General features: G+C 74.0%; 105 protein-coding genes and 1 other RNA gene (2 of these 106 running past the window's edge). 50 read left to right on the top strand and 56 right to left on the bottom strand.

The genetic code is table 11. The features are described from left to right. Both OG455_RS28865 and OG455_RS28860 read left to right on the top strand, forming a co-directional pair. Window positions 1-304 carry the 3' portion of a DUF1697 domain-containing protein gene (locus OG455_RS28865; protein ID WP_266298649.1) on the top strand. Its footprint begins 251 nt before the window's first position, so 304 of the gene's 555 nt are visible here — the last part of the coding sequence; its start codon lies off the left edge, out of view; the stop codon is at window positions 302-304. Then, the gene (locus tag OG455_RS28860) at window positions 301-1,431 is read left to right on the top strand and encodes a hypothetical protein (RefSeq protein ID WP_266298647.1); all 1,131 of its coding nucleotides are present in this window, start codon (window positions 301-303) and stop codon (window positions 1,429-1,431) included. Before OG455_RS28865 ends, OG455_RS28860 begins: the two co-directional genes overlap by 4 nt. Here OG455_RS28860 and OG455_RS28855 read toward each other — a convergent pair. Together OG455_RS28855 and OG455_RS28850 are read right to left on the bottom strand one after the other, a co-directional pair. Then, window positions 1,370-2,281, bottom strand: coding sequence for a DUF1152 domain-containing protein (locus OG455_RS28855; protein WP_266300986.1), 912 nt, complete (start codon window positions 2,279-2,281; stop codon window positions 1,370-1,372). The genes OG455_RS28860 and OG455_RS28855 overlap by 62 nt on opposite strands. A gap of 94 nt (window positions 2,282-2,375) precedes the next feature. Next, window positions 2,376-3,029 (bottom strand): TetR/AcrR family transcriptional regulator C-terminal domain-containing protein, encoded by a 654-nt coding sequence (locus OG455_RS28850; protein ID WP_266298645.1) that lies wholly within the window; start codon window positions 3,027-3,029, stop codon window positions 2,376-2,378. A 37-nt stretch (window positions 3,030-3,066) separates the two neighbouring features. Between OG455_RS28850 and OG455_RS28845 the strand changes: the two genes are divergently transcribed. Then, entirely contained in the window at window positions 3,067-4,608 is a 1,542-nt protein-coding gene (locus OG455_RS28845; RefSeq protein ID WP_266298643.1) for an FAD-dependent monooxygenase, read from the top strand. 130 nt (window positions 4,609-4,738) lie between these two features. Here the strand turns inward: OG455_RS28845 and OG455_RS28840 are convergent, their stop codons facing one another. From OG455_RS28840 to OG455_RS28815, 6 genes are all read right to left on the bottom strand, one after another. After that, window positions 4,739-5,407: a hypothetical protein gene (locus tag OG455_RS28840; protein ID WP_266298641.1), complete on the bottom strand. Its 669-nt coding sequence runs from the start codon at window positions 5,405-5,407 to the stop codon at window positions 4,739-4,741. Window positions 5,408-5,551: 144 nt separating this feature from the next. Further along, window positions 5,552-6,271 carry a hemerythrin domain-containing protein gene (locus OG455_RS28835; RefSeq protein WP_266298639.1) on the bottom strand — a complete coding sequence of 240 codons (720 nt, stop codon included), beginning with the start codon at window positions 6,269-6,271 and terminating at the stop codon, window positions 5,552-5,554. A 230-nt stretch (window positions 6,272-6,501) separates the two neighbouring features. After that, window positions 6,502-7,566 (bottom strand): esterase family protein, encoded by a 1,065-nt coding sequence (locus tag OG455_RS28830; protein ID WP_266298637.1) that lies wholly within the window; start codon window positions 7,564-7,566, stop codon window positions 6,502-6,504. Between the two features lie 227 nt (window positions 7,567-7,793). Then, window positions 7,794-7,979 carry a hypothetical protein gene (locus tag OG455_RS28825; protein ID WP_266298635.1) on the bottom strand — a complete coding sequence of 62 codons (186 nt, stop codon included), beginning with the start codon at window positions 7,977-7,979 and terminating at the stop codon, window positions 7,794-7,796. After that, window positions 7,980-9,059 carry an enolase C-terminal domain-like protein gene (locus OG455_RS28820; RefSeq protein ID WP_266298633.1) on the bottom strand — a complete coding sequence of 360 codons (1,080 nt, stop codon included), beginning with the start codon at window positions 9,057-9,059 and terminating at the stop codon, window positions 7,980-7,982. Next, the gene (locus tag OG455_RS28815) at window positions 9,056-10,357 is read right to left on the bottom strand and encodes an ROK family transcriptional regulator (protein ID WP_266298631.1); all 1,302 of its coding nucleotides are present in this window, start codon (window positions 10,355-10,357) and stop codon (window positions 9,056-9,058) included. The genes OG455_RS28820 and OG455_RS28815 overlap by 4 nt, the downstream gene beginning before the upstream one ends. A 187-nt stretch (window positions 10,358-10,544) precedes the next feature. Here OG455_RS28815 and OG455_RS28810 point away from each other — a divergent pair, with 187 nt between their 5' ends. Beyond that, window positions 10,545-11,288: an SDR family oxidoreductase gene (locus tag OG455_RS28810; protein WP_266298629.1), complete on the top strand. Its 744-nt coding sequence runs from the start codon at window positions 10,545-10,547 to the stop codon at window positions 11,286-11,288. Between the two features lie 56 nt (window positions 11,289-11,344). Here the strand turns inward: OG455_RS28810 and OG455_RS28805 are convergent, their stop codons facing one another. Beyond that, the gene (locus OG455_RS28805; protein WP_266298627.1) at window positions 11,345-11,683 is read right to left on the bottom strand and encodes a P-II family nitrogen regulator; all 339 of its coding nucleotides are present in this window, start codon (window positions 11,681-11,683) and stop codon (window positions 11,345-11,347) included. A 104-nt stretch (window positions 11,684-11,787) separates the two neighbouring features. Between OG455_RS28805 and OG455_RS28800 the strand changes: the two genes are divergently transcribed. Then, the gene (locus tag OG455_RS28800; protein ID WP_266288838.1) at window positions 11,788-12,903 is read left to right on the top strand and encodes an IS630 family transposase; all 1,116 of its coding nucleotides are present in this window, start codon (window positions 11,788-11,790) and stop codon (window positions 12,901-12,903) included. On the opposite strand, the gene OG455_RS28795 is transcribed toward OG455_RS28800, so the two are convergent. Continuing rightward, complete coding sequence (locus OG455_RS28795) at window positions 12,904-13,146, bottom strand: hypothetical protein (RefSeq protein ID WP_266298625.1); 243 nt, start codon at window positions 13,144-13,146, stop codon at window positions 12,904-12,906. A gap of 163 nt (window positions 13,147-13,309) precedes the next feature. Between OG455_RS28795 and OG455_RS28790 the strand changes: the two genes are divergently transcribed. Then, window positions 13,310-14,245, top strand: coding sequence for a LysR family transcriptional regulator (locus OG455_RS28790; protein ID WP_266298623.1), 936 nt, complete (start codon window positions 13,310-13,312; stop codon window positions 14,243-14,245). Between the two features lie 44 nt (window positions 14,246-14,289). Here OG455_RS28790 and OG455_RS28785 read toward each other — a convergent pair whose 3' ends face one another. Beyond that, window positions 14,290-15,408, bottom strand: a complete 1,119-nt coding sequence (locus OG455_RS28785; RefSeq protein WP_266298621.1) for a lipopolysaccharide assembly protein LapB — start codon at window positions 15,406-15,408, stop codon at window positions 14,290-14,292. 184 nt (window positions 15,409-15,592) lie between these two features. Beyond that, window positions 15,593-16,966 (bottom strand): helix-turn-helix transcriptional regulator, encoded by a 1,374-nt coding sequence (locus tag OG455_RS28780; protein ID WP_266298619.1) that lies wholly within the window; start codon window positions 16,964-16,966, stop codon window positions 15,593-15,595. A gap of 525 nt (window positions 16,967-17,491) precedes the next feature. On the opposite strand from OG455_RS28780, the gene OG455_RS28775 reads away from it, so the two are divergent. Then, window positions 17,492-18,292, top strand: coding sequence for a phosphatase PAP2 family protein (locus OG455_RS28775; RefSeq protein WP_266300985.1), 801 nt, complete (start codon window positions 17,492-17,494; stop codon window positions 18,290-18,292). Window positions 18,293-18,343: 51 nt separating this feature from the next. On the opposite strand, the gene OG455_RS28770 is transcribed toward OG455_RS28775, so the two are convergent. After that, window positions 18,344-21,370 (bottom strand): bifunctional [glutamine synthetase] adenylyltransferase/[glutamine synthetase]-adenylyl-L-tyrosine phosphorylase, encoded by a 3,027-nt coding sequence (locus OG455_RS28770; protein WP_266298617.1) that lies wholly within the window; start codon window positions 21,368-21,370, stop codon window positions 18,344-18,346. 171 nt (window positions 21,371-21,541) lie between these two features. Then, complete coding sequence (locus OG455_RS28765; protein ID WP_266298615.1) at window positions 21,542-23,191, bottom strand: LPXTG cell wall anchor domain-containing protein; 1,650 nt, start codon at window positions 23,189-23,191, stop codon at window positions 21,542-21,544. Here OG455_RS28765 and OG455_RS28760 point away from each other — a divergent pair. Then, a complete protein-coding gene (locus tag OG455_RS28760) occupies window positions 23,151-23,828 on the top strand; it encodes a hypothetical protein (protein ID WP_266298613.1) in 678 nt (225 codons plus the stop codon). The two genes, OG455_RS28765 and OG455_RS28760, sit on opposite strands and share 41 nt — an antisense overlap. A gap of 273 nt (window positions 23,829-24,101) precedes the next feature. Here the strand turns inward: OG455_RS28760 and glnA are convergent, their stop codons facing one another. From glnA to OG455_RS28740, 4 genes are all read right to left on the bottom strand, one after another. Beyond that, window positions 24,102-25,463 (bottom strand): type I glutamate--ammonia ligase, encoded by a 1,362-nt coding sequence (gene glnA / locus OG455_RS28755; RefSeq protein ID WP_266298611.1) that lies wholly within the window; start codon window positions 25,461-25,463, stop codon window positions 24,102-24,104. A gap of 180 nt (window positions 25,464-25,643) precedes the next feature. Beyond that, window positions 25,644-26,813 carry an endonuclease/exonuclease/phosphatase family protein gene (locus OG455_RS28750; RefSeq protein ID WP_266298609.1) on the bottom strand — a complete coding sequence of 390 codons (1,170 nt, stop codon included), beginning with the start codon at window positions 26,811-26,813 and terminating at the stop codon, window positions 25,644-25,646. Between the two features lie 133 nt (window positions 26,814-26,946). Next, window positions 26,947-27,612 carry a TetR/AcrR family transcriptional regulator gene (locus tag OG455_RS28745; protein WP_266298607.1) on the bottom strand — a complete coding sequence of 222 codons (666 nt, stop codon included), beginning with the start codon at window positions 27,610-27,612 and terminating at the stop codon, window positions 26,947-26,949. 23 nt (window positions 27,613-27,635) lie between these two features. After that, window positions 27,636-29,252, bottom strand: coding sequence for an MFS transporter (locus tag OG455_RS28740; RefSeq protein ID WP_266298605.1), 1,617 nt, complete (start codon window positions 29,250-29,252; stop codon window positions 27,636-27,638). A 255-nt stretch (window positions 29,253-29,507) separates the two neighbouring features. Between OG455_RS28740 and panB the strand changes: the two genes are divergently transcribed. The 3 genes from panB to OG455_RS28725 all read left to right on the top strand — a co-directional run bounded on the left by panB (window position 29,508) and on the right by OG455_RS28725 (window position 32,593). Beyond that, window positions 29,508-30,410: a 3-methyl-2-oxobutanoate hydroxymethyltransferase gene (gene panB, locus OG455_RS28735; RefSeq protein WP_266298603.1), complete on the top strand. Its 903-nt coding sequence runs from the start codon at window positions 29,508-29,510 to the stop codon at window positions 30,408-30,410. A gap of 270 nt (window positions 30,411-30,680) precedes the next feature. After that, complete coding sequence (locus OG455_RS28730; RefSeq protein ID WP_266298601.1) at window positions 30,681-31,772, top strand: ATP-binding cassette domain-containing protein; 1,092 nt, start codon at window positions 30,681-30,683, stop codon at window positions 31,770-31,772. Further along, on the top strand, window positions 31,769-32,593 hold the full coding sequence (locus tag OG455_RS28725; RefSeq protein ID WP_266298599.1) for an ABC transporter permease: 825 nt from the start codon (window positions 31,769-31,771) through the stop codon (window positions 32,591-32,593). The genes OG455_RS28730 and OG455_RS28725 overlap by 4 nt, the downstream gene beginning before the upstream one ends. A 38-nt stretch (window positions 32,594-32,631) precedes the next feature. Here the strand turns inward: OG455_RS28725 and OG455_RS28720 are convergent, their stop codons facing one another. Continuing rightward, window positions 32,632-36,039, bottom strand: coding sequence for a BTAD domain-containing putative transcriptional regulator (locus OG455_RS28720; RefSeq protein ID WP_266298597.1), 3,408 nt, complete (start codon window positions 36,037-36,039; stop codon window positions 32,632-32,634). A gap of 218 nt (window positions 36,040-36,257) precedes the next feature. Between OG455_RS28720 and OG455_RS28715 the strand changes: the two genes are divergently transcribed. Beyond that, the gene (locus tag OG455_RS28715) at window positions 36,258-37,037 is read left to right on the top strand and encodes a site-2 protease family protein (RefSeq protein WP_266298595.1); all 780 of its coding nucleotides are present in this window, start codon (window positions 36,258-36,260) and stop codon (window positions 37,035-37,037) included. Between the two features lie 18 nt (window positions 37,038-37,055). Here the strand turns inward: OG455_RS28715 and OG455_RS28710 are convergent, their stop codons facing one another. Next, window positions 37,056-37,235: a hypothetical protein gene (locus OG455_RS28710; RefSeq protein ID WP_266298593.1), complete on the bottom strand. Its 180-nt coding sequence runs from the start codon at window positions 37,233-37,235 to the stop codon at window positions 37,056-37,058. Between the two features lie 349 nt (window positions 37,236-37,584). Then, entirely contained in the window at window positions 37,585-38,274 is a 690-nt protein-coding gene (gene npdG, locus OG455_RS28705) for an NADPH-dependent F420 reductase (RefSeq protein WP_266298591.1), read from the bottom strand. A 45-nt stretch (window positions 38,275-38,319) separates the two neighbouring features. Here npdG and OG455_RS28700 point away from each other — a divergent pair, with 45 nt between their 5' ends. Both OG455_RS28700 and OG455_RS28695 read left to right on the top strand, forming a co-directional pair. Next, entirely contained in the window at window positions 38,320-38,916 is a 597-nt protein-coding gene (locus OG455_RS28700) for a hypothetical protein (RefSeq protein WP_266298589.1), read from the top strand. Window positions 38,917-39,101: 185 nt separating this feature from the next. Beyond that, window positions 39,102-40,514 (top strand): MFS transporter, encoded by a 1,413-nt coding sequence (locus tag OG455_RS28695; protein ID WP_266298587.1) that lies wholly within the window; start codon window positions 39,102-39,104, stop codon window positions 40,512-40,514. Between the two features lie 7 nt (window positions 40,515-40,521). Here OG455_RS28695 and OG455_RS28690 read toward each other — a convergent pair whose 3' ends face one another. Further along, on the bottom strand, window positions 40,522-40,749 hold the full coding sequence (locus OG455_RS28690; protein ID WP_266298586.1) for a hypothetical protein: 228 nt from the start codon (window positions 40,747-40,749) through the stop codon (window positions 40,522-40,524). Between the two features lie 93 nt (window positions 40,750-40,842). On the opposite strand from OG455_RS28690, the gene map reads away from it, so the two are divergent. Further along, window positions 40,843-41,691: a type I methionyl aminopeptidase gene (gene map, locus OG455_RS28685; RefSeq protein ID WP_266298584.1), complete on the top strand. Its 849-nt coding sequence runs from the start codon at window positions 40,843-40,845 to the stop codon at window positions 41,689-41,691. 76 nt (window positions 41,692-41,767) lie between these two features. Here map and OG455_RS28680 read toward each other — a convergent pair whose 3' ends face one another. Then, window positions 41,768-42,475 (bottom strand): bifunctional DNA primase/polymerase, encoded by a 708-nt coding sequence (locus OG455_RS28680; RefSeq protein ID WP_266298582.1) that lies wholly within the window; start codon window positions 42,473-42,475, stop codon window positions 41,768-41,770. 237 nt (window positions 42,476-42,712) lie between these two features. Here OG455_RS28680 and OG455_RS28675 point away from each other — a divergent pair, with 237 nt between their 5' ends. After that, complete coding sequence (locus OG455_RS28675) at window positions 42,713-42,976, top strand: hypothetical protein (RefSeq protein WP_266298580.1); 264 nt, start codon at window positions 42,713-42,715, stop codon at window positions 42,974-42,976. Window position 42,977: 1 nt separating this feature from the next. On the opposite strand, the gene OG455_RS28670 is transcribed toward OG455_RS28675, so the two are convergent. Further along, complete coding sequence (locus OG455_RS28670; RefSeq protein WP_266298578.1) at window positions 42,978-43,628, bottom strand: PadR family transcriptional regulator; 651 nt, start codon at window positions 43,626-43,628, stop codon at window positions 42,978-42,980. Window positions 43,629-43,907: 279 nt separating this feature from the next. Between OG455_RS28670 and OG455_RS28665 the strand changes: the two genes are divergently transcribed. Further along, a complete protein-coding gene (locus OG455_RS28665; RefSeq protein WP_266298576.1) occupies window positions 43,908-44,306 on the top strand; it encodes an ACT domain-containing protein in 399 nt (132 codons plus the stop codon). A 117-nt stretch (window positions 44,307-44,423) separates the two neighbouring features. Then, window positions 44,424-45,494: a transglycosylase SLT domain-containing protein gene (locus OG455_RS28660; protein WP_266298574.1), complete on the top strand. Its 1,071-nt coding sequence runs from the start codon at window positions 44,424-44,426 to the stop codon at window positions 45,492-45,494. A 98-nt stretch (window positions 45,495-45,592) separates the two neighbouring features. Here OG455_RS28660 and OG455_RS28655 read toward each other — a convergent pair whose 3' ends face one another. Further along, a complete protein-coding gene (locus tag OG455_RS28655; RefSeq protein WP_266298572.1) occupies window positions 45,593-47,068 on the bottom strand; it encodes a DUF2079 domain-containing protein in 1,476 nt (491 codons plus the stop codon). Window positions 47,069-47,190: 122 nt separating this feature from the next. Between OG455_RS28655 and hemC the strand changes: the two genes are divergently transcribed. After that, window positions 47,191-48,135, top strand: coding sequence for a hydroxymethylbilane synthase (gene hemC / locus OG455_RS28650; RefSeq protein WP_266298570.1), 945 nt, complete (start codon window positions 47,191-47,193; stop codon window positions 48,133-48,135). A 58-nt stretch (window positions 48,136-48,193) separates the two neighbouring features. Here hemC and OG455_RS28645 read toward each other — a convergent pair whose 3' ends face one another. Then, window positions 48,194-48,361, bottom strand: coding sequence for a hypothetical protein (locus tag OG455_RS28645; protein WP_266298568.1), 168 nt, complete (start codon window positions 48,359-48,361; stop codon window positions 48,194-48,196). A gap of 123 nt (window positions 48,362-48,484) precedes the next feature. On the opposite strand from OG455_RS28645, the gene OG455_RS28640 reads away from it, so the two are divergent. Continuing rightward, complete coding sequence (locus OG455_RS28640) at window positions 48,485-48,982, top strand: NUDIX domain-containing protein (RefSeq protein ID WP_266298566.1); 498 nt, start codon at window positions 48,485-48,487, stop codon at window positions 48,980-48,982. 71 nt (window positions 48,983-49,053) lie between these two features. On the opposite strand, the gene OG455_RS28635 is transcribed toward OG455_RS28640, so the two are convergent. Continuing rightward, window positions 49,054-49,680 carry a DinB family protein gene (locus OG455_RS28635; protein ID WP_266298564.1) on the bottom strand — a complete coding sequence of 209 codons (627 nt, stop codon included), beginning with the start codon at window positions 49,678-49,680 and terminating at the stop codon, window positions 49,054-49,056. A 179-nt stretch (window positions 49,681-49,859) separates the two neighbouring features. On the opposite strand from OG455_RS28635, the gene OG455_RS28630 reads away from it, so the two are divergent. Together OG455_RS28630 and OG455_RS28625 are read left to right on the top strand one after the other, a co-directional pair. Continuing rightward, window positions 49,860-50,393 carry a hypothetical protein gene (locus OG455_RS28630; protein ID WP_266298562.1) on the top strand — a complete coding sequence of 178 codons (534 nt, stop codon included), beginning with the start codon at window positions 49,860-49,862 and terminating at the stop codon, window positions 50,391-50,393. Further along, a complete protein-coding gene (locus OG455_RS28625) occupies window positions 50,390-51,418 on the top strand; it encodes a D-isomer specific 2-hydroxyacid dehydrogenase family protein (protein ID WP_266298560.1) in 1,029 nt (342 codons plus the stop codon). Before OG455_RS28630 ends, OG455_RS28625 begins: the two co-directional genes overlap by 4 nt. 33 nt (window positions 51,419-51,451) lie before the next feature. Here OG455_RS28625 and OG455_RS28620 read toward each other — a convergent pair whose 3' ends face one another. From OG455_RS28620 to OG455_RS28585, 8 genes are all read right to left on the bottom strand, one after another. Beyond that, entirely contained in the window at window positions 51,452-51,775 is a 324-nt protein-coding gene (locus OG455_RS28620; RefSeq protein WP_266298558.1) for an AzlD domain-containing protein, read from the bottom strand. Continuing rightward, window positions 51,772-52,512, bottom strand: a complete 741-nt coding sequence (locus tag OG455_RS28615) for an AzlC family ABC transporter permease (RefSeq protein ID WP_266298556.1) — start codon at window positions 52,510-52,512, stop codon at window positions 51,772-51,774. The genes OG455_RS28620 and OG455_RS28615 overlap by 4 nt, the downstream gene beginning before the upstream one ends. A 581-nt stretch (window positions 52,513-53,093) precedes the next feature. Next, complete coding sequence (locus tag OG455_RS28610) at window positions 53,094-53,465, bottom strand: type II toxin-antitoxin system death-on-curing family toxin (protein WP_266298554.1); 372 nt, start codon at window positions 53,463-53,465, stop codon at window positions 53,094-53,096. Continuing rightward, entirely contained in the window at window positions 53,462-53,656 is a 195-nt protein-coding gene (locus OG455_RS28605; RefSeq protein ID WP_266298553.1) for a hypothetical protein, read from the bottom strand. The genes OG455_RS28610 and OG455_RS28605 overlap by 4 nt, the downstream gene beginning before the upstream one ends. Before the next feature lie 274 nt (window positions 53,657-53,930). After that, on the bottom strand, window positions 53,931-54,221 hold the full coding sequence (locus OG455_RS28600; RefSeq protein WP_266298551.1) for a hypothetical protein: 291 nt from the start codon (window positions 54,219-54,221) through the stop codon (window positions 53,931-53,933). A gap of 426 nt (window positions 54,222-54,647) precedes the next feature. After that, an RNA gene (gene rnpB, locus OG455_RS28595) (RNase P RNA component class A) lies at window positions 54,648-55,046 on the bottom strand. A gap of 13 nt (window positions 55,047-55,059) precedes the next feature. Next, a complete protein-coding gene (locus OG455_RS28590; protein ID WP_266298549.1) occupies window positions 55,060-56,535 on the bottom strand; it encodes a DHA2 family efflux MFS transporter permease subunit in 1,476 nt (491 codons plus the stop codon). A gap of 9 nt (window positions 56,536-56,544) precedes the next feature. Beyond that, window positions 56,545-57,021 (bottom strand): SRPBCC family protein, encoded by a 477-nt coding sequence (locus OG455_RS28585; RefSeq protein ID WP_266298547.1) that lies wholly within the window; start codon window positions 57,019-57,021, stop codon window positions 56,545-56,547. A 99-nt stretch (window positions 57,022-57,120) separates the two neighbouring features. Here OG455_RS28585 and yaaA point away from each other — a divergent pair, with 99 nt between their 5' ends. Next, on the top strand, window positions 57,121-57,912 hold the full coding sequence (gene yaaA, locus OG455_RS28580) for a peroxide stress protein YaaA (RefSeq protein ID WP_266298545.1): 792 nt from the start codon (window positions 57,121-57,123) through the stop codon (window positions 57,910-57,912). A 57-nt stretch (window positions 57,913-57,969) separates the two neighbouring features. On the opposite strand, the gene OG455_RS28575 is transcribed toward yaaA, so the two are convergent. The 3 genes from OG455_RS28575 to OG455_RS28565 are packed head-to-tail and all read right to left on the bottom strand — an operon-like array spanning window position 57,970 to window position 60,821. Further along, window positions 57,970-59,157 (bottom strand): bifunctional RNase H/acid phosphatase, encoded by a 1,188-nt coding sequence (locus OG455_RS28575; protein ID WP_266298543.1) that lies wholly within the window; start codon window positions 59,155-59,157, stop codon window positions 57,970-57,972. 2 nt (window positions 59,158-59,159) lie between these two features. Beyond that, window positions 59,160-59,903, bottom strand: a complete 744-nt coding sequence (locus OG455_RS28570; RefSeq protein ID WP_266298541.1) for a zinc ribbon domain-containing protein — start codon at window positions 59,901-59,903, stop codon at window positions 59,160-59,162. Between the two features lie 51 nt (window positions 59,904-59,954). Then, the gene (locus OG455_RS28565) at window positions 59,955-60,821 is read right to left on the bottom strand and encodes a Nif3-like dinuclear metal center hexameric protein (protein WP_266298539.1); all 867 of its coding nucleotides are present in this window, start codon (window positions 60,819-60,821) and stop codon (window positions 59,955-59,957) included. Between the two features lie 418 nt (window positions 60,822-61,239). Here OG455_RS28565 and lanL point away from each other — a divergent pair, with 418 nt between their 5' ends. The 7 genes from lanL (at window position 61,240) to OG455_RS28530 (ending at window position 71,438) form a co-directional block, all read left to right on the top strand. Continuing rightward, window positions 61,240-64,260, top strand: a complete 3,021-nt coding sequence (lanL, locus tag OG455_RS28560; RefSeq protein ID WP_266298537.1) for a class IV lanthionine synthetase LanL — start codon at window positions 61,240-61,242, stop codon at window positions 64,258-64,260. After that, window positions 64,257-66,311: a S9 family peptidase gene (locus OG455_RS28555; RefSeq protein ID WP_266298535.1), complete on the top strand. Its 2,055-nt coding sequence runs from the start codon at window positions 64,257-64,259 to the stop codon at window positions 66,309-66,311. Before lanL ends, OG455_RS28555 begins: the two co-directional genes overlap by 4 nt. A 269-nt stretch (window positions 66,312-66,580) precedes the next feature. Continuing rightward, the gene (locus OG455_RS28550; protein ID WP_266298533.1) at window positions 66,581-66,736 is read left to right on the top strand and encodes a hypothetical protein; all 156 of its coding nucleotides are present in this window, start codon (window positions 66,581-66,583) and stop codon (window positions 66,734-66,736) included. Between the two features lie 239 nt (window positions 66,737-66,975). Beyond that, window positions 66,976-67,650 carry a class I SAM-dependent methyltransferase gene (locus tag OG455_RS28545; RefSeq protein ID WP_266298531.1) on the top strand — a complete coding sequence of 225 codons (675 nt, stop codon included), beginning with the start codon at window positions 66,976-66,978 and terminating at the stop codon, window positions 67,648-67,650. 272 nt (window positions 67,651-67,922) lie between these two features. Continuing rightward, window positions 67,923-69,245, top strand: coding sequence for a hypothetical protein (locus OG455_RS28540; RefSeq protein WP_266298529.1), 1,323 nt, complete (start codon window positions 67,923-67,925; stop codon window positions 69,243-69,245). A 6-nt stretch (window positions 69,246-69,251) separates the two neighbouring features. Next, window positions 69,252-70,298, top strand: coding sequence for an N-acetylmuramoyl-L-alanine amidase (locus tag OG455_RS28535; RefSeq protein WP_266298527.1), 1,047 nt, complete (start codon window positions 69,252-69,254; stop codon window positions 70,296-70,298). Between the two features lie 72 nt (window positions 70,299-70,370). After that, a complete protein-coding gene (locus OG455_RS28530; protein WP_266298525.1) occupies window positions 70,371-71,438 on the top strand; it encodes a DUF5336 domain-containing protein in 1,068 nt (355 codons plus the stop codon). A 137-nt stretch (window positions 71,439-71,575) separates the two neighbouring features. On the opposite strand, the gene OG455_RS28525 is transcribed toward OG455_RS28530, so the two are convergent. From OG455_RS28525 to OG455_RS28515, 3 genes are all read right to left on the bottom strand, one after another. Then, window positions 71,576-72,604: a prenyltransferase/squalene oxidase repeat-containing protein gene (locus OG455_RS28525; protein WP_266300984.1), complete on the bottom strand. Its 1,029-nt coding sequence runs from the start codon at window positions 72,602-72,604 to the stop codon at window positions 71,576-71,578. 47 nt (window positions 72,605-72,651) lie between these two features. Continuing rightward, entirely contained in the window at window positions 72,652-73,386 is a 735-nt protein-coding gene (locus OG455_RS28520) for a class I SAM-dependent methyltransferase (RefSeq protein ID WP_266298523.1), read from the bottom strand. Window positions 73,387-73,632: 246 nt separating this feature from the next. Next, window positions 73,633-74,964 carry a glycosyltransferase family 4 protein gene (locus tag OG455_RS28515; RefSeq protein WP_266298522.1) on the bottom strand — a complete coding sequence of 444 codons (1,332 nt, stop codon included), beginning with the start codon at window positions 74,962-74,964 and terminating at the stop codon, window positions 73,633-73,635. Window positions 74,965-75,198: 234 nt separating this feature from the next. Here OG455_RS28515 and OG455_RS28510 point away from each other — a divergent pair, with 234 nt between their 5' ends. The 6 genes from OG455_RS28510 to OG455_RS28485 all read left to right on the top strand — a co-directional run bounded on the left by OG455_RS28510 (window position 75,199) and on the right by OG455_RS28485 (window position 82,152). Continuing rightward, a complete protein-coding gene (locus OG455_RS28510) occupies window positions 75,199-76,437 on the top strand; it encodes a prenyltransferase/squalene oxidase repeat-containing protein (protein ID WP_266298521.1) in 1,239 nt (412 codons plus the stop codon). Window positions 76,438-76,505: 68 nt separating this feature from the next. Beyond that, window positions 76,506-77,162: an SCO2322 family protein gene (locus tag OG455_RS28505; RefSeq protein WP_266298520.1), complete on the top strand. Its 657-nt coding sequence runs from the start codon at window positions 76,506-76,508 to the stop codon at window positions 77,160-77,162. Next, window positions 77,159-78,259: a CbiQ family ECF transporter T component gene (locus tag OG455_RS28500; RefSeq protein ID WP_266298518.1), complete on the top strand. Its 1,101-nt coding sequence runs from the start codon at window positions 77,159-77,161 to the stop codon at window positions 78,257-78,259. The genes OG455_RS28505 and OG455_RS28500 overlap by 4 nt, the downstream gene beginning before the upstream one ends. Continuing rightward, the gene (locus tag OG455_RS28495; RefSeq protein WP_266298516.1) at window positions 78,256-79,872 is read left to right on the top strand and encodes an ABC transporter ATP-binding protein; all 1,617 of its coding nucleotides are present in this window, start codon (window positions 78,256-78,258) and stop codon (window positions 79,870-79,872) included. Before OG455_RS28500 ends, OG455_RS28495 begins: the two co-directional genes overlap by 4 nt. Next, complete coding sequence (locus OG455_RS28490; protein WP_323185588.1) at window positions 79,869-80,711, top strand: ECF transporter S component; 843 nt, start codon at window positions 79,869-79,871, stop codon at window positions 80,709-80,711. Before OG455_RS28495 ends, OG455_RS28490 begins: the two co-directional genes overlap by 4 nt. A gap of 232 nt (window positions 80,712-80,943) precedes the next feature. Continuing rightward, window positions 80,944-82,152, top strand: coding sequence for a sensor histidine kinase (locus tag OG455_RS28485; RefSeq protein WP_266298514.1), 1,209 nt, complete (start codon window positions 80,944-80,946; stop codon window positions 82,150-82,152). A 6-nt stretch (window positions 82,153-82,158) separates the two neighbouring features. Here the strand turns inward: OG455_RS28485 and OG455_RS28480 are convergent, their stop codons facing one another. From OG455_RS28480 to OG455_RS28465, 4 genes are all read right to left on the bottom strand, one after another. Beyond that, window positions 82,159-82,473 (bottom strand): antibiotic biosynthesis monooxygenase, encoded by a 315-nt coding sequence (locus OG455_RS28480; protein WP_266298512.1) that lies wholly within the window; start codon window positions 82,471-82,473, stop codon window positions 82,159-82,161. Between the two features lie 89 nt (window positions 82,474-82,562). Then, on the bottom strand, window positions 82,563-84,122 hold the full coding sequence (gene murJ, locus OG455_RS28475; RefSeq protein ID WP_266298510.1) for a murein biosynthesis integral membrane protein MurJ: 1,560 nt from the start codon (window positions 84,120-84,122) through the stop codon (window positions 82,563-82,565). Between the two features lie 100 nt (window positions 84,123-84,222). Next, window positions 84,223-84,489, bottom strand: a complete 267-nt coding sequence (locus tag OG455_RS28470; protein ID WP_266298508.1) for a hypothetical protein — start codon at window positions 84,487-84,489, stop codon at window positions 84,223-84,225. Continuing rightward, window positions 84,489-86,552: an MFS transporter gene (locus OG455_RS28465; RefSeq protein WP_266298506.1), complete on the bottom strand. Its 2,064-nt coding sequence runs from the start codon at window positions 86,550-86,552 to the stop codon at window positions 84,489-84,491. Before OG455_RS28465 ends, OG455_RS28470 begins: the two co-directional genes overlap by 1 nt. Window positions 86,553-86,748: 196 nt before the next feature. Here OG455_RS28465 and OG455_RS28460 point away from each other — a divergent pair, with 196 nt between their 5' ends. Beyond that, the gene (locus OG455_RS28460) at window positions 86,749-87,738 is read left to right on the top strand and encodes a peptidoglycan-binding domain-containing protein (protein WP_266298504.1); all 990 of its coding nucleotides are present in this window, start codon (window positions 86,749-86,751) and stop codon (window positions 87,736-87,738) included. A 77-nt stretch (window positions 87,739-87,815) separates the two neighbouring features. Here OG455_RS28460 and OG455_RS28455 read toward each other — a convergent pair whose 3' ends face one another. From OG455_RS28455 to OG455_RS28440, 4 genes are all read right to left on the bottom strand, one after another. Further along, on the bottom strand, window positions 87,816-88,394 hold the full coding sequence (locus OG455_RS28455) for a TMEM165/GDT1 family protein (protein ID WP_266298502.1): 579 nt from the start codon (window positions 88,392-88,394) through the stop codon (window positions 87,816-87,818). A gap of 202 nt (window positions 88,395-88,596) precedes the next feature. After that, complete coding sequence (locus OG455_RS28450; RefSeq protein WP_266300982.1) at window positions 88,597-89,316, bottom strand: ABC transporter permease; 720 nt, start codon at window positions 89,314-89,316, stop codon at window positions 88,597-88,599. A gap of 86 nt (window positions 89,317-89,402) precedes the next feature. Continuing rightward, on the bottom strand, window positions 89,403-90,965 hold the full coding sequence (locus OG455_RS28445; protein ID WP_266298500.1) for a dolichyl-phosphate-mannose--protein mannosyltransferase: 1,563 nt from the start codon (window positions 90,963-90,965) through the stop codon (window positions 89,403-89,405). Window positions 90,966-91,059: 94 nt separating this feature from the next. After that, the gene (locus OG455_RS28440; protein ID WP_266298498.1) at window positions 91,060-92,343 is read right to left on the bottom strand and encodes an MFS transporter; all 1,284 of its coding nucleotides are present in this window, start codon (window positions 92,341-92,343) and stop codon (window positions 91,060-91,062) included. A gap of 115 nt (window positions 92,344-92,458) precedes the next feature. Here OG455_RS28440 and OG455_RS28435 point away from each other — a divergent pair, with 115 nt between their 5' ends. Together OG455_RS28435 and OG455_RS28430 are read left to right on the top strand one after the other, a co-directional pair. Beyond that, a complete protein-coding gene (locus OG455_RS28435; protein WP_266298496.1) occupies window positions 92,459-92,989 on the top strand; it encodes a MarR family winged helix-turn-helix transcriptional regulator in 531 nt (176 codons plus the stop codon). A gap of 172 nt (window positions 92,990-93,161) precedes the next feature. Next, window positions 93,162-93,950, top strand: coding sequence for a VOC family protein (locus tag OG455_RS28430; RefSeq protein WP_266298494.1), 789 nt, complete (start codon window positions 93,162-93,164; stop codon window positions 93,948-93,950). A gap of 109 nt (window positions 93,951-94,059) precedes the next feature. Here the strand turns inward: OG455_RS28430 and OG455_RS28425 are convergent, their stop codons facing one another. Then, a complete protein-coding gene (locus OG455_RS28425; protein ID WP_266298492.1) occupies window positions 94,060-95,937 on the bottom strand; it encodes a glycosyl hydrolase family 18 protein in 1,878 nt (625 codons plus the stop codon). A gap of 459 nt (window positions 95,938-96,396) precedes the next feature. Between OG455_RS28425 and OG455_RS28420 the strand changes: the two genes are divergently transcribed. From OG455_RS28420 to OG455_RS28400, 5 genes are read left to right on the top strand one after another with little or no spacing between them, the layout of a single operon-like run. Beyond that, the gene (locus tag OG455_RS28420; protein WP_266298490.1) at window positions 96,397-97,341 is read left to right on the top strand and encodes an ATP-binding cassette domain-containing protein; all 945 of its coding nucleotides are present in this window, start codon (window positions 96,397-96,399) and stop codon (window positions 97,339-97,341) included. Next, window positions 97,338-98,189: an ABC transporter permease gene (locus tag OG455_RS28415; RefSeq protein WP_266298488.1), complete on the top strand. Its 852-nt coding sequence runs from the start codon at window positions 97,338-97,340 to the stop codon at window positions 98,187-98,189. The genes OG455_RS28420 and OG455_RS28415 overlap by 4 nt, the downstream gene beginning before the upstream one ends. A 43-nt stretch (window positions 98,190-98,232) precedes the next feature. Further along, a complete protein-coding gene (locus OG455_RS28410; RefSeq protein ID WP_266298486.1) occupies window positions 98,233-99,504 on the top strand; it encodes a sensor histidine kinase in 1,272 nt (423 codons plus the stop codon). Continuing rightward, on the top strand, window positions 99,501-100,169 hold the full coding sequence (locus OG455_RS28405) for a response regulator transcription factor (RefSeq protein ID WP_266298484.1): 669 nt from the start codon (window positions 99,501-99,503) through the stop codon (window positions 100,167-100,169). The genes OG455_RS28410 and OG455_RS28405 overlap by 4 nt, the downstream gene beginning before the upstream one ends. Window positions 100,170-100,186: 17 nt before the next feature. After that, entirely contained in the window at window positions 100,187-101,350 is a 1,164-nt protein-coding gene (locus tag OG455_RS28400) for a low specificity L-threonine aldolase (RefSeq protein ID WP_266298482.1), read from the top strand. Window positions 101,351-101,417: 67 nt separating this feature from the next. On the opposite strand, the gene OG455_RS28395 is transcribed toward OG455_RS28400, so the two are convergent. The 3 genes from OG455_RS28395 to OG455_RS28385 form a co-directional block, all read right to left on the bottom strand. Further along, window positions 101,418-102,059: a hypothetical protein gene (locus OG455_RS28395; protein WP_266298480.1), complete on the bottom strand. Its 642-nt coding sequence runs from the start codon at window positions 102,057-102,059 to the stop codon at window positions 101,418-101,420. 97 nt (window positions 102,060-102,156) lie between these two features. Beyond that, window positions 102,157-103,068 carry an undecaprenyl-diphosphate phosphatase gene (locus OG455_RS28390; RefSeq protein WP_266298478.1) on the bottom strand — a complete coding sequence of 304 codons (912 nt, stop codon included), beginning with the start codon at window positions 103,066-103,068 and terminating at the stop codon, window positions 102,157-102,159. 154 nt (window positions 103,069-103,222) lie between these two features. Continuing rightward, window positions 103,223-103,765: a DoxX family protein gene (locus tag OG455_RS28385; protein WP_266298476.1), complete on the bottom strand. Its 543-nt coding sequence runs from the start codon at window positions 103,763-103,765 to the stop codon at window positions 103,223-103,225. A gap of 171 nt (window positions 103,766-103,936) precedes the next feature. Here OG455_RS28385 and OG455_RS28380 point away from each other — a divergent pair, with 171 nt between their 5' ends. Beyond that, window positions 103,937-104,209, top strand: a complete 273-nt coding sequence (locus tag OG455_RS28380) for a barstar family protein (RefSeq protein WP_266298475.1) — start codon at window positions 103,937-103,939, stop codon at window positions 104,207-104,209. 52 nt (window positions 104,210-104,261) lie between these two features. Then, on the top strand, window positions 104,262-104,903 hold the full coding sequence (locus OG455_RS28375; RefSeq protein ID WP_266298474.1) for a MarC family protein: 642 nt from the start codon (window positions 104,262-104,264) through the stop codon (window positions 104,901-104,903). Between the two features lie 83 nt (window positions 104,904-104,986). Here OG455_RS28375 and OG455_RS28370 read toward each other — a convergent pair whose 3' ends face one another. Beyond that, window positions 104,987-105,424, bottom strand: a complete 438-nt coding sequence (locus tag OG455_RS28370) for an Lrp/AsnC family transcriptional regulator (RefSeq protein WP_266298472.1) — start codon at window positions 105,422-105,424, stop codon at window positions 104,987-104,989. Window positions 105,425-105,598: 174 nt separating this feature from the next. Here OG455_RS28370 and OG455_RS28365 point away from each other — a divergent pair, with 174 nt between their 5' ends. After that, window positions 105,599-106,450, top strand: coding sequence for a tryptophan 2,3-dioxygenase (locus OG455_RS28365; protein ID WP_266298470.1), 852 nt, complete (start codon window positions 105,599-105,601; stop codon window positions 106,448-106,450). Beyond that, window positions 106,447-107,703: a kynureninase gene (kynU, locus tag OG455_RS28360; RefSeq protein ID WP_266298468.1), complete on the top strand. Its 1,257-nt coding sequence runs from the start codon at window positions 106,447-106,449 to the stop codon at window positions 107,701-107,703. The genes OG455_RS28365 and kynU overlap by 4 nt, the downstream gene beginning before the upstream one ends. A 151-nt stretch (window positions 107,704-107,854) precedes the next feature. Here kynU and OG455_RS28355 read toward each other — a convergent pair whose 3' ends face one another. After that, complete coding sequence (locus tag OG455_RS28355) at window positions 107,855-109,243, bottom strand: choice-of-anchor A family protein (RefSeq protein WP_266298466.1); 1,389 nt, start codon at window positions 109,241-109,243, stop codon at window positions 107,855-107,857. 277 nt (window positions 109,244-109,520) lie between these two features. Here OG455_RS28355 and OG455_RS28350 point away from each other — a divergent pair, with 277 nt between their 5' ends. After that, window positions 109,521-110,084: a hypothetical protein gene (locus OG455_RS28350; protein ID WP_266298464.1), complete on the top strand. Its 564-nt coding sequence runs from the start codon at window positions 109,521-109,523 to the stop codon at window positions 110,082-110,084. 230 nt (window positions 110,085-110,314) lie between these two features. Here the strand turns inward: OG455_RS28350 and OG455_RS28345 are convergent, their stop codons facing one another. Beyond that, on the bottom strand, window positions 110,315-111,295 hold the full coding sequence (locus OG455_RS28345) for an Lrp/AsnC family transcriptional regulator (RefSeq protein ID WP_266298462.1): 981 nt from the start codon (window positions 111,293-111,295) through the stop codon (window positions 110,315-110,317). 145 nt (window positions 111,296-111,440) lie between these two features. On the opposite strand from OG455_RS28345, the gene OG455_RS28340 reads away from it, so the two are divergent. Beyond that, on the top strand, window positions 111,441-111,965 hold the 5' portion of the coding sequence (locus tag OG455_RS28340) for an inositol monophosphatase family protein (RefSeq protein WP_266298460.1). The gene runs 294 nt beyond the window's last position; 525 of the gene's 819 nt are visible here — the first part of the coding sequence; the start codon lies at window positions 111,441-111,443; its stop codon lies off the right edge, out of view.

Genomic DNA, 111,965 nt, shown 5'->3' with positions numbered 1-111,965 from the left:
GCTGGCGGCGGTGGTGGAGGCCGACCCGTTCCGCGGCGTCGAGGTCACCGAGCACGTCCGGTTCTGCGTGGTCTTCCTCTCCGAACCGCTGCCCGCCGACCTCACGCTGCCGCACCTGACCCCCAGGGGCGACCTGGAGGTGATCGCCGCCACCGCGGGCGAGGCCTTCGTGGTCGCCCGCCTCATCGGCGGCCGCCCGACCGGCAACGCGGCCTCGGCCTTCGGCAAGTCGTACCACGGGCAGGGCACCAGCCGGTTCTTCCACACCACGGCGAAGATCCTGGCCGCCGCCCGCAAGGGGTGAGCACGGCGGGGGCACCGGGCGCGGTGAACGCGCTGGACGCACTGGGCACGGTGCTGGACGCCTCCGTCGAGCAGATCGCGCGGGCGGCGGCGGACGGCCACGTGCTCGACCGCTCGGCCATCGTCCGCGCCTGCGACATCTGGGACAACAACACCTACCCGCTGCTCGCCGCCGCCACCGGGCGCACCGCCCGGGAGCGGGAGGCGGCGGCCCGCCGGGCCCTGCTCTGGCTGGCCGACTTCGGACCCGAGCGGCGGGCCTGGGTGGAGCGCGTCGCCCCGGTCGCGGGGCTGCTGCCGGCCGCCACCCCGGCCACGGCGGTCAGCACGCCCGAGGAGCTGGCCGAGTCGTACGACCTCGACCGGGCGCGGCTCAGCGGCCTGCTGGTCGAGCGGGAGGGACCGGAGCGGATCAGCGTCGAGCTCCGCGTCAGCGCGCCGCGCCGGTTCGCGGCGCCCGAGGGGGCGCCCGCCGCGCGGCTGTGGTTGAGCTACCCGGACGTCGACCGGCTCGACTTCCGGGTCGAGGCCGCCGACTGCCCCGTGCCGAAGCTCAGCTGCCCGGGCGCCACCGGCTTCGCCGCCGACCGGTACGCCCCCTTGCCGACGGTGGATCGGCCGCCAGGTCCGAGCGGAGCCATCCGCGGCGCCGCGGCGGACCGGGCCGCCCGGCTGCTGCACACCGCGATGCTGCAGATCAGGTCCGTGCGCCACAGCCGCCGCAGCGATCTGCCGACCGCGCGCACCCTCGCGCACGCGCTGAGCGGGGCCGGCCGGGACCTCGTGGCGGCGGGCGAGCGGCGCTGGGGCCGCGAGCGGGCCTTCCGGGCGCTGACGGCCGACTGGGTCCTCCGGGCCGGGCCGGTGGTCGGCCCGTGGTGGGAGCGGACCGCGACCGGGAAGGTCCCGTGGCGCTCCCCCGGTACCGCCGCGCCACCGCTGTTGGACCCCGCCACCGCCCAACTGCGCCTGGTCAGCTGCGCGGCGGGCCGCCTGACGGCCCAACTCGCCGCACCGGACGGCACGGTGCACGTGGTCGAGCACGACGACGTGCCCTGGCTCACGGTCAGTGCGGAAAAGCCCTCGGTGGCCGTTGCCGGGGCAGTTCGTCTCGGCACTCTTCGATGATCGAGGCGACCTGGCGCAACACCACGGTGCGCTCCAGCCGGTCCAGGTAACGGTGCTGCCCGGCCAGCCCGGCGACCGTGACCGCGAAGTAGACGGCCATCAGCGGGTTGATGAAGAGCTTGCTGCCCCGGGTGCGGGTGGTGAAGTGGACGTCGCCGAACCCGCCGCGCAGTGCGGCGGCGATCGAGCCGTTCACGATGCTCGGGTGGTCGGCGGTGGCGGCCTGGGCGTGCGCGACAGCGTCGAGGTAGGCGGCGCCCTCGGGGCTGTCGGCGGCCAGCGAGAAGGCGCCGAGGTAGTCGCCGGTGCGGGCGAGCGCGGCCAGGTTCTCCAGCACCAGGGCATGGCTGACGCCGTGGTGGGCGTCGATCCCGAAGCCGAGGCAGACCACCAGGCGCTCCGTCAGGCCCTCCAACCCGGCCACCGCGGCCAGGCTGGTCATGTCCTCCTCGGGGGTGCCGAGGCCGACCTCGTCGCCGCGCAGCAGGATGTCGGTGCCGCCGTCCACCAGCACCACCGCATCGATGTCGAGGTGGTCGATCAGCACCTGGTAGGCGGCCCTCAGCGGCTGGACACCGACGGTGGGGAAGGCCCACACCGTGTCCGGCTGCCCCTGTGCGCGCAGCCAGCGGGCCAGCGCGAGTTCGGGGAAGTAGCTGCGGCCGCCGTCCGGTGTGCCGGCGTTGATCTCGGCGAGGTCCGGCGCGTGCCAGACCTCGCCGGGCAGGCCGTACAGGTCGCTGAAGGAGAGGTTCGCCAGGTGCACCTCGTGCCCGGCCGCACGCAGCGCGAGGGCCAGCGGCAGCCCGGCGTAGACGTCGAAGCCGCCGCCGGCCCCGGCGATCAGGATCCGCCGGGCCGGGCGCAGCCGGCTGATCAGCGGTGGCTCGAAGAGCGGGGCGGCGTGCGGGGCGCCGAGGGGGTTCACGGACACCCGGTGGACGCTAGCAGGGCCCGGACAGCCCAGGGGTGGTCACGGCGATCCCGGCCAGCAGGATCGCGAGCCCGCGCTCGAAGCGCTCCTCGAAGCCGGTGAAGAGCGCCGGCCCCGCCGCCGCGGCGGCCGGGTGCTCCGGACCGATCCGGGCGGCCCGGGTGTCCGGATCGAAGTACGGGTCCTGCTCGCCGGGCAGCGGGTGGACGGCCTGCTCCTCGATCACGAAGCCGATGGTGAAGGCGTAGCCGGTGGCGAAGGCGAGCACGGCGTCGTCCAGGGCGAAGCCCGCCGCGAGCAGCACGGCCAGGTAGCGCTCCAGTACCTCGGCGTGGTCGGTGCCCTGGAAGCGGGTGCCGGAGAAGACCTTGGCGCCGTCCCGGTAGCGCAGCAGGGTGCGGCGCAGGGTGCGGCAGGAGTGGCCGACCCACTCCTGCCAGGGGGCGTGCGGGCCGGGGGCCGGCTCAGCGGCGGCGAACCGGAACAACTGGGTGGCCATCGCGTCCAGCAGCGCCTGCTTGGAGCTGAAGTGCCAGTACAGCGCGGGCGCCTTGACGTCCAGCTCGGTGGCGATCCGGCGCAGCGTCAGGCCGTCGAGGCCGGTCTCGTTCAGCAGGCGCAGCGCGGTGTCGACGACGAGGGCGGGATCGAGTTTGGGGGGCACCTTGACAGTTTAACAGCGTTAAGCGCAGACTCCGGGCATGGCACTTAACGACGTTAAGGAAACTGTCGACGTACTGGTCGTCGGCGCGGGCGCCGCCGGGCTGACCCTGGCCGTGGATCTGGCCCGCCGCGGCGTGCCGGCCCTGGTGGTCGAGCGGGAGAGCGCTCTCTTCCCGGGCTCGCGCGGCAAGGGCCTGCAGCCGCGCACCCAGGAGGTCTTCGACGATCTCGGCGTGATCGGGGCGGTGCGCGCGGCCGGCGGCCACTACCCGCGGATGCTCACCTGGACGGACGGCGCGCCGGGCGACGCCTGGGACCTCGTCACCCCCGTCGAGCCGCGCCCCGGCATCCCCTACCCCGCGCCCTGGATGCTGCCGCAGTGGCGCACCCAGGAGCTCCTCCTCGACCGGCTGCGCCAGCTGGGCGGCGACGTCGCCTTCGGTGTCGAGCTGACGGAGCTGGCCCAGGACCGGGAGGGCGTGCGGGCGAGCCTGCGGAGCGCCGGCGGGTCGCCCGCCACCGTCCGCGCCCGCTACCTGGTCGGCGCGGACGGCGGCCGCAGCACCGTCCGCGCGGCCCTCGGCGTCGCGATGACGGGCGAGACGGTGGACCCGCGCCCGTCCCTGGTCGCCGACCTGGCGATCACCGGCCTGGACCGCACCCACTGGCACGTCTGGCCGGGCGACGGCAACCCGCTCACCCTCTGCCCGCTGGCCGGCACCGAACTGTTCCAGCTCTTCGCCCAGTTCCCGCAAGGGTCGCGGGTGGACGCCTCACCGGCGGGCGTGCGCGCGGTGATCGCCTCGCGCACGCCGCTGACCGGGGCGGCGTGGGGCGAGGTGGCGCTGGGCGAGGTGGCCTGGAGCTCCGAGTTCCGGCCCCGGGCCGCGCTGGCCGACCGGTTCCGGTCCGGCCGGGTGCTGCTGGCCGGCGACGCCGCCCACGTGCACTCACCGGCCGGCGGCCAAGGTCTGAACACCGGTGTGCAGGACGCCTACAACCTCGGCTGGAAGCTCGGCCGGATCCTGCGCCACGGCGCGCCCGCCGAACTGCTCGACAGCTACGAGGCCGAACGCCGCCCGGTGGCCGCCGAGATGCTCGGGCTGACCACCCGGCTGCACCGGGCCGGCCGCGACGGCGGCCCCGGCTCGGTCCAACGCGGTTCACAGACCTCGCAGTTGGGCATCGGCTACCCGAACAGCCCGCTGAGCGTGGAACGCCGGGACGGGGTGCGGGGCTGCCCACCGCCGGAGGATGCGCTGCCGGAGGGCGCGCTGCGGGCCGGTGACCGGGTGCCGGACCTGGCGGTGGCGGGCGGGCGCCTGTTCGGCCTGCTCCGCGGCCCGCACGCGCTGCTGCTCGCGGTGGGACGACAGGCTCCGCCGGCGCTCGGCGCGGCCGGGACGGGGGTCGTGGTGCACCAGGCCTCGCCGGCGGAGGCGGGCGGCGAGCTGGGGGACGCCTTCGGCGAGGGCCTGTTCGTGGTGCGCCCGGACGGCTACCTCGGCCTGGCGGGCGAGGACGCGGCGGACGCGGCCGAGTACCTGGCGCTGATCGGGCGCACCGCGCCGGCGGGCTGAGGCCGGGGCGCTGACGGGCCCGAGAAGTCGGCCAGGCCGACGTTCCACGCAGGATCGGTACCCGCTGAACCGCCACCGCCCCCGGCACACTCCGGGGGCGGTGGCGGGCGCTCGCTCGCTCAGGCCGCGCTCAGGCGGCGCCGAGGCGGGCGACCGTGGCGGTGCTCAGCGCGAGGGAGTCGGCGGAGAGCGGTGCCAGGGCCGCCTGCACGGCGGCCGGATCGGGGCGCGCCGCGCTCGCCGCGCCCACGAAGGCGGCGGCGTCCTGCTGCAGCACGCCGAGCCGGTCCTCGACCGCGCTGTCGGCCGACGGCGCCTGCGCGCGCTGCAGCGGGCCGCCCGGCTGGACGCCGCTGGGCAGTGCGGGCGCGCCGGGCGCGGAGGGTGCGCCCGGTGCCACCGGCAGGACGGGCGCCGCCGGCAGCGCCGCCTTGAGCTTGTCGGCGGCCGCCCCCAGCTCCCCCAGCCGGCCGCGCAGCGCCGCCGGATCCGCCGCGGGATCCGCCGCTGTTCCCGCCGCGCCGCCCGGGTTGCTCACGGCGGCCAGGTCGCCGACCCGCTCCAGCACGCCGCCGAGCGCGCCCAGCGCCGCCACGGTCCGCGCGGCCCGCCGCGCATCCGCGCTGGTCACGGGCGCGGACCCGACCGCCGGGACGGGGCTCGCCGGCGCGGACTCCGCCGCCTCCGGCTTGATCATCGGGTGGTGGCGGACCGCCGAACCGGCGGCGATGCCGGTGGTGGCGGCGACGGCGCCGGCCACCGCGGTGCTGAACAGGACCGTGGTCCACGTGCTGCGCATGAGGGTGAGCTTTCTTCCAGGAACCGGGGAGGGGGAGTCAGGCCGCCGAACGGCCTTCCCCCCACCATCGCCACCGCCCCGCGGACCCCGCCATCCCGTCTAGCCCGAATGCGCCCCAACTCCCCGCCGCCGACGGCCCCGCGCTCACTCCCCGACCGGCGCCGCCCCCCACAGCTCCGCCGAGCATCGCGCGTAGACCGCCTGCCAGTGGGGCCACTGGCGGGCCGTCAGGTCGTCGCACTCGGCCAGCAGCGCCTCGATCTGCTCCGGCGCGACGCCCTCCAGCAGCCAGGCCAGCGCGTCCGGGGCGCCGGGGCCGTCGGCGAGCCTGAGCAGGTCGAGCAGTTCGCCGAGGGAGCCGACGCGGGACTGCGGGGCGAAGAGCAGGGTGATCGCCGGCAGCACCTGCTCCTCCTCGATCCGCAGGTGGGTCTCCAGCCGGGCCGCCAGCTCCTCCACCGCGTAGGCGACCGGCCAGGCGCTGGCGGGGTCCCGGGTGGCGACCCGCATCAGGGTGGTGGTGCGGGTGAAGGAGTGGTCCAGGTTGTGGTGGTCGTCCTCCAGCCAGTTGACCAGCAGCCGTAGCTCGGGGGCGAAGCGGCGGATCAGCGGCCAGAGCCGGACGTCCTGCTGCTCGTGGTGGCAGGTGAGCATCGCGGTGAGGAAGTCCCAGTGCCGGCGCAGCGCCTCGGCGCCCACCTCGTCGCCGGGCTGCAGCAGGCGCAGCGCGTTGGGCAGCCGGGCGAGGTCGCGGCGCAGGGCGGCGTGCACCAGGCGCAGGCCGGCGAAACGGACGGGGCGCACGGCCGGCACCACCTCATTGGGGCCGCGCTGGGCGGGAACGGTAAGCAGATGCGGCTGCATGGCACTCTCTTCAGGACTGTCATGGCGGGCGGAGGGAGCAGGTGGCGCTTCCCGCGGCAGGTGAGTGAGCGGGAAGCGCGACGTCGCGATCCAGCGTGGTCACAGTCGATCAGAGGTGAATCAATGGCGGATTGCCGCGCAGGTCAGCGCACCTGCGGAAGCAGAACGGACACTGCTGACGAGGTGTCAGCAGTGTCCGTTCGAGTCACCCGCCAAGGCCCGCGGACGGCTCAGGCCGGTGTCGGCCCTGCCAGGTTCTGGGTCAGCCACTGCAGGGTGTCCGGGATCATCTTCTTGAAGTGCGAGGTGAGGTGCTTGCCGCCCGGCTGCTCGTAGTAGTCGATCTTGGTGGGGGCCGCCGCCTTCGCCACCCATGCCTTGACCAGCTTGACCTCGTCCGGCGTCGCCCCACCCGCCGTGGCCAGCATCCGCACGTCGGCCTTGCTCTGGCCGACCAGCACGTCGGGGCTGTTCGCCAGCCGGTCCGCCTCGTGGCCCTTCCAGAACTCGGAGTCGGGGTTGAAGTAGCCGTCGATCGGCACCGCGGCCTTGTAGAGGTCGGGGTGCTGCAGGGCCATCTTGGCGCTGCAGAACGCGCCGGTGGAGGCGCCCATCAGGCCCCAGCCGTCGCGGCTCTTCAGGGTGCGGAAGTTGGCACGCACGAAGTCGGGGACGTCCTCGGACATCCAGGTGCCCATCTTCGGCTGGCCGGGGATGTCACTGCAGTCCAGCGTCTGCTTCTCGTCGGCGACCAGGTTCTGCACCGGCATCACCATGATGAACGGGTGCGCCTTGCCCTGCTTGACCAGGTCCTCGTCCTCCGCCTGGATCGGCAGCTGGTCGTCGGTCCAGGTGTTGTAGCCGTTGCTCTGGCCGCCCGCGTAGAGGGTGAGCACCGGGAAGCCGTAGGTGGCGTACTTGGGGTCGTTGTACTCCGGCGGGAGCCAGACCCAGACCTTGGCGGTGACCCCGGACTTCTTGCCGGTCAGCGTCGTCATCATGATCGGGCCGGCCGCGGTGTCGCGGGCCTTGGTCAGCTGGGTGGCGGGACCGGTCGGCAGGGAGACCTGGTCCGAGCCGGCGGACGGCGCGGCGCTCGCGGCCGGCGCGGCCGATCCGCTCGGGTCCGTGCCCGCCGGGGCACCGGGCGAGCCCGCGACCCGGCCGGCCGGCGGCGCGGCCTGGGCCGCGGGCTTGCCGCCGCCACTCCCGCCGCACGCGGTGAGGGCGGCCGCCATGGTGAGGACGGCGGCGGCGGACAGGACGGCACGTGGACGGGCGAACGGCGGCTGCACGAGGGGACTTTCCGAGTGGTGGGGAGACGCCCGGGCGGGTGGCGCCGGGCCACGCCGACCCAGGTGGGGTCGGCGCGCGGTGGTGTTGATCCTATGACGCGGCCCCGACCGGCCGTGGTTGCGACCGGGCGGCCCACCACCCAACATTTGGTACGACTTAGGCAAAGTCCAGCCGTTCGGCCCCCGCCGATCGGCCGGGCGACGGGGGGCGGACCAGGCAGGCCCGGCTACCCGGCCACCCGGCCGGCGGGCCGGCGGGCCGGCGGGCCGGCGGGATCGGCCCTCACCACGGCCGCGCCGGTGGTGGCCCAGCCCCGCGCGTTGTGGTCCACCACGAGGGCGGTGTCGTTCAGGGGCCGGCCGACGGTGCCGCCGCCCTCCCAGGACCGGGAGGCCGACTGACGACGCGTCATCTACTCGGTCGGGCAACAGGAGTCGGTCGGCTCGATGGTGCCGCGCCAGACCGGCAGCAGCGCCGGGTGGTCGAGGTCGGGCTCGGCGCCCAGCCCGGGGCCGGCGGGCAGCGCCAGCCGCCCCCCGCTGATCCGCTCGGCGCCGCCGAGCAGCGCGGCTCGCCAGTCCACCTCGCCGAAGGCGAACTCCAGCGGCTCGGTGGGCAGCAGCGCGGCCAGGTGCGCACTGTGCAGGGTGGCCACCGGGCCGGCGGGGTTGTGCAACGAGACCCGGGCGGCGCCCGCCGCCGCGGCCAGCGCGAGCACCGCGGCCGGTCCTCCGGCGTGCTTGACGTCGGGCAGCACGTAGTCCAGCAGGCCGTCCACCGCGGCGAGTTCGGCGGCGTCGAAGGCGAACTCGCCGCCGGCCAGCGGCAGCTGGGTGCGGTGGCGCAGCTCGGCCAGCTCGGCCGGGCGGGCGCTGCCCACGCCGTCCTCCAGCCAGCCGATCCCGAGCTCGGCGAACGGGTCGAGCAGCGGGGTGAGTTCGGCGAGCGAGAGGCGCTCGTGGCAGTCCACCAGGACCCGCACGTCCGGGCCGACCGCCGCCCGCACCGCGCGCACCCGGGCCAGTCCGAGGTGCGCCAGCCGGTCACCGCCCGGGGTGTCGAAGGGCGCGAGCTTGACGGCGGTGAACCCGGCCCGCACGGCGGCGACCGCGGTGGCCGCCACCTCGGCCGGGGCCCGGCCGCCCGGGGCCCGGTTGAGGTTGGCGTACAGCGGCACCGACTCCGGCGCGTGAGCGGCGCCCGCGCCGCCGAGCCAGCGCCACAGCGGCACCCCGGCCCGCCTGGCGGCCAGGTCGGCCAGCGCCTGGCGCACCGCCCCGCGCACCGTGCGGCGGGTGAACACGCCGACCTCGCCGTCCCCGTCGAGCACCCGCAGCACGGCCGCGCGCGGCCCGGCGTCGGAGCACTCGCCCCAGCCGGTCACCCCGTCCTGGTCGCGCAGCCGCAGCAGCAGCCAGTCGGTGCGTCCGCTCACGGCGCAGCGGAAGAGCTCGCCGGTCAGGGTGGTACTCGGTGCGACGGTCGTGGTCACAGCAGCCCCAAGGAGGTGAACGGTTCGGTGATGACCCGCTCCAGCACCGGCACCGCCGAGGACCGCACCAGGGTCCGGGCGCCGAACACGGCGGGCACGATGTCCGCGGCCACCGCGGCACCGCGGTGGCTGCGCTCGGCGACCTCGGCGCGCAGGTCGTCCAGGTACTCGTCGGCGACCAGGATGCCGCCGGCCAGCACCACCCGGCTCGGGTTGAGCAGGTCGACCAGGGTTGCGATGGCCCGCCCGGCCCGGCGGGCCCGGCGGCGCAGCAGCCGCTGGGCGCGCTCGTCGCCGCTGCCCGAGCCGGCCGGGCGGGCGGCGGCGACCAGGCGCTCCAGGTCGAGCGCGCCGCCGGCCGTGCCGCTCGGGCCGGGGTCGAGCAGGCCGGCCGCGCGGGCCTCGGCGATCAACGCGAGGTCGCCGGCCGCCACGCTCAGGCAGCCGGTGCCGCAGCGCGGGCAGCGCACCGCGGGGTCGTCGGTGGCGGTCAGGTGCTCGATGCCGCCGGCCGCGGCACCGGGGCCGCGGTGCACGGTGCGGTCCACCACGATCGCCGCGCCCAGCACGTTGCCGATGAAGACCAGCGCGAAGTCGTCCACCTCGCGCCCGGCACCGAACCAGAGCTCGGCGCGGGCGATGGCGCGCACCGTCTGCTCCAGCACCAGCGGGCCGGGCAGCTTGCCCACCAGCTCGGCGCGCAGGTCCACGTCCCGCCAGCCGAGCGGCCCGTGCTCGACCACCAGGCCGCGCGCGCCGTCCACCCAGCCGCCGATGCTGACCCCGGTGCCGACCAGCCGGCGCCCGGCCAGCTTCTCGTCCAGGAAGGCCCGGACCCCCTCGGCGGCCTGCGCGGCGATCCGACGCGGGGTCAGCTCGCCGCCACCGCCGTGCGCCAGCTCGCGTTCGAGCAGCACCCGCCCGTCCAGGCCGACCAGGCCGAACGTGGTGCGCAGCAGGCCGATGTGCACGCCGAGCGCGACGGTGCGCTCGGGGTCGACCCGCAGCGGCACCCGCGGGCGGCCCTGGGTCGGCTCCATCGGGGAGAGCTCGCCGAGCAGCCCCGCCTCGATCAGGGTGCTGGTCAGCTTGGTGACGCTGGGCGCGGAGAGGCCGGTGTGCCGGGCGATCTCGGCCCGGGAGACGGGGCCGAAGGCGAGGACGGCGCGCAGCACCGCGGAGGCGTTGCCCTGCCGCATGTACTCGGCCCGCTGGCCGGGGGTGATCAGCCCCTGGGGCTGCTCGCCGCGGTTGGTCACGCGGTTGGTCACGCGGTTGGTCACGGTGCGGTTGGTCACGGTGATCGCCTCCTCCCGGCACCCTATCGTTTCCGGCGCGTTTACTTATTTTCCGAAACTTAGTGACCTCGGGCGCTCCTGACAAGCCCCCGCGCCGGTCGACGGCGATCTTCGGTGCGCTCCTACCAATGACACCGGCCGGACAAGTCGGCGATCATCGGCTCACCACCAGCACAGGGAGCACCGCATGCCGCAGCAGACCGCCGTCGTCACCGGGGCCGGCACCGGCGTGGGCCGGGCCGTCGCGCTCGAACTGGCCGCGGCCGGATGGCGGCTCGCGCTCGCCGGACGCCGGGCCGAACCGCTGCACGAGACCGCCGCGCTGACCGGCCGCGCGGCCGCGGTCATCCCGACCGACGTGACCGATCCGGCCGCGGTGGACGCGCTCTTCGCCGAGGTGGCCGAGCGCTTCGGCCGGATCGACCTGCTCTTCAACAACGCCGGTACCTTCGGCGCCCCCGTGCCGCTGGAGGAACTCTCCTACCAGGACTGGCGCGCGGTGGTGGACCTCAACCTGACCGGCGCCTTCCTCTGCGCCCAGGCGGCCTTCCGGCAGATGAAGGGCCAACTGCCGCAGGGCGGGCGGATCATCAACAACGGCTCGATCTCGGCGCACGTGCCGCGCCCGCAGAGCATCGCGTACACCGCCACCAAGCACGCGGTCACCGGCCTGACCAAGTCGCTCTCGCTGGACGGGCGGCCGTACCGGATCGCCTGCGGCCAGATCGACATCGGCAACGCCGCCACCGACATGACCGCCTCGATGAGCCTGGGCGTGCGCCAGGCCGACGGCCGGATCGCCCCCGAGCCGACGATGGACGTGGCGGACGTGGCCCGTACCGTGCGGCACATGGCGGAGCTGCCACTGGAGGCCAACATCCAGTTCGCCACCGTCCTGGCCACCACCATGCCCTACATCGGGCGCGGCTGACCCGCCGGCGCGGGCCGCCGCGCCAGGGCCACCGCGTGGGCCGCAGGACGCACCGCTCAGACGGCGTCCGGCCCGCGCTCGCCGGTGCGCACCCGGACCAGGGTCTCCACCGGCACCACCCAGACCTTGCCGTCGCCGATCCGCCCGGTGCGCGCCGCCCCCAGCACGGCCTCGATCACCGGTTCGGCGTCCTCGTCGGCCACCACCACCTCCAGGCGAACCTTGGGCACCAGGTCGACCCGGTACTCCGCCCCCCGGTACACCTCGGTGTGACCACGCTGCCGCCCGTAACCGCTCGCCTCGGTGACGGTCAGCCCGTGCACCCCGAGCTCGCGCAGCACGGTCTTGACGTCGTCCAGCTGATAGGGCTTCAGGATGGCGGTGATCAGCTTCATATCGCGTGATGCTAGTGCTCTGACCGAATAGGTTCGCCGGGTTGGCGGTGCCACCGTCCGGACCGGTTGGATGTGGGCGGACATCCGAGGTGTGGGGAGGCGTGGTGGCGGAGCCGGTCAAGGTCCGGAGACTGACCGACCAGGAGGGGCAGCAGTTACAGCGGATCGTGCGTCGGGGCAGCACGAACACGGTGCGCTACCGGCGGGCGATGATGCTGCTGGCCTCGGCCGGCGGCAACCGCGTGCCGGTCATCGCCCAGTTGGTCGCGGCCGACGAAGACACCGTGCGTGACGTGATCCACCGGTTCAACGAGATCGGTCTGGCCTGCCTGGACCCTCGTTGGGCGGGAGGCCGTCCCCGCCTGCTCAGTCCTGACGACGAGGACTTCGTCGTCCAGACGGCCACCACTCGCCCGGCCAAGCTCGGGCAGCCCTTCACCCGCTGGTCGATCCGCAAGCTCGCCGCCTACCTGCGCAAGGTTCACGGCCGGGTGATCCGCCTGGGTCGCGAGGCTCTGCGCTGCCTGCTCGCCCGACGCGGCGTCACCTTCCAACGGACCAAGACGTGGAAGGAGTCCACCGACCCGGAGCGGGATGCCAAGCTCGACCGGATCGAGCACGTCCTGGACCGCTTCCCCGACCGCACGTTCGCGTTCGACGAGTTCGGACCGCTCGGTATCCGCCCCAACGGCGGATCCTGCTGGGCCAAGGAGGGCAGGCCCGACCGGCTGCCGGCGACCTACCATCGCACCCACGGCGTCACCTACTTCCACGGCTGCTACTCGATCGGCGACGACACCCTGTGGGGCGTCAACCGCCGCCGCAAGGGCACCACGAACACCATGGCCGCACTCCGATCGATCCGGGCCGCCCGCCCAGACGGCGCCCCGGTCTACGTGATCCTGGACAACCTCTCCGCCCACAACGGCAAGAAGATCCGCAGCTGGGCTCACAACAACAACGTCCACCTCTGCTTCACCCCGACGAACGCTTCCTGGGCCAACCCGATCGAGGCGCACTTCGGGCCGCTGAGGCAGTTCACCCTCGCGAACTCGAACCACCCCAACCACACGGTCCAGACCCGCGAACTGCACCGCTACCTGCGCTGGCGCAACACCAACGCCCGCCACCCCGACGTACTCGCCGCCCAACGCCGCGAACGCGCCCGCATCCGCAGTGAGAAGGGCCTGCGCTGGGGCGGCCGACCGGCGGCGGCCTGATCAATCGCCGACGTTGAGCTCCGCAAACTCAGCGACCCCGAGCTCGGCCAGGACGCCGCGGAGCCGCGTCAGTGCTTCGTCCCGCTGCAAGCCCTCCGCGATCTCCAGGTCGAGATGGCAACGACCCATGCCGCTGCCCGCGCCTGTGACCTCACCGTGGAGGCCGAACTCGGCCTCCACCGCCTCCTCGACCTCATCACGGTCGATCGGCAAACCAACAAAGACGATCTCTACGAACAACACGGCCCTCCGTCTCAACCCGGCGAACCATATCGGTCAGAGCACTAGCGATCGGGCCGCCGGGCGCCCGTCAACCTCGCCTGTGACCAGCGCCTTTACCTGTGACTTGACGATATTTTACATCCCGTGTTTGATCAGGTCCGACACCGGGGCTACAGGGGGCCAGATGGCAGCGGACAGCATCGCGGCAGGCGTCGAACTGCGCCATCTGCGCTCCTTCCTGATGGTGTCCCAGGAGTTGAACATCACCCGGGCGGCAGCCCGGCTGCACCTGGCCCAGCAGGCCGTCTCGGTCCAGATCCAGCAGCTCGAACGGGCCCTGGGCGCCCCCTTGCTGGTGCGCACCTCACGAGGCGTCAGCCTGACCCCGGCCGGCGCCGAGCTGGCGGTCGGCGCCCGCAGCGTGGTCGGCGAGCTGGACAGCCTGGCCGCCCGGCTGCGCGCCCGGGCCGAGCGGCCCGAGCCCGCCCGTCCGCTGCGGCTGGCCTGCTGCCCGTACGCCACCGCGCCGTTCGCGCTGGAGGCGGCGGCCGCGATGGAGGAGGCGATCCCCGGGCTGGCCATCGACCTGATCACAGTGCCGACCCTGGCCGAGGAGCTGGCGCTTCTGCGGTCCGACGAGGCGGACGCGGCCTTCCTCTGGCTGCCGGCCGCCCCGGGCACGCTGCGACAGGCCCGGGTGCGCGCCTACCAGCGGGCGGTCGCGGTGCGCCGGGGCCACCGGCTGGCGGACCGGGCCTCCGTCTGCCTGGCCGACCTGGCCGAGGAGGCCTTGGTGGTGCCGGACAGCTTCGAGTGCGCCGAGGCGCGCGGACCCTGGTCCGTGCCGCGCGCCGCTCCGGCCGAGGACTGGGGGAAGGTCGAGGGCTGGGGGAAGGTCGAGGACTGCCTGCTGGCGGTGGCCCGCGGGCGGGGCGTCTGGCTGGCCCCCGAGCCGCTGAGCCGCTGGGCTCCGGCCGCCCCCGGGGTGAGCTGGCTGCCGGTGCGCGACGCCGCCCCTTCGCACCTGGCGCTCACCTGGAGCAGCCGGGCTCCCGAGCCGTTGCTCACCCGGCTGGTGGCCGAGCTGCGGCGGTTCACCGGCTGGACCAAGGCCGCCTGACGAGGCGTCAACAGGAGCTGCCGGGCCTGCTCCCCGGCCGACTCTCAGGAGAGCGCGCGGCGGCGGGAGGAGGCCGCGGGCACGGCCGGCAGACCCAGGGCGGTCAGTGCCGCCTGGTAGGCCGCCATCGCCTGGACGGGCCGCTCCCGCTCCGCCCAGGAGTCGCCCAGCCTGCGCCAGATCAGCGCGACGTCGCGGTGGTCGCCGGAGCGGTCCAGCAGCCTCCCGCAGCGGTGCAGTTCCGCCTCGCCGAACTCCTCGTCACCGGCCACCAGGTGGGCCCGCCCGAAGGCCAGCGCGAGCGCGGCCCGCTCGTGCCAGAGCTCCTCGCCGATCGCCTCCAGCAGCGCCGTCCCCCGCGCGGCCCACTCCAGGGCCCCGGCCGGATCGCCGAGTTGGACCAGCACCTCGGAGAGCAGCACCACGCAGAAGACCACTTCCGAGATCCGGGCGCTCTCCCGCAGGATCCCGTAGGCGGCGACCAGCAGGTCCAGCGCGCCGGCCGGCTCGCCCCTGGCGATCAGCACCCGGGCCAGGTTGCACCGCAGCATGCCCTGGTGACGGGCGTTGTCCGCCTCCGCCATCAATGCCAGGGCGCGCTCCGCCAGTTCGAGCGCCTCGTCGAACCGGCCCTGCTCCCGGGCGATCAGCGAGGCGTTCCACTCCACCGCGCCGAGCGCGACCCGCGAGCCGGTGGAGCGGGCCAGCGGCAGCAGCCGCTCGGCCAGCAGCTTGGCCGAGGTCAGGTCCCCGCGCGAGATGTAGCAGCCCATCAGGGTCGAGCCGAGCTGCAGGTGCTCGGGCAGCGGTGCCACGTCGGCCCGGCTCAGCTCGGCCATCGCCCGCTCGCCGAAGTCCACGCTCATCGCCTGATCGCCCACGTCGCGGTAGCAGCGGCAGAGCGCCACCGCGAGCAACGCCCAGTCCTCGGAGCCGACTTCGGTGTCGGGCTCGGCCAGCAGCTCGCGATAGGCGCCGATCGCCCGCTCCAGCCGCCCGAGCTTCTCCAACGCCCAGGCCCGGCCGCGCCCGGCCCGGCGGGCGGTCTGCCGGTCCGGCGGCGGGTCGGCGGCCAGCACGCGGCCGAAGACGGCCAGCGCCTCGGCGTCACCGCCGTTGCGCAGGGCCAGTTCAGCGAAGGCCGTGTCCAGCCGGAGCGTCACAGGGTCTGTCCCCCTCTGTGGAGGCCGGGGTGCTGGCGGGGGCGTGCCCGGGTTCGTGGTCCGGATCAGGTTACCCGCCGGCCGCCCGGCCAACCCCAGCCGTCCAGCAACCGGGACCCACCGGACGCGGCGGCGGCACGGACCCAAGTCCCGGTCCCCGCCCCTCGGCCCGCCACCGCACCGCTCACAGCCCGGCGGGCCGCAGCACCGCGCGCAGCGGGGCGGCGCCCGACAGCCCCGCCGCCGCGAGGCCCTGCCGGTAGGCGTTCATCGCCGCCTCCGGGCAGCCGTGCCCCAGCCACTGGTCGCCCAGCGCCCGCCACACCTCGGCCCGCTCCCGCCCGGCGGCCAGCAGCGCCTGCTCCTCGCCGAGCAGTCGCTCCACGGTGTGCAGCGCCTCGGTGGCCTCCCGCGTCCGGCCCTGCAGCCGGCGGGCCTCACCCAGCTGCAGCCAGGCCCAGACCCCGACCCCGGTGTGCCCCTCGCCCGCCAGGTCCAGCGCGCGCTCCGCGTGCGCGGCCCCGTCGGCGTACTCACCCAGCATCAGATCTGCGCGGGCCAGGCTCAGTTCGCAGCCGGCCCGGTCCAACTGGCGCCCGCAGCGGGCCAGCTCCTGGCCGGCCAGCGCGAGGTACTTCTTGGCCAGCCCCGGCTCCGGCTCCGGGCCGTCGAGCAGCAGCGAGCCGTAGCCGGCCTTGAGCAGGCCGAGGTAGCGGGCCACCTCGTCCTCGGCGGGCAGCGCGAGGGCGCGCTCGGCCAGGGTGAGCGCGAGCGCCGTCTCGCCGCGCTGCTGGGCGCGCCGGCTGGCGTGCCGGAAGGCGGCGGCCCGGGCGGCCGGGGAGGCGGTGCGCTCGGCGTGCGGCAGCAGCCGGTCGGCCAGCTCCTTGGCGGCGGCCAGGCCGCCGCTGCGGTGCTGCGCCTCGATCAGCGCGACACCGAGGCCGAGGTGGTCCTCGGTCGGGGTGGCGATCACCGCGTCCAGGCGGGCCAGCGCGCCCTGCCCCAGCTCCACGGCGCTGGCCGGCTCGCCCGCGAGCAGATGGCAGCGGCAGAGCGCCACCGCGAGCCGCAGCCACTCGGCGGCGCCCGGCCCGAGCGCCGCGTCCCGGTACAGCTCGTGCAGCACCGCCAGCGCCTCGGCCGGGCGGTTCAGCCGCTCCAGTGCGTCGGCTCGGGCGATCTTGGCGCGGCGCCGGGTGGCGGTCTCGGCGGGCGGGTCCTCGGCCAGCACCGCGTCGCAGGCCGCCAGTGCCGCGCCGTACTCACCGCCACGCAGCGCCAGCTCACCCAGGGTGATCCGGAGCAGCAGCTCCTGCTGGCGCTCCAGCTCGCGATCGCCCTCCTGCCCGGTGCGCAGGAACTCCACCGTGCACCCGAGCTCGGCGGCCAGCCGGTGCAGGATCGCCGGGGTGACCGGGCGCTTGCCGGACTCCAGCAGCGACAGGTAGCTGACCGACATGCCCTCACCGGCCAGATCGCTCTGTTTGAGCCCGCGCTCGCGGCGCAGGTCCCGCAGCCGTCGGCCGATCTCCGTTGTGGCGTCCTGCCCGGATTCCATGCCCGCCCTTGCCTCGACTGTCTGGCGGTGCCCCGCACCGTGCTGACTGACTTGACTCCATTGTTTACAGGATTGACAACGCCTCTCCAAGACCAACGACGGAATGAACGGCGCGCGGGGCCCCGGCTCGAGCCGGGTTCGAGCGAACCCCCCGACCAGGACCCCGCCTCGCCCCCGGTATTGCGAACGCGTAACAATGGAACGCATGTGTGTCCCTCCGCCGCGCGCTGATCGCGCGCACCGCGCTGCCTCCCCCACCCCGGTCGGAGGCAACCGCCTCACACCGAGGGAGGACAGCCGGTGAAGAATCCACGACCAGAGGATGATCGGACGGCCACAGATCGTCTGGCAGACTTCTCGTCCATGGGGGAACCGACCGAAAGCCAGAGGCAGGACGGCGCCGAAGCCGCCCCGCTCAGCGCCGGCGGTTCCGTCCGAGCCACCGGCCACCCGGCCGAGTCGGCCGTGGACGGAGCCGGCGGCAGCACCGCCGTACGGGCCACCGGCTCGCTGCGGCACCGGATCATGGCGCAGCGGCGCGGTCCGGCCCGCCCCCGGCTCCTCTTCGAGCTGGCGCTGATCGGCTTCAGCTACTGGATCTACTCACTGGTGCGCAACGCGGTGCCCGAACAGGCGGACATCGCGCACCGCAACGCCATGTGGGTCTGGCACACCGAGCAGTTCCTCGGCATCGACGTCGAGCGCTCGATCAACCACGCGGTCAACTCGGTCACCTGGCTGATCGTGGGGATGAACTACTACTACGCGACGCTGCACTTCATCATCACGATCGGTGTGCTGGTCTGGCTCTACCGCAGCCACCCGGGCCGCTACGCGGCCGCTCGCACGGTGCTCTTCATCACCACCGGCGCGGCCCTGCTGGGCTTCTACTTCTTCCCGCTGGCCCCACCGCGGCTGGCCGGGCTCGGCTTCGTCGACACCGTCGAGGTCCACCACACCTGGGGCTCGCTGGCCTCGGGGGCGGCGGCCAGCGCCACCAACCAGTTCGCCGCGATGCCCTCGATGCACATCGGCTGGTCGACCTGGTGCGGGCTGACCATCTTCTTCCTGGCCGAACGCAGGTGGATCAGGGCGCTGGGGCTCATCTACCCGCTGTTCACCCTCTCGGTGATCATCTCCACCGGCAACCACTACTGGATGGACGCGGTGGGCGGCCTGCTCTGCCTGGCGCTCGGCTTCGCCGCGACCCGGCTGATCTACCACCGCTGGGCCTTCCAGTTCCCGCAGATCCCGACCGCCTGGCAGGCCCAGGCCGCCGTGCCCGAGCAGCGCCCCACCCCGGTGGGCGCCGGCTCCCGGCGCTGACCGAACCGCTGACCAGCCACTGAGGGATCGCCGACGACGGACGCGGGCGGCTCAGCCGTAGAAGAGCCGCTCGACCGCCGCCCGGGCCCGCCGGGTGGTGCGCCGGTAGTCGTCCACGAGTTCGCCGCTGTGGCCCGCCCCGTACCCGAGGTAGCGGGCCACCTGCGCGAGTTCCCGCGCCTCGCTCGGGAAGCTGTCACCGGGGCGCCCGCGCACCAGCATCACCGCGCCGCGCACCCGGGAGGCCAGCACCCAGGCGGCGTCCAGCACCGCCGCGTCCTCGCCCGCCAGCAGGCCCGCCCGGGCCGCGGCGAGCAGCGCCTGGCGGGTGCGGGTGGTGCGCAGCCCGGGCTGCGCGTGGCCGTGCTGGAGCTGGAGCAGCTGCACCGTCCACTCGACGTCCGCCAGGCCGCCGCGTCCGATCTTGGTGTGGGTGGTCGGGTCGGCCCCGCGCGGCAGCCGCTCGCTCTCGATCCGCGCCTTGATCCGCCGGATCTCCAGCAGGTCCCGCTCCGGCACGCCGTCCACGGGGTAGCGCAGCGGGTCGATCAGCTCCCGGAACCGCTCCCCCAGCTCGACGTCGCCCGCCATCGGCTCGGCGCGCAGCAAGGCCTGGCTCTCCCAGACGTGCGACCAGCGCGCGTAGTACGCCGCGTACGAGCCGAGCGTGCGCACCAGCGCCCCCTGGCGCCCCTCGGGCCGTAGGTCGGCGTCGACCAGCAGGGCCGGTTCGGTGGAGGGCGCGGCCAGCAGGGTGCGCAGCTGGTTGCAGACCGTACGGGCGGCGGCCGTCGCGTCGTGCTCCGTCCCGGGCAGCGGATCGTGCACGAAGAGCACGTCGGCGTCCGAGCCGTAGCCCAGCTCGTGGCCGCCGAACCGGCCCATCGCGATCACCGCGAGCCGGGCCGGGAACTCCTCGTCGTGCGCCCGCTCCCAGTCGGCCGTGCAGGCGGCCAGCGCACCGGCCAGGGTGGCGGCGTTGAGATCGGTGAGCGCGTTGGCGGTGGCCTCCAGCGCCTCGCCCGGGTACGCGCCGTGGCGGCCCAGCAGATCGCCCGCGGCGGTGCGGAACAGCTCCCGGCGGCGCACCGCGCGGGCCGCCGCCACCCCCGCCGCCGCGCTGGGCGCCCGGCCCACCGCCGAGCGGATCTCCTGCTCCAGCGCGGCCCGCCCGCGCGCGTCCAAGCCCTGCGCGTCGCCCAGCATGGCCACCGCCTCGGGCGCGCGCAGCAGCAGGTCGGGGGCCAGCCGCCCGGCCGACAGGATCCGCGCCAGGCCCTCGGCGGCCGCGCTCTCGTCGCGCAGCAGCCGCAGGTACCAGGGGGTGCGCCCGAGCGCGTCGGAGACCTGGCGGAAGCCCAGCAGCCCGGCGTCCGGGTCCGCGGAGTCGGCGAACCAGGCCAGCAGCACCGGCAGCAGGGTGCGCTGGATCGCCGCTTTCCGGCTCACCCCGCTGGCCAGCGCCACCAGGTGCCGCAGCGCGGCCGGCGGATCGGCGAAGCCCAGCGCCGCCAACCGCGTCTCGGCCGCCTCCGAGCTCATCGCCGGGGTGCCGGGGGTGAGCGCCTCACCGGCCGACAGCTCGGCCACCGCGGCCAGCAGCGGGCGGTAGAAGAGCTTCTCGTGCAGCCGGCGCACCTCCAGGGCGTGCCGCTTCCACTCGCGCTCCAACGCGGCCACCGGGTCGGCCTTGGTGTCGTCGTTGATCATCGCCGTGAGCGAGCGGGCCAGCCGGCGCAGGTCGGCCGGGTCGGTGGGCATCAGGTGGGTGCGGCGCAGCCGGTGCAGCTGGATCCGGTGCTCCAGGGTGCGCAGGAAACGGTAGGCGGTGTCCAGCGAGGCGGCGTCGGCCCGGCCGACGTAGCCGCCATGGGAGAGGGCCGCCAACGCCTCCAGGGTGTTGCCGCTGCGCAGCGCCGGATCGGTGCGGCCGTGCACCAGCTGCAGCAGCTGCACCGAGAACTCCACGTCGCGCAGGCCGCCCGGGCCCAGCTTGAGCTGGCGGTCCAGCTCGGTGGCCGGGATCGCGTCGATCACCCGGCGGCGCATCTGCTGCACGTCCGCGACGAAGTTCTCCCGATCGGCCGCGTGCCAGACCATCGGCGCCAGCGCCGCGCAGTAGGCCTCGCCCAGCTCGGCGTCGCCGGCCACCGGGCGGGCCTTCAGCAGCGCCTGGAACTCCCAGGTCTTGGCCCAGCGCTGGTAGTACGCGACATGGCTGGCCAGGGTCCGCACCAGCGGCCCGTTGCGGCCCTCGGGCCGCAGATTGGCGTCCACCGGCCAGATGGTGCCCTCGCGGGTGGTGTCCGAGCAGAGCCGCATCATGGCCGCCGCCAGCCGGGTGGCGGCCCGCAGCGCGCGGTCCTCCTCGACGCCTTCGCGCGGCTCGGCCACGAAGATCACGTCCACGTCGGAGACGTAGTTGAGCTCGTGTCCGCCGCACTTGCCCATGCCGATCACCGCCAGCCGGCAGGCGTCGGCGGCCTCCGGTTCCTGCTCGGCGGCGATCTCCAGCGCGGTGCGCAGCGTGGCGCCGGCCAGGTCGGCGAGCTCGGCGGCGCTCTGCGGCAGGTCGATGGTGCCGCTCAGGTCGCGGGCGGCGATGGTCAGCAGGCAGCGGCGGTAGGCGGCGCGCAGCGCGTCGGCCGGCTCCCCGTCGGTGTCACGGACCCGCTGGACCAGCTCGCGGCGGAAGTCGCCCGTGCCCGGGTGCATGTCACGCTGCTCGAAGGTGACCAGCGCGTGCCAGTCACGCGGGTGGGTGGCCAGGTGGTCGCCGAGCGCGGCGGAGGCGCCGAGCACGCCGAGCAGCCGGTCGCGCAGCGGCTTGGCGGCCGTCAGGGTGTCCCGCAGGGTGTGCCGATCGGGCTCGGGCAGGGCTTCGAGCAGCCGGGCCAGGCTCAGCAGGGCCTGGTCCGGGTCGGCGGTGGCGCCGAGCGCGTCCAGCAGGATCGGGTCGTCGGCCAGCCCGTGCAGCGCGGGGGCGGCCAGGTACCGGACGGCTGCCTCGGGATCACTGAAGCCCCGACGGGCCAGGCGGTTCTCGGGCCTGCTGACACGACTGCCACCGGCGGTCATCGCACTCCTCGTCGCTGCGGGCGGATTCAGATGATCAGCTCATAGCCTAGGTACTTCACCCCTCGGTTCGCGCACTCCGCTCCATTCCCCTTCATTCCCCGCCGCCGCCCCGTGACGCACAACTGCCGCGGGGCCCGACCGGATCGGTCGGGCCCCGCAGCTCAGGGAGGGTCAGTGCCGGCGCGAGCGGCGCGAGAGCAGGAACAGCCCGCTACCGCCGACCAGCATCACCGCGGCCGCGATGATCAGGCCGGGGCTGAGGTCCGAACCGGTCTGCGGCAGCGTGCCGGGCGGGGTCGGGCCACCACCGGGCGGGGTCATGGTGGGCGTGGGGGTCATGGTGGGCGTGGGGGTGGGCGTGGGGGTCATGGTGGGCGTGGGAGTCGGGGTCGGGGTCGGCGTAGCGGTCGGCGTCGGCGTGGGAGTCGGCGTCGGAGTCGGCGTCGGGCTGCTGCCGGGGACCACGATGTCGACGTGGGCCTTGCAGCGGGCGTCGGTCGAACCACTCTGGCAGTCGGTCGACTTGGCCGACGTGATGGTGTTGTCCAGGTACCGGTCGCCGTAGTACGGGTCGTTCACCCGCACCTGGTAGGTGAAGGAGCCGTGCTGCCCCGAGGCCAGCTGACCGGTCCAGGTGATCGCCTTGGCGGCCGGGTCGAAGGTCGCGCCCGGCACGGTGGACTGCAGCGAACCGTCCACGAAGGTGCTGTGCTGCAGCACCTGGCTCAGGTCATCGGTGAGCACCGGGAGTTCGCCGGCCGGGAACTGGTCGTTGCCGGTGTTGGCGTAGCGCACGGTGTAGGTGAGCGTGTCACCCGGGCTCGCGGTGGGGCGGTCGACCGACTTGGCCACCACGAACCTCGGCTCATCGGCGTCGACGTAGCAGGAGTCGGTCACCGGGTCGACCGTGCAGGCGGTGATCAGCGGCTCGCCGTCCCGCGGCTTCGGCAGGTTGAGCGGCAGGCCGCGCAGACCGAAGCCGAGCGGCTGCACGGCCGCGCGCGGCGCCGGCGGGTTGCTCAGGTCGGCGCCGTTGTGGCGGGGGTAGACCTCGCGCACGATGTTGATCAGCAGCGGGCGGCTCGGCGTGGTGCTGCGGGCCGTGACCGAGAGGTGGATGGTCACCGTCGCACCGGCCGGCAGGTCGCCGCGCCAGGTCACCACCGGCGCGCTGTAGCTGAGCGTCCCGCTGCTGGCCTGGGCGTCCCCGTTGTAGGTGGCCTCACCGACCAGCTGCGACATGTCGTCCGCGATGACCGCCTGCCGGGCACCGGTGAAGTCGACAGTGCCGTCGTTGGTGCCGGTGATGGCGTAGTGGATGACGTCACTCGCCTCGACGTCGTCCCGGTCCTCGGACTTGCTCACCGTCCAGTGCGGCGAGTCCAGTTCGACGGTGCAGCCCGGCTCGGTCCCGGTCGGGCAGTTGCTGAACTGCGGCCCGGTGACCGCGTCGCGCAGCCGCATCGGGCCGTTGTCCGGGCTGTCGGCGGTGACGCTGTAGACGATCTTGGTGGTGTCGCCCGGGTTCAGGTCGCCGATCCAGGTCAGGGTCGGCTGCTGGTAGCGGAGTTGACCGGTGCCCACCGTGGCGTCGTTGTCGTAGACCCCGTCGGCCAGGTCACCGGAGAGGTCGTCGGTGACCACCGCGCCGGTGATCGGCACGTTGCCGTCGTTGGTGAGCGTGACGGTGTAGGTGACCTTCTGGCCCGGGAGGTAGAAGTCCCGGTCGGCCGTCTTGAGGATCTTCAGGTGGCAGTAGGTGTCGTCGTCCTCGCCCCCCTTGACCGACTTGGCCGGCACCGCGGCGGTCGGCGCCGACACGACGGGCGCGGCGGGCGCGACCGGTACGGCGGACGGCGCGGCCGGTACGGCGGACGGCGCGGCCGGTACGGCGGACGGCGCGGCCGGTACGGCGGACGGCGCGGCCGGTACGGCGGACGCCGACGGCGCCTCGGGCGCGGCCGGGGAGGCGGGAGCAGCGGACGCCGCCGGAGCAGCCGCCGGAGCAGCGGACGACGACGCAGCCGCGGGAGCCGCGGGCGACGCCGACCCCGAGCCGGCGGAGGTCGCAACCGCGGCCGGAGCCGCGGCGGAGGCGGAAGCAGCCGCCTGGGTCGACGCGGACGCAGACGCCGCCCCGGGTGCCGGCCTCGACGCCGAGGCCGAGGCCGAAGCCGAGGCCACCGCCGATGGGGAATCCGGTGCGCCCGGCGACTCCGGCGCCGACGGAGCTGCGGACGCGGTGGGCGAGGCCGACGCCCCGGCCGCCTTGCCCGCAGCCGCCTTGCCCGCAGCCGCCGCCGTCACCTTGGCGGGCGGATCCACCTGCGCGCTCACCGGCAGGGCGGCGGCGGCCAGCAGGCCGGTGCTCGACGTGCACAGCACGACGAGCGGGACGATCCAGCGGCGCATGCCTCTCATCGGACCACCTCACGGCAGCCGGTCGACGGTCTTCTGATGCGACCCACAGCTACTCCTTCACGACACCGAGTGAACATCAACTCAGATCATGAATCCGCCCCCCGATAAATACGATCAGCGCGCCGGACGCCCGGTCAGCCCCTATCGAATTTCACCCGTACCGCCTAATCCGGACACGCCACGGGCCCGCCTCCTCCTGGAGTCGGGCCCGTGGAAATGCTATTGACGCCGCATCAGCGCGGACGGCCACGCGGATCGACTCCACCCACCCGGGACGCCCACCCGCCCCGGCGAGCCTGCTGACCCGCGCTCACAGCACCTGCAGGTTCTTCCGCAGCTCGAACGGCGTGACCTCGCTGCGGTACTCCTCCCACTCCTGGCGCTTGTTGCGCAGGAAGAAGTCGAAGACGTGCTCGCCCAGGGTCTCTGCGACCAGTTCGCTGCGCTGCATCAGGTCGATCGCCTCGCCGAGGTTCTGCGGCATGGGCTGGATGCCCATGGCGCGGCGTTCGGCGTCGGAGAGGGCCCAGACGTCGTCGTCGGCTCCCGGCGGGAGTTCGTAGCCCTCCTCGATGCCCTTGAGGCCGGCGGCGAGGGTGACGGCGTAGGCGAGGTAGGGGTTGCAGCCGGTGTCGAGGGAGCGGACCTCGACGCGGGTCGAGCCCTGCTTGCCGGGCTTGTACATCGGGACCCGGATCAGCGCCGAGCGGTTGTTGTGGCCCCAGCAGATGTAGGAGGGGGCCTCGCCGCCGGCGCCGGCGGTGCGCTGGGAACCGCCCCAGATCCGCTTGTAGGAGTTGACCCACTGGTTGGTGACGGCCGCGGTCTCGGCGGCGTGGCGGAGCAGGCCCGCGATGAAGGAACGGCCGACCTTGGAGAGCTGGAACTCGGCGCCCGACTCGTGGAAGGCGTTGCGGTCGCCCTCGAAGAGCGAGAGGTGGGTGTGCATGCCGGAGCCGGGGTGCTCGGAGAAGGGCTTGGGCATGAAGCTGGCGTGCACGCCCTGCTCCAGCGCGACCTCCTTCATGACCAGGCGGAAGGTCATGATGTTGTCGGCGGTGGAGAGCGCGTCGGCGTAGCGCAGGTCGATCTCCTGCTGGCCGGGGGCGCCCTCGTGGTGGGAGAACTCCACCGAGATGCCCATCGACTCCAGCATGGTGATCGCCTGGCGGCGGAAGTCATGGCCCACCCCGCGCGGGGTGTGGTCGAAGTAGCCGGACTGGTCGGCCGGGATCGGCGCGGTGCCGTCGCCCGGGAGGTTCTTCAGCAGGAAGAACTCGATCTCCGGGTGGGTGTAGAAGGTGAAGCCCTGCGCCGAGGCCTTCTCCAGGGTCCGCTTGAGCACGAAGCGCGGGTCGGCGTAGGAGGGCGAGCCGTCCGGCATCATGATGTCGCAGAACATCCGGGCGGTCCCGGGGGTCTCCGAGCGCCACGGCAGTATCTGGAACGTGGTCGGGTCCGGCTTGGCGATCATGTCGGACTCGTAGACCCGGGCGAAGCCCTCGATCGCCGAGCCGTCGAAGCCGATGCCTTCCTCGAAGGCCTGCTCCAGCTCCGCCGGCGCCACTGCCACCGACTTCAGGAACCCGAGCACATCGGTGAACCACAGCCGGACGAACCGGATGTCACGCTCTTCGAGCGTACGGAGCACGAACTCCTGCTGCTTGCCCATGGGGACAGTCTCACCTCTGCTCTTTACGTCCGTGTTACGCATACGGCCCGCCCGCGAGCACTTCCGGCGGGACATCCGAGCGACTAGTGCCCATCATTCCGGATTCCCCGCTCGTCGGGGCACCCAGGTCGGATGAACACCTCCCGCCCCCTTAGCGTCAGAGCGACGGTTACCCGGGGCTCAGCGGTCGTAGCGGTAGTCGGCGGCGATCGCCCGGTGGTCGCTGCCGTCCGCCGCCAGCACCCAGGAGTCGGTGGGCTTCATGCCGCGGCTCATGATCTGGTCGATCCGCGCCATCGGGAACTGGGACGGCCAGCTGAAGCCGAACCCGGAGCCCGCCGAGCCCTGCGCCGAGCGCAGCTGCGAGGTGACCGGGGCGAGGCTGCGGTCGTTCATCGTCCCGTTCAGGTCGCCGAGCAGCAGCACCTTGCCCAGTGGCTCGGCCTGGATCGCGTCGCCGAGCGCCTGGGCGCTCACGTCGCGCTGGTCGGCGGTGAAGCCACCGTCGAATTTCACCCGGACGGAGGGCATGTGCGCGACGTACACCGCGAGCGGTCCCTGCGGGGTGGCCACCTGGGTACGGAAGGCCCGGGTCCAGCCGATCTTGATGTCCACCACCCGGGTACCGCTGATCGGGTACTTGGACCAGAGCCCGACCGTGCCCTCCACCACGTGGTACGGGTAGTTCTGGACCAGGCCGCCGGTGTAGGTGGGCAGCGCGGCGCCGGTCAGCTCCTCCAGCGCGACGATCTGCGCGCCCGAGCCGTTGACCAGGCGCACCGTACCGGCCGGGTCGGTGTTGTCGGCGTCGACGTTGTGGGTGAGCACGGTGAAGTCGCCCTTGCCGGCGCTCTTGTCGCCCAGCTGTGAGCCGAAGAGCGCGAACCAGAGCACCACCGGCAGCAGCAGGGCGATCAGCGCGGTGGTCGAGCGGCGCAGCAGCGCGGCCAGCAGCAGCACCGGGACGAACACGCCCAGCCAGGGCAGGAAGGTCTCCAGCAGGCTGCCGAAGTTACCGAAGGAGTTGGGCACCTGGCGGTGCAGGCCGAGCAGCAGCGCCAGCAGCAGCGCGAGCACCGCGATCAGCAGACCGCGCCGCCAGGTCGAGCTGCCGCGGCGGTCCTTGCCCCAGTCGAGCAGCGGGTGCCGGCGCCGCGAGGCGCCGGCGGCAGCGCCCACGGCCGTGGCACCCACCGCCGTGGCACCACCGGGCGCGAAGGATCCGGTGCCCTCGTCGACCCCGTCGACCCCGTCAGCACTGGCAGTCGCCGCAGTCGCCGCAGCCCCCGTGTCACCCGGGAGCGCCGGGGCGTCGTCCGCCGGGGCCGCTTCCTGGTCGGCCTGCGTCATCTGGTGACCCCTCGCTGGTCGTCCGGTGCGTTTCCGACTGAGCCTGATTTATCCCTCATTAATGGGATCTTCGGCTCAGCCTATGCCGAGACAGACGCGCGGGACGGCAGCGCGGGTTCCGCCGGTCGGCGGTTCAGACGGTACCCGCGCTGTGAGCCGGGCCACGCAGTCCGTCGAGCAGCGAGTCCACGATGGTGGCGGGCAGCTCGGGGTCGTCCAGCGGCGAATCGTCCCAGAGCACCGAACGCAGCAGCATCGGGCCGATCAGCATCTCGGCGAGCAGCTCGACCTCCAGGTCGGCGCGGAACTCACCGGCCGCCACACCCCGGGCCACCACCTGGTGGATGGCCCGGCGGCGGCGCAGCACCACCTGCTCGTAGTAGACCTCCTTGAGCGCGGGCATCGAGTGCATCTGGTCCAGCACCACCCGCAGCACCCAGCGCGAGCGCTTGGCCAGGCCACGGCGGCGCATGAAGTCCAGGATCACCACCAGGTCGTCCCGGGCGCTGGTGCCGGGCAACAGCGGTTCCGGCTCCTCCAGCCGGACCAGCACGTCGACCAGCAGCGCCTCCTTGTTGGGCCAGCGCCGGTAGATGGTCGCCTTGCCCACACCGGCGGCCTGGGCGATGCCCTCGATGGTGAGGTCCGCCAGACTGCCGCCCTCGGTCATCAGCCGCTCGACGGCCTCACAGATCGCCTGCTCGGCGGCCTCGGAACGAGGCCGCCCCCGCCGGGGCACCGCGCAGAGCGGTGCCGCCTGGGCGGGAGCGGTGAGGGTGGCCTGACGGTCCGTGTCCATGGCCCCATTCTCCATCGTGCCGGTCAGGCCTTGGTCGACTGGACTGCCGGCGCCGTCCGCGCCTCGGCGGGCGCGCCGGCACCCGGGCGGCCGGGGGCGGCGATCCTGGCCGGCAGGAAGAACCAGGCCATCAGCGCACCGATCAGGGTGACCCCGGCCGAGACCCCGGCGACCACGTGCATCGCGTGGATGAACGAGTCGAAGGCGGGGCCGATCAGCCCGGCACCCTTGGGGCCCATGCTCTGGGCGACCCCGACCGTGGCCTCCACCGACTCGCCCGCCTTGTCGCGCAGCGGCTGCGGCAGCAGGCCGAGCTTGTCGGAGATGCCGTTGCGGTAGCTGGTGGAGAGCACCGCGCCGAGCACCGCGACCCCGAGCGAGCCGCCGACCTGGCGGAAGGTGTTGTTGATCGCCGAGCCCGCGCCGGCCTTCTCCCGCGGCAGCGAGCCCATGATCGCCACCGTCACCGGCGGCATCACGTGCGCCATGCCGGCACCCATGATGAAGCCGATCAGCTCCAGCACCCAGATCGGGGTGTCCCGGCCGAGCAGCAGGTAGCCGAGGAAGGCGAGCACGATCAGGCCCATGCCGCCGGCGCAGGTGGCACGGACGCCGAACCTGTCGACCACCAGCCGGGCCCGGGGCGCGAAGATCAGCTGGGCGCAGGCCAGCGGCAGCATCAGCGCGCCGGAGGCCAGCGCGCTGTAGCCGCGCACGCTCTGGGTGTAGAAGACGCCGAAGAACGAGACGCCCATCAGCGCGAAGAAGACCAGGCCGATCACCGTCACGGAGGTGGCGAAGACCTTGTTGCGGAACCAGTTGACGTTCAGCGCCGGGTGGTCGACCCGCTTCTCGTAGACCACGAAGGCGACCAGCGCCAGCACGCCGATCAGCACCGGCACCCAGGCCGCGGCGGCCGTGAAGTCGGCCAGGTCGCCGCCCTTGATGATGCCGTAGATCAGCGCCACCAGGCCGATGATCGACAGCAGCACGCCGATCGGGTCGAGCCTGCCGGGGTTGGGGTCGCGGGAGTCGGGGACCATCAGCGTCATGGCGACCAGCGCCACCGCCACGATCGGGACGTTGACCAGGAAGACCGAGCCCCACCAGAAGTGCTCGATCAGCAGGCCGCCGGTGATCGGGCCGATCGCGATCGCCAGGCCCACCGCGCCGGCCCAGATGCCGATCGCCTTGGGCTGCTCGTGCCGCTCGAAGACGTTCATGATGATCGCCAGCGTGGCGGGCATCACGAAGGCGCCGCCCAGGCCCATCACCGCGCGGAAGGTGATCAGCTGCCCGGGGCTGGAGGCCATGGCGGAGAGCAGCGAGCCGAGGCCGAACACCAGCATGCCCGCGAGCAGTGCCTTCTTGCGCCCGAACCGGTCACCGAGCAGGCCCGAGGTGAAGAGCAGGCCGGCGAAGACCAGGGTGTAGGAGTTGATCGCCCATTCCAGGTCGCTCTGGCTGGCGCCCAGGCCGACCGGCGCTGGGGTCGCGATGGTCTTCATCGCGACGTTGAGGATCGAGTTGTCGAGAACGACGACCAGCAGCGCCAGGATCAGCGTGCCGAGTATCGCCCAGCGGCGGCGGTGGATGGCTTCTGGCACGCGTGGCGCGGTGCCGGCCGGTGCGGTGGTCATGCGTCTGTCCCGTTCCGTAGGAAGGCTGTGCGGGCCTACTGGGACTAAGCGAGACGATGGCGTCTCGTAATCCCCCGGGACGACTGTACCGCTCTTTGCGATACGAGACGTACCCGTATCGCAAGAATTCCGGGCCGCCCCCGAAATCACCGGAATCCCCGCCTCTTTGCGCCGGGCCCGGGCCGTGCAAGCATGGAGGAGATCCGGGGACGCCGTACGGCGCCACGAGACCACAACCCTTCAGGAGTCCGTTCCATGAACGCTTCTCAGCCTTCGCCTGCCCAGACGGCACCGACCGGGACGCCGGCCACCCAGCAGCCGGCCGCAGGCGGGCGCACCCTCTACGGCGGGGTCACCAACCGCCGGGTCACCGTCCGGGACCTGGCCGCCGCCAAGCGCCGCGGCGAGCGGTGGGCGATGCTCACCGCCTACGACGCGCCGACCGCCGGGGTCTTCGACGAGGCCGGCATCCCGGTGCTGCTGGTCGGCGACTCGGCCGGCAACTGCCACCTCGGTTACCAGACCACGGTGCCGGTCACCATGGACGAGATGGTGATGCTCTCGGCCGCCGTGGTGCGCGGCACCGAGCGCGCGCTGATCATCGGCGACCTGCCGTTCGGCTCCTACCAGGAGTCCCCCGCCCAGGCCCTGCGCAACGCCGCCCGGCTGATGAAGGAGGCCGGGGTGGGCGCGGTCAAGCTGGAGGGCGGCGAGCGCAGCGCCCGCACCATCGAGGTCCTGGCCGAGGCCGGGGTACCGGTGATGGCCCACATCGGCCTGACCCCGCAGTCGGTGCACGCGCTCGGCGGCTACCCGGTGCAGGGCCGCGGCGACGAGGCGGCGCACAAGCTGCAGCGCGACGCCAAGGCGGTGCAGGAGGCCGGCGCCTTCGCCGTGGTGCTCGAAGCGGTGCCGGCCGAGCTGGCCGCGCAGGTCACCGAGTCGCTCGCGGTACCGACCGTGGGCATCGGCGCCGGGGTCGGCTGCGACGCCCAGGTGCTGGTCTGGACCGACATGGCCGGGATGACGGCGGGCAGCGTGCCCTCCTTCGTCAAGCAGTACGCCAACCTGCGCTCGGTGCTGGGCGAGGCCGCCCGCGAGTTCGCCGCCGACGTGCTCGGGGGCACCTTCCCGGCGCCGGAGCACAGCTTCAAGTAGCCGGTTCACGCAGCCGGTTCAAGCAGCCGGTTCAAGCAGCCGGTTCAAGCAGCCGAGCGGGCAAGAAACCGCAGGTCAGGGCCGTTGCCGGAGTTCCGGTGGCGGCCCTGTGCCGTCTCCCCGCGGCGGCGCCCGACGGCGGGCGGCCGGGGCGGGCACCGACGCGCGACAGCGGGCATGACAGCGGGCTGACAGCGACCTGACGGCGGCGCCGGTGCGGCGACCGCGGTCCGAGGGCGGCCTGACAGTGGCGGCGGCGAGTCTTACGGCATGACAACGACGACCGCCACCGCCCCGAACGAGCAGGGGCACCGCACCGCATCCGCCGGCACCGAGGCCGGCACCCAGGCCGGCGCCGACCGGGCCAACGCTGTCGAGGCCCGCGGGATCGTCAAGCACTTCGGCGCGACCAAGGCCCTGGACGGGGTCGACCTGACGGTCCGCCAGGGCACCGTACTCGGTGTACTGGGCCCCAACGGAGCCGGCAAGACCACGCTGATCCGGGTGCTCTCCACCCTCATCAAGCCGGACGCGGGCAGCGCGGTGGTCGGCGGCTACGACGTGCTGCGCCAGCCCAAGCAGCTGCGCCGCACCATCGGCCTGACCGGGCAGTACGCCTCGGTGGACGAGTACCTCTCCGGCTCGGAGAACCTCTACCTGATCGGCCGGCTGCTCGACCTCTCCCGCAAGGACGCCAAGGCCCGCGCGGCCGAGCTGCTGGAGCGCTTCTCGCTGACCGAGGCGGCCGGGCGCCCGGCCAAGACCTACTCCGGCGGCATGCGCCGCCGCCTCGACCTGGCCGCCAGCATGATCGGCCGGCCCCGGGTGCTCTACCTGGACGAGCCCACCACCGGCCTGGACCCGCGCACCCGCAACGAGGTCTGGGAGGAGGTGCGCCGGATGGTGGCCGATGGCAGCACCGTGCTGCTCACCACCCAGTACATGGAGGAGGCCGAGCAGCTGGCCACCGACCTGACCGTGATCGACCGCGGCAAGGTGATCGCCAACGGCACGGTGGACGGCCTCAAGGCACAGGTCGGCGGCCGGACCCTGCGGGTGCGGCCGACCCGCCCCGAGGAGCTGGCCGAGATGGTCCACTGCCTCACCGGGGCCGGGATCGCCGGAGCCGTCGCCCTGCCGCAGGACGGACTGCTCACGGTGCCGATCAGCGACGAGGCGCAGCTGACCACCGTGATCGGGGTGCTCGGCACCCGGGGGTTCGGCATCGCGGGCATCGACACCGAGGTGCCCAGCCTGGACGAGGTCTTCCTCGCCATCACCGGTAAGACCACCACCGGAACGACCACGGCCACCGGCACCCCGGGCGACAGCACCGCAGCCACCGAGGAGACCCAGCGATGAGCACCGCGACCGCCACCCTGTCCCGGCCGGCCCCGGCCCTGGACCCCGACAGCCGCACCAGTGTGCGGGACCACCTGCGCCACGTCGGCGCGCTGACCCGCCGCAACCTGATGCGGATCAAGGCCGATCCGGAGTCGATGTTCGACGCGGTGCTGATGCCGATCGTCTTCACCGTGCTCTTCGTCTACGTCTTCGGCGGCGCGGTCTCCGGCGACCAGCAGACCTACAAGCAGTACCTGATCCCCGGGCTGCTCGGCGGCACCGGCCTCAACCTGGCGATGGCGGTGGGCACCGGCCTCAACAGCGACCTGCAGACCGGCGTGATGGACCGGTTCAGGTCGCTGCCGATCGCCCGCTCCTCGGTGCTGATCGGCAAGATGCTGGCCGAGGCGATGCGCGGGCTGCTCTCCTTCACCATCCTGATCCTCTTCGCGATGCTCCTCGGGTTCCAGCTGAAGACCGGGCTCGGCGGGGTGCTCGGCGCGGTGGGCCTCTCCCTGGTCTTCGGGATGTCGCTGGTGTGGATCTCGATGCTGCTGGGCCTGGTGATGAAGAACGCCCAGGCGGTCCAGGGCGTCAGCATGCTGGTGATCATGCCGCTGCAGTTCGGCAGCTCGATCTTCGCGCCGACCCACACCATGCCGGGCTGGCTGCAGTCCTTCGCCGAGTACAACCCGCTCTCCAACGTGGCCGACGCCTGCCGCAGCCTGATCAACGGCGGACCGCTGGCCCACTCGGTGACCTTCGTGCTGCTCTGGTCGGTGGGGGTCACCGCGATCACCGCGCCGCTGGCCGTGGCCCGGTTCCGCAAGCGGGTCTGAGGGGTCGGCGAGCGGTCGGAGCCCGTCCGGACGAGCGCTCAGAGCCCGTCCACCAGGGTGTCCAGCAGGGTCGCGGTCTCCTCCCAGGAGTACCCGCGGCCCTGCTCGCACGCGTCCTGGTAGCCCGCCTCGCCCAGCAAGCCGATCAGCGCCCGCTCGCGCGTCCCCCGGTCGATCCGCTCCAGGAACATGCCCTGCGAGCTCTGCCGGGCACCGTGCGCACCGTAGAGCAGGCCTGCCTGCCAGGCGAGGGCGCGGTCACCGTCGCGCTCCGCCTTGATCACCAGCACGCCCACCACCACCGGGAGCATCAGCAGGGTGACGTGCTGGGCGAAGACCAGCGCCACCATCGGCACCGCGCGCAGCTCCCGCAGGCCCGCCCGCAGTTGCTCCACCCCCTCGTCCAGCTCGCCCGAGCGGGCCAGCACCAGGCTCTCGGAGCAGGAGACCAGGCCGCTCATGATCCCGGGCATCCCGGGCCCGAACCCGGACTTGGCCTGCCGCAGCTGGTGGAGCTCCGCGCGGGCGGCCTGGTAGTCACCGCGCAGCGAGTGCAGGGCGCTGAGCACCGTGTGGCCGTAGACGAGGGCGCCGTCGGTGCGCTGACCGCTGCTGTAGGCCAGCACGAGGCCCTCCCGGATCAGCCGCTCACCCTCGGCCTGGTCCTCCTCCAGCAGCGCCTCACCGAGGCGGATCCGCAGCAGCGGCACGTCCTGCGGGGAGCCGAGCTCCTGGGCCAGCTCGATGGCACGGCGGTAGGCGGCCACGGCGGCGGCGATGTCACCCGAGTAACCCGCCGTCTCGGCCTGGGCCGCGAGGGTCTCGGCCATCCCCCAGCTGTCGCCGTGCCGGCTGTAGATCTCCATCGCCTCGTCGCCGTCGCGCCGGGCCTGTTCGAGGCCGCCCACCAGGTCGTTGGACATCTTGGCGCGCAGTTGCAGACTCCAGGCCAGCTCGCTCTCCCGGCCGAACCGGCGGCAGCCCTCGACCGCCTCGTCGACCAGGGCGAGCATCTGGTCCGCGTGCCCGGCCAGGAAGCAGGCGAAGATCCGCAGCAGCGCCGGGTAGAAGTAGGACTGCGGCAGCTCGGGCCCGTAGGCGGCCAGGATCCGCGGCGCCCGCGCGATCAGCTCGGCGTCGCCGATCACGTCGAGGTCGCCCTCGAAGCGGGCGACCAGTTGGAAGACCCAGGCCTGTCGGCGGGCCTCGGCCAGCACCACCGGCGGCCAGGGCAGCGGATGGCGGAGCACATCGAGCTCCAGCGGCTCGGGGGCGGGAGCGCCCTCGGCGAACGGATCGGTGGTGAGCGCGCAGACCAGGTCGAGCCAGCCGCGGGCCTCGGCCCGGTAGTCGCGCAGCATCCAGAACCACACCATGCCCAGCAGCAGCATGAGCGCGTCCGGCTCGGCCCCGGTGTCCGCCGCGTGGCGCAGCGCCGCCCTGATGTTGTCCTGCTCGCGCTCCAGCGCCCGCACCCAGTGCGTCTGCCGGTGCCCGCGCAGGTGCTGGTCGGCGGTGCGTACCAGCTCGCGGAAGGCGGCGAGGTGGCGGTCGGCCACCGCCGCCCGCTCCCCGGACTCCGCGAGCCTCTCGGCGCCGTACTCGTGGATCGTCTCCAGCATCCAGTAGCGCGGCGGGCCCTGCGGGTCCAGGCCGGCCACCAGCAGCGATTTGTCGACCAGTGAGAAGAGCAGCTCGGCCACCTCGCCGGAGCCGACCAGGCCGCCGTCCGCGCAGACCAGTTCGGCGTCCTCCAGGGTGGCGCCGCCGGCGAAGACGGCGAGCCGGCGCAGCACCGCGCGTTCGCGCTCGTCCAGCAGCTCCCAACTCCAGTCGACCACCGCGCGCAGGGTCTGCTGGCGGGGCAGCAGCACCCGGCTGCCACCGGTGAGCAGGGCGAACCGCCCGTCCAGCCGGTCCGCCAGCTGACGTGGTGTCAGGCCGCGCAGCCGGGCGGCGGCCAGCTCGATGGCCAGCGGCAGGCCGTCGAGGCGGCGGCAGATCTCGGCGGCGGCGGCCGGGTCGTCGGCCACCGAGAAGCCGGGCCTGGCCGCCGCACCGCGCTCGCCCAGCAGGCGCAGGGCTATCGGGTCCGGCAGCGGCTCGACCGGCAGCACCGCCTCGCCCGGCACGCCGAGCGGCTCGCGGCTGGTGGCGAGGATGGTCAGGTGCGGGCACTCGGCGAGCAGCCGGTCGGCCAGCTCGGCGGCGGGCTGGATCAGGTGCTCGCAGTTGTCGAGCAGCAGCATCATCCGGGACCGGCCGCAGTGCTCGACGATGCGGCGCACCGGGTCCTCCGGGCGGGCGTCGGTCACCGACTGGTGCAGCACGGTGCCGCGCAGGCCGAGCGCGGAGAGCACCGCGTCGGGCACCGCCGCCGGGCTCTCCAGCGGGGCGAGCTCGGCCTGCCAGACGCCGTCCGGCCAGCGGGCGTCCGCCTGGGCGGCCCGGCCGGCCTCGACGGAGAGGCGGGTCTTGCCGGAGCCGCCGGGGCCGGTCAGGGTGACCAGGCGGGCCGAGCCGATCAGCTCGGCGACCGCCGCCAGGTCCTGCTCGCGGCCGACGAAACTGGTCAGCCGGGGGCGCAGGTTGCCGCGGGGCACCCCGTCGGACGGGGCTGCGGGGGGTGTGGCTGCGGCGGCGGTCGGGGCGGGGGCGGGGACGGTCGGGGCGGGGACGGGGGTGCCGTCGGGGGCGGCGGGGGCCGGCCCGGTCGGGGCCGGCGCGTCCTGGAGCAGTTCCTGGTGGACGGCGCGCAGCTCGGCGCCCGGATCGGCGCCCAGCTGCTCGGCCAGCGCCCGACGCAGCCGCTCGTAGCGCTCCAGCGCCTCGGCGGTGCGCCCGCAGCGGTGCAGCGCGCGGATCCACAGCACGTGCAGTGGCTCGTCCAGCGGGTGGTCGGCACAGAGTCCGGCGAGTTCGGCGGTCACCTCCGCGGCCCGTCCGAGCGCGAGGTCGGCGGCGATCCTGCCCCGCTGGGCCTCGGACCGCTGCGCCTCCAGTCGCACCGCGCTGCCCGCCCGGTCCGGCAGATCGGCCAGCGCCGGACCGCGCCAGAGCGCCAGCGCCTCGCGCAGTTGCTCGGCGGCGAGCCCCGGCTCACCGGCCGCCAGCGCCCGCCGGCCGCGCTCGGCCAGCTCATGAAAGCGCGTCAGATCACTCTGACCCTCCGTCAGCCAGTAGCCGCCGGGCCCGGACCCGACCCGCTCGCGCCCGATGGTGCGGCGCAGCCGGCCGACCAGGGTCTGCAGCGCGGCGGCCGAGTCCTGCGGCAGCTCTCCGTCCCAGACCTGGGCCACCAGCACCTCGGCCGGCACCGGGCGGCCCTGGCGCAGCACCAGCGCCGCGAGCAGCGCGCGCAGCCGGGCGCCGCCGAGCGGTACCGGGGTGCCGTCGTCGTCATGAGCGGTGGTGGTGCCGAGGATGCCGTAGTGCACGGGGACCATTCTGCTGCCTCGGCAGAGCCGGGCGGGGGCAGGGCACGGGACGGGGTGCGGGACGGGGTGCGGGACAGGGCACGGAGCGGGGCACGGAGCGGGGCATGGGACAGGGCGTGGAACGGGGCGGGCCGGCGGGACGTTCACTTGTCGCGGGCGCGGGGCGACCGGCATGATCGGTGGGGCCCGCCCGTCCATTTGCCATCCCTTGACGGAGACCCGTTCCCATGAGTTTTGCCACCACCCGCAGCCCGAACAGCGAGGAGCGCCGGATCAGCCCGGTGTTCTGGGTGCTGCTGGCGATCCTCGGGACCTCGGGCTGGGCGGTCTGGACCGGCTTCGGCACGGTCGACTTCGGAGTCTTCCTCTTCGTGGTCGCCGGCTGGATGGTCTCGCTCTGCCTGCACGAGTACGCGCACGCCCGCACCGCGCTGCACGGCGGGGACATCACGGTGGGTGCCAAGGGCTACCTGACACTCAACCCGTTCCGGTACGCCAACGCCGTGCTCAGCTTCGTGCTGCCGGTGGTCTTCGTGGTGCTGGGCGGCATCGGCCTGCCCGGCGGCGCCGTCTTCATCGAGCGGCACCGGATCCAGGGGCGGCTCAAGCACAGCCTGATCTCGGCGGCCGGTCCGCTGGTCAACCTGCTCTGCGCGGTCGTGGTGCTGGTCCCGGTCGGCGCCGGCTGGCTGGACAGCCAGGCGCCGGAGTTCCAGGCCGCGCTGTCCTTCCTCGGCATGCTCCAGGTCAGCGCCGCGCTGCTCAACCTGCTGCCGGTCCCCGGCCTGGACGGCTACGGGATCGTCGAGCCCTGGCTCTCCCCGCAGACCCGCCGCGCGGTGGCGCCGTTCGCGCCCTACGGCATGATGGCCGTCTTCGTCGTGCTGTGGCAGTCCCAGGTGAACGTGTGGTTCTTCAACCTGGTCTACGACGTCATGGGCTTCTTCGGGGTCAGCTCCTCCTACGCCGCGGTCGGCAGCTACCTCTTCCGCTTCTGGACCCACTAGGGCCCGGTTCCGGGCCGGCTAGCGCCCGGCGGCCCGCTCCAGCTTCTCCTTGCGCAGGTAGTACCAGGCGATGTTGCTGGCCACGCCCGCCAGGAGCACCCAGATCACGCCCAGCCAGTTGCCCTCCACGAAGGAGACCACGGCGGCGCTGACCGCGAGGACGAAGACGATCGAGGCGTACAGGGCATTGCGGGGCATGACGGCCGGCTCCAGGGGGGTCGGGTGAATGTGCGGGCCCCATTCTCGCGGAAGGTCCGGATCCGCCCGAAACCGGGTGGGGCCGGACCTTCCGTGTCGTCACGCGATCGTCACGGAAGGGCCACACTGCGTCACCTTCGGCGCGGGCTCGGGCGGTGCTGGCCGGCTGTCTGAGACTGACGTCTCGGACCAATGTCTGGGACCAGCGTCTCGGACTGGTGTGTCAGACCAAGATCTCAGATCGAGGTCTCAGATCAGGGTCTGAGACAAGCGTCTCGGACCCACGCGTCAGACGTTTGTCTCAGACTCACGTCCCGACCCCGCCCCCACCCGTCACCCAGCCCCCGTCTCAGACGTCGGTGATCCGCAGTCCCGCGTGCGCCTTGTAGCGGCGGTTGACCGAGATCAGGTTGGCCACCAGCGACTCGACCTGGTGGGCGTTGCGCAGCCGGCCCGCGTAGATGCCGCGCATGCCGGGGATCCGGGCGGCCAGCGCCTGGACCAGGTCGGTGGCGGCCCGCTCGTCACCCAGGACCAGCACGTCGGTGTCGATACTGGCGATCTCCGGATCCTGCAGCAGCACGGCGGAGAGGTGGTGGAAGGCGGCGGTGACCCGGGAGTCCGGCAGCAGCGCGGCGGCCTGCTGGGCGGCGCTGCCCTCCTCGGGGACGAGCGCGTAGGCGCCCTGCTTGTCGAAGCCCAACGGGTTGACGCAGTCCACCACGATCTTGCCGGCCAGATCGGCGGCCAGCGAGGCCAGCAGCTCGCCGTGCCCGGCCCACGGCACCGCGACGATCACGATGTCGCTCTGCCGGGCGGTGTCGGCGTTGTCCGCGCCGCGCACGCCGAGGCCCAGTTCGGCGGCGGCGGCCTCGGCACGCTCGGCGCTGCGCGAGCCGATGATCACCTGCTGGCCGGCCTTGGCCAAACGGTAGGCCAGGCCGCGGCCCTGGTCGCCGGTGCCGCCGAGGACGCCGACCACCAACTGCGTGACATCGGCGGGGGCGGGGGCGGGGTTCGCTGATTCGAGGGAAGTCATACCCAGATCCTGCCAAAGCCGCGAGCCCACCTCCATCCTGTCGCCATGGACGTGACGAGAGTGGGCGCACTGCGCGAGGTCCTGTCCGGCTCACCGCTACTGGACGCGACCCGGAGCTTCGCCGGCTCGCTGCGCCGCGCCGTGACCCGGCGTTCGGCGCACGGGCTGCTGCTGGTCGGCAGCGCGGGGTACGAGCCCTGGCACCTGGCGGCACACCTGGACGACGAGGCGGCCTGGGCACAGGTACCGGGCCTGGCACCGGTGCTGATCCGACATCAGGCACCGGCGAGCGGCACCCCTGCGCAACTGCGGCACGACCTGCGGCGGCTGACCGAGGCCGGGCGCGGTGAGACGGTGCTGGTGGTCACCCCTCAGGCGGCCGGGGACGCGCTGCTGGAGCGGGTGCACGACGCGCGCCGGGGCGGGGCGACGGTGCTCGCACTCGCGGCGGGCGATCCGGAGCTGGCCGGGCTGGCGCACGAGAGCTTGACGGTGGAGAGCCCCGAGGAGCCGGGCTTCGACCTGGTACAGCACCTGGTCAGCGCTGCGGCCGGCGAGCCGCCCCGCTCGCGGCTCGCGGCGCTGGGCGGACTCTCCCGGCTCGCCAGGCAGTTCACCACCGAGCCGGTCAACCGCTGGTGAGCCACCGCCACCGGGCCTGCGCCGGACCCCACCGCCGCCACTACCGCCACCGCCACCACTACCGCCACCACTACCGCCACCGCGCCGGCCCCCGGCGACAGGACCCCGGCGACAGGACCGAAGCGGTCCCGGCCGGGCGAAAACTCCGTTGCGGCCACCCGACTGAGCGCGCAGCATGGCCCTCTGTGACCGAGTCCAGCCACCCCCCACCCAGCCTGCTGCGGCGCCTGCGCCCCGACCTGGCGCCGTGGCGCGCCTCCCGGGACTTCCGGCTGCTCTGGGGTTCGGGATGCGTCTCCAGCTTCGGCAGTTTCCTCACCTACGTCGCCGTGCCGCTGCAGATCAAGCAGCTGACCGGCTCCTATCTCGCGGTCGGCGGGATCGGCGCGGTCGAGCTGCTGCCGCTGATCGTCTTCGGCCTCTGGGGCGGCGCGCTGGCGGACGCGCTGGACCGGCGCAAGCTGGTGCTGGGCGCGGAGGCCGGGCTCGGGCTGCTGAGCGGCCTGCTGCTGCTCAACGCGCTGCTGCCGCACCCGCTGCTCTGGCCGATCTACCTGGTGGCCGGCCTGGTCGCGGCGCTGGACGGCCTGCAGCGCCCGGCGCTGGACACCCTGGTGCCGCGGATCGTGGCGCACGAGCAGATGACCGCCGCCTTCGCGCTGATCTCGATCTACCGCAACACCAGCACCATCGCCGGTCCGGCCCTGGCCGGCTTCATCGTCGCCTACGGCGGCGGTCCGGCCACCGCCTACGCGCTGGACGTGGCGACCTTCGGCCTCTCGCTCTTCCTGCTCTTCCGGCTGCGCGCGGTGCCGCCGCCGACCGGGGCGGCCAAGCCCTCGGTGGCGGCGGTCATGGCGGGCGTCCGCTACGCGTGGAGCCGACCCGAGCTGCTGGGCACCTACCTGGTGGACATCGCCGCGATGCTCTTTGCCTTCCCTAACGCGATCTTCCCCTTCCTCGCCGACGACCTGCACGCCGACTGGGCGCTCGGGTTGATGTACGGCGCCACGGCGGTGGGCGGCCTGGTCGTCTCGGCCACCAGCGGCTGGGCCTCGGCGATCCACCGGCACGGCCGGATGGTGCTGCTGGCCGCGCTCGGCTGGGGCGCCGCGATGACGCTGGCGGGACTGACGCCGAACATCTGGCTGGTGCTGCTCTGCCTGGCGGTGGCCGGCGGCGCGGACATGGTCAGCGGGATGGGCCGCTCCACCATGTGGAACCAGTCCATCCCGGACGAGCTGCGCGGGCGGCTGGCAGGGGTGGAGCTGCTCAGCTACTCGGTCGGCCCGAACCTGGGACAGGTGCGGGCAGGCGGCACCGCCGCGCTGATCGGCGCCCGCGGCTCGGTCTGGCTGGGCGGGCTGGCCTGCCTGGTGAGCGTGGGCGGGCTGGCGGCGGTGCTGCCGAAGCTGCTCGCCTACGACGCGCGGACCGACCAGCACGTGGCGGCGGCCCGCGCGGCGCGGCAGGAGCGGGAGCGGACCCAGGAGCAGGAACGGACGCAGGGGCAGGAACGGACGCCGCCCCGGCCGACCTCCGCCGCGGCCGGAGCAGCCGAGGCGACCGAAACCGCCGAGGCCGCCGAGGCCATCTGAGGGCCCGTCAGCTCTGGTCGTCCTGCGGGCGCTCGTCGCTCCAGCGCGGGTCGGTGCGCCACTCCTCGTTGCGCTCGCGGGCGATCCGCAGCGCCTCGCCCGCCTCCTCGCGGCTCTGGTAGGGACCGAGCCGGTCCTTGGCCGGGCACTCCGGGCCCTCCTCGACCTTCTGGTGCTTGAGGCAGTAGTACCACTCGCCCGGTTGCCCAGTACCGCTCCGCTTGAACAGCGCCATGAGTTCCTCCTCGTCCGGTCCTACTGATCATTCCCGGCAGCGCCTTCGCACACACTGCCGGGGCGGCCGGAGGCGGGCGATAGACTCGCCGCCATGGCTCATCTCGTTCCCGGCATCCAGTCCCCCACTCGCAAGGTCCCGGCGCACATCGCCCGGCCGGAGTACGTCGGCAAGCCCGGTCCGACGCCCTACACGGGTCCCGAGGTGCAGGACGCCGAGACGATCGAGAAGATGCGGATCGCCGGCCGGATCGCCGCGCAGGCGATGGCGGCGGCCGCCGAGCTGATCGCCCCCGGTGTGACGACCGATCAGCTCGACGCGGTGGCCCACGCCTACATGTGCGACCACGGCGCCTACCCGTCCGACCTGGGCTACCGGGGTTTCCCGAAGTCGATCTGCACCTCGATCAACGAGGTGATCTGCCACGGCATCCCGGACTCGACCGTGCTGCGGGACGGCGACATCGTCAACATCGACGCCACCGCCTTCATCCACGGTGTGCACGGCGACCTCAACGCCACCTACCTCTGCGGCGAGGTGGACGAGGAGTCGCGGCTGCTGGTCGAGCGGACCCGGGAGTCACTCGACCGTGCGATCAAGGCCGTCAAGCCGGGCCGCCAGATCAACGTGATCGGCCGGGTGATCGAGTCCTACGCCAAGCGCTTCGACTACGGCGTGGTGCGCGACTTCACCGGCCACGGGATCAACACCTCGTTCCACTCCGGCCTGATCATCCCGCACTACGACAGCGACCGGGCCACCCAGGTGATCAAGCCCGGGATGACCTTCACCATCGAGCCGATGCTCACCCTGGGGACCTACGACTACGAGATCTGGCCGGACGGCTGGACCGTGGTCACCAAGGACCGCAAGCGGACCGCCCAGTTCGAGCACACCCTGCTCGTCACGGCGGACGGCGCCGAGGTCCTCACTCTGCCGTGAGGCCGTGCCCCCGCGGCGGAGCGGCGGCCGATCAGGTCGGTTCAGGCCAGGCCAAGCCAGGTCGGTTCAGGCCGGGTCAGCCGATCAGCCACTGCTCCTCCGCGACCGCGCCCACCTCGGTGCAGGCGTCGGTGAGCACGTCCAGCACCCGCAGCGGGTCGGGCAGCGGCAGCTCGGGCCCGCGCAGCCAGCTGACCCCCGAGCCGTCCGGCAGCGCGGCCGGCGGCAGCAGGGTGTAGGAGCCGCGGCAGTGCCAGCGCAGGCCCGGATGCTCGGAGACGGTGTCCGGGTGGGTGTCCAGCGCGCTCGACCACCACTCGTCCTCGTCCTCCGGGGTGCCCCTGGTGGCGGTGAAGAAGAGGTAGCGCTCCTCACCGACAGCGGCGACCGGCCCCTCCACGCCCAGCGCGGTGAGCCGGTCGAGCGCGAGGCGGCCGGCCTCGGCCGGGACGTCCAGCACGTCGTGGGCGCGGCCGGTGGCGGTGATGAAGTTGGCCTGCGGATCGCGGGAGAGCCAGCGGGTCAGCTGCTCGACGTCGGTGGTCGCCTGCGACTGCCAGGCGAAGGAGACCGGGTGCTGGGCGGGAGCCGGACAGCCGACCCGGTCACAGGAACAGCGGTGACCCGCCGGATGGGCGGCCGGGGCGAGCGGGAAGCCCGCCCGCACGGCGCCGAGCAGCAGTTCGAGCCGGGCGGCGGAGGAAACCTGGCCGCCTGCGTCCGACCCGGGGCGCTGCCGATCGCGTCGCTGCCACCACGTCGTCCACCTGCTGCTGGTTTCCATCGGGCCCCTTTCGCACGGCTGCGCCTGGTGCGGCACAGCGTCGACGCAACTACGGACGCAAACGCCCGGAGCTGCCCGCGACTTCCCGGGGTCACCGGACGGCCGGGCGGGGCCGCTGACCCGGGCTGGGCCCGAGGGCGTACAGAGCAGGATAAGGGAGCATCCGGGCGGCCCGGACCGGGGGGTGTTCGGGCCGCCGCGTTTGGGCCGGCCGGTCCGAAGTGCGAAGCTGGCCGGATGAGGAGCGCGGAGACGGAATTCATCGGCGGGCCGCTGGACGGCCGGGTACTGCCGGTCTACCTGAGCCCGTTCAGCGCGGTGCCCAAGCTCTACAAGGTGCCGGTGCCCGCGCACGGCGAGGAGCCGGCCCGGACGCTGGTGTACGCCCGAGCCAAGCGGTACAGCTCCAAGGGGCGGCCGCGCTGGGTGTACGAGTACCAGGCGCCGCCGGCGGAGCGGCCGGTCGCGGAGCCGGAGCCCCGGCAGACCGACGGGGAGTGAGTCACCCCTCCTCGGCCAGGATCAGGTAGAGCTTCTTCCTGGCCTCCACCAGCACCGCGAGCCCCTTGGTCCGCTGCTCCTCGGTGCCGGTGGCCATCACCTGGCGGATCGCGTGCTCCACCGAGGCCAGCGCCTGGCCGACCTCCTGCACCGCCTCCCAGTCGACGCCGCGCCCGGCCTCCTGCCAGGGCTCGGCCGCCCCGGCCTCGGCCTCGGCGCGCCCCGCCCCGGTGAGCGTGAACAGCCGCTTGCCGCCGGTCTCCTCGGCCTCGATCAGCCCCTCCTCCTCCAGCAGTTGGAGGGTCGGGTAGACCGACCCCGGGCTGGGCCGCCAGGCCCCCGAGGTCCGCTCACCGATCTCGGTGATCATCTCGTAGCCGTGCATCGGGCGCTCCTTGAGCAGCGCCAGCAGCGAGGCCCGCACGTCGCCGCGCCGGGCCCGACCGCCGTGCCGCCCGCGACCGCGGCCGCCGCGGCCGCCGAAGCCGCCGCGGAAGCCGCCGCCGAACGGCCCGCCGAAGGCACCGCCGCCGGGCGGGAACGGCGGCCCGAAGGCCCCGCGCTGCTCGGCGAACTCGCCGGGGATCCGGTCGAAGGGGCGACCGCCCTCGCGGCGGCCGCGGCCGCCGCCCGGTGTCATCTGCATGCGCATGATGCGCACCACCTCTCTGGTTCCGCGGGCCGACGCCGTCGACCCGCCTCGGCCGACGAAGCGCTCACGAGATCTCGCGAGCTACCTCCGTACGGTCTCGATGCTTCGACGATATATCGGTAACTATCGCTCGTCAACGCTTCCCGAGCACGGCTGCCACGTGGCCGGCCGCTGAAGCAGGCGGCACCGGGCGGTTTCGCGCGGAGCACGGGGCACAACTCGCAGTCACCCAGCGGCGGCTCCCCGGCCCACGCCCCCGCGGCCGCTACGGTGGTGGGCATGGCCGGTGAAACAGACCTCCAGAAACTGCTCGCGGACCTGCGCCCCGTGCTCAACCCGGGCCGCTTCGTCTTCTGCACCTTCACCGGGCGGGTGCCCGCCGGGCTGCGGCCCGTGGTGACGGTGGCCGAGGCCGAGGGGGTGACGGCCGTGGTCGAGCAGGAGGAGGCCGACGGGCTGGGCCTGGCGTACGACTACGTGGCCGCCTGGATCACGCTGCGGACCCACTCGGCGCTCTCGGCGGTCGGTCTCACCGCGGCGGTGGCCGGCCGGCTGACCGAGCACGGGATCAGCTGCAACGTGGTGGCCGGGTTCCACCACGACCACCTCTTCGTCCCGGCCGCACGGGCGGAGCAGGCCCTGGGCGAACTGCGGCGGCTGGCGGACGACAGCGCCTGACCTCGGGCCCCTGACCGGCACGGCTGCGCCCCGCCCCGCCCCGCCGACCCCCCGCCGGGAACCGGCCGGTAGGCTGCGCCTTCTTTGACCGGACGGCAGCAAACGGGGGCGGGCAGCATGCGGATCGGCAAGGGGCAGAAGGTCGCGGCGGGACTGATAGCGGTGGCTGCGGCCGGGACGCTGACCGCCTACGGGATCGCGGGCAGCGGGCACGGCTCGGCCTCGGCCCAGAGCGGCACCGTGACGGTGGCCGACGGTCCCACCCTGAGCACCGCGACCGACGCCGGCACACCCGGCGACTCGCCCAGCCCCTCCGCCAGCGCCTCGCCCAGCCCCTCCGCGAGCCCCTCGGCCTCGGCCTCCGCGTCCGCGTCACCGAGCCGCTCGGCCTCGGCGAGCCCCTCGCACACCGCCTCGCGCAGCCCCTCGCCGAGCGCCAAGGCCCCCTCACCGACGGCCGGCCCGACCCAGAACAACGCGGCCCCGGCCACCGCCGCCGTGCCGTCCACCAAGCCGCAGGCGCCCGCCACCGCCGCTCCCGCGCCGACCGCCAAGCCCGGCCCGGTCGCCCCGCCGCCACCGCCGGTCGCGCCCGGCACTCCGCCGCTGCAGAGCAGTTGCAAGCCGTCGTTCAACGGCAGCAACGCCGCCAACGGCGCTGTCGCCGCCGCGATCACCGCCGCCGCGGGCAAGTCCCGCACGCTCACCCTGAGCAGCGGCGGCACCGACAAGATGCCGCCGCTGCCGGTCAACCTGGTCAAGGCGGTCGGCTGGCAGGAGAGCGGCTGGCAGTCGGCCATCCTGGCCTGCGACGGCGGGATCGGCACGATGCAGATCATGCCCGCCACCGCGCCCTGGATGAACGGCAAGTTCGGCACCACCAACGACGTCCAGACGCTGGCCGGCAACACCGACCTCGGCGCCGAACTGCTGGACGAACTGGTCGCGTACTACGGCGACTCCGACTTCGGCGGCAAGTACGACCTGGCGCCCGACCCGGTCACCGGCAAGAACCCGCTGCTCGACCTGGTCATCGCCGCCTACAACGCGGGCGCGGGCAACGTGCACTACAACACCGTCACCGACCCGACCACCGGCGTCACCACCGGCAGCTCGGTGATCCCCAACCCCGGGTACGTCGCCAGCGTCGAGGCGCTGATGACCAACTGCTCCTGCCTGAGCCAGTAGACGGGCCGGGCGGCCCGGCGACCGCGGTCGCGGCTGAGGGTCACTGCTGAGGGTCACTGCTAAGGGTCACGACTGAAGGCCGCGGCCGGCAGCCGCGGTCACGGCCGGCGGCGCAGCACCACCACCTGGTCCCGGTCGTAGACCACCGCGTACCGCGTGCCCGGGTGCAGTTGCGTCCCGTACCCGGGCAGGTCGGTCGGCCCGCCCGACCAGCCGAGCATGTCGATGCAGAGGTACGTCGGCGCCTGCGCCCTGCTGCCGCCCAGCCAGAAGGCGTCGTCCCGGGCCGCGAGCCGGGCCAGCGGCCCGAGCGAGGCCTCCACCGTCACGTTCGGCGGGACCGCGGCGATCGCGCCGCGGATCGCCGCCGCGTGGGCACCGCCGCTCCAGGCGCCCGGATCGGCCAGCCCGCCGAACCCGACCGGCAGGCTCACCACGCAGGCCACCCCGATCGCCGGGACGGCCGGCACCATGCCCTCGGCGAACCCCTTGAGCCGGGAGGAGTCGGCGGCCCTGATCCGGGCGATCGCGTCCACCAGGGCCAGGAAGATGATCGGCATCAGGGTCGCGTTGTAGTGCCAGTCCGGGCCCCAGAACATCGGGTTGGCGGAGCCGAACCGCCAGGCCAGGGTGGGCAGCGCGATCAGCAGCAGCGGCGAGCGCAGCGCGAGGAAGCCGACGATGGCGAAGAGCCAGCCGACCGTCTTCCACACCGTCAGGCGGGTGAACGGGCCGCTGAGCACCTGCCAGAGCTCGGGGTGCTCGCCGCCCGGCAGCTTGGACCAGTAGTCGAACTGGTGGCCGGGGTTGAAGTGCGGGATCAGCAGCAGGATGGTGAGCGCCGCGAACGCCACCCCGAAGAAGGCCAGCACCGCACCGGTGTACCAGCGGCGCCCGCTGACCACCAGCACCGCGCCGACGGCCGCGGCCGTCAGCCCCAGGTCCTCCTTGACCAGCACCAGCGGCATCGCCCACCAGGCGGCCTTGTCCCACTCGCGCAGCAGGAGCTGACGGCACACCACCGCGAGCAGCGGCACCGCGAAGGCGATCTCGTGGAACTCCGCGTCGATCGCCCGCTGCAGCCCCCAGGAGAGGCCGTAACCGGTGCCGATCAGCAGGCCGCGGCTGGTCGACCCGCCGAGCACCCGGGCGGCGGTGTCCGAGACCACGCCGACCGACCAGGCGAAGAGCGCGGCCTGGGCGACCAGCAGGGTGGCCGCCGAGGGGACCACCCAGTAGAAGGGGGCGAGCAGCGCCAGGATCGGCGACCAGTGGTCGCCCAGCGCGTTGAAGCCGGGTCCCTTTATCGACACGATCGGCGCGTGGAAGTGCGCGTAGCCCTTGACCACTTCGGTGAAGATGCCGAGGTCCCAGGAGGGCGAGCCGAAGCGCTCGTAGCGGACCAGCGCGAGCACGCAGTACGCGAGGAGGAAGGCCAGCGCGAGCGCGAGGTGCGGCGCGCTCCTGGCGAGCCGGCCCGCGCCCTGCGCGCGGGCGGCCCGCGCGACCCGGGCGGCGCGACCCCAAGCGGGGACCCGCTGGATCGGGATCGCGCTCTCGCGTGTCTCCGCCATATCGGCCCCTCCGCTTGGGTGTACGAAAGAGGCACGGTATCGCGGACCCCCTCGAACGCCGCAGAGACCCAGAGGGCAGTCGCTCACTTCCACCCGTCGGGGCACGCTCTAGGCTGGATGCCATGCCTGCCTCGCCGCCGCCCGCCGTGCTCCGGATCGTCTCCCGCTCCTCCCCGATGGCCCTGGCCCAGGTGGAGCGGTTCCGCACCGAACTGGCCGTACTGCAACCGGGGATCCGCACCGAGGTGGTCCCCGTCACCACCGCCGGCGACCGCTGGACGGGCGCCCTCTCGGCGCTCGGCGGCAAGGGCGCGTTCACCAAGGAGGTGGACGCCGCGCTGCTCGCGGGCGAGGCCGACGTCGCCGTGCACTGCGTCAAGGACGTGCCCGCCGACCGGCCGCTGCCGGCCGGCACCGTCTTCGCCGCGGTGCTGCGCCGCGACGACCTGCGTGACGCCTTGGTGCACCCCGGTGGGCTGAGTCTCGACCAACTGCCGCCTGGGGCCAGGATCGGCACCTCCTCGGTCCGCCGGATCGCCCAACTGGCCCTCAGCCACCCGCACCTGGTCTGCGTCCCGATGCGCGGCAACGCCAACAGCCGGCTGGCGAAGCTGGCGGCGGGCGAGGCGGACGCGCTGCTGCTGGCCGCCGCCGGCCTGGCCAGGATCGGCGAGCAGGCGCGGATCAGCGAGGTGCTGAGCCTGGAGACGCTGTGCCCGCCGATCGGCGCCGGAGTGCTCGCCCTGCAGTGCCGCGAGGACGACAGCGCCACCATCGAGGCGGTACGCGGACTGAACGACGAGGCCGCCTGGCGCGAGACCACCGCCGAGCGGATGTTCCTGCACGTGCTCCAGGGCCACTGCAACAGCCCGATCGCCGGCTACGCGCGCGCCGAGCGGGACGGCCGCCTCTCGCTGCGCGGCCGGGTCTTCACCCCCGACGGCAAGACGGTGCTGGACGCCCACGAGTGGGCGGGACCGCTCGACCCGGCCACGCTGGGGACCTCGGTGGCGGTGGCGCTGCTGCGGCAGGGGGCGCGGGAGCTGATCGACAACATCCCGCACTGAGCGTCCCGCGGCGGGCGGCACGCGGTGGGCGGCACGCGGTGGGCGCGCGCCCCGCGCGCTACTCCCGCTCGCGCCGGCTCTCCTCCGCCTGTTCGGCCACGCCCGCCTCGTGACCGGCGATGTAGACCCGGCGCACGAAGTCCGCGGCCTGTTCCTGGGTCAGGTCATCGGTCAATGTCATCAGCTCGTCGGTGAAGCGGATCAACCAGTGCTGTCGGTGTGCCATGCCTTCCATGACACACCGTCACCACCCGCCCCGCGCGCGCTGTCACCCGTTCGGGGGTTCGAGCACCGAACGGTCCGTGGATCCGGAAGACTGGCCGCGACGCCCGTCCGAGAGGAGCTGCCGATGCCGATGGCCCAGCACATCCACGACACCCTGACCGCCTACCTGGCCCGCCACCCCGAGGAGGCCGCCGAGCTGACCCCCGCCCTGTCGCTGGCCGTCGCGCGGGACACCGAGCTGGCCGAGCACTTCACCGTCAGCACGGCGGTGCGCGCCCCCGAGGACGAGGTCCTCTACCTGCACCATCGCGACCAGGCGGCCTGGCTGCTGCCCGGCGGCCACCTGGACCCGACCGACCCCTCGCTGCTCGCCGCCGCCGAACGCGAGCTGGCCGAGGAGACCGGCATCGACAGCGCGGTGCCCGCCAGTGCCCTGCCGGTCGACTTCTTCCGCTACACCAGCCGCCTCACCGGCCGCACCGCCTACCACGCCCGCTTCGCCCACACCGTGGAGAGCCGCCTCGCCTGCCGACTGCAGGAGACCGAGGTGACGGCGGTGCGCTGGGTCCCGCTGGCCGAGCTGCCGGACGACCGCCTGCGCGATCGGTTGAGTACGATCTGACGCAGGTGGTGGCGGGGCACCGGTCCCGGCCGCTCACCGCTCACCGCCTACCACTCACCGCGCACGGGGCCTCAGCCCAGGTGCGCACGCCGGAGGTAGAGGTCGCGGAGCAGCCCGATCTCGGCGCCGTGGTGCAGCACTTCCTGGTTGACCCACCAGACGACGTCCAGGAACGCCTCCTCCGGGTCACCGCCGTACGGGTAGCCGCACCGGCCGACCTCGTCGAGGGCCGCGTCGTCGGCGTCGAGCAGGGCCGCCCGCCAGGCCTCGACCCCGGCCTCGAAGGCGGCGATCGCGCCGGCGGCATCGCCGTGGAAGCGGTACTCGTCCCGGGTCAGCGCGCGGCTGCCGTTGGTGTGGTCGGCACGGAGGGCGAGCATCTCGGCGAGGTGGCCGAGCCGCCAGGCGATCGTGGTGAACGGCGGCGGCACCGGATGCGGGCCGGGCGCCGAGTCGCGTCCCCAGTCACCCGCGCCGACCAGCAGCGTCGCACCCACCCCCGGCCCGTCGGCGTGGCGACGGATCGACCAGCAGTCCGGCACCGGCTCCCAGCGGTGCTCGGCGTCGGTCATCGGCCCGACCGCGACCTCGACACCGTTGCCGCTGTTCAGCACGGGCCCCGCCATGCGCTGGAGCAGACGCGTGCAGCCGAAGTCGAACTCCTCCAGCAGCGGGGCCAGTCGGGCGGGAAGCTCCATCAATTGCTCCTGGATCGGGTGCGCCGGCGTGACCGCCCGCACTCTGCCACGGACAATCGGCCGCCGCATCCGACTTTCCGACGCCGCTCGGTCCCACCAGAACCCCCAACTCCGTTGGCCGAGCGGCCGGAAGCTGGATGGCCGACAGATCGGTCAGGCGGTAACCCTAGGGTGTGGGTATGTCAGACAAGTACGCACACGTCGAACGCGAGCGCCGCTTCCTGCTCGCAGGCCCGCCGCCGCCGGACGTCGTGACCGCGACCCGGCGGATCACCGACCGCTATCTCGACGGCACCCGCCTGCGGCTGCGGATCATGGCGGACCTGGCCGAGCCGGAGCCGGTGCGCAAGCTCACCCAGAAGATCCCGGCCGAAAAGCCCGGCCCGGTCCAGGGGTTGATCACCACCACCTACCTGTCACCCGGCGAGTACCAGGTGCTGGCCGTGCTCCCGGCCGCCGTGCTCACCAAGACCAGGCTCAGCGTGCCGCCGCTCGGCATCGACCTCTTCGACGGTCCGCTGCTCGGACTGGTGCTCGCCGAGGTGGAGTTCGACACCGACGAGGCGGCCCTGGCCTTCCAACCGCCCGGGGCCGCGGTGGCCGAGGTGACCGGCGATCCGCGCTTCACCGGCGGACGGCTGGCCAGGGCCGGGCGGGCCGAACTGCTCGACTGGCTCGCCGAGTACGGCCTCGAACCCGGCGAGCCGGCATGACGCGCGTGCTGCTGCTGGACGCCGCGCCGGACGAACTGCTCGGCCGGGAACTGGAGCGGCTGCTCGGCCACGGCCTCTCCCTCACCCTCAACCTGCGCCGGATACCCGCCGCCGAACGCCCGGCGGTGCGCGCGGCGTGGGGCGGGCGGGTGGCGTTCACCGATCTCGATGCCTTCGACGAGCGGGCGCTGATCGCCGCCACCGTCGACGGCGGTCGCGGGCACGCCGCCGTCAAGTCCCGTTCGGGGCCGCCGCTGCGCGCCGCCTTCCTCGCGGCGGCCACCGATCCGGCGCTGGCCCAGCCACTGCGGGTGATCGCCCGCGCCGGGGCCGGCACCGACCACGTCGAACTGCCGGCCGCCACCGCGCACGGCGTCACCGTCACCCACACCCCGGGCTCCAACGCCGTCGGGGTCGCGGAGTTCGCGCTCGCCCAGCTGCTCACCCTGACCCGCGGCCTGCTGGGCCACAACCAGGTCGCGCACCAAGGCTCCTGGCCGTCGAGCGTGACCCCGGCGGTGGAACTCTCGGAGCTCAGCCTGGGCATCGTGGGCCTGGGCCTGATCGGGCGGGAGCTCGCCGAGCGGGCAGCGGCGCTCGGCATGACGGTCCGCGGCATCGGCCGCGACGGCGACCTGTCCGCACTGCTGAGGACGAGTCAGGTCCTCTCGCTGCACCTGCCGCTCACCGCCAGGACCCACGGGCTGATCGGCCGGGCCGAGTTGGCGCTGCTGCCCCCCGGCGCGATCCTGCTGAACACCGCGCGCGGCGGCATCGTCGACGAGCAGGCGCTGGCCGACGCGCTGCGCGACCCCGCCCATCCGCTCGCGGCGGCCGCCGTGGACACCTTCGCGCACGAGCACGCGGCCTTTGCCTCACCGCTCTTCGGCCTGCCGAACGCGCTGCTCACCCCGCACGTGGGTGGCCTGACCCGAACCGCCATGGCCACGGCCGCACTACGCTGTGCCGACCACCTGGCCGCCCTGCTCGCGGGACGTCCGGAGGGCGTGCCGACAGTCAATTGACGTACCGTCAGATCTCCGAGGGCCGACGCCAGGTCAGGAGACCCCGCAGAACCGCAGCACCGCGGCGGTCCCGGCGGCCGCCAGCACGACCGCCAGGAAGGGGGCCTTGCGCCAGGCCAGCACCCCGCCCACCAGCACGCCGAGCGGACGGGCCGGCCCGACCACGCCGTGGCCCTCGAAGAGCGCGGTGGTCGCCACCAGCCCGGCGAGCAGCACCACGGCAGCGGTCTCCAGCAGGCGCTCCACCCGGGGTGGGAACCGCAGGCGGCTGCGCAGCAGCGGGCCCGCCAGGCGGAAGCCGTAGGTGCCGGCGGCCAGGGTGAGCGCGGCGGCGATCAACTCGGGTCGTCCCGTCACGCGTCGGCCCGCCCGTCGGTCTCCTGGCCGGCGGCGGCCCGCTCACCGCCGGCCGGCCCGTCGCCGGCCCGCGCCGGGGAGGGCGCCGGGATCGCCAGTCCCACCAGCGCCAGCAGCACCGGCAGTCCGGTCGGCAGGAAGGGCGTCGTGGCCACCGCCACCGCGGCCCCGACCAGCACCGGACGCCGCTTGGCCCGGTCGCGCAGCGCGGGCAGGATCAGCGCCAGCAGCACGGCGGGGAACATCGCGTCCAGCCCGAGCGCGTCGGTGTCGTGCACCGCCGAGCCGAGCAGTGCGCCCAGCAGCGCCCCGGTCGGCCAGGCGACCAGCATCCCCAGCCCGCAGGTCCAGTACGCGGCCCGTCTGCGCTCCGGGTCCTGCTGGGCGAGCGCGAAGACGACCGACTCGTCGTTCATCACGTGCGAGCCGATCAGCCGCCGCCACCCGCGCCCCACCGCCTCGGAGACCGCCAGCCCGAACGGCAGGTGCCGCGCGTTGACCAGCAGCCCCGCCAGCACGGCCGCGATCGGGCTGCCGCCCGGTCCGACGATCCCGATGAAGAGGAACTCCGATGCCCCGGCGATCACCAGGGTCGCCATCATCACCGGCAGCCAGACCGGGAACCCCCCGGCGACGGCGATCGCCCCGTAGGACACCCCGATCACCCCGACCGCCAGGCAGACCAGAGCGATGTCGCGCAGCAGCGCGCGGTCGAGCACCCCCACCGTCGATCGCATACCGCGCACCCTACTCGCGCGACCTCCGGGCACCCGGACGGGGTCAGCGGTCGGCCCACCAGGCAGCCGCCGCGCAATCGCCATACCTCGAAATGGTCCTTGGCCCCAAGGATCAGAGGCGGGATCTTCGGAGCCGCGGGGGAGACAGGACGCGTGGTGGCGGTGGGCATGGCGCGTAGTCACTGCCAACAATCGCTTGCTCAAGACGACTTGGCCGCCCCTACAAACCCTCTCATTCGAGGGATTCCCCTGCCGATCACCGCGCCAGGACGAAATCGACGTCCACCGCCACACAATCACCACAGGGCACTTGGAAGCAGGCAGCAATAGGCGCGAAAAGCGAGGCAGCGACTACGGCACCCGGCGATGCAGAAGGCCCCCGACCTGTGGATTCACAGATCAGGGGCCTTCCGACGCCAACGGGCGGACAAGTCGGCCTGTACGCCGAGCAAAAGCCGACCAGAGTCGATAACACCGTCGTCTGAACGCCTCCGGCGCGAGACGATCAAGCAGGAGCCCACCGAGCGCAGCCCCCCTCGGCAGACAGAATCTCAGCACCCCTGGCTACAACCGCCGGCGCGTCAGTCGATCTTCCACGCCTGGAGTTGCTTGGCGATCTCGGGGACCTCCAACTCGCCCATGGCGACGGCGTTCACGAACACCTCGGCGTCATCGACCGGAGCGCCCAACTGGACGCCGTTGAGCCGCAGCATCATCCGCATGGCAATCCATGCCGTGCGCTTGTTGCCGTCCACCAACACGCGGTTACGCGCCAGGGAGTGCAGCAGCGCGGCAGCCTTCTCAAAGAGCGTGGGGTACGCCTCGACACCGAACACGTCAGTCTTCGGACGCTCGACCGACGATTGCAGAAGGCCGAAGTCCCGCACGGTGTGCCGCGAGCCGGTGATCCGCTCGACGATCACCAGGAGTTCAGGCAGATCGAGGTAGATCACGCAAGGCGCTCCAACAGCTCCGCGTCCTCCGTCATGACCTGGTCGAGGATGTCCGCGAACACCTCGGTTCGACGCGTGAGGAAGACATGGATCGCCTCGGTGGCCAACTCCTGCTTACTGCGACCCTCCGCCTTGGCGCGCTCAGCCAACAGCCGGTCGTCCGCCTCGGGGAGTCTCAGTGTCATAGCCATGAGGAGATGGTATCACCCTGGTATCAAACCCGGGGGCATGTCGCGGAGGCGGCCCTGTTGGCCCGCTGAGCGGGCATGCGGCCGCGCCAGCTGCGGCTGCGGCTGCGGCTGAGCGGCTCAGGAGTCGCGGACGGTGATCGTCGGTCGGATCAGGACCTGCAGGCGGGGGTGTGGCCAACTGCATCGTCGCGGGCAACTGCAGGTCTGCGATCAGCGGAAAAGCTGGATGACGACGCGCAGATCCCCGCGGTCGTGGATTCCAGGCGCATAGCAGTCACCACCGGTCAGCCTGGTGCGAGATCCGCGGCTCCAGCAGCCCGCGCACGCTTTCTAGCACCCAGTGCTCGTGCTCCGGGTCCTGGGAGACGTGAACGATAAGGATCACCTTGACGGCATCGCGAACCGGGCGGGCTCGCTCACGGTCGGCATCCGACAGGGCGTCCCAGAGGCGCACCACTACGTTCTCGGCGAAGTGGACGGCATCCTCCGCAGCTACCAGGGTCAGCGCCTTCGGTTCCTGACCTTTCCGGTGCAGGCCAAGCCGCTCCGGCGACTCGATGGTCATCGCTTCACCTCTCCCCTCGTCTGGTCTTCACGGTACGGGGGGTCAGGGCCATTTCGCCTAGAAAAACGCTGCCCGGCAAGAGCAACCGTCCGGGCCCCACGGGCAGCATCCCGGCGGGGGCGCCCAGCGTTTTAGCGACGGCACGACACCTCCGCTCGGCCTGGGATCTCGCGAGCCGTTCTCGCAGCACGGGCAGCCGCAGTCTGCCCCGGCCCTTCGTCGCTCAAGCGCCGACTCCGGTGATGGCCGCAGGCCAGCGAGCATGGATCAAGATCAATCCGTGGGACTTTTCTGGGACTTTCAGCGCTGTCCGAGGGACATTCGAGGGACTTTCGGCCGCATAACACGGCAAGCTCCCGAAAGACCGGAAAGGGGCCTCCGACGCAGGTCAGAGGCCCCTTTCCGAGGCAAAGCCGCAGCTAGGGGCGGACGAGTCGGCCTGTACGCCGGGTTCTGTCTCCCGGGGTGCTCGCGCGGCCCGGGGAGGCGGTCATCCATCTAGGGCTGCCGTTGCCGACAGCCTCGTGCGGTCTACCCGCGAGCTCGGGCGAGCAGCCCTCGAACACCCGCGCACGGTGCCCGAGGGCACCGATCTTGACCTTGCTCCAGGTGGGGTTTACCGAGCCGGCCGGGTCACCCCGGTCGCTGGTGGTCTCTTACACCACCGTTTCACCCTTACCGGTGGCCGAGGCCGCCGGCGGTCTGTTTTCTGTGGCACTGTCCCGCGGGTCACCCCGGGTGGGCGTTACCCACCACCCTGCTCTGTGGAGCCCGGACGTTCCTCGGCGGGTCTTGAGGACCCGTCGCGACCGCCCGGCCGGCTCGTCCGCCGTACTGGTCATCGTAGCCGGTCGGCGCCGCTCTCCCGGCCATCGGGGGCGGCCGCGGGCGGCGCGTCCAGGCGCGCGGCGACCAGCTCGGCGGTGGCGCGGGCCCAGGCGGTGGTGGTCAGCAGGCCGATCAGGGTGACGGCCACGCCCAGCCCGGCGATGATCCACCAGCCGGCGTGGCTGGCCTGGGCGAAGCCGGTGGCGAGCGGGCCGACCACGGCGGTGGTGACCACGGTGCCGATCACCGCGACGCCCAGCGACTGGCCGACCTGGCGGCTGGTCGAGGCCACCGCGGCGGCGACCCCGGCCTGGGCGCGCGGCATGCCGCTGACGGCCGCGTTGGTGATCGGCGCGTTCACCAGACCGAAGCCGAGGCCGAACAGGCTGTAGGCGGTGAGCAGCAGGGCGGGTGAGGAGGTGGCGGTCAGCCCGGTCAGCAGCAGACCGCTGGCCGCGAGCGCGGGGCCGGCCACCAGTAGCGGCAGCCGAGGGCCGCGGGCGCCGACGATCCGTCCCGAGATCGGCGCGCAGACCAGGGTGAACGCGGCGATCGGCAGCGTCCACAGGCCGGCCTCGACCGGCGAGTAGTGGCGCACGTCCTGCAGGTAGAGCGTGTTGAGGAAGAGGAACCCGCCGAGCGCGGCGAAAGCGCAGACCGCGATCAGGGTGGCCCCCGAGAAGGGCGCGCTGCGGAAGAAGCGCAGGTCGAGCAGCGGCTCGCGGTGGCGGCTCTCCCAGAGCGGGAACGCGGTCATTGCGGCCAGCGCCGCCACCAGCAGCGCCAGGATCAGGGGCGAGGTGAAGCCGTGGCTCGGGCCCTCGATGATCACGGCGGTGCCCGCGCCGAGCGCGACGACGGCGAGCACCTGGCCGACCGGGTCGAGGCGGCGCGGCCTGGGCGCCCGGGACTCGGGCACGTAGCGGGCCGCCAGCGCGATCGCCAGCAGGCCGATCGGGATGTTGATCAGGAAGATCGAGGGCCAGCCGTAGCTGTCCACCAGCAGGCCGCCGACCAGCGGGCCGAGCGCCATGCTGATGCCGACCACGCCGCCCCAGACACCGATCGCCCGGGCCCGTTCACGCGGTTCGGTGAAGACGTTGGTGATGATCGACATCGCGACCGGGTTGAGCATCGACCCGCCGACCGCCTGCACGGCGCGGAAGGTGACCAGCCAGCCCAGGCTCGGCGCGATGCTGCAGAGCAGCGAGCCGAGCACGAAGATCAGCAGGCCCAGTTGGAAGATCCGGCGGCGCCCGACCCGGTCGGCGACCGACCCGGAGAGGATCAGCAGCGAGGCGAGCACCAGCGTGTAGGAGTCGATCACCCACTGCAGCCCGGACGGCGAGGCGTGCAGGTCCCGCTGGATGGACGGCAGCGCCACGTTGACGATGGTGTTGTCCAGCCCGACGATCAGCAGACTCAGGCAGCAGATCGCCAGGATCAGCAGACGGCGGCCCCTGGTGAGGGCGGTCGGGTCGATCACTCCCTCATCCTACGCATTCGTAGGATGAATCACCTCGCAGTAGGCCTTGAGGCCGGCGGCCTCCATCGCCAGGTACCGCCGGGCCAGCCGGCCCAGCAGCAGCGCGGCCGGCCCGGCCAGCGGTCCGTGCTGCCGCAGCTCCAGGGTGACCCAGGTGCTCTCCGCACCCTCGGCGCGACCTGACTCGACGCCCTCGGCCCGACCCGCCCGCAGGTGGTGGCCCGCCACCGTGCGCACGCCCGGCGCATGGGACTGCCAGACGAACGAGCGCCCCGGCTCGAAGGCCGTCACCCGCCAGACGGCGCCGGGCAGCCGGGGCTGCTTGACCCAGGCCTCGGAGCCGAGCCCGAACGGCTTGCCCTGCTCCCGCCGCCTGATCAGCTCCACCGAGGCCGTCCACTTGCGCCAGCCCTGGACGTCCGCCAGCACCGCCCAGACCGCCTCGGCCGGGGCGAGGATCTCGACCTGCTCACTCCACTGCGCCATCGGGCACCCCCTGTGGCCCATGGTAGGGAGTGGGGCGCGGGACAGGTAGATTGCTCGGGTCGCAGCTCGTTTCAACAAATCGTGAGGGGAAAGCCGCGCATGCCGTTCCTGGTCCTGCTGCCGCCGTCCGAGGGCAAGGCCGAGACGCCCGACGGCCCGCCGCTCGCGCTCGACGCGCTCTCGCTGCCCGCGCTCACCGCCGCCCGCGCCCGGGTGCTGGACGCGCTGGTCGAGCTCTGCGAAGGCGACCAGGACACCGCCGCCGAGGTGCTCGGACTGAGCAAGGGCCTGCGTGGCGAGATCGCCCGCGACGCCGCCCTGCGCACCGCGGGCACCCTGCCGGCCGGCGAGCTCTACACCGGCGTGCTCTACGACGCGCTCGGGCTCGGCAAGCTGGACGAGGCCGCCCACGCGCGGGCCGAGCGCTCGCTGCTGGTCTTCTCCGGCCTCTGGGGCGCGGTCCGGATCGGCGACCGGATCCCGGCCTACCGCTGCTCGGGGGGCGTGAAGCTGCCGCCGATGGGCGCGCTCGGGGCCTACTGGCGCCGGGAGTTGGCCGAGGTGCTGCCGGCCGAGGCGGACACCCTGGTGCTCGACCTGCGCAGCGCGGCGTACGCGGCCTCCTGGAAGCCGGCCGGGGAGGTCGCCGCCCGCACCGCCACCGTGCGGGTGCTGCAGGAGAAGGACGGCAAGCGCTCGGTGGTGAGCCACTTCAACAAGGCCACCAAGGGGCGCCTGGTGCGCGACCTGCTGAACTCGGGTGCCGAGCCGGGCAGCCCGGGCGAGCTGCTGGAGGTGCTGCGCGGGCTCGGCTACCTGGTCGAGGTCGCGGCCCGGGGCACGGACCGCAAGCCCTGGCAGCTGGACGTCGTGGTCACCGAGATCCACTGAGCCGCCAGTGCGACTGACGGAACGTCAGTCTCACTGGCGGGCCACAGTGGTGGCCCTTCAGCGCAGGTGGCCGGTGTCGTTGAGCAGCCGCAGCGAGGCGTTGCCGTCGCTGTAGTACTGCACCGCGCAGAGCGAGGCCGCGGCCAGCTCCATCCGGTAGACCGCGTCCGGTGGTGCCCCGAGGGCCAGCCGGACCAGGGTCTTGATCGGGCTGACGTGCGAGACCACCAGGACCGTCTTGCCCGCGTACCGGGCCAGGATCTTGTCCCGGGCCACCCCGACCCGCTGGGTCAGCAAGGCGAAGCTCTCGCTGCTGCCGGTCGGCCTGGCCTTGGTGGAGGCGAGCCAGGCGGCCAGGTCCTCGGGGTGGCGCTCCTGCGCCTCGGCGAACGTCAGGCCCTCCCAGGCGCCGAAGTCCAGCTCGCGCAGGCCCTCCTCGATCCGCACCGGCAGGCCCAGTTGCCGCGCCACCTCCTCGGCGGTCTGCCGGGTGCGCAGCATCGGTGAGCTGACCACGGCCTGCACGGAGCCGCGCGCGGCCAGCGCCTCGGCTGCCCGCTCGGCCTGCCAGCGGCCCTTCTCGGAGAGCTCCGGGTCGCTGCCCGTGCTGCCGGAGAACCGCTTCTGCGGGGTGAGCGCGGTCTCGCCGTGCCGCAGCAGCACGAAGGTGGTCGGGGTGCCCAGGTCGGCGGCCGCGGCCCAGCCGGCCTTGGGCGCGGCGGGCTCGGCGAGCGGCTCGGCGGCCGGCTCCGCGAGCGGCTCCACGGCGGCGGGCTCGGGGCCGGCGAGCCCAGCGGCGGCCGGGCGGGCCTTGGGTTCCCACTGCCGCCCGGCTTTGCCCGCGTCCATCGCCTCGTTGGCCAGCCGGTCGGCGTCCTTGTTCCGCTCGCGCGGGATCCAGGCGTAGCTGACCTGCCCGCGCGGGAAGACGGCGCGGGCCTCGGCGGCCAGCGGCTGCATGTCGGGGTGCTTGATCTTCCAGCGCCCCGACATCTGTTCGACCACCAGCTTGGAGTCCATCCGGACGTCCACCGCCGCCGTCGGGTCGATCGAGTGAGCCGCCCGCAGGCCGGCGATCAGGCCCTTGTACTCGGCCACGTTGTTGGTCGCCCGGCCGATGTACTCGGCTGCCTCGGCGATGATCCGGCCGGTCTCACCGTCGCGGACCACCGCGCCGTAGCCGGCCGGGCCCGGGTTGCCCCGGGAGCCGCCGTCGGCCTCGACGACGAACCTGCGGGCGGGCACGGTCAGATGCCCGAATCGGCGGTGCGGACCAGGATCCGGCCGCAGTTGTCGCAGCGGACCACGGCGTCCTTGGGCTCGGCCTTGATCGAGTTCAGGTCGGAGACCGCGAACTCGACCCGGCAGCCCTCGCAGCGGCGCTGGAAGAGGCGGGCCGCGCCCACCCCGCCCTGCTGCTCGCGCAGCCGGGTGTAGACCTTGAGCAGGTCGGCCGGGATCACCTGGGCCACGGCCTCGCGGTCGCGGGTCACCTTGGCGGCCTCGGTGTCGATCTCGGCGAAGCTCGCGTCGCGGCGGCCCACGGCCTCGGCGAGCACGACCTCGGAGTGCTCCAGGCGGGCCGTCAGCTCGGTGATCCGGGTCTGCGCGGCCTCCGAACGCTCCATCACCTCGAGGACCACGTCCTCCAGGTCGGCCTGGCGCTTGGCCAGCGAGCCGATCTCGTGCTGCAGGTTCTCCAGGTCCTTGGCGGAGCCGACCGCGCCGGAGTCCATCCGCTGCTGGTTGCGGGCGGCCCTGGCACGGACCTGCTCGACGTCCTGCTCGGCCTTGGTCAGCTCGCGGGCGGTGTCGCCCTGCTGGGCCTGGGCGGCGATCACCAGGTCCTTGAGGGCGGTGTGGTCGGCGGTGGCCTTGTCGATCTCCGCGTGCTCGGGCAGGGTGCGGCGCCGGTGGGCCAGCTGGTCGAGCTTGGAGTCGATGGCCTGCAGGTCGAGGAGGCGGATCTGGTCGGCGGGCGCGGCGTTCAAGCGGGGGGCTCCTGTGATGACGAGGTCGAGCGGGTGGAAGGTTCGGGGGCCCTAGTGGGCTGACGGTGCGTCGTACGGCGTCGGCGCGTGAGCCGTCCAGGGGTCGGTGACCAGGGCGGAGACCCTGGTGGCCAACTCCCAGCCGTGCGCGGCGGCCACCGCTTCGAGTTGGCGGGCGGCGAGGCCCAGCCAGGGCCACTCGGTGGCCCAGTGCGCGGCGTCCACCAGGGCCGGTCCTGGCCCGCCCGGGCCGCCGGCCGCCTCGGTGGCCTCCGAGGCCGGGTGGTGGCGGAGGTCGGCGGTGACGTAGGCGTCCACACCCGCCGCCCGGACCTCGGCGAAGAAGCTGTCGCCGGAGCCGCCGGAGACCGCGACCCGGTGGATCGGGCGGTCCGGATCACCGGAGACCCGCACGCCGGTGGCGGTCGCCGGCAGGGCCGCGGCCACTCGGGCGGCGAAGGCGGAGAGCGGCAGCGGCTCGGGCAGCTCGCAGATCCGGCCGGTGCCCCGGCGGCCCGCCGGGTCGCTCGCGTCCGGCACCAGCGGGCCCAGGACGGTCAGACCGATCGCCCCGGCCAGCGCGTCCGAGACGCCCGGGTCGGCCTGGTCGGCGTTGGTGTGCGCGACGTGCAGCGCGATCCCGGCGCGAATCAGGGTGTGCGCCGCGCGCCCCTTGAAGGAGGTCGCGGCCACGCTGGTGGTGCCGCGCAGGTAGAGGGGATGGTGGGTGACCAGCAGGTCGGCGCCCCAGGCCACCGCCTCCTCGACCACCGCCTGCACGGGGTCGACGGCGAACAGCACCCGTCGCACCTCGTCGGCCGGATCGCCGCAGACCAGGCCGACGGCATCCCAGGACTCCGCCCACCGCGGCGGGTAGAGCTCATCGAGCGCGTTGATGACGTCGGACAGTTTCGGCACCCGTTGAGACTACCGCGCGCCGGGGCGCGGCCGGGGCCGCGGGCCATGCCGCGGTCCCGTGCGAGCGGTCGTGCCGTGCCGTGCCAGCGGTCCGGGAGGCGGACGTCAACCGGCGCGGACGGGCGCTCTGGAGCTCGGCATGCGGGCGACGGAGCCGGGTGGACCGCCACGGCGCGACGTCGGCCCGGCGGCGCCTTGGCAGAGCGGGGCGGCGGTCCGCGGGCGAAAGCACATCCTGATCACCCGTACGAGTGAAGTGACTCCGGACGCGTTGAGCACCACCGGCCCCGAAAGTAACTTCTCTGGAGCGGACGGGAGTTGCCGTCCCAGGGGATCGCCGGCAGCCGAACGGAACAGAAGGGGGTGGGCGCGGATGGGGGTGGGCATACCGCTGCGACCGGCCGGGGGGACGGCGTCGGTGGACCGGACGTGGCGGACCGGAGCACCCGCGGACGACACGCTGGTGGAGGTGGCCCGGGCGGCCGTGGCCGGCGCCGGGGCGCCGCAGGGGAGGGTCGTCGGCGGCTGGGGGGCCGCCTTCGACAGCTTCTGGTGCACGGTGCGGCCGCCCGCGGTGCTCGACCGCCCCGAACTGGTGCCCGAGCAGGGCTGGAAGATCCACGTCAGCGCGGCGAGCACGGTGGCCGCCGAGGTGCTCTCGGCGGTGGCCGGGGTGCTCGCCGAGGACCCGTGCGTCTTCAAGTTCGCCGCCGACCGGCAACGGCTGCACGAGCTCAACTCGCGCGGCAGCGACCGCGGGTCGGCCGGCAAGTTCATCACCGTCTACCCGCTGGACGAGGCGCAGTTCGAGCGGCTGGTCCAGGAGCTGCACCGGGCCACCGAGGGCCTGCCGGGCCCGGTGGTGCTCTCCGACCGACCGCTGGCGCCGGACAGCCGGGTGCACTACCGCTACGGCGTGATCGCGCGGCGGGCCGAACTGGGCAACGACGGCGCCTACCGCTCGCTGCTGCACGGCCCGGACGGGCGGCGGGTGGAGGACGTGCGCGGGGCGAGCTACCGGCGCCCGGCCTGGGTGGTCGACCCCGTCGAGGGGAGGGGGCCGACCGCCGGACGCACACCACCGGGCCGCACGGCAGCGAGCCGCGCGGCAGCGAGCGGTGGCGCGGGTGGCGCCGGCAGCGGCGGGGCCGCGAGCGGCAAGGGAGGAGCGGTGCTGATCGGGGGGCGCTACCTGCTGACGGCCGCGGTGCGGCACAGCAGCAAGGGCGGAGTGTTCCTGGGCACCGACACCCAGGGCGGCGGCAATGTGGTGGTCAAGCAGGCCAGGGCGTACATCGAGGTGGACCGGGCCGGCACCGACGCGCGCGCCGCGCTGCGCCAGGAGGCGCGACTGCTCGGCGAGCTGGCCGAACTCGGCCTCACCGCTCGGCCGCTGGAGCTGATCGAGCAGGCCGACTCGGTGCTGCTGGTGCAGGAGTACATCCCGGGCCAGCCACTGGGCAGCTGGGTGGCGGCCAGATTGACCGGCGACGGCGCCCCGGACGTGCCCTGGGAGCAGGCCGCACCGATGGCGCTCGCGCTGGTCGACCTGCTGGAGCGGGTGCACGCGGCCGGGCTGGTGCTGCGCGACCTGTCCCCCGGCAATGTGCTGGTGCTGCCCGAGGCAGGCCCCGGGCAGCGGGCCGGCAGCATCCCGCTGCGCCTGGTCGACCTCGAACTCGCCTGCCCGGTGGGCACGGTGGCCGGCGCGGCGGGGACCCCCGGCTACCGGGCACCGGAGCAGGAGAGCGGCTCGCTGCGGGCCGACCCGACAGCCGACCTGTTCGCCCTCGGCGGGCTGCTCTTCCTGCTCGCCACCGGCCACGACCCGCTGCTGCCGACCGATCTGCCCCGGGCCCGCCCGGTGCCCGAGCGGCTCGGCCGCTGGCTGGCACTGGCCGCCCGCGAGGGGGGCACGGCCAGACGGCTGGCGGCGGCGGTGCTGGGGCTGCGGGCGCAGGAGGCGGGCGAACGGTGGTCGCTGGCCCAGGTCCGCGCGGCGCTGACCGATGCGGAAGCGACCGTTCCCGCAACCACAGCCGCCGACTCCGCCACGGCCGCTTCCGCAACTACCCTCCCCGTCCTGGACGGTGTGCTCGACCGGGTGCTGCTGGACGGCCTGCGGCAGCTGGCCGCGACCGCAACCCCACTGCGCCCCGACCGGCTCTGGCCCGTGGTGCCGGCCGGGCAGCGCACCGACCCGTGCAACGTCCAGCACGGCGCGGCCGGGGTCCTGGCGGTGCTGGCCCGCGCCCTGGCCGCGTCCGGCCTGCTCAGCGGATCGGCGCTCAGCGAGGTCGAACTGACGGTTCGTCAAGCCGCGAGATGGATCGAACGGCGGTGCGCGGCCGAGCCGGTGGTGCTGCCCGGCCTGCACTTCGGCCGCGCCGGGGCGTCCTGGGCGCTGCTGGAGGCCGCGGAGGCGCTCGACGACGGGGCGCTGGCCGAGCGGGCGCGCCGGCTGGCCGGGCCGATCCCCGCGCACTGGCCCAACCCCGACGTCTGCCACGGCGCGTCCGGGGCCGGCTTCCTGCGGCTGCGGCTGGGCGAGCCCGAAGCGGCGCTGGCCACCGCCCGCGCACTGCTCGCCACCGCCGTGACCGCGCCGTACGGGACGATCTGGCCGGTGCCCGAGGACTTCGACTCCAACCTGGCCGGGATCACCCACCTCGGGTACGGGCACGGCGTGGCCGGGGTCGGTGCCTTCCTGCTCGCCGTCCACCGGGCCACCGGTGACGCCGCGTCGCTGGCCGGGGCCGAGCGCGCCGCCCGCACCCTGGCCGCCACCGTACGGCGGCAGGGCGCGGCGGGCTGGTGGCCGCAGAGCGCCGGCGACCCGCCCGGCGTACGGCTGGCGCACTGGTGCAGCGGGGCCTCGGGGGTCGGGAGCTTCCTGGTGCGGCTCTGGCAGGTCAACGGCGATCCGGCGGTGCGCGAGCTGGCGGTGGCGGCGGGGGCGGCGGTGCTGGACAACCGCTGGCACAGCGGCACCAGCGCCTGCCACGGCCTGGCCGGGGACGGCGAATACCTGCTGGACCTCGCCGCTGCCACCGGCGAGCGGCGCTGGCACGAGGGCGCGCGGGAGCTGGCCCAGCTGATCACCGCCAGGGCGGCGCTGCGGGACGGCCTGCTGGTGCTGCCCGACGAGACCGGCACCGGCTGCGCGGCCGCCTACGGGACGGGCACGGCCGGCCCGCTCGGCTTCCTGCTGCGGCTGCGGCACGGCGGCCCGCGGCTCTGGGTGGACCCGGAGTCGGGCGTCCTGCCGGGCGGCGGGGGCGGCGGCGGGCCGCACACCGAAGGCGGCACGGCAAGCGCCGCCGACAGTGCCACGGACAGCGCCACGGACAGCGCCCCCGAAAGCAGCACCGCAGTCGGCAACCAGGCCGACGGCCAAGCCGGCCCCCGGGCCCGCCCGAGCCCGGAGCCGGCGCCATGAGCGCGGCCCTGCGCACCGCCGCGCCGGCCCTGCGGCGGCTGAGCTTCACCTTCGCCGCCGACGGCTCGCACGCCGCCTGCCTGGCCGCCGGCGCGGACCGCGGCTGGTACGCGGAGAGCTGGCGGCTGACACCTGGCGGCCCCGTGCTGCCCCGGCCGCTGCGGCCGGCGGGCGGCCGCTCGGAGAGCCTGCGCTCGCAGCTGGTCTCGCTGCCGGACGGCCGGGTGCTGGTCTGCCGACACGCCGGTGAGCGGCACGACCTGGTGCTGCTCACCGGCGGCGCGCAGTGGGCCGACCCGGCCCCGGGGATCGGCGGTCCGGCCGAGGAGCGGGCGCTGGCCACCCTGTGGATGCCGGGGCTGCGGCTGCTGCCGCTGCCGCTGCCGGCCGGCGGCCCCGGCGACGGACCGGGCGCGCGAGCGCCGGGTGACGAGGCACCGGTGGCCGTGGCGCTCGGCACGCAGACCCTGCCGCCGCCGGTCGGCGGGGGCACTCCCGCGCTGACCACCGCCTGGCTGGTGTACGCCGACGGCCGGGCGCCGTGCCAGGTCGCCGAGCTCCCCGGGCTGCACGGTGGCGGGGTCTGGCTGGACCGGGCGGGCCGGCTGCTCGCGCTGGACCGAGTGCGCGCCGGGGTGGTCAAGACCGTCGCACTCGACCTGCGGCTGGGCACCGTCACCCCGCTGCTGGAGATCGCCGAGCAGAGCAACGACCGCCTGCTGCTCGTCGACCCCGACACCGGGTTCCTGCTGCTGCGCAGCGACGCGCCGGGCGAGGACCGGCTGGGCTGGGGGGTGCTCGGCGGCGCGCAGCCCGTCCGGTTCCCGGACTGCCTGCACACACCGGGGCGCTTCCTGCGGCCGGTGGCGGTGGCGCCGGGGTCGGGGGCGGGGGCGGGGGCGGGGGCGGCCGCGGCGAGCCGGGTGGTGGTGCAGGTCGACCACGGCGCGTCCTCGGCGCTGGCCCGCTGGGTTCCCGCCGAGGGGCGGTTGGAGCCGCTGGCGGTGCCACCGGGGCGGTTCGGGGCGATCGGCCACTGGTCGGCGGCCGGCGGGCTGCGGATGCCGTACTCGGCGCCGGACCACCCGGCCGCGCTGGCCACGCTCGACGTCGACCTGCTGACGGTGCCTCCGCGCCCGGCCGCCCCGCCCGGGCCGGCGCGCCAGGCCCCACCCGGGTCAGCCCACCGGACCCCGCCCGGTCACGACACGGCAGCGCAGGCCCCGCCCGGTTGGCGGCTGGACGGCAGTGCCGCGCCGAGCGGGGGCGGCCGCTGGCACGGCGCGCACAGCACGCTGCTGGCCGGACCGGCCGGGCCGATCGAGGCCGTGGTCTACGGCGGCGCGGCCTGGTCGACCGCCCCGCACCTGGTCCTCGCCCTGCACGGCGGCCCGGCCGACGCCTGGCGGCTGGAGTTCGACCCGACCCTGCAGCGGATGGCCGCCGAGGGCCTGGCGGTGCTCGCGCCCAACCAGCGCGGCAGTACCGGCTACGGCGTGGCGCACGCCATGGCGATCCGCGGCGCCTGGGGCGGGCCCGACCTGGCCGACGTCCTCGCGCTGCTCGCCGGCCTGGCGGACCGGCGCGCCGCCCTGGGCCTGGGGCCGCCCGCGCTCTTCGGGGTCAGCTACGGCGCCTTCCTGGCCCTGCTGGCCACCGCCCACGCCCCCGCCGGCCAGGTCGCGCGCTGCGCGGTGGTCGCCCCGTTCCTGTCCGGCGCCCGGCTGCTGGCCGAGGCGGCGCCGGCGGTCCGGGCGCTGACCACCCGGCTCGGCGGCGGCGAGCCGATCGACGACGCGTACGGCCCGCGCGACGTGCTGCGCCTGGCGCACCGCCTGACGGCCGCGCCGCTGCTCGTCGTGCACGGCGACCGCGACGAGGTGGTCCCGGTCGGCCAGTCCCGTTCGCTGCGGCACGAGTTGCTGCGGATCGGCCGGGTCGAGGGCGGAGACTTCCGCTACCTGGAGGCGGCCGGTGCCGGGCACGAGGTGCTCGCCGAGGAGGGCGCCGCCGTGCTGCACGAACTGCTGGCGGGGTTCCTGCGCGGCTAGGCCGTCCTCCCTCACCCCGGCGCGCCCACCCGACGCGCCCGACGCAACCAGGGCGGCCCCGGCGACCGTCCTCGGGTCGTGACCCGCTCGATAGGGTGTTCTCCCACCCGGCCAGTAGGGTGACGGACCAGCGGGGCGCGGTCGGCCCGGCGTGTCGCGGGAACTCGCGCCACGCCGGACAGCTGCTCGCCGCGTCGGCCCGGTCGCGGTCGGCGGTGCCGTGCGGCACCACAGATACCAGCACCCTCGCACGGAGAAGACGAATCCTGATGTCCGAGAACCTCACCGACACCACCGAGCACGGCGCCGACGAGGCAGGCGCGGAGGACTCCATCCACGGTCGCCACCGTGGCGGGTCCGCACCCGACGACACCACCGAGCCCGACCCGCACGGCCGCCACCGGCTGGACGCCGCCGCCAACTGACGTCCGCCCGGCGACCGCGCCGGCGACACAACCGGAGGCCCGGCGCGCCACCCGCGCGCCGGGCCTCCGGCGTCCCGGTTCCCTTGCTGACCGCTGCCCGGCTGCCCGGCGCGATTCCCCTACCAGCTGGTAACCGGCCGCCCGGCGCGATCGAGTAGGGTCCCGGGGACAGGAACGGCCAGGCCGGCGCAGGCCGGGCCGGGCACGGACCGCACGTCGGCGCAGGGAGCAGCAGCACCATGAACGAGACCCGGGAGCAGACCGGCCCCGCACCCGAGGTGCTCGCCGCCTTCACCGCGGCGGACGGCTTCATGCCGCTCGACGAGGGGCTGGCGCTGTACGCCGCCGCCGTCGAGGCGGCCGAGCGGACCGGGCTGCCGGTGCTGGAGATCGGCACCTACTGCGGCCGCTCGGCGATCCTGCTGGCCGACGCCGCCCGGCGCACCGGCACGGTGGCGCTGACCGTGGACCACCACCGCGGATCCGAGGAGCAGCAGCCCGGCTGGGAGTACCACGACGCCTCCTTGGTGGACCCGGAGGTCGGCCTGATGGACACGCTGCCCCGGTTCCGCCGCACCCTGCACCGGGCCGGCCTGGAGCCGTACGTGATCGCACTGGTCGGACGCTCGCCGCAGATCGCGGCCCTCTGGGGCGGCCGGGTCGGGCTGGTCTTCATCGACGGCGGCCACACCGACGAGCACGCCGGCGGGGACTACCAGGGCTGGGTGCCGCACCTGGCGGCGGACGGTCTGCTGGTGGTGCACGACGTGTTCCCCGATCCGGCGGACGGCGGCCAGGCCCCGTACCGGGTCTACCTGCGGGCGCTCGCGGAGGGCTTCGAGGAGGTCTCGGTCACCGGGTCGCTGCGCGTGCTGCGCCGCACGGCGGGCCGAGGCCGGCCGCAAGCCGCCTGACCGGGCAGTTCCCGACGCCCCGCCGGCAGCACGGACACGGCGGAGCCCGCACGGTGGGACGGACGCGCCGGAACGGACAAGTCGGCCGATCCGGTTCCCGGCACGCCCTTTTCCGGGAGCCGGCGCCCGGGAACCCGTGATCGGCCGGTACGGTGACGACGGGCAGCGCGCAGGCCGTGACCCACGTGCCGAACACCGCGGATCCACCAGCGAGCACCGAGCACCGAGCACCGAGCACCTACCGGACAGGACCTGAAGGCGGGGGCCACACGATGACGGACCAGGGCGACATGACACCGGCGGTCTGGGACCCCACCGCGCGCGGCGGTGCGGGCGGCTGGGTCCGGCCCCAGCCGGCGGGCCCCCGGCCCACCGGGCCCGCCACCCCGCCCACCGGGCCCGGTGCGGTGGGCGACCACGGACCGCCGCTGGCCGCCCGCCCCTACCTGAGCCCGCCCGCCGAGGGGCCGGTGCCGCCGAGCGCGCCACCCGCCGGCCCGCCCGGCCGCTTCGCCACCCCCGCCGCCCCGCCGCCCCCGGCCGCCCGGCCCGCCGAGCCCACCCAGGCGCTGCCCCGCATCTCGGCGGCCGAGCCCACCAGCTACTACCTCAAGCCGCCCCTGGCGGCCCCCGGCGGCTACCCGCCCCCGCCGCCGCAGGCCCCGCCCGGCTACCCGCCACAGGCCCCCCAGCAGCAGGCCCCCCAGGGCTACCCGCCGCAGGCCCCCTACCAGCAGGCCCCGCAGGGCTATCCGCCACAGCCCTCCAACCTGCAGGCCCCACCCGGCTACCCGCCGCCGCCGGCCGCGCCCGGCGGCATCGACCTGCCGGGCCGCTACGAGGAGTACGAGCTCGCGGACGGCGGGCCGGACGACCGCCCCGCCCGCCGCGGACCGCTGCTGGTCGGCATCGGTGTGGTGCTGCTGCTGGCCGTCGGCGGCGGGACCGTGCTCGCGCTGCAGAACTCCGGCTCCAGCAACGGCACCCAGGCCGCGAAGGCCGCGCCGCCCATCGTGCCCTCCCCGACCCCCGGCTCCTCGGCGCCGGGCACGGCCGCCCCCGGCACGGCGAACGGTTCGGCGGGTCCGAGCGCGAGTCCGTCGGCGAGCGCGAGCCCGTCCGCGAACCCGAACGCGCTCGCCGAGGCCCAGGCGCTGGACGCGTTGCTGACCCGCGGTGAGGCCGCCAAGGCCCCGATCGGCAACGCGGTCGCCCAGGTGGACAGCTGCCCGGCCAAGGCCGACATCGACAGCGCCGCGCAGACCTTCGACTCCGGCGCCCAGCAGCGCGACCAACTGCTCGGCGACCTGGCCAAGCTCAACCTGGCCGACCTGCCCGGCGGTCCGGACGCGGCGGCCAGCCTGAAGACGGCCTGGCAGGAGTCCGGCGACATCGACCGCTCCTACGCGGCCTGGGCCCGCACGATCAGCGCGCAGGGCTGCGGCAGCAGCAGGACCGCCCCGTCCACCTCGGACAAGCAGCACGCCGACGCGCTCAACCCGCAAGCGACGCAAGCCAAACAGGACTTCGTGACGAAGTGGAACGCCCTGGCCGCCACCTACGGCCTGACGTCCCGCACCTGGGACAGGATCTGACTCCCCGTGAACCGCGCCACCAGCACCAGCACCAGCACCAGCACCAGCACCAGCGGCACCCGCACCCGCACCCGCACCGCAGTGACCACGGCCACCACCACCGGCACCGCCACCCGCGTGCTGGCCGCCCCGCTCGGCCTGCTCACGCTGCTCGCCCTGAGCGCCTGCGGCACCAGCACGGCCGCCACCCGTGCGGCCGCCCTCCCCCCGCTGAGCACGGCCGCGGGCGCCACGACCACCGCCACGACCGCTGGCAGCACCGCCCCGTCGCCCGCCGGCTCACCCAGCGCCGCACCAGGCACCGCCACCGCCACCGCCATGCCCCCGGCCACCGCGCCGGCCTCGCCCCCGGCCACCGCCAAGCCGCTCAGCGGCAGGACCGTGGTGATCGACCCGGGCCACAACCCGGGCAACTTCGACCACGCCACCCAGATCAACCAGCAGGTGGACGTCGGCAACGGCCGCAAGGAGTGCGACACCACCGGCACCGAGACCAACGCCGGCTACACCGAGGCCGCCTACACCCTGGACGTCTCGCACCGGATCCGCGACATCCTGCAGGGCCTGGGGGCCACCGTGCTCCTGACCCAGGACGGCGACCGCCCCTGGGGGCCGTGCGTCGACGAGCGGGCCGCGATCGGCAACAACGCGCACGCGGACGCGGCGATCTCGGTGCACGGCGACGGCGGGCCGGCCTCCGGCAGCGGCTTCCATGTGATCATGCCCGCCAAGGTGGTGGCCGGGAAGGCCGACAACAGCGCGATCGTCGACCCCTCGCACCGCCTGGGGCTGCTGGTGCGCGACAGCTTCCACACCGCGACCGGCGAGCCGTACGCCGACTACGTCGCCGACCAGGGACTGGACACCCGCAGCGATCTGGGCGGGCTCAACCTGTCCACCGTGCCGAAGGTGTTCATCGAGTGCGGGAACATGCGCAACAGCGGTGACGCACAGCGGATGACAGACCCTCAGTGGCGCCAGCGGGCGGCCCAGGGCATCGCCAATGCCTTCACCGCCTTCCTGAGCGGCAGGTCCGTGCCGACCACCGGCTGACCGTTCAAACGCGGGATCAGTAGAATCACACCCCGTTACGCCTTCACGACCCACCAGCGAGGGGACCGATCAGTGAATTTGCGCGCTCTCACCAGGGGAGATGCCGCCGTCGCAGGCGCGGCCGCGCTCCTGCTCATCTCGTCGTTCCTCCCGTACTGGTCGATCGACTGCCCCCGGTACGCACTCTCGTCGAGCTGCTCCTCCAGCGTCTGGAACAGCTCGCTGTTCCCGATCCTGCCTTCGGTCTACCTGCTCGGCATCGCGGCCGCCGCGCTGATCCTGCTGCAGCGCTTCCAGGGTGAGGCCGCCAAGACCCGGCAGATCCTGGGCCTGCGGCTGGACCAGTGGGGCGTCTCGTTCTCGGTGGTCGCCCTGTGGACCGCGCTCTGGTCGCTGGGCGCCAACTCGGACCACTCCTGGGGTGCCTACCTCGGCCTCATCGCGGTGCTGGTGCTGGCCGGGGCCGCTGTGGCCGGGCCGCTGGTGCCCGCGCTGCAGGGGCCGCTGGTGACCGACAAGCCGGCCGCGCCGCAGGGCTACCAGCCCGCTGTCGGCGGCTACCCGGGCGCCGGTCAGGGCTACCCGCAGGCGGGCGGCTACGGCTTCCCCGCGCCGGGCGTGGGCCAGCCGGGCCAGCCGGTGCCGGGCCAGCAGGGCGCGGGCCAGACCTTCGGCGGCGGCCAGCCCCAGCCGGGCGGCTACGGCTTCCCCGCCCCGGGGCAGCCGGGCCAGCCCGGCGCCGGCCAGCCGGGCCACCCGGGCCAGGACTTCGGCTACGGTCAGCCGGGCCTCGGTGCCCAGCCGCAGCCCCAGCCCCACGACGCCGCCGCCTTCGCACCGGCCGCGCAGGCCGCCCCCGCCCCGGCAGCGCCGGTCGCGGCCCAGGCGCCCGCCCCGGCCCCCATCCCCGAGCCCACCCCGGCCCCGGCGCCCGCCGCCGACTTCGCGCCGTACTGGTTCGCCGTGCCCGAGCCGCGCCCGCTGGCGCCGAAGGACGGCCCGGCCGGCCCGCCGGTCGGCGAGCTGCAGCCCGGCACCTGGTACCTCGCGGTGGACCAGCGCGGCAGCGCCCTGGTCGCCCAGCTGCAGGACGGCACCCAGGGCCTGCTGAACGACACCTCGGGCATCCAACGCGGCTGATCCGCGGCGCGCACGGCCAGACACGGCCAGACACGGCCGGGCACACAGCCGAAGGGGCCGGCGGGAGGATCTTCCTCCCGTCGGCCCCTTCGCGCGCGCTCGCTGCCTCGGTCTCAGCCTCAGCCTCAGCCTCAGCCTCAGCAGCAGCCTTGCACGGCAAGCCCGTTCGGCAGCTCCTCGGCCCCGAAGACGGCCACCGTCGCCGGGTCCCCGCCCAGCGCCGCGACCGCGAGCAGCAGCGCGCCGGCCGTCCAAGTGGTGCGCTCCTCGGGCCAGATGGCATCGTCCTCGAAGACGTAGCCGGTCCAGTAGGAGCCGTCCTCGTGGCGCAGGTGCTGGATCCAGCGCAGGATCTCCACCGCGCGCTCGGCGTCGCCCGACGCCCAGAGCGCGAGCGCGAGTTCGGCACTCTCCCCGCCGGTCACCCAGGGGCGGTCGCTGACGCAGCGCACGCCCAGTCCGGGCACCACGAAGCGGTCCCAGTCCGCCTCGATCCGCCGCCGGGCGGCCGCGCCGCGCAGCGCGCTGCCGAGCACCGGGTAGTACCAGTCCATCGAGTAGCGGCCCTTGTCGAGGAACCGCTCGGGGTGCGCGGCGACCGCGTGCTGCAGCCGACCGGTGGCCAACTCCCAGTCCGGCTGCGGCTCGCCGCGGTACTCCGCGATCGCCAGGCCGCAGCGCAGCGCGTGCAGGATGCTGGCCGAGCCGGTGAGCAGGGCCTCCTGGACCGGGGTGCCGTCCTCGTCGAGCCGCCAGGCGATCGGGCCGTCGGCCAACTGCAGGCCCACGGTGAAGTCCAGTGCCCGGCGCACCACCGGCCACATCCGGTCCAGGAACTCGTCATCGCGGCAGGTCAGTTGGTGGTGCCAGACGCCGACGGCCAGGTAGGCGCAGAAGTTGGTCTCCACGGACCGGTTGCTGACCCCGGTGGCGCCGTCCCCGAAGTAGCCCGCGTACCAGGAGCCGTCCGGGTTCTGACTCTCCGCCAGCCAGCGGTAGGCGCGCTCGGCGGCGGCGTGCTCGCCGGCCACGTCCAGCGCCATCGCGGCCTCGGTGTGGTCCCAGGGGTCCAGGTGGCCGCCGGTGAACCACGGCACGGCCCCGTCCGCCCGCTGCTCGGCCAGGATGCCGCGCACGGTGGCGGCCACCTGCTCGGCGTCCAGCACACCCGGCAGCAGCAGTGCGCGGGGGCGGGCCACCCCCTCCTGCGCCGTCACGCGCCGGCCCGGTTGGGCTTGCTGGCGTAGGCGACGAAGCTCTTGCCGATCACCGGGTTGAGCGCGGCCTCGGCGGCCTTGGTGAGCTTGCTGATCACCGGGGTGCCGACGATGTCCCAGACCAGCAGCTGGTGGTAGGCCTTGACCGGCAGCGCCTTGTCGTTGTTCACGCCGACCGCGCACTTGATCCACCAGTAGGGCGAGTGCAGCGCGTGCGCGTGGTGGGTGCCGTAGGGGGTGAGGCCGGCCTCGCGGACCTTGTCGAGCAGCTCGTCGCCCCGGTAGATCCGGATGTGGCCGCCCTCGACCTCGTGGTACTCGTCGGAGAGCGCCCAGCAGATCTTCTCCGGCAGCCAGCGCGGCACGGTCACCGCGAGCAGCCCGCCGGGCTTGAGCACCCGGGTCATCTCGGCCAGCACGCCCTTGTCGTCGGGGATGTGCTCCATCACCTCGGAGATGATGATCTTGTCGAAGGACTCGTCCTCGAACGGCAGCGCCAGCGCGTTGCCCTCCATCGCCACCGCGCTCGCCCCGGCCGGGGCCTCGCCGGCCGCCGCCATCGCGTCGAACCAGCGCTTCACCTCGGCGATCTCCTCGGCGTTCTGGTCCAGGGCCACCACGTTGGCACCGCGGCGGTAGCACTCGAACGCGTGCCGGCCCCCGCCGCACCCCAGGTCGAGCACCCGATCGCCGGGGGCGAGCGGGAATCGGGAGAAATCGACGGTCAGCACGGTGTGGAGCTCCCATTCGGTTCACGGAAATCAGGTAACGCTCAGTCAGGCCACGTTCGGTCAGGCCACGCTCAGTCAGGCCACGTTCGGTCAGGCCACGTTCGGTCAGGCCACGTTCGGTCAGCCCGAGGTTCATTCGGGCCCGGTTCGTTCAGGCCGTGCTCGTTCCGGCCGCGCTCATTCTGGCCGGGCACCGCCGGAGGGACCGCCGCCGGGCCGCACGCGAGCGGGCCACGCACCGTCACGTCAGGCGGTGTAGCGCCAGCCCGCACCGGCGCGGGCCCGCTGCCCCACGCCGGTGGCGACGGCCGCGCGGTAGCACTCGGCGGTCAGTTCGGCCGCCCGCTCCCAGGTGAAGTGGGTCAGCACCCGCTCGCGGCCTGCCGCGCCGAGCCGGGCGCGCAGCCCGGCGTCGTCCAGCAGGCGCCCCAGCGCGCCGGCCAGCGCCCCCGCGTCGCCCGGCGGCACGGCCAGGCAGGTCTGCCCGTCCGGCCCCGCGACCTCGGGGATCGCGCCGCCGGTGGTGGCCACCAGCGCGGTGCCGGTGGCCATCGCCTCGGCCGCGGGCAGCGAGAACCCCTCGTAGAGCGAGGGCACGCAGGCCACCTCGGCCGAACGGTAGAGGTCGACCAGCTCCGCGTCGGTCAGCCCGGTGCGGAACTCGATGTACGGCTCCAGGCCGAACCGCCGCACCGCGTCCGCCACCGGACCCTCGCCCTGCTTCTTGCAGACCACCACCAGGTGGGCGTCCCGCTCGGTGCGCACCTTGGCGAGCGCCTCCACCAGGTGGACCAGACCCTTGAGCGGCACGTCCGCGCTGGAGGTGGTGACGATCCGGCCCGCCACCCGCGGCACCTCGGCGGACGGCGACCAGAGCCGGGTGTCGGCGCCGATCGGCACCACCGAGACGCTGCCCGGGGAGGCACCCAGCTGCGCCACGATCCCCGCCTTGGAGCTGTCGGAGACGGTGACGATGTGGGCCAGCCGTCCGGCGACCCGGCGCTGCATCCGGGTGAAGGCGTACCAGCGGCGCAGCGACAGCCGCTTGAGCCGGGTGGTGGCCGCCGCCAGCTCCAGGCGGCGGTCCTCGGTGACCGGGTGGTGGATCGTGGTGACCAGCGGGAAGCCGTGCCTGGCCAGGCCCAGCAGGCCGTACCCGAGGGTCTGGTTGTCGTGCACCACGTCGTAGCGGCCCTTGTGCCGGGCCAGGTACTGGCGGGCCCGCAGCGAGAAGGTGAGCGGCTCGGGGAAGCCGCCGGTCCACATGGTGGCGACCTCCAGCGCGTCGATGGTGCCGCGCAGTTCGGCCAGGGCCGGGGTGCGGAACGGGTCCTCGGCTCGGTAGAGGTCCAGGCTCGGCAGCTCGACCAGGCGCACCGAGCCGGGGCCCTCGACCTCGTCCAGCACCGGGTAGGGCTGCGCGCCGATCACGTCGACGTGGTGGCCCAGCCGGGCCAGCTCGCGCGAGAGGTGCCGGACGTAGACGCCCTGGCCGCCGCAGAACGGGTCGCCGCGGTAGCTGAGCAGCGCGATCCGCAGCGGACGCCGGTCGGCCGTGGAGGGTGGCTGCCCCGTCATGGTCGGCCCCTTGAACATGTGAACAGTGAGAGACCTCGAAGATACCGGCCCGTAGCTTCGGCGTCGGAGGCGGGGAAGGTGATTCACGACACGCTCTCCCTCGGGGTGCCCGGGCGGACCGGGCGGGGGCCTTTCGCGCGCCGGTTAGAGTCGTACGGCCGCATCCGGCGCCGACCCGAGCCGTCGGCGAGAGAGCGGACCGCCAGACGCCCACCGAAAGGCTCCCGCACCATCATGCTCTCGCCCGCCCGTACCGGCACCGCCGTCCTGTCCGCCCTGCTGCTGGCCGGCCTGGCCGCGGTTCCCGCGTCGGCCGACACCCCGTCCGCCTCGCCCTCGCCGGTGGCCCCGCCCGCCGCCGTCTACGGCAAGGGCGACCCGACGTACGACGGCGTCTGGCGGCAGTCGCTCGCGCTGACCGCGCTGAGCACCGCGAAGGTGGTCCCGGCCGCCGCCGCGGTGGACTGGCTGACCGGGCAGCAGTGCGCGAACGGTGGCTGGCCCTCGTTCCGCCTCCACGCCGACGAGGGCTGCACCGCGGCGACCGAGGACAGCAACGCCACCGCGATGGCCGTCCAGGCCCTGGTGACGCTCGGCGGGCACCTGGCGGCGGTGGACAAGGGCGTCGGCTGGCTGGAGACCAACCAGAACGCCGACGGCAGCTGGTCGTACAACCCGGGCGGCCAGGGCGACGCCGACTCCACCGGTCTCGCGCTCGCCGCGCTGCGCTCGGCCGGCACCGACCCGACGACGGTGGCCAAGGCCGGCCGGACCGGGCTGGACGCGCTCGGCGCGCTGCAGCTGGACTGCGCCGCCCCGGCCGACCAGCGGGGCGCCTTCAGCTACCAGGCGGCGAGCGCCGGCCAGCCGGCGAGCGCGAACGCCCTGGCCACCGCGCAGGCCGCGCTCTCGGCGGCGGGCGGCTCGCTGCCGGTGGCGGCGGGCACCCCCACCGGCCCCGCGCCCACCCCGCCGGCCTGCCCGGCGACCACGGCCGGCGTCTCGGCCGACGGCGCCTCCAGCTACCTCGCCACCGCGCTGGCCGCGAACGGCGGGCACCTGATGCTGACCACCCCGGGCGCCGCGCCGAGCCCCGACTTCGGCGCCACCTCCTGGGCCGTGCTGAGCCTGGTCCGCGCCGGGCACCCGCAGCAGGCCGCGCCCGCCGCCGACTGGCTGAACGCCAACGCGGGCCCGTGGACCAAGGGCGCCGCCGGTACCGACCCGGCCGCCACCGCCACGCTGATCCTGGCCGCCGAGGCCGCCGGGCACGACCCGCACGCCTTCGCCGGGACCGACCTGGTCAAGCAGCTCACCGAGGCGGGCCCGGCACCGCAGAGCGTGGCGAGCACGGCCGGCAAGCCGGCCAAGAAGAAGAGCGGCCTGGCCACCCTCTGGGTGGTGGGCGTGGGCCTGCTCGCGGGCATCGGCGGCGGACTGTTCCTCAGCATGAACCGCAAGCGCTCCCTGTGACCCGGCCGAGCGGGGCCGCGAGCCCGAGGGGAGCCGCCACCCCGGGGGGAGCCACCACCCCGAGCACGATGCGGCGCGCGGCCCCGCTCGCGCTGCTCCCGCTGCTCGCCACCGCCCTGCTCGTCACGGCCCTGCTCGGCACCCTCGCCGCGGCCGGCCCCGCCGCGGCCGCCGACTACCGCTACTGGTCGTTCTGGCGCGGCACCGACAGCGGCTGGAGCTACCAGCAGCAGGGCCCCGCCGGCTACCGGCCCGCCGACGGCGGCGTGGACGGCTGGCGCTTCGCACTCAGCGCCGACGGCGGGCAGAACGCCGCCCGCCCCGCCCCCGCGCCCGACTTCGCCACCCTCTGCGCCGGCACCCCGGCCCGCACCGGCCTCAAGCGGGTCGGGGTGGTGCTGGACTTCGGCACGGCGGCCGATGCCGGGTCGACCACCGCACCGCCCGCACCCCGCGACGGCTGCGCCCAGGTGCCGCCGGACGCCAGCTCGGCCGAGGTGCTGGCCGCGCTCGCTCCGCCGCTGCGCTACGGCACCGACGGGATGCTCTGCGCCATCGCCGGCTACCCCGCGGCCGGCTGCGGCGAGGCCGCCGCCGCCCCGACGGCCGCCGCCCACGCTACCCGGCACTCCGGCCCCGCCCTCGGCCTGACCGCCGGCGGCGCCCTGGTGCTGCTGCTCGGCGCGGGCGCCCTGTGGCAGGCCCGCCGACGCCGCAGCTCATGAACCGGCGCCAACTGCACCCCGCCGCCTGGTGGCTCTGGGCGCTCGGCCTGGCCGCGGCCGCCTCCCGCACCACCAACCCGCTGCTCCTGCTGCTGATCATCGCGGTGGCCGGCTACGTGGTCGCCGCCCGCCGCACCGAGGCGCCCTGGGCCCGCTCCTACGGCACCTTCCTGCGGCTGGGCCTGGCCGTGCTGGTGCTGCGCCTCTTCTTCACCGTGCTGCTCGGCTCCCCCGTCCCCGGCACCCACACCGTGCTGACCCTGCCTCAACTACCGTTGCCCGCCTGGGCCCAGGGCGTGCGGATCGGCGGCCGGGTCACCCTGGAGGGACTGCTCTTCACGCTCTACGACGGCCTGCGGCTGGCCACCCTGCTGATCTGCGTCGGCGCGGCCAACGCGCTGGCCTCACCGGCCCGCCTGCTGAGGCTGCTGCCCGGCGCGCTCTACGAGGTGGGCGTGGCCGTGGTGGTGGCGATGTCCTTCGCGCCCAACCTGGTGGCGGACGCGCGGCGGCTGCGGGCCGCCCGCCGGCTGCGCGGCCGGCCCGACCGCGGCGTGCGCGCCGTGCTCAGCGTCGGACTGCCGGTACTGGAGAGCGCGTTGGAGCGCTCGGTGGCGCTGGCCGCGGCGATGGACAGCCGCGGCTTCGGACGCACCGCGCCGGTGCCAAGGGCGCTCGCCCGGCTGACCGCGGCGCTCACCCTGCTCGGCCTGCTCGGGGTCTGCGCGGGGGTCTACGGGCTGCTCGGCGCGGGCGGCACGAGTTGGGCGCCCCCGGTGCTGCTGCTCGGGGCGGCGGCCGGGGCGGCCGGTCTCGCGCTCGGCGGCCGGCGGACGGTGCGCACCCGCTACCGGCCCGACCGCTGGGGGCCGCCGGAGTGGCTGGTGGCCGGTTCAGGACTCGCCGCCGCGGCCGCGGTGATCTGGCTCTCCGCCACCGACCCCGGCCCCTTCGCCCCCGGCGTGGTCCCGCTGACCGCCCCCGAACTGCCGCTCGCCGCCGCCCTGGCGATCCTGCCGGCCCTGCTGCCGGCCGTCGCGGCGCCCGCCCCGGCCCGCCTGCGCACCCCCGTCACCCGGAAGGACCGCCGCCCGTGATCACCTTCGAACAGGTCTCGGTCCACTACGCCGACGCGCCCGCCCCCGCGCTCACCGGCGTCGATCTGACCGTCCCCGAGGGCTCGCTCTGCCTGCTGGTCGGCCGGTCGGGTGTCGGCAAGTCCACCCTGCTCGGCACCGTCAACGGGCTGGTCCCGCACTTCACCGGCGGCGTGCTGCACGGCCGCGTCACGGTGGACGGCCGCGACACCCGCGACCACCGCCCGCGCGAACTGGCCGACCTGGTCGGCACGGTGGGCCAGGACGTGGGCGCGCACTTCGTCACCGACACGGTCGAGGACGAACTCGCCTACGGCATGGAGTCGCTGGGCCTGCCGCCCGCCGTGATGCGGCGCCGGGTCGAGGAGACACTGGACCTGCTGGGCCTGGTCGAACTGCGCGACCGCCCGCTCGGCACGCTCTCCGGCGGGCAGCGCCAGCGGGTGGCGATCGGCTCGGTGCTGACCGTCCATCCGAAGGTCCTGGTGCTGGACGAGCCCACCTCCGCGCTCGACCCGGGCGCCGCCGAGGAGGTGCTGGCCGTGGTGCAGCGGCTGGTGCACGACCTGGGCACCACCGTGCTGCTGGCCGAGCACCGCCTGGAGCGGGTGGTGCAGTACGCGGACCAGGTGCTGCTGCTGCCCGGCCACGGCAAGCCCGCGATGCTGGGCGAGCCCGCCGAGGTGCTGGCCCACTCCACCGTCAACCCGCCCGTGGTGGGCCTGGGCAAGCTGGCCGGCTGGCGGCCGCTGCCGCTCACCGTGCGCGACGCCCGCCGCGTGGCCGGGCCGCTGCGCGAGAGGCTCGCCCGGAGCCCGCGCCGCCCCGCCGCCCCGCCGCCGGTCGGCCCGCCGGTCGCCGAGGCCGAGCGCCTGGGCGTCCGACGCGGCCCGATCCCGGCCGTGCGCGACCTCGCGCTCACCCTGTACGCCGGGCAGATCACCGCGCTGATGGGCCGCAACGGCGCCGGCAAGTCCAGCCTGCTCGGCGCCCTGGCCGGCCTGCACGCCCCGTCGGGCGGCTCGGTCCGGGTCGCCGGTCTCACCCCGCACAAGGCCCGCCCGCGGCAACTGGTCCGGCAGGTCGGCCTGGTCCCGCAGGACCCGCGCGACCTGCTCAGCACCGCCACGGTGGCCGCCGAGTGCGCCGCCGCCGACCAGGACTGCGGTGCGGAGCCGGGCAGTTGCCGCACCCTGCTGGCCGAACTCGCCCCGGGCCTGGCCGACGACACCCACCCGCGCGACCTCTCCGAAGGCCAGCGGCTCACCCTCGCCCTCGCCGTGGTGCTGACCGCCCGCCCCGCCCTGCTGCTGCTCGACGAGCCCACCCGCGGCCTGGACTACGCGGCCAAGGCGAGCCTGGGCCACGTCCTGCGGTCGCTGGCCGGCCAGGGCCACGCGATCCTGCTGGCCACCCACGACGTCGAACTCGCCGCCGAGGTCGCCCACCGCACCCTGGTACTGGCCGACGGCGAGCTGATCGCCGACGGCCCGTCGGCCGAGGTGGTGCTCGCCTCGCCGGTCTACGCCCCGCAGGTGGCCAAGGTGCTGGCCCCCGATCCCTGGCTGACGACCACCCAGGTCTTCGAGGCGCTCGCGGACGGCCCCCGGTGAGCCGCCCCGTCCCGCTCGGACCCCGCTCGGTCCTCGCGCTCACCCTCACCTCCCTGGTGGGCCTGGTCGCCTTCGGCTGGCCGCTGCTCGCCGCGCCCTCCGCCGCGCTGGTCGGCCACGCCGCCGACGCCCCCTGGCTCTTCACCCTGCTGCTGCCGCTGCTGCTGGCCGTGCTGGTCGCCCAGCTCAGCGAGCACGGCCTGGACCCCAAGACGGTCGCCCTGCTCGGCGTGCTGGCCGCCGCCGGCGCGGCACTGCGCCCGCTCGGCGCGGGCACGGCGGGCCTGGACCCGATGTTCTTCCTGATGGTGCTGGCCGGGCGGGTGCTCGGGCCGGGCACCGGCTTCGTGCTGGGCGCCCTCAGCATGCTCGCCTCCGCGCTGCTCACCGGCGGGGTGGGGCCCTGGCTGCCGTTCCAGATGCTCAGCATGGGCTGGGTCTGCCTGGGCGCCGGCCTGCTGCCCGGGACCGGCACCCTGCGCGGCCGTCGCGAACTGCTGCTGCTCGCGGGCTACGGCGCGCTCTCCGCCGTCCTGTACGGCACCGTGATGAACCTGCAGGGCTGGCCCTACATCGGCGGCCTGGGCAGCTCGATCGCCTTCGTCCCCGGGGACCCGCTGAGCGCCAACCTGCCCCGCTTCGCGGTGTACTGCCTGACCACCTCGATGGGCTGGGACCTGCCCAGGGCCGCGCTCACCGCCACCCTCTGCCTCGCCGCCGGCACCCCCGTGCTGCGCGCCCTGCGCCGCGCCACCCGCCGCGCCGCCTTCGACGCCCCGGTGGCCTTCCACCGCGACGGCGAGGAGCTCGCCCCCGCTGCTCGGGACCGGTGGGCCTGAGTCCGACCGTCTGAGACCCACGTCTGATTCTGGCGTCCGATTCTGAAGTCTGAGACTCACGTCCAAGACCCATGTCCGAGACCCATGTCCGAGACCCATGTCCGAGACCCACGTCCAAGACCCACGTCCAAGACCCACGTCCAAGACCCACGTCCAAGACCCACGTCCAAGACCCACGTCCAAGACCCACGTCCAAGACCCACGTCCAAGACCGACCGTCTAAGCTGCCGCAATGCGCAGGGGGATGGCACGGATCCGGGAACTGCTCCGCCACAACCCCGACCCCCTCGACCTCTCCCTCGCCCTCATCCTCGGCGGCCTGACGATCACCTTCGCCTGGCAGACCCGGCAGAGCCTGCACACCAGGGACCACTACCCGCTCTACGGCACCTCGGCGATCCTCCTGACAGTGCTGGTCAACCTGCCGCTGGCAGTCCGCCGCCGCCGGCCCTGGTCCGCGCTGCTGGCCTCCGGCGCCGCGCTGGCCGCCTACACGGCCGCCGGCTACCAGTCCTCGCAGAACCTCTGGGCCCCGCTGCTCGCCTTCTACACCGTGGTCAGCCGCCCCGCCCGCCGCGCCACCAGGACCGCGGCCGCCCTGACCGCGGGCCTGTGGGCGTGGAACGGGCTGGAGGTCGGGGTCGGGCCGCTGTTCGCCGGCGGCCAGGCCGCGGTGGCCGTCGGGGTGGTCTGGTACTTCGCCGAAGGCATGCGCAACCTGGACCTGCGCAACACCCGACTCGCCGAGCTGACCACCCAGCTGCACGCCGAGCAGGCCGCCCGCGCGCAGCACGCGGTGACGGAGGAACGGCTGCGGATCGCCCGTGAGCTGCACGACGTGCTCGCCCACCACCTCTCGGTGGTGGCCATGCAGGCGGGCCTGGCGCGCTACGTCCTCACCGCCGACCAGGGCACCGCGGGCGGCGCCCTGGACACCATCGCCGACACCACCCGGCTGGCCCTGGACGAGATGCGCGGCCTGCTCACGCTGCTGCGCGTCTCCCCCGAGGACGGCGACTACCTGCCCGCCCCCGGCCTTGCCCGGCTCCCCGAGCTGCTCGACCGCCTGCGCGGCGCCGGCCTCACGGTCGCCCTCGGCGTCACCGGCCGGCCGCGCGAACTGCCGCCCGGCCTCGACCTGGCCGCCTACCGGGTGCTGCAGGAGTCACTCACCAACACCCTCAAGCACGCCGGCCCCACCGCCCGCGCCGAGGTCCTCCTGCACTACGCCGACCACACCCTGACCGCCCGCGCCACCGACGACGGCGGCACCGACGACGGCGGTACCGGCACGGCGCCGCTCGCCCCCCTCCCCGGCGGCCACGGCCTGATCGGCATGCGCGAGCGGGTCCACCTCTACGGCGGCGCCCTGACCACGGGCCCCCGCCCGACGGGCGGCTACGAGGTCCACTTCACCCTCCCCCTCGCACCGCCCGCCTGATCAGCCCTACTTGGGCCCGGTCGACTGCACCACCTCGAACGACCACAGCGTCGACCCGGCCGCCGCGGGCCGCTGCCCCGACTCCCCCGCCGGACGGTGCGCCGCCTGCATCGGCCCGCTCATCCACGCCTGGAACGCCTCCTCCGACGCCCACCGCGTGTACACGAGGTACTGATCGGTCCCCTCCACCGGCCGAAGAAGCTCGAACCACTCGAACCCGTCGGAGTTCTCCACCGCCCCGGCCCGCGACGCGAACCGCTGCTCCAGCACCTCCCGCTGCTCGGCGTGAACGGTCAGTACGTTGATCTTGACTACGCTCATGCCCCCATCCTGCCCCACCACCCCGCCCCGTCCGCCGTACCCCCGCCGCGACCGGTCGGCCGTGGTCGCCCGCGTCGATCTCCCGCCGCTCACCGCAGGCCGGGCAGGCTCCGCAGTTCGCCGATCCTGAGCACCCGGGCGAGCAGGACGAAGAGGACGAGCATCACCGCGCCGCCGGCCACCAGCACGAGCGCGGGCCCCCAGGTCGGCGCCGAGGCCGCCGGGCCGAGCAGATGTGCGGCCGCGCTGCCGGCCAGGCCCGCGCACGCCGCGGCGGCGGTCAGCTTGCCGTAGGTGCGGCCGAGCCGCTTGCCGTCCAGGCGTCCGGCCATCCTGCCGCGCAGACGCCGCGCGGTGAGCAGCAGGCCGACGCCGTAGGAGACACCGTAGGAGGCCGCCATCCCGGTCACGGCCCACCGGGTGGGGAGCAGCAGGTGGCAGGAGAGGGCCAGGGCGATGTTGACGGCAGCGATCCGGACCGCCACCAGGAACGGGGTGCGCGCGTCCTCGAAGGCGTAGAAGCCGCGCAGGAGGAGGAACTGCGCGGAGAAGGGGATCAGGCCCAGGGCGAGCGCCTGGAGCATGTGGCCCATCGGCCGGGGGTCCGCGACGCCGTGGGCGAAGAGCAGGGCGGTGATCTGCGGGCCGAAGAGGAGGAAGAAGAAGGCGGCGGGGACGATCACGACACCTGTGACCCGAAGGGCCCGGGAGAGCTCGGCGCGGACGTCGTCCAGGCGCTGCTCGGCCCCGGCCCGGCTCAGCCGGGGCAGCAGCGCGGTGACCAGCGAGACGGTGACGATCGACTGCGGCAGGGTCCAGATGGTCTGCGCGTAGGAGTAGGCGGTGTTGCCCACACCGGCCTTGGGCAGCGCGAGGTCGGCGGCGTTGGCGTAGTGCGTCACCACCGTGAGGGCGACCTGGTTGGCCAGCACAAACAGCAAGGTCCACCGCGCGGAGCTCACACTCTTGCGCAGACCCACGCCCCGCCAGTCGAAGCGGGGCCGCGGGCGGAATCCCGCCTCACGGAGGTAGGGGATCAGCGCGAGCGCCTGCAGGGCGATGCCGATCGTCGTCCCGATGCCCAGCAGCCGCACCTGCGCGGGCGTCACGTCGTGGACGCTGTGGGGCGCGGTCAACAGCCCGAGGTAGAGCCCGAACAGGGTGATCAGGACCAGGTTGTTCAGCACCGGGGTCCAGGTGACGGCGCCGAACTCCTCCCTGACGTTGAGGAGTTGACCCAGGACTGCGGAGAGTCCGTAGAAGAATATCTGGGGCAGCAGGAAGCGGGCGAAGACCACGGCCAGCTCGAAGGCCTGGTGGGTGGCGGGTGAGTCGGGCAGGTAGAGGCCGACGATCCGCGGCGCGGCCAGCACCGCCGCCACCGTGCCCACCGTCAGGACGCAGAGCGCCAGGGTCAGCAGGCGCTGCTCGTGGGCCCGGCCACCATCGGCGTGCTCCAGCCGGGCCCGCACCAACTGCGGTACGAAGGCCGCGTTGAGCGCTCCGCCGATCAGCAGTGCGTAGAGGCTCATCGGCACCGTGTTCGCGGTGTTGTAGGTGGTCGCCACCAGCCCGGTCCCCAGCGCGGAACCCTGCAGGACCAGCCGGATCAGCCCGGTGACGCGCGAGACCACCGTGCCCAGCGCCATCAGCGCCGACGAACGCGCCGGCCCGCCCGCCGACCGGCGAGCGGGGCGGGCCGCGTGACGTCCGCGCCGCCGCGCCCCGGTCTGCCCACCGGTTGTCCGCTCAACTGTCCCCGCCGCTGTCCCCGTTGCCGGAGACTCCCCCGTCCGATTCCCCATCCGCCCACTGTACGGCGGGAGATCGCCGGGCCTGCGGCGGTCGGCGGCGTCCGGGGCAGCAGTGTCCGGGCCGGCGGTACCCGGGACGGTCGCGCTCGGGCCGGTCGCGCTCGGGCAGCGTCAGCAGCAGCCCCAGTGCGAGCGCGACGGGCACCGCCAGCACGAGCGGCATCAGCAGCGCGAGCGGCACCGCCGACGCGAGCGCCGCCATCAGGACGCGCGGCCCTCGCCGGGCGCGACGGGCTCCTCCACTGCCCGGCCCTGGCGGTCCGGTCGGTCGTGCCTGTCCCCGGTCAGCTCATCGCTGAGGCGGGTGAGCAGGTCGGCCAGGTCGGCGAACTGCTTCTCGTCCCAGTCGCCGCACAGCTTGGCCAGCTGCGCGCGCCGGGCGGCGACCAGCTTGAGGGCCATCCGCTCACCGGCCTCGGTCAGCCGCAGCGGCAGGCCGTTGCGCTGTGCCAGCCCCTTGCCCTCCACCTCGGCGGCGGCCGCCTCCACCACGCCGGGCGGGACGATCTTGCGCTCGACGATCTCGGCCGGCTCCACCGAGCCCTGGTGGTGCATCTGGAGCAGTAGCCAGCTGGCGGCCGGCTGCAGGTCGAGTCCGGCCTCGACGGTGATCCGCCGGTAGAGGTCGCGCCGCGCCTCACGGGTGTTGAGCACGGCCAGCGCGCGGGCGATCTCGTCCACCGAGGAGCGCTCCACCGGGTTCATCCCGATCGACTCGCCGAGGTCGGGCGCGGTCACCGAGGCACGCAGCGGCTGCTCCTGGATGAAGAGCGAGAACAGGAAGGCGACGAACGCCACCGGCGCGGCGTAGAGGAAGACCTCCGCGATGGAAGTGGCGTAGGCGTGCAGCACGCTGTGCGCGACGGCCGGCGGCAGATTCTTGATCACGTGCGGGTCGGCGGTGATCGAGCTCGGCGCGAAGCCGGCCGGCAGCTGCACCCCGCGCAGGGCGTCGTCCAGCTTGTGGGTCAGCTGGGTGGTGAAGATGGTGCCGAAGATCGAGACGCCGAAGGACGCGCCGATCGAGCGGAAGAAGGTGGCGGCGGCCGTGGCCGTGCCCAGGTCCTGGTAGCCGACCGAGTTCTGCACGATCAGCACCAGCACCTGCAGCACCAGGCCGAGCCCCAGGCCGAAGACCAGGAAGTACAGGCTCATCACGGTGGTCGAGGTGGACTCGGTGAGCCGGGAGAGCAGGATCAGCCCCACCGTCACCACGGCCGTGCCGGCGATCGGGAAGACCCGGTAGCGGCCGGTGCGCGCCACGATCTGGCCCGAGCCGATCGAGGTGACCAGCATCCCGAGCACCATCGGCAGCATGTGCACACCGGAGAGCGTGGGCGAGACGCCCTGCACCACCTGGAGGAAGGTCGGCAGGTAGGTGAGCGCGCCGAACATCGCGAAGCCGACCACGAAGGAGATCACCGCGACCAGGCTGAAGGTGCGGGAGGCGAAGAGCCGGGGCGGCAGCACGGCCTCCTTGGCCGTGCGCTCGACCGCGACGAAGGCGACCAGCAGCACCACGCCGAGCACGCCCAGGCCGATGATCTGCCAGGAGGCCCAGGGGTAGGTCACCCCGCCGAGCGAGGTCATCAGCACCAGGCAGGTGGCGACCGAGGCGATCAGCACGATGCCGGGGTAGTCGATCCGGTGCCGGCGCTTGACCTCCACGCTGTGCAGCACCACGGCGATCACGATCAGCGCGACCACACCGATCGGCAGGTTGATGTAGAAGACCCAGCGCCAGGAGAGCTGGTCCACGAAGAAGCCGCCGAGCAGCGGGCCCAGCACGCTGGTGGCGCCGAAGACCGCGCCGAAGAGCCCTTGGTACTTGCCCCGGTCGCGCGGTGGCACCAGGTCTCCGACGATCGCCTGGGTCAGCACGATCAGCCCGCCGCCGCCCAGGCCCTGCAGCGCGCGGAAGGCGATCAGCTCGCCCATGTTCTGCGCCACGCCGCAGAGCGCCGAGCCGATCAGGAAGATCACGATGGAGGCCTGGAAGAACCGCTTCCGGCCGTACATGTCGCCGAGCTTGCCCCAGAGCGGGGTGGCGGCGGTGGACGCCAGCAGGTAGGCGGTGACCACCCAGGAGAGGTGTTCGAGGCCGCCGAGGTCGCTGACGATGGTGGGCAGCGCCGTGGAGACGATGGTCTGGTCGAGCGCTGCCAGCAGCAGGGCCAGCAGCAGGGCGCTGATCGGGACCCAGAGGTTGTGGACCTCGGCCTCCTGCGAGACCAGCGGTTCGGGCTCGACGGCCGGTTCCGCCATGGCGGGTCCTCCTCGGGGGCGTTTTGTTGCTTATCTGACGATCATTCCGACTTCTCGCCTTCATCGTGTCAGATATGTCCCGATTTACGGCTGGCGATTGCGCCATTCGTAAGCCGGGCGCCCCTGTTGGTGTCGGGGAGAGGTCCTGCATAATCGGGCGCGTTCCACGCTGTCGACAGTCCAGGAGGACCGGCCCATGCCGGGATTCGCCCACCCCGGCCCCGGCCCGAGTCCTGCCCCGGACCCCGACCTCACCGAGACCGCCGTCCTGCCGCACCTGGAGGGCCCGCCGCTGGTCCGCCCGTACGTGCCCGTCGTGCCGGTCCACGAGCCGGCTGACGACCCGTTCGCCACGGCCTTGCTGCCCCCGGTGCCCCCGCCCGCCGCGCCACTGCTGCCCCCGGCGCCGCCGTCCGCGCCGCCGCGCGAGCTCGGGCTCTTCCCGATCGCCGCCGAGGACGCCACCAGCGGCCCCGGTGCCGCCGGTGGCCGGGCCGCCGCGCGCCGGGCCAGGCACCGCAGACGCGGCGTGGTCGCCGCGGCCGGCGTCGGAGTGCTCACGCTCGGGGTGGGCCTGGCCTTCGCGCTGTCGCCCGGCCCCGGCGCCCAGCACCAGGCCCTGCCGGTGCTGCCCACCGGCGTCCCCGACCCGGTCGCCTCGCCCGAGCAGACCCCGCAGTCCGCGCCCAGCACCACCGCCGCCGGCAGTGCCCCGGCCAGCAGCGCGCCCGCCACCTCGGCGCGCCCGAGCCAGCCCGCCCCGCACCGCTCGGCCAAGCCCGCCGCGCCCACCACCCAGGCCCCGGTGGTGGCGCCTCCCGTCGCCGCGACCACGCAGGCCCCGCCGCCGCCCAGCAGTGCGCCGGCCGCGCCGCCGACCACCCAGGCACCCCCCACCAGCGCCGCCCCCAGCCCCACTGCCGGCGCCGGCGCCTCGGCCGACCCGGCGCCGAGCCCCACCGCGCTGCCCACCTACCGGAGCACCGGGCCCGCGGTCACCGCGCTGCAGCAGCAGCTGTCCGCCGCGGGCTGCTACGACCGGCACTTCACGTCCGGCGTCTACGACCAGGCCACCGTCGAGGCCGTGGGCAACTTCCAGAACTCCAACGCGCTCTGGCAGTCCCAGTGGGGCGTCTACGACCAGCCGACCGCCCAGGCCCTCAACGCGGGCGGCACCTGCTACTGACGGGCGCCGGACGCCGCCCGCAGAACGCCCCGCACCTGGCTCCGGGTGCCCGTCAGTAGCAGGTGCCCGGCACGGCCCTACGCCAGCGCGCCGACGATGCTGATCGCCGCCAGCACCAGCATGGCCGCCGCCGCGACCCGGATGATCACCTTCATCGGCACGTACCGCAGCAGCTTCTGCCCACCGAGGATCGCCAGCCCGCCGACCGCGCAGAGCGCCAGCCAGGCGCCCAGGCCCACCGAGAGCGGGTCGGCGTACTTGGCGGCCAGGTTGGCGGTCATGATCTGGGTCAGGTCGCCGAACTCGGCCACCGCCACCACCAGGAAGCTGGCCCCGGCCACCTTCCAGAAGCCGGTCGAGGACGGCTCCTTCGCCTCGTGCCCCTCGCCGTCGTCCTTGTGCAGCAGCAGCATCACCGCGCCGGCCAGGAAGAGCACCCCGCTGATCCCCTCGACCCAGCGGTGCGGCAGCAGCGACAGCAGGCTGCCGGCCGCCAGCGCGAGGCCGACCTGCAGCGCCATCGCCGCCGCGACCCCGGCGAAGACGTAGGCCGCGCGGTAGCGGGTCCCGAGCATCAGCGCGGCGAGCGCGGTCTTGTCCGGCAGCTCGGCCAGGAAGATGATGCCGAAGGTCACGGCGAATACGGTCAGGTCCATCGGGGTCGGTGTCCCTACGGTCGGGCTGCCGGCCACCAGGCCTCAAGAAAAAAAGAGACCTCGGCCCGACAGCACTGGTCATGGTCACAGCACTGCGGCCGAAGGTCTCGCCGACACCCGCCGAACAGGTGTCCCGGGCGCCGGGCCTTCCCGCGAGCGGGTCGGCCAGTATGTCGACGGTCCGGTGGAGGGCTACTCCCCTTCAACCCCGCCAGTCTAGCGGACGCCGCACCAGGCCCCGCCCCACCAGCTCAAGCACCACCACGATCGCCACCGCCTCCACCGCGAGCAGCGCGACCAGCACGAAGAGCTGCACCGCCCCGGCCGCCACCGGGGAGGAGCCGCCCAGCAGCATGCCGACGAAGGCGCCGGGCAGGGTGACCAGGCCGACGGTGCGGGTCTGGTCCAGCGCCGGCACCAGCGAGGTGGCGGCCGCCGTGCGGCAGATCTCCAGCCTGGCGTCGCGGTCCGGCAGGCCGAGCGCGAGCGCCGCCTCCACCTCGCCGTGGCGCTGGACCAGCTCGTCCAGGGCCCGGCGCCCGGCCAGCGAGGTGGCACTGAGCGCGCCACCGATCAGGATCCCGGCCACCGGCACGATGGAGAGCCCCTTGAGTGGCAGCAACCCGCTGCCCAGCAGCAGCACCAGCACCGGCAGCACCCCGGCCCCGATCGGCGCGGCCGCCCAGGCCCAGGACCAGCCGGGCGCGGTGGTCATCCGCCGCCCGGCGGTCCGCACCGCCACGGTGAACATCACCACGACGAAGAGCGCGGTCCACCAGAGCGAGTGGACCACCCAGGTGATCACGAAGGAGACCGCCGCGAGCTGCGCCACCGCCCGCGCCCCGGCCCGCAGCACCGCCCTGCCGTGCCCGAGCAGGCCCCAGCCGGCCACCGCGACCGCCACCGCCAGCAGCAGCGCCATCGCCACCCCGAGCAGCGGGGTGACCGGCAGCAGTTGCCCCGACCCGGCGGAGCCCGCCGCGACCAGCTGCGAGGGAGCCGGCCGGCTCAGATCCAACTGGTGAACCACATGTGGTCCTGCCACTGGCTCATCGGGATCACCTGGGCGGTGTAGAGCGGCAGGAAGTAGAGGAAGCAGCCCATGATCGCCAGCACGATGGCGCCGGCCGCCACCCCGCCGAGCGCCCGCCGCCGGGGCGCGCTGCCCGGCGGGCCGAGCATCGCGCCGAGCATCTGCGCCACCGCGAGGCAGAGGAAGGGCACCAGCACCACCATGTAGAAGGAGAAGATGGTGCGCTGCTGGAACTGGAACCAGGGCAGGTAGATGGCGGCCACCGCGCAGAGCACCGCGCCCGAGCGCCAGTCCCGCCGGAAGAACCAGCGGTAGAGCAGGTAGGCGAGCGCGAAGCAGGCGGTCCACCAGAGCAGCGGGGTGCCCAGCGCCAGGATCTGGGTGGTGCAGCCGCCGTGGTCGGTGCAGCCCTGCTGACCGGTCACCACCGGCTGCCAGTACATGCTGACCGGGCGGCCCTGGACCAGCCAGCTCCACGGGTTGGACTGGTAGGTGTGCGGGGTGGTCAGCGTGGTGTTGAAGCGCCACATCTCCGCCTGGTAGTGCCACCAGCTGCGCAGCGCGTCGGGGACCGGGCCGGGGCGGCCTGCGGCCCACTGCCGGTCGTAGCCGCCGGAGGTGGCGAACCAGCCCGACCAGGCGGCCAGGTAGGTGCCCACGCCGAGGACGACCAGCGAGGCGAAGGCGGGCAGCGCGTCGCGCCGCAGCATGCTGCGCAGCGGGGTGCGGGCACCGACCGCCCGGCGGCCCGCCTGGTCCCAGAGCACCGTGAGCAGGCCGAAGGCGGCCAGGATCTGCGCGCCGTTCCACTTCACCGAGCAGGCCGCGCCGAGCAGCAGCCCGGCGGCCAGCCGCCAGGGCCGCAGGCCCAGCCGCGTCCGGTCGCCGTCCGCGCCCGGCCCGGCGAGCCTGGCCCTGGCCCGGTCCCGGTCGACCAGCAGGCAGCCGAAGGCGGCCAGCACGAAGAACATGAGCACGCCGTCGAGCAGCCCGGTGCGGCTCATCACGAACTGCAGGCCGTCCACCGACATCAGCAGCGCGGCCGTACAGCCGATCAGGGTGGAGCCGAAGAGCCGGCGGCCGATCCGGGCCAGCATCAGCACCGAGAGGGTGCCGAGCAGGCAGACCATCACCCGCCAGCCGAAGGGGTTCAGTCCGAAGGCTGCCTCACCGAGCGCGATCACCCATTTGCCGAGCGGCGGGTGGGCGACGAAGGCGGGCACCTCGTCGAACGGGATGGTCTGCGGGTGGGCCAGGATCTGGTCGTTCGCGGTGGTCGACCAGACGCCCTCGTAGCCCTGGTGCAGCAGCGACCAGGCGTCCTTGGGGTAGTACGTCTCGTCGAAGACGAAGGCGCGCGGGTGGCCGAGGTTCCAGAACCGCAGCACCCCGGCGAAGAGCGCCACCGCGATCGGGCCCAGCCAGCCCGCGTGGCGCGCCAACGCGGGCGTCCAGGTGGTCAGCCGCTGCGGGACGGACAACTGGGCCGGCGGCGCTTCCCGCGCCGCCGGCCGCTCGGTGACTGCCGTCTGTGCCATGACCCCACCGCTGTCGACTGGATGACCGGACCGCCGTCGACCCTAGCGCCCCTCGGTGGGGCACTCGGTCGCGGCGGTCTCCGGCGTCAGCCTCTCATGCCGCCGTCTGGAGCTCACGGAGCGGCACGGCCACGGGCGCCGGTGCCTCGGCGTTGTCCTGCGCGGGGGTCAGGTGCCCGCGCAGCCGCAGCGCCAGCACGATGATCAGCAGCGTGCAGAGGGTCATCGCGGCCAGGTAGAGCGGCCAGGTGCCGGAGCCGACCAGCAGCACGCCGACCGCCGGGCCGACCGCGATCGCGGTCTGCTTGACCAGCGCGAACGCCGAGTTGTAGGTGCCCAGCAGCCGCGCCGGGGCCAGGTCCGCGACGATCGGGCCCAGGGTCGGGGCCAGCATCGACTCGCCGACGCCGAACAGCACGTAGATCGAGACGATCGCCACCGTGGCGGCCGCGGCCTCGCCGCGGACCAGCCCGGCCAGCAGGGCCGCGCCCCAGGCGCCGAGCCAGACCACGCCGGTGGCGGCCATCGCGGTGGTGCGCCGGCGGCGGGCGGTGATCCGCACCATGAACATCTGCAGCAGCACGATGGTCAGCGCGTTGGCGCCGATCGCCATGCCCAGGGTGGCCGGGGCGGTCTTGACCGTGTCGGTGGCGAAGGCCGCCACGCCCGACTCGAACTGGCCGTAGCAGGTGAAGAAGATCAGCCCGGCCAGCAGGCAGAGCCGCAGCATCGCCTTGTCGGCCGTCAGCGCGCGCAGCCCGCTGCGCTGCGGTCCGCCGTCGGTGACCAGGACCGGCGCGGGGCGGGGGATCCTCGCGCTGCCGGTCACGGCGGCCAGCCCGAGGAAGGTCAGCGCCTCGATGGTGAAGAGCCGGGTCAGGCTGGCCGGGTCGGCCGTGTCCACGATCTGCCCGCCGACCAGCGCGCCGATGCCCATGCCCAGGTTGACCAGGGTGAACTGCAGCGCGAAGGCGTGCGAGCGGGTCTTGGCGGTGGAGCAGCGCACGATCATCGTGGCCAGCGCCGGCTGGCAGGTGGTGACACCGCCACCGAACAGGAAGGAGGCGATCAGCAGCCCGGTGGTCCCGCTCGCCTGCCCGAAGGAGAAGGCGCCGGTGGCGGCCAGCGCGCAGCCGGCCAGCAGGACCGGGCGCGGCCCGTACTTGTCGATGCCGCGGCCGGCGAACGGCAGCACCACCAGCGCGGCCAGCGCGAAGACGGTGAAGACCAGGCCCGCGGCGAGCGAGCCCAGCCCGCGCACCTGGTCCACGTACACGAACATGTACGGCATCGTGAACCCGCTGCCGAAGGCGCTGAGCGCGTTGCCGAGCTGGACCCGGCGCAGGGCGCCCCCGGCGCCGTACTTCTGCTGCTTCATGGAGACACCCCTTCGAACTTTTAGACTGCAAGATTTCAGAGCTAAACTCTACGGACAGAAACACTGTCGTGTCAAAGGCTTAACCGGGGCAGCGAAGCGTGGGAGACTGGGGACCATGAGCACACCCAGGCCCGCGCCGGACGCCTGCGCCGAGCTGGACATTGCCGAGCAAGTGGCCGCCTACCAGCGGGAGTTCCCCACCGTCGACCCCCAGGTGGAGACCATCGTCTCCACCCTGTCCCGGGTGGCCCGCCGGATGGGCACCGCCTACGGGCGCCAGCTGACTGTGCTCGGGATCACCAGCGCCGAGTGGGAGGTGCTCAAGGCCCTGGTGGTGGCGGGCAGCCCCTACCGGCTCGGCCCCGGCGAACTGGCCAAGCGACTGGGCCTGACCCCGGCGGCGATGACCCACCGGATCGACCGGATGGTGGCCGAGGAGCTGGTCACCCGGGAGCGCGACGAGGCCAACCGGGTGCGGGTGATCATCGGGCTGACCGAGACCGGCCGCGACAAGTGGCTGGAGTCGATGCGGATGGCCGCCGTCTTCGAGGAGGAACTGCTCCAGGACGTCGGCCCCGCCGAGCGCACGGCACTCTCCGGCCTGCTCGGCCGGATGCTGACCAGGATCGAGGACGGCACCGCCTGAGGCGCCACCGCGGCGCCCGCACGGCCCGCACGGCGCGCGTGGCCCGCGACACTCCGCGACACCCCGGACGCCCCGGCGCGCCCGGTGGCGGGAGGCGCCGGGCGGCGGCAGGGTGAGTGCTGGGGGGCGAAAACGTCTGTCCGGACCACTCTCCGCCCTGGAGGCGACACTCATGCCCGTGGTCAGCACTCCCTATCCGCCCGGCACCCCGTGCTGGGTAGACCTGACGGTCCCCGACCAGCAGGCCGCCCTCGACTTCTACCGCGACCTCTTCGGCTGGCAGGGCCAGCGGGGCTCGGAGGAGTTCGGCGGCTACGCGGTCCTCACCCTCAAGGACAAGCCGGTGGCCGGCATCATGACGGCCATGGCGATGGGCGACACCCCGCCACCGCCCACCGTCTGGACCACCTACCTGGCCTCGGCCGACGCGGAGGCCACCGCCACCAGGATCACCGCGAACGGCGGCACGCTGCTCTTCCCGGTGATGGACGTGGGCACCATCGGCCGGATGCTGGTCGCCGCGGACCCGACCGGCGCGGTCTTCGGGGTCTGGCAGCCGCTGGAGTTCTTCGGCGCGCAGATCGTCAACGAGCCCGGCGCGGTGATCTGGAACGAGCTGAACACCTCCGACATCAAGGCCGCGACCGCCTTCTACAAGGCGGCCCTGGACATCGACATCGCCCCGATGCCGGAGATGCCCGAGTACCACGGCCTGAAGGTGGACGGCCGGGACGTCGGCGGCGCGCAGGGCCTGCAGCACCACCCCGAGGGCACGCCCTCGCACTGGGCCACCTACTTCGCGGTGGACGACGTGGACAGCACGGTGGACGCCGCGGTGCGCGCGGGCGGCTCGCTGCTGGTGCCGGCGATGGACACCCCGGTGGGACGGATGGGCGCGCTGACCGACCCGCAGGGCGGTGCCTTCTGGCTGATCAAGCCGCAGCCGATGCAGGCGGGCTGACCGCCGCTCGGCTGGGAATTGGGCCGCGGCCCGGACCGATCGCTTGGATCGGTCCGGGCCGCGGTGCTCTTGCGGTGGTGCGAGTGGTGCGGGGTGGAGAAGGAGGGGATCAGCAGGGGCCGTTGTCGGTCCAGACGCCCCAGGCACCGCTCAAGGTGGGGTCGTCGCCGGTGGTCCACCACTTGTTGGTGTACTTGTGGCCCTTCCAGCTGACCTGGGTGCCGGCCGTGGCGTAGACCGCGGTGGCGGACCAGCCGGGCGCGGCGCAGGTGGCGGGCGGGGTGACGCTGGCGGTGCTGGTGGGCAGACCGCTCGGGCTGCTGACCGGGCTGCCGGAGGGGCTGCTCGACGGGCTGCTCGGGTTCGACGGGCTGCCGGAGGGGCCGCTCGACGGGCTGCCGGTGCCGCCGGTCGGGCTGCTGGACGCCGACGCGCCGGGGCTCGCCGAGGTCGGCGGGGCCGCCGGGCAGCTGGCCGCGGAGCCGTTGGTGGCGCTCACCATGGTGTCGAAGAGCGAGGTCTGGGTGCCCAGGTCGTAGAGCGAGAAGGCGAACGAGCCGCCCAGGCCGTTGCAGTGCAGGTAGTCGGCCTTGGCCTGGATCGACTTGGTGTCCTCGCCGGACCAGAAGTTGGTGCCGTCGTAGAAGTACGCGGCCTGCGCGACCGGGTCCCAGTAGGTGTCCGCCGGGTTGTCGACGACGCCGTTCAGCTCCTTGTACATCCGGATGCCGTTGACGTTGCCGGAGTCCGCCGCGCCGGTCGCCGGGCCGGTCGCGGTCTGGAACAGGCCGTTGCTGCCGCCGGCCGGCACGCCGGTCCAGCCGCGGTAGTAGAACGGGACACCCAGGTTGATCTTGTTGGCCGGGAAGCCGCCCTTGATCCCGTAGCTCGGATCACCGGCCGTCCAGGCCTTGACCGCCTCGTCGATCGAGTACTTGGCGGTGCCGGGCGCGATCGGGGTCATCGGGTCGTTCGGGTCCGAGTAGAGCGCGGCCTGGTGGTTGGTCGGGCCCTGCGCGTCCCAGGCGCCGTGCATGTCGTAGCTCATCAGGTCCAGGAAGGTCAGGGACTGGCCGATCTTGTCGGTCTCGTAGTTCTGGATCTTGTCCTGGCCCGCGCCGACCGCCGCGCTCAGCGCGTAGGTCTTCCCGTCGGCCTTGCCCTGCGCGTCCAGCTCGGAGCGGAGCTCGGCCAGCAGCGCGGTGTAGTTCTGCTTGTCGGCCGGGGCGGAGTGGTTGCCGGTGTGGCCCCCGCCGCCCGGGTACTCCCAGTCGATGTCGAAGCCGTCGAAGATGCCGGCCGCCGAGCCGGGGCCGCCGAAGCCGGCGTCACTGGGCAGGTTGCCCTTGATGAACATGTCGATGCAGGAGGAGGCGAAGGCCTTGCGCGAGGCGTCGGTGGCCGCCACGTCGGAGAAGTACTTGGAGTAGGTCCAACCGCCGATCGACAGCAGGATCTTGAGGTTCGGGTTCTTCGCCTTCAGCTCCTTGAGCTGGTTGAAGTTGCCCGCGATCGGCTGGTTCCAGACGTCGGCGGCGCCGCTGACACTGGTGGTGGCGTCGTAGGACTTCTCGTAGTCGGCGAAGGCGTCGGCCGCCCCGTCGCCCGCGTTCGGGTTGCCGTCGTCCTGGGAGGCCGCCTTGGTGGCCTCGAAGCACTTCCCGCTGGTCGGGTCGATGTTCTCGAAGTCGTAGATCAGGTAGTCCAGTTTGCCGGCCACGCCGGTGTCCTGGATGGTCTTCGGGTAGTAGCCGTTGGCGTAGACCGACCACTGGTCGAAGTAGGCCACCTTGAGGCCGCCGCTGGTGGCGGGCGCACCGGTGGTGTTGGTGGCGGCCGCCTGGGCGGCGGTGCCGGCGCTCAGCGAGAGGGTCGCGCCGAGCAGCAGGGAGGCGCCGGCGCCCAGGGCGACGGCGGCCAGGCCGCGCCGACGGCGGGGTTCGGCCGGTGAGCGCTCGGCTCTCCGGGCGAGCATGCGGATCAACATGGGTGCGTGACTCCTGGTTGTGGGGGACCGTCAGCCCGTGGGGGCGGCGGGGCGGGTGGGACCGCTCCGCCATGGGCATGACATGGGGGAATCGTGCGAGGAACCGGGGGCCGTGCGGACGCCGAGCGCCCCAGGGCCACCGTCAGAGATTCAGGACTCTGACGGTGACTCAGGGGCTCCCTGCACCTGACGATTAAAATGGACTAGACCAACTGCGGCGTCAAGAGCCGCCCGGCGCGCTTGAGCCGCCGTTAAGGTTGTCTTCGGCGGACCCTGCCGGATGACCTGCGGCTAAACGCCTGACAGCGGGAGCGGGGTCAGTCTTGAGATGTAGTCGAGCTGCATCTGGCGTCGCACCCGTACCTCCCGCGACTCCTCCTCGCGCGGCTCGTGCCGAGGCCGACGGGCCGCCTAGCGTGGCAGGCGTCGCCCGTCCGCCCCCTCGCACGAGGATCCTCCATGATCGAAGCCGTCGGCCTCACCAAGCGCTACGGCCCCAAGACCGCTGTCCAGGATCTGAGCTTCAGCGTCCGCCCCGGAATCGTGACCGGGTTCCTCGGTCCCAACGGGGCCGGCAAGTCCACCACCATGCGGATGCTGCTCGGGCTGGACAACCCGAGCGCCGGCCACGCCGTGATCAACGGCCGCCGCTACGCCCAGCACGCCGCGCCGCTGCGCGAGGTGGGCGCGATGCTCGAGGCCCGCGCCATCCACACCGGCCGCTCCGCCTTCAACCACCTGCTCGCGCTGGCCGCCACGCACGGCATCCCGCGCTCGCGGGTGGACGAGGTGATCGACCTGGTCGGGCTGCGCCAGGTAGCCAGGAAGCGGGCCGGCGGCTTCTCGCTCGGCATGGGACAGCGCCTGGGCATCGCCTCCGCGCTGCTCGGCGACCCCGCCACGCTGATCCTGGACGAGCCGGTCAACGGCCTCGACCCCGAGGGCATCCTGTGGATCCGCAACCTGCTCAGGTCGCTGGCCGCCGAGGGCCGCACGGTGCTGGTCTCCTCGCACCTGATGAGCGAGATGGCGCTGACCGCCGAGCACCTGATCGTGATCGGCCGCGGCCAGCTGATCGCCGACACCTCGGTGTCCGCCTTCACCGAGCGCGCCTCGCGCGGCGGGGTGCTGGTGCGCACTCCCGACGCCGCACGGCTGGGCGAACTGCTGCGTGAGCTGCCCGGGGTGAGCGTGGCGGCCGGTGCGGACGCCCAGGTGCTGACCGTGGACGGCACCGACAGCGAGCAGGTCGGCAGACTGGCCGCCGAGCACGCCCTGACGCTCTTCGAGCTGACCCCGCAGAAGGCCTCGCTGGAGGAGGCCTTCATGGAAATGACCAAGGACGCCGTCGAGTACGACGCCGTGGTCGCCCCCCGCACGCCGGCCGAGGAGCACGCCGCATGAGCACCGCCACCGCCACCCCCGCCACCCCCGCGGCCCCGGCCGCCGCGGCCCGCCCGCCGATCGGCGGCCCGGTCACCGCGGCGCGGGTGGTCCGCTCCGAGTGGATCAAGTTCCGCACCCTGCGGTCGAGCTACTTCACGCTGCTCGCCGCCGTGGTCTTCATGATCGGCTTCGGCCTGCTCGCCTGCTACGGCGCGATCGACCACCTGAACCACCCGGAGGCTCGCGACCACGGCTTCGAGATCAACGCCGCCGACCGCAGCCTGCGCGGCTACCTGGCGGCCCAGCTGGCCGTCGGCGTGCTGGGCGTGCTGGTGGTCAGCGGCGAGTACAGCACCGGCATGATCCGCGCCTCGCTCTCCGCCGTGCCGCGCCGGCTGCCGGTGCTCTGGGCCAAGGCCGGCGTCTTCGGCGCGGTGACCTTCGTGGTGACCCTGGTCACCGCCTTCGTCGCCTTCTTCGGCGGCCAGGCCATCCTCTCCGGGCACCACGTGCAGACCACGCTCTCGGCCGCCGGGGTGACCCGCACGGTGATCGGGACCTCGCTCTACCTGACCGCGATCGGCATCCTCGCGGTCGCCATCGGCGCGCTGATCCGCAACACCGCCGGCGGCATCGCGGCCGTCTTCGGCCTGCTGCTGGTGCTGCCGACCCTGGTCGAGGTGCTGCCCTCGAACTGGAGCGGCCACATCGGCCCCTACCTGCCCGGCGCGGCCGGCCAGGCCGTGGCCACCCTCAACCCGGACCCGGGCACGCTCGCCCCGTGGACCGGCTACGGCGTGCTGTGGATCTACGTGGCCGTCGCGCTGGTCGGCGCCGCCGCCGTGCTCAAGCGGCGCGACGCGTGAGTGCGCCCGACCGGCCGGGCGGGATCCGTTGCACAATGGCGCGATGACCACGCTCGACCAGTTCCCGGCAGCCCTCGGGCGGCGCTTCCCCGGCGCCGCCCGAGGGCTGGCCGCGGTCCGGGGCTGGCTGCTCGGCGAGCGCCACCCGGTCGGGGTCGACCTCGGCTTCGCGCTGGCGGTGCTGGCGCTGGCCAGCGCGGCGCACGGGCGCGACCTGCGTGGGCACCCGTGGGTCTGGGTGCTGGAGTTCGCGCTGATCCTGCCGCTCACCTTCCGCCGCCGGGCGCCGCAGACGGTCTTCGGGTTGATCGCGGCCGTCGCCTTCGTCCAGTGGCTGACCTACCGGGCGATGCCGGCCGACATCGCGGTGCTGCTCGCGCTCTACACCGTCGCCGCGCACTGCTCCCGCCGGCGCACCCTGCTCGCCTACCTGGTCGCCGAGTTCGGCGTGCTCCTGGTGGTCTCCGACCTGCACCACGCGATCGCCCTGGCCGACCCGCTCGAACTCTGGTTCAAGGCCACCTTCATGCTCTCCGGCGCCACCACGGCCGCCGCGGTGATCGGCCTCAACGTGCGGGGCCGCCGGGCCCAGCTGCGCGCGCTGCGCGCCCGGGCCCACGAGCTGGAGGTCCAGCGCGACCAGCAGTCCGCCCTCGCGGTCGCCGAGGAGCGCTCCCGGATCGCCCGCGAGATGCACGACATCGTCACCCACAACCTCTCGGTGATGGTCGCGCTCGCCGACGGCGCCGTCTACGCCAACCCGATCGCCCCCGAGAAGGCCACCGCCGCGATGCGCCAGTCCGCCGAGACCGGCCGCCAGGCGCTGACCGACATGCGCCGCTTCCTCGGCGTGCTGCGGGCCGACGAGCCCGACGCGCTGCGCCACCCGCAGCCGGGCCTGGGTCAGCTGGCCGCGCTGGCCGCACAGGTCCGCGCCGCCGGGCTGCCCACCGAGCTGCGGCTGACCGGCGAGGCCGCCGGTGTCTCCCCCGGTGCGCAGCTGACCGTCTACCGGCTGGTCCAGGAGTCGCTCACCAACACCCTCAAGCACGCCGCGCCCGGGGCCCGCGCCCAGGTCACCGTGGACTGCGCCGGCGACGCCGTCCAGGTCGAGGTCCGCGACGACGGCCGCGCGCTGCGCCCGGCCGCGACCTCGGCCGGACCGCTCGGCGAGCCGGGCCACGGCCTGTCCGGGATGCGCGAGCGCGTCGCCGCCTACGGGGGCGCGCTGAGCGCCGGACCGCTGGCGCGGGGCGGCTGGCGGGTGGCCGCCACCCTCGACCTCGGCCCCGACCTCCAGGAGAGCTCCCGATGACCATCCGCGTCCTGCTGGTGGACGACCAGCCGCTGCTGCGCGTCGCCTTCACGCTGGTGCTCGACTCGCAGCCGGACCTGTCCGTGGTCGGTGAGGCCGAGGACGGCGCCGAAGCGGTGCGCCTGGCGGCGGCGCACGCCCCCGACGTGGTGCTGATGGACGTCCGGATGCCCGGCATGGACGGCATCGAGGCCACCCGCCGGATCGTCGAGGAATCCCCCGACACCAAGGTGCTCATCATGACCACCTTCGACCTCGACGAGTACGCCTTCGCCGGACTGCGGGCGGGCGCCTCCGGCTTCCTGCTGAAGAACGCCCAGCCGGCCGAGCTGCTCAGCGCGATCCGCAGCGTGGCGGCGGGCGACGCGGTGGTGGCACCCCGGATCACCCGGCGGCTGCTGGACACCTTCGCCTCCCAGCTGCCCGCCGACGGCGGCTCCCCGGACCGCGCCGAGAGCGCCGTGGAGGCGCTCACCACCCGTGAGCGCAGCGTGCTGGTGCAGATCGCCCGCGGCCTGTCCAACGCCGAGGTGGCCGCCGAGCTCTTCCTCGCCGAGGCCACCGTGAAGACCCACGTGAGCCGGATCCTGCTCAAGCTCGGTCTGCGCGACCGGGTCCAGGCGGTGGTCTTCGCCTACGAAAACCGCTTGGTCCACCCGACCTGAGCACCGACAATCGGCCGATGACCGACGCCAACGGCACGACCGACGCGACCACCGCGACCGACGCCCCTGACGCCGCCGCGACCGACGGTGCCGCGGCCTTCCTCGAACGCCGGCTGGCCGCCGTGCGGGCCTGCGACCGCGTGCTGTCCGGCGCGCCGCTGCCGACCATGCGCGAGCAGCTGGCCGCGCTCCGCGCGCTGGACGGTCTCGACGAGCGTCCCGACCTCTACGGCGACGGTCCCCTCCGCCTGCTGGAGGAGCGGGTCGCGGCCCTGCTCGGCACCGAGGACGCGGTCTTCTTCCCCACCGGCACGATGGCCCAGCAGGTCGCGCTGCGTTACGGCGCCGAGCGCTCCGGCAGCAGCGCGGTGGCGCTGCACCCGCTGGCCCACCTGGAGCGTTGGGAGCGGCAGGCCTACAGCCAGCTGACCGGGCTGCGCGGCCTGTGGCCGACCGCCGAGCCCCGACACTTCACCGCGGCCGAACTCACCGATCTGGGCGAGCCGTTCGGCACCATGACGGTCGAACTCCCGCTGCGCGACGCCGGGTTCCTGTTGCCCAGCTGGGCGGAGCTGGTCGAGCTGACCGACGCGGCGCGGGCCGCGGGCGCCCGGGTGCACTTCGACGGCGCCCGGCTCTGGGAGTCCACGGAGCATCTGGGCAAGGGACTCGACGAGATCGCCGCCCTCGCCGACAGCGTCTACGTCTCGTTCTACAAGACCCTGGGCGGCCTGAGCGGCGCCGCGCTGGCGGGTGACGGCGCGCTGGCCGGCTACGCCCGCGCCTGGCGCCACCGGCACGGCGGCAACGTCTTCCAGCAGTGGCCCGCCGCCCTCGCGGCCCTCGACGGCCTGGAGCGCGTACTGCCGCGGGTCCCCCAGCACGTGCGCCATGCCCAGGTGGTCGCCGCGGCGCTGGCCGAGCTCCCCGGCGCCCGGATCAACCCGGCGGCCCCGCACACCCATCAGTTCCGACTCTGGCTCCCCCACCCCGCGGCGGCCCTCAACGAGGCGGCCCTCACCCTGGCGGACCAGGAGCGGACCTGGTTCGTCGGCGGCTGGCAGGACGGCGCGCCCGGCCTGGCGATGGCCGAGGTCACCGTCGGCGCGGCCGCGCTGGGGTGGAGCGCGGCCGAGGTCGCCGAGGCGGGGCGGCGGTTCCTGGCGCTGCTGCCGGCCTGAGGCGCGGTCCGTGGCGGCGCGGCCGGCGCCCCCGGGGCGCCGGCGCAGCAGGCCTGGGCCGCGCGGCTCAGAAGCGCTGCGCGCTGACCACGCTCGCCATCACCGGCCCGGAGAGCGTCTCACCGCTGGTCGCCGTCGCGGTCACGGTCGCGCCCGGCTGGACGTTGCCGAGAGTGACCAGCGTGGTGTCCAGCAGGTTGCCCTCGCTGTTCTTGAAGCCGACCTCGATCGTGTAGCGCTGCGCCTGGGAGCCGTGGTTGTTCACGGTGACCACCACCTCGGCGCGGTCGCTCGAATTGGTGCTGACCTGGCCCAGCGTGACGTCGCCGGTCGCGTCCAGTCCCCCGGTCGCGCCGGCCACCGCCGAGGAGGCGGCGGACTGGGCGGAGGCGAGCGCCGAGGAGCCGGCCGAGGAGACGCTGTTGGCGGCGGAGGCGGCCTGCGAGATCGCCGAGGAGGCGGCGGAGGCGGCCTGCGAGACGCCGGACTGCGCGGCGGAGGCGGCCTGGGAGGCGACCGACTGCGCCGCGCCGAGGGCCGAGGAGGCCGTCGAGGACACCTTGGCGGCGGTGGACGAGCAGCCGGCCAGGGCCCCGCCCACGCAGAGCACCGCCCCGACCGTGACGGCGAGCGGGGCGGCGAGGGAACGGCGGGCGCGCGGGCTGCGGGTGGCGACGACGCGGAGCGGCTGGGTGCGACGGTGGTTCATGCCACCACCCTGGGCGCACCCCCGTGGACCCCGCCAGCGGGACGGCGCAACCAGGTGACTGACCGTCACATGACCGGAGCGTCAGCCGCCCGACCCGTCACATGCTCAGGTAGACCGCGCTGCCGACGCCCGCCACCATGCAGTAGATCGCGAACGGGGTCAGGCTGCGGTTCTCGAAGTACTTGGTCAGGAACTTCACCGAGACGTAGCCCGCCACGAAGGCGCAGAGCGAGCCGACCAGCAGCGGCCCGCGGATCGCGGCGTTCTCCGGCTTGAGCAGCTCGGGCACCTTGAGCACCGCGGCCGCGGCGATCACCGGGGTGGCCAGCAGGAAGGAGAAGCGGGCGGCGTCCTCGTGGTTGAGGCCGCGCAGGATGCCGGTGCTCATGGTGACGCCGGAGCGGCTGATGCCGGGCAGCAGCGCCAGGATCTGCGCGGCGCCGATCCAGGTGCCCTGGCGCAGGGTCAGCTTGGCCAGCCGGCGGTCCGACTCGATCGCCGGGTCGGCGCCCGGCACGTGCTCGACCTGCGCCCCCGCCCGGCGCCGCCCGCCGCCACCGCGCCGCAACCGCTCGGCGCCCAGCAGCACGAAGCCGTTCAGCGCCAGGAAGACCGCCGCGGGGACCGGCTTGCCGAGGGCCGAGCGCAGCGCGTGCTCGGCGACCAGGCCCGCCAGGCCGACCGGGATGGTGCCGACGATCAGCAGCCAGGCCAGCCGCTGCTCGGAGGTCTCTATTCGGCGCTCGCGTATGGAGCTGAAGAGGCCGCGGAGCACCCGGACCCAGTCCTTGCGGAAGAAGAGCACCAGGGCCGCCGCCGTCGCCAGGTGCAGACCGATCAGCACCGACAGGTAGGGCGACTGGTCGGCCGTGACGTTGAGGTCCCGCTGGACGCTGCCGCCGATCAGCGCGGGGATCAGGATGCTGTGGCCCAGACTCGAGACGGGGAAGAGTTCGGTGACGCCTTGCAGCAGGCCCACGCCGATCGATTCCGGGTAGGTCAGGGACATCGCACACCTTCAGCACTGGTACGGATCGTCGGAGGCGACAGCGTACCGAGGTGTGCCCGCACAGCCCCAAAGCCCCTCCCCGCGAGAACGTACTACAGATCTGTAGACGCCAAGCGGGCAGGGGTTCGAATTCACCTGCTGGTCATGTGCGGTCCTACTCGGGCTCCCCCTCCATCGCCTTGGCGGCCGCCTCCTGGATGCCGCGCTCGCGCTTGCAGACCACCGAGAAGGCGCCGGCCGCGGCGGCGGCGAAGGCGAGCGCGCCCAGCCACGGGCGGTTGAGGCGGTGGCCGGTCAGCGCGTCCAGCGAGAGCCGGCCGGGGCCCGCCAGGCCGAGCGCCAGGCCGCAGACGCCGAGCAGCGCCGGGTACTCGTAACCGCCCTTGGTGGCGAAGAAGCCGTGCGGGAAGTGCACCACGCTCGCCCCGGCCATGGTGCCGGCCACGATCGGCCCGGCCACCGGCGTGGCCAGCCCGGCGATCAGCAGCGCGCCGCCGCCCGCCTCACCGAGGCCGGCCGCCAGCGCGCTCTGCCCGCCCGGCTTGAAGCCCATCGCCTCCATCCCGGCGGCGGTGCCCTCCAGACCGCCGCCGCCGAACCAGCCGAAGAGCTTCTGGGTGCCGTGGGCGACGAGCACCCCGCCCACGGCGGTGCGCAGGGCGAGCAGTCCTAGGTCCGTGCGGTTGACGCAGCCCATAGTGTCCTCACATCTCTCTGCCCCCGCCTCTGACCCCACCTGCACCTTCCATCCCAGCCGACCCGCGGCGGCTCCTCGACCGGAGCAGGCCATCCGGGGGACTTCCGGGGACCCTGGAACAGGGGGCGGGCCAGCAGGGGGCCGGCGAGCCGGCGACCGAAGGAGTCAGCGATGGACTTCCACCTGGACGGCACCGGTGCCACCGACCGGTCCGGGCTGTACACGGCGCTCGGCACGGCGCTGAACGGCCCGGAGGGCTACTACGGGAGCAACCTGGACGCGCTGGCCGACTGCCTGCGCGGCGGCTTCGGCCCGGTGCCGCCCTTCACCCTGGTCTGGCACGACTGGCCGACCGCCGAGCACGCGCCGGACCTGCCACCGGGCTACGCCTGGGCGGTGGTCGAGTTGCTCGGTGAGACGGGCGTCACGGTGCTGCTGCGCTGACGCACCGGTGCGGCGCCGGGTGGCCGCCGATGGCCTCGACCATGCTGGGGGAATGTCGGCCCTGAATCTGAGCAGCACGTTCATCACCTTCTTCGCCGTGGTCGGTCCGCCCAAGGTGCTGCTGGCCTACGCCCAGCTGAGCCGCTCCCGCAGCAGCGCCGAGATGCACCGGCTGGTCACGGTGAGCTCGGTGCTGGCGGGGCTGGTCGGGGTGGTGATGGCGTTCGCCGCGGACGCGCTGACCAATTTCTTCCACGTCAGCGACGAGTCGCTGCAGCTGGCCGGCGGGGTGATCTTCTTCATCTACGCGGTCGGGCTGGTGCTCGGCCTGCACCTGGGCGGCGCGGGCGAGGACGACGAGGACGCGCTGGCCAACCCGCTGGCCGAGGGGGTGCGCGAGCTGCTGCTGCCGTACGTGGCGAGCCCGCTGGCGATGACGGCGGTGCTGGTCGAGTCGCTGACCAAGGACGGCTGGGCCTGGCGGGTCACCGTCTCCGGCGCCTACCTGGCGGTGGTGGCGATCAACCTCGTCAGCGTGCTGCTGCTGGCCCCGCTGCTGCGGCGCACCCACCAGACCTCCCTGGAGGTGCTCTCGCGGCTGCTCGGGCTGCTGCTCGCGGCGGTGGGCGTGGAGCTGTTCCTGAACGGGCTGCAGGGGCTGGGCGTGCCGCTACCCGGCTCGGGCGGGCACTGACCGGCGGGCACCGACCGGCGGGGAGAGCTCGGGCGGGGGTGCGGCACGACGGGGGTGCGGTGGTCAGGACGGGGGTGCGGTGGTCAGGACGGGGGTGTGACGGGGCGCCAGGGCACCGGGCTGGAGAGCACCATCGAGCTGCTGGGCTGCCCGTAGGCCGCCAGCCGGTCGATCAGCTCCTCGAACCGCGCCATCTCCGGCACCGCCACCAGCAGCACGCAGCAGGCCCCACCGGTCACCCGGTGCAGCTGCAGCACCTCGGGCCAGTCGGCCACCGAGGGATCGCGCAGTACGCAGCGCGGGCCGTAGCACTGGACCTGCACCAGCGCGGTGATCGGCAGCCCCGCGCGGGCCAGGTCGATGTGCGCGTGGTAGCCGCCGATCACGCCGTCCGCCTCCAGCCGGCGCACCCGTTCGGCCACAGCCGGGGCGGAGAGGCTGACCCGGCGGGACAATTCGTTGTAGGAGAGCCGCGCGTCGTCCTGCAGTTCGGCGAGCAGTCTTCGGTCCAGCGCGTCCACGGTTGGTTCCTCTCCGGAGGCCGCGGTGGGCCCCTTTTCCGAGCAGCAGGTCGGCGGAGAAAACACCTTGCGAACGCAAGGCCGATCCGCCGATCGGGTCACCGTCGCCCCTTCAAGAGCCCTGGCGACCAGCCGCACAATAGTCCCCACCTGCCACCGAGGGGGAACGAGATCATGGCCCGCTCCACCGTCCGGACGCCGAACCTGGCGTTCGACCCCGTCCGCGAGGACTCCGTCGCCGACCCGCTGACCAGCGGCGCGACGCCCTACGAGCGCTACGCCCGGCTGGACGTGCTGCACACCCTGCAGCAGCCGCGCAGCACGGTCGACGCCGAGCTATCGTTCATCGTCACCACCCAGGTGATGGAGCTGCTCTTCGACCTGCTGCGGCACGAGTGGACGCTGGCCCAGCAGGCGCTGCGGGCCGACGACCTGCCCGGCGCGGTGGCGGCCCTGCGCCGCGGGGCCAACGCGCAGGACGTGCTGAACAGCTCCTGGGACCTGCTCGCCACCCTCACCCCGGTCGAGTTCAGCGCCTTCCGGCCGATGCTCGGCGAGGCCTCCGGGTTCCAGTCCTCGGCCTACCTGCTGCTGGAGTTCCTGCTCGGCAACAAGTCCGAACGGCTGCTGGCCATGTACCAGGGCTCGCCCGAGACGCACCGCGAGCTGTCCCGGGCGCTGGCCGCACCGGCGCTGTACGACGACGTGCTGGCGCTGCTGGCCCGGCGCGGCCTCGCCGCCGCCCCGACCCCCGGCCCCGAGCGCTACGCCCCGAGCCCGGCGGTCGAGGCCGCCTGGCACGCCGTCTACACCGACCCCGCGCACGCCGAACTGGTGGTGCTGGCCGAGACGCTGCTCGACACCGCGGAACGGGTCACCCGCTGGCGGCAGCGCCACTACGCTTCGGTGAAGCGCTCGATGGGCGCCAAGACCGGCAGCGGCGGCTCCAGCGGCCTGAGTTGGCTCAAGGCGGCGGCCGAGCAGGACGTCTTTCCTGAACTGTGGTCCGTGCGAGGAGAGTTGTGAGCAGCGAACCGGTACGGATCCCGACCTCGCGGGCCGACTGCCTGGCCCTGGACGCGGCCGATCCGCTGGCGGCGTTCCGCGCCGAGTACACCCTGCCGGCGAACGGCATCTACCTGGACGGCAATTCGCTGGGCGTACTGCCGGTCCGCACCCCCGAGGTGGTCCGCCGGACCGTCGAGGAGGAGTGGGGCCAGGATCTGATCACCAGCTGGAACAAGCACGGCTGGACCGAGCTGCCGTACACCCTGGGTGACCGGATCGCGCCGCTGGTCGGGGCCGGCGCCGGCGAGGTGGTGGTCTGCGACAGCGTCTCGGTCAACCTGTTCAAGCTGCTGACGGCCGCGCTGCGGCTGCGGCCCGGGCGCCGCACGGTGCTCGGTGAGCGGGACTCGTTCCCGACCGACCTGTACATCGCGGAGGGCGTCACCGGGCTCTTCGAGGGCGGTCGAAGCGTGCTGCTCGACACGGTGGACTCGGTGGACGACCTGGTGGCGCACCTGGACGACAGCGTCGCCGCGGTCGTGCTCTCGCAGGTCGACTACCGCACCGGACGGCTGCTCGACATGGCCACGATCACCGAAGCGGTGCACCGGGCCGGCGCACTGATGATCTGGGACCTGTGCCACTCGGCGGGCGCGCTGCCGATCGACCTGACGGCCTGTCAGGCGGACTTCGCGGTCGGCTGCACCTACAAGTATCTGAACGCCGGGCCGTGCGCACCGGGCTTCCTCTACGCCGCGCCGCGCCACCACGACGCCGTCGAGCAGCCCTTGACCGGGTGGTTCGGACACGCCGCGCCGTTCGCCTTCGAGAGCGGCTACCGGCCCACCCAGGGGATCGGTCGGTTCCTCACCAGCTTCCCGCCGCTGCTCGCGCTGGCCGGGCTGCGGGCCACCCTGGAGATCTGGGAGAAGGTCGACCTGGAGCTGGTGCGCGCCAAGAGCCTGGCACTGTCCGGGCTCTTCCTGGAGCAGTGCGAGGCGGCCGGCCTGGAGGTGGTGACGCCGCGCCGGCCCGAGCGGCGGGGAAGCCAGGTGGCGGTCCGGCACCCGGACGGGTTCCCTGTGGTGCAGGCGCTGATCGAGCGCGGGGTGATCGGCGACTTCCGGGCCCCGGACCTGATGCGGTTCGGCTTCACCCCGCTCTACCTCTCCTACACCGAGGCGTGGGACGCGGCGCAGGCGCTGCGCGAGGTGCTGGCGAGCGGGGACTGGCGGGCCGAGCGGTTCAGCGTGCGGGGCGCGGTCACCTGAGGGCTGCGGCGGGACGAGGGGCGCGGGGCTGAGGGGCGCGGGGCTGAGGGGTGGCGGCCTGAGGGACGGCGGGGTGCGAACGGCGCCGGTCCGGTGGGGTTCCACCGGACCGGCGCGTACGGATCAGACGTCAGCCGTCAGACGTCAGCCGTCAGCTGTGGCGGCCTCGGCGGCGCTGGCCGATCACCAGTGCGCCCGCACCGGTGAGCAGCAGCACCCCGGCCAGGGCGAGCAGCGGGATCGGGCCGCTCTCGCCGGTGCTCGGCAGCTCACCGGTCCGGCTGGGCGAGGGCATCGGGTGGTGACCGCCGGAGCTGGTGGGGCCGGTGGGCGGCATGGTCGGGGTCGTGGGCCTCCCGGTCGGCCCGGTCGGCGACGGTGTGGGGGTCGGAGTGGGCGTCGGGGTGGGGGTCGGGGTGGGAGTGGGCGTTGGCGTCGGGGTGGGGGTCGGAGTGGGGGTCGGCGTTGGCGTCGGGGTGGGGGTCGGGGTCGGGGTCGGCGAGGAGCAGTCCGGCAGGTCCCCGTTGAACGGGTAGCTGTGGATCTCGTAGCCGCCGGTGCCGGTCTGGACCAGGTTCCCGGCCAGGTAGACCCGGCCGTTCAGACCCGGCTGCTCGACCGTGGTGGTCCCGTTCGGATTGCCGCCCATGATCGAACCCTGGAACTGGGCGCCGCCGATGATGTGGGCCATGGTGGAGGTCGGGAAGTTCCACAGCAGCTTGGGGCCGAGGTCGGTCAGCTGGTCGCCCGGCAGCCCGGTGCCGGTGTTGGTGCTGATCACCGCGTCGTCCGGAAGCATGTTGACGATCACCGTCGCGCCGGCCGGGATGTTGGTGAACTTCAGGTCGATCTTCCGGGCGGCCGAGCCCAGGTTCTGCGAGACGTTGAAGACCTGGCGGGCGCTGGTGCCGTCCCCGGTGAAGGTGGCGTCGAAGTCGGTGACGGTGACGGTGCCGGTCGCGGTCGCCTCCGCCGCGCAGTGCGAGAAGTCCTCGATGGTGGTCCGCAGCGGCGCGTACTTGGCGCGCACGCCGGAGTCGTGCACCGTTTGGCCCGGGGCGACCACGGTGACGTGGCCGGTCAGCGTGCCGCCGTAGCGCACGTCGCCGTAGGCGGGGCCCTTGGAGTCCACCCCGCCGACCATGATCTCGTTGGTCGGCTGCACCGTGATGTTGCCGCCGACCGTGACGAAGTCCGCCCCGTTGGGCGGCGGCACCCGGGAACCGACGCCCGCCACGCCCATGTTGAACTCGCCACCGCCGACCTTGTCCACGGTGAGGTTGCCGAGCGTCACCACCCACCCCTCGGCCTCGGCGGCCCGCCCGTGGACGGTGTAGTCGCCGCCGGTGTAGATGTTGATGTTGCTGTCCCGACCCGCGAAGTCGCCGTTGTTCGGCGGCGGATAGGTCGAGGGGCAATCCGGGCCACCGCACGGGCCCAGCGGTGGCGGCAGCGGGATCGCCGCCGCTCTGGGCATGGGGAACGCCAGTACCGTCGCGGCTGCGGCCGCGACCAGCGCGGCTCTGCTCGGATGCCTCATGTCTTCGCCTCCGTGCCCCCGTCTACCGCTGCCGACCGGGTGTGGCGCGCTTGGGGCATACGCGGCTCATCAAAGGCGCGGAGCACCTGGTCAGCGGGCAAGCGCCGCCGGAGCCGCGGAGATCATCAGTCAAATCTCGCTCGATCGGCCCAGCCGAGGACCGCGTTCCGAGGGCCGAACGGCCGGGTGTTAGCGTGCCGAGCGGGGCCGGTGGCGAACCAGCGACCCTCGGGCACCGCCCGCCACCCAGGACGAGCACGAAAGCTGTCGAATCCCCATGGCCAAGTTTCTGTTGAGCCTGCACGTGCTGGCCGCGATCATCGCGATCGGCCCGGTCACGGTGGCGGCGAGCATGTTCCCGCGCAAGGCCGCGGCCGCGCTGGCGACGACTGCGCCGGCAGCGAACGCGCTCGCAACGATCGCGGGTGGTGCGGGTGCGGGTGCGGGTGTGCTGCCGGATGGGGCGACGGCCGGGGTGGGCGACCCGGAGGCGACGGCCTCGGTGCGGTTGCTCTTCCGGATCACCCAGGTCTACGCGGCCATCGGGCTCGCGGTGCCGGTGCTGGGGATCGGGACGGCGCAGGTGATGGGTGTGATGGGCAGCGCCTGGCTGATCGCCTCGCTGGTGATCACCGGGCTCGCCGCGCTGGTGCTGATGTTCCTGGTGCTCCCCCGGCAGCAGGCGGTGATCGCCGCTCTCGCGGGCGAGCCGGATGCCGACGCGGCCCGCGCACTCGGCGGACTGAAGCTGCTCACCATGAGCACCGGGCTGTTCTCGCTGCTCTGGGCCGTGGTGACGGTCCTGATGGTGCTCCGCCCGGGCTCGACGACGGGGGCCTGACGGCCGGGCGGAGTCGCGATGATGGGTGACGGTTGGGCGATGACAGCTGACAGATGATGAAATCTGTCAGCTGTCATCACTTGTCCCCTACCTGTCTGTCGATGTCTGTCATCTGACAGCGGCCGTCCCGCACCCCTCGCCGCGATGTCAACCGGTGACATCGCGGTCTCCGACGGCCCACACCGGGCTCACGATCACCGCCGCCTCGTGACACTTGCCGCTGCCGTCCTCTACCGGCTCCCGCGCCGGCCCTCGCCCGGCAGGGCGAGCCGGACGCCTGCGCGCTTCACCGCGCGGCCCACGATGGCGGTCTCGACGCGGTCGGCCCCGAGCGGGCCGAGGACCTCGGTGGTGAAGCGGTAGAGCGCTTCGTAGTCGGGACAGAAGACCGCGGCCATCAAGTTGTGCGGGCCGCTGGTGGCCAGCACCCCGTGCACCTGGGGGTGAGCCGCGAGGGCCCGGCCGGCCTCGGCGAGGCGGGCCGGGGGGAGCGCGAGCCAGAGGTTGGCGTCCACCGTCATGCCGAGCAGGCGGGGGTCGACGGTGGCGTGGGTGCGCAGCAGGCCGGCAGCCGCCAGGCGGCGCAGCCGGCGGCGGACGGTGGACTCGGGCGCCCCGACCGCCTGGGCCACCGCGGCGGCGGAGGCCCGGGCGTCCGCGCCCAGTTCGGCGAGCAGCGCACGGTCCAGGGCATCCGGTTCGACCGGCGGGCCGGGCAGCGACGCGACTGGGGCGGGGTTCAGCACCGCCACCTCGTCGGGCGTGAGCAGCCCTGCCTGCCACTGCGCGGCGTCGGCGAACAGGTGCAGGGCGGCGTGGACGGTCGTCTCGGTGACCGCGTCCGTTCCGGGCAGTTGGCGGTAGAGCAACCGGTCGCGCCCGGCCCGGTCGGTGACCACAGCCGCGCTGACCTCCTGGCCGCCGAGCATCAGGTCGACGAACGGCACGTCCGGCCGGGCCGCCAGCGCGTCCGCGACCGCGGCCACCTGGCCGCGAAGCACCCGTACCCGCAGCAGCAGTGCGCCGACCGCCTCGTCCACCGCCCGGGGCAGCAGGACCACCCGCAGCACCCCCGTCCCGCGCAGCCGGGCCAGCCGCCGGGTCACCGTGCGCGCCGAGACCCCGAGCGCCCGGGCGAGCAGGCCCGGCTCGGCGCGGCCGTCCAGTTGGAGGGCGCAGACCAGGCGGCGGTCCAGTGTGTCCAGCACCATGGCCGGATCCGTCGTCTCGGTGCGCACAGGTGTCCGATCTCGCTCATCCAGCTGGGCGGCAGCGTCCTGTTCTGCCGGGCCGACGGTACTCCTTGGTCCAGGCGCGGCCACCACCCGCGCCTGGACCGGCGAAGGGATGAGGACGATGACGACGGAGCAGCCGACCAGCGAGGTCGGGGCGGTCGAGGTCGAGGCGGTCGTGCGCGAGGTCGGCGCCTGGCTGGCGGGTCGGCACCGCGCCGAGCCCGTCGCGGCGCGCGGCAGGGCCGAGGCCCTCGCCGCCTTCAGCGCGCTGGACGCCCCGGCCGCGGCCCTGCTGCGCGAGCGGCTGGGCGCACTGCGTCCGCGGGCGGGCTGGATCGAGTCGGAGTTGGCGAGCAGGGTGCCGGTCACCGGGGAGTGGTGGCTCTGCGACCCCATCGACGGGGCTGTGCAGTACCTACTGGGACAGCCGCACTGGGCGGTGACCGCGACCCTGCTGGAGGAGGGTGAGGCGGTGCTCGCAGTGGTGCACGCGCCGCAGCTGGGCTTCACCTACACCGCCGCGCGCGGCGCGGGCGCACTGCTGAACGGGCGGCGGATCAGCCCGTCCGGGCGCGCGCTGGACACCGCCGTGGTCGCCACCAGCCACCCGCCGATGGTCGCCGAGGAGGACGCGCTCGCGCTGCGC

Origin of the sequence: Kitasatospora sp. NBC_01287 (assembly GCF_026340565.1) — a bacterium.
In the GTDB taxonomy this organism is placed as follows: Bacteria; Actinomycetota; Actinomycetes; order Streptomycetales; family Streptomycetaceae; genus Kitasatospora.
Note: the sequence above shows the minus strand (reverse complement) of the source record. Positions and strands in the feature narration are given on the sequence as shown.

Bases quoted from the DNA above. Each gene is read 5' to 3' on its own strand.
- OG455_RS28845 (WP_266298643.1), top strand. From the start codon at position 3,067: ATGGCACTTAACGACGTTAAGGAAACTGTCGACGTACTGGTCGTCGGC.
- OG455_RS28840 (WP_266298641.1), bottom strand. From the start codon at position 5,407: ATGCGCAGCACGTGGACCACGGTCCTGTTCAGCACCGCGGTGGCCGGC.
- OG455_RS28835 (WP_266298639.1), bottom strand. From the start codon at position 6,271: ATGCAGCCGCATCTGCTTACCGTTCCCGCCCAGCGCGGCCCCAATGAG.
- OG455_RS28825 (WP_266298635.1), bottom strand. From the start codon at position 7,979: ATGACGCGTCGTCAGTCGGCCTCCCGGTCCTGGGAGGGCGGCGGCACC.
- OG455_RS28810 (WP_266298629.1), top strand. From the start codon at position 10,545: ATGCCGCAGCAGACCGCCGTCGTCACCGGGGCCGGCACCGGCGTGGGC.
- OG455_RS28805 (WP_266298627.1), bottom strand. From the start codon at position 11,683: ATGAAGCTGATCACCGCCATCCTGAAGCCCTATCAGCTGGACGACGTC.
- OG455_RS28790 (WP_266298623.1), top strand. From the start codon at position 13,310: ATGGCAGCGGACAGCATCGCGGCAGGCGTCGAACTGCGCCATCTGCGC.
- OG455_RS28780 (WP_266298619.1), bottom strand. From the start codon at position 16,966: ATGGAATCCGGGCAGGACGCCACAACGGAGATCGGCCGACGGCTGCGG.
- OG455_RS28775 (WP_266300985.1), top strand. From the start codon at position 17,492: ATGGCGCAGCGGCGCGGTCCGGCCCGCCCCCGGCTCCTCTTCGAGCTG.
- OG455_RS28770 (WP_266298617.1), bottom strand. From the start codon at position 21,370: ATGACCGCCGGTGGCAGTCGTGTCAGCAGGCCCGAGAACCGCCTGGCC.
- glnA (WP_266298611.1), bottom strand. From the start codon at position 25,463: ATGGGCAAGCAGCAGGAGTTCGTGCTCCGTACGCTCGAAGAGCGTGAC.
- OG455_RS28750 (WP_266298609.1), bottom strand. From the start codon at position 26,813: ATGACGCAGGCCGACCAGGAAGCGGCCCCGGCGGACGACGCCCCGGCG.
- OG455_RS28745 (WP_266298607.1), bottom strand. From the start codon at position 27,612: ATGGACACGGACCGTCAGGCCACCCTCACCGCTCCCGCCCAGGCGGCA.
- OG455_RS28740 (WP_266298605.1), bottom strand. From the start codon at position 29,252: ATGACCACCGCACCGGCCGGCACCGCGCCACGCGTGCCAGAAGCCATC.
- panB (WP_266298603.1), top strand. From the start codon at position 29,508: ATGAACGCTTCTCAGCCTTCGCCTGCCCAGACGGCACCGACCGGGACG.
- OG455_RS28730 (WP_266298601.1), top strand. From the start codon at position 30,681: ATGACAACGACGACCGCCACCGCCCCGAACGAGCAGGGGCACCGCACC.
- OG455_RS28725 (WP_266298599.1), top strand. From the start codon at position 31,769: ATGAGCACCGCGACCGCCACCCTGTCCCGGCCGGCCCCGGCCCTGGAC.
- OG455_RS28720 (WP_266298597.1), bottom strand. From the start codon at position 36,039: ATGGTCCCCGTGCACTACGGCATCCTCGGCACCACCACCGCTCATGAC.
- OG455_RS28715 (WP_266298595.1), top strand. From the start codon at position 36,258: ATGAGTTTTGCCACCACCCGCAGCCCGAACAGCGAGGAGCGCCGGATC.
- OG455_RS28710 (WP_266298593.1), bottom strand. From the start codon at position 37,235: ATGCCCCGCAATGCCCTGTACGCCTCGATCGTCTTCGTCCTCGCGGTC.
- npdG (WP_266298591.1), bottom strand. From the start codon at position 38,274: ATGACTTCCCTCGAATCAGCGAACCCCGCCCCCGCCCCCGCCGATGTC.
- OG455_RS28700 (WP_266298589.1), top strand. From the start codon at position 38,320: ATGGACGTGACGAGAGTGGGCGCACTGCGCGAGGTCCTGTCCGGCTCA.
- OG455_RS28690 (WP_266298586.1), bottom strand. From the start codon at position 40,749: ATGGCGCTGTTCAAGCGGAGCGGTACTGGGCAACCGGGCGAGTGGTAC.
- map (WP_266298584.1), top strand. From the start codon at position 40,843: ATGGCTCATCTCGTTCCCGGCATCCAGTCCCCCACTCGCAAGGTCCCG.
- OG455_RS28680 (WP_266298582.1), bottom strand. From the start codon at position 42,475: ATGGAAACCAGCAGCAGGTGGACGACGTGGTGGCAGCGACGCGATCGG.
- OG455_RS28675 (WP_266298580.1), top strand. From the start codon at position 42,713: ATGAGGAGCGCGGAGACGGAATTCATCGGCGGGCCGCTGGACGGCCGG.
- OG455_RS28670 (WP_266298578.1), bottom strand. From the start codon at position 43,628: ATGCGCATGCAGATGACACCGGGCGGCGGCCGCGGCCGCCGCGAGGGC.
- OG455_RS28665 (WP_266298576.1), top strand. From the start codon at position 43,908: ATGGCCGGTGAAACAGACCTCCAGAAACTGCTCGCGGACCTGCGCCCC.
- OG455_RS28660 (WP_266298574.1), top strand. From the start codon at position 44,424: ATGCGGATCGGCAAGGGGCAGAAGGTCGCGGCGGGACTGATAGCGGTG.
- OG455_RS28655 (WP_266298572.1), bottom strand. From the start codon at position 47,068: ATGGCGGAGACACGCGAGAGCGCGATCCCGATCCAGCGGGTCCCCGCT.
- hemC (WP_266298570.1), top strand. From the start codon at position 47,191: ATGCCTGCCTCGCCGCCGCCCGCCGTGCTCCGGATCGTCTCCCGCTCC.
- OG455_RS28645 (WP_266298568.1), bottom strand. From the start codon at position 48,361: ATGGCACACCGACAGCACTGGTTGATCCGCTTCACCGACGAGCTGATG.
- OG455_RS28640 (WP_266298566.1), top strand. From the start codon at position 48,485: ATGCCGATGGCCCAGCACATCCACGACACCCTGACCGCCTACCTGGCC.
- OG455_RS28635 (WP_266298564.1), bottom strand. From the start codon at position 49,680: ATGGAGCTTCCCGCCCGACTGGCCCCGCTGCTGGAGGAGTTCGACTTC.
- OG455_RS28630 (WP_266298562.1), top strand. From the start codon at position 49,860: ATGTCAGACAAGTACGCACACGTCGAACGCGAGCGCCGCTTCCTGCTC.
- OG455_RS28625 (WP_266298560.1), top strand. From the start codon at position 50,390: ATGACGCGCGTGCTGCTGCTGGACGCCGCGCCGGACGAACTGCTCGGC.
- OG455_RS28615 (WP_266298556.1), bottom strand. From the start codon at position 52,512: ATGCGATCGACGGTGGGGGTGCTCGACCGCGCGCTGCTGCGCGACATC.
- OG455_RS28605 (WP_266298553.1), bottom strand. From the start codon at position 53,656: ATGGCTATGACACTGAGACTCCCCGAGGCGGACGACCGGCTGTTGGCT.
- OG455_RS28600 (WP_266298551.1), bottom strand. From the start codon at position 54,221: ATGACCATCGAGTCGCCGGAGCGGCTTGGCCTGCACCGGAAAGGTCAG.
- OG455_RS28585 (WP_266298547.1), bottom strand. From the start codon at position 57,021: ATGGCGCAGTGGAGTGAGCAGGTCGAGATCCTCGCCCCGGCCGAGGCG.
- yaaA (WP_266298545.1), top strand. From the start codon at position 57,121: ATGCCGTTCCTGGTCCTGCTGCCGCCGTCCGAGGGCAAGGCCGAGACG.
- OG455_RS28555 (WP_266298535.1), top strand. From the start codon at position 64,257: ATGAGCGCGGCCCTGCGCACCGCCGCGCCGGCCCTGCGGCGGCTGAGC.
- OG455_RS28550 (WP_266298533.1), top strand. From the start codon at position 66,581: ATGTCCGAGAACCTCACCGACACCACCGAGCACGGCGCCGACGAGGCA.
- OG455_RS28545 (WP_266298531.1), top strand. From the start codon at position 66,976: ATGAACGAGACCCGGGAGCAGACCGGCCCCGCACCCGAGGTGCTCGCC.
- OG455_RS28540 (WP_266298529.1), top strand. From the start codon at position 67,923: ATGACGGACCAGGGCGACATGACACCGGCGGTCTGGGACCCCACCGCG.
- OG455_RS28515 (WP_266298522.1), bottom strand. From the start codon at position 74,964: ATGACGGGGCAGCCACCCTCCACGGCCGACCGGCGTCCGCTGCGGATC.
- OG455_RS28510 (WP_266298521.1), top strand. From the start codon at position 75,199: ATGCTCTCGCCCGCCCGTACCGGCACCGCCGTCCTGTCCGCCCTGCTG.
- OG455_RS28505 (WP_266298520.1), top strand. From the start codon at position 76,506: ATGCGGCGCGCGGCCCCGCTCGCGCTGCTCCCGCTGCTCGCCACCGCC.
- OG455_RS28500 (WP_266298518.1), top strand. From the start codon at position 77,159: ATGAACCGGCGCCAACTGCACCCCGCCGCCTGGTGGCTCTGGGCGCTC.
- OG455_RS28485 (WP_266298514.1), top strand. From the start codon at position 80,944: ATGCGCAGGGGGATGGCACGGATCCGGGAACTGCTCCGCCACAACCCC.
- OG455_RS28480 (WP_266298512.1), bottom strand. From the start codon at position 82,473: ATGAGCGTAGTCAAGATCAACGTACTGACCGTTCACGCCGAGCAGCGG.
- murJ (WP_266298510.1), bottom strand. From the start codon at position 84,122: ATGGCGCTGGGCACGGTGGTCTCGCGCGTCACCGGGCTGATCCGGCTG.
- OG455_RS28470 (WP_266298508.1), bottom strand. From the start codon at position 84,489: ATGGCGGCGCTCGCGTCGGCGGTGCCGCTCGCGCTGCTGATGCCGCTC.
- OG455_RS28465 (WP_266298506.1), bottom strand. From the start codon at position 86,552: ATGGCGGAACCGGCCGTCGAGCCCGAACCGCTGGTCTCGCAGGAGGCC.
- OG455_RS28460 (WP_266298504.1), top strand. From the start codon at position 86,749: ATGCCGGGATTCGCCCACCCCGGCCCCGGCCCGAGTCCTGCCCCGGAC.
- OG455_RS28455 (WP_266298502.1), bottom strand. From the start codon at position 88,394: ATGGACCTGACCGTATTCGCCGTGACCTTCGGCATCATCTTCCTGGCC.
- OG455_RS28450 (WP_266300982.1), bottom strand. From the start codon at position 89,316: ATGGCGCTGCTGCTGGCGGTGGCGGTCGCGGTGGCCGGCTGGGGCCTG.
- OG455_RS28445 (WP_266298500.1), bottom strand. From the start codon at position 90,965: ATGGCACAGACGGCAGTCACCGAGCGGCCGGCGGCGCGGGAAGCGCCG.
- OG455_RS28440 (WP_266298498.1), bottom strand. From the start codon at position 92,343: ATGAAGCAGCAGAAGTACGGCGCCGGGGGCGCCCTGCGCCGGGTCCAG.
- OG455_RS28435 (WP_266298496.1), top strand. From the start codon at position 92,459: ATGAGCACACCCAGGCCCGCGCCGGACGCCTGCGCCGAGCTGGACATT.
- OG455_RS28430 (WP_266298494.1), top strand. From the start codon at position 93,162: ATGCCCGTGGTCAGCACTCCCTATCCGCCCGGCACCCCGTGCTGGGTA.
- OG455_RS28425 (WP_266298492.1), bottom strand. From the start codon at position 95,937: ATGTTGATCCGCATGCTCGCCCGGAGAGCCGAGCGCTCACCGGCCGAA.
- OG455_RS28420 (WP_266298490.1), top strand. From the start codon at position 96,397: ATGATCGAAGCCGTCGGCCTCACCAAGCGCTACGGCCCCAAGACCGCT.
- OG455_RS28415 (WP_266298488.1), top strand. From the start codon at position 97,338: ATGAGCACCGCCACCGCCACCCCCGCCACCCCCGCGGCCCCGGCCGCC.
- OG455_RS28410 (WP_266298486.1), top strand. From the start codon at position 98,233: ATGACCACGCTCGACCAGTTCCCGGCAGCCCTCGGGCGGCGCTTCCCC.
- OG455_RS28405 (WP_266298484.1), top strand. From the start codon at position 99,501: ATGACCATCCGCGTCCTGCTGGTGGACGACCAGCCGCTGCTGCGCGTC.
- OG455_RS28400 (WP_266298482.1), top strand. From the start codon at position 100,187: ATGACCGACGCCAACGGCACGACCGACGCGACCACCGCGACCGACGCC.
- OG455_RS28395 (WP_266298480.1), bottom strand. From the start codon at position 102,059: ATGAACCACCGTCGCACCCAGCCGCTCCGCGTCGTCGCCACCCGCAGC.
- OG455_RS28390 (WP_266298478.1), bottom strand. From the start codon at position 103,068: ATGTCCCTGACCTACCCGGAATCGATCGGCGTGGGCCTGCTGCAAGGC.
- OG455_RS28385 (WP_266298476.1), bottom strand. From the start codon at position 103,765: ATGGGCTGCGTCAACCGCACGGACCTAGGACTGCTCGCCCTGCGCACC.
- OG455_RS28380 (WP_266298475.1), top strand. From the start codon at position 103,937: ATGGACTTCCACCTGGACGGCACCGGTGCCACCGACCGGTCCGGGCTG.
- OG455_RS28375 (WP_266298474.1), top strand. From the start codon at position 104,262: ATGTCGGCCCTGAATCTGAGCAGCACGTTCATCACCTTCTTCGCCGTG.
- OG455_RS28365 (WP_266298470.1), top strand. From the start codon at position 105,599: ATGGCCCGCTCCACCGTCCGGACGCCGAACCTGGCGTTCGACCCCGTC.
- OG455_RS28355 (WP_266298466.1), bottom strand. From the start codon at position 109,243: ATGAGGCATCCGAGCAGAGCCGCGCTGGTCGCGGCCGCAGCCGCGACG.
- OG455_RS28350 (WP_266298464.1), top strand. From the start codon at position 109,521: ATGGCCAAGTTTCTGTTGAGCCTGCACGTGCTGGCCGCGATCATCGCG.
- OG455_RS28345 (WP_266298462.1), bottom strand. From the start codon at position 111,295: ATGGTGCTGGACACACTGGACCGCCGCCTGGTCTGCGCCCTCCAACTG.